At 63.9% G+C, this 114,230-nt stretch carries 108 protein-coding genes and 1 pseudogene (2 of these 109 cut by a window edge); 64 read left to right on the top strand and 45 right to left on the bottom strand.

The window, feature by feature from the left end; genetic code table 11:
* The 3 genes from HU748_RS13940 to dinG all read right to left on the bottom strand — a co-directional run.
* Positions 1–305, bottom strand: partial view of a serine hydrolase gene (locus HU748_RS13940; RefSeq protein ID WP_186720736.1) — the beginning only. It extends 841 nt beyond the left edge of the window; the window shows 305 of its 1,146 coding nt (coding positions 1–305); its start codon is at positions 303–305; its stop codon lies off the left edge, out of view.
* Between the two features lie 130 nt (positions 306–435).
* Positions 436–2,673: a beta-galactosidase gene (locus tag HU748_RS13935; protein WP_186720734.1), complete on the bottom strand. Its 2,238-nt coding sequence runs from the start codon at positions 2,671–2,673 to the stop codon at positions 436–438.
* 79 nt (positions 2,674–2,752) lie between these two features.
* Positions 2,753–4,897 carry an ATP-dependent DNA helicase DinG gene (gene dinG / locus HU748_RS13930; protein WP_054891763.1) on the bottom strand — a complete coding sequence of 715 codons (2,145 nt, stop codon included), beginning with the start codon at positions 4,895–4,897 and terminating at the stop codon, positions 2,753–2,755.
* Positions 4,898–4,995: 98 nt separating this feature from the next.
* On the opposite strand from dinG, the gene HU748_RS13925 reads away from it, so the two are divergent.
* Complete coding sequence (locus HU748_RS13925) at positions 4,996–5,460, top strand: CopD family protein (RefSeq protein WP_186668473.1); 465 nt, start codon at positions 4,996–4,998, stop codon at positions 5,458–5,460.
* A 67-nt stretch (positions 5,461–5,527) separates the two neighbouring features.
* On the opposite strand, the gene HU748_RS13920 is transcribed toward HU748_RS13925, so the two are convergent.
* The 4 genes from HU748_RS13920 to HU748_RS13905 all read right to left on the bottom strand — a co-directional run bounded on the left by HU748_RS13920 (position 5,528) and on the right by HU748_RS13905 (position 8,138).
* The gene (locus tag HU748_RS13920; protein ID WP_186720732.1) at positions 5,528–6,286 is read right to left on the bottom strand and encodes a collagen-like protein; all 759 of its coding nucleotides are present in this window, start codon (positions 6,284–6,286) and stop codon (positions 5,528–5,530) included.
* Complete coding sequence (locus tag HU748_RS13915) at positions 6,279–6,554, bottom strand: DUF1145 domain-containing protein (protein WP_054891766.1); 276 nt, start codon at positions 6,552–6,554, stop codon at positions 6,279–6,281. The genes HU748_RS13920 and HU748_RS13915 overlap by 8 nt, the downstream gene beginning before the upstream one ends.
* A 108-nt stretch (positions 6,555–6,662) precedes the next feature.
* On the bottom strand, positions 6,663–7,385 hold the full coding sequence (locus HU748_RS13910; RefSeq protein WP_186668477.1) for an OmpA family protein: 723 nt from the start codon (positions 7,383–7,385) through the stop codon (positions 6,663–6,665).
* A 57-nt stretch (positions 7,386–7,442) separates the two neighbouring features.
* Positions 7,443–8,138 carry an OmpA family protein gene (locus HU748_RS13905; RefSeq protein WP_186668479.1) on the bottom strand — a complete coding sequence of 232 codons (696 nt, stop codon included), beginning with the start codon at positions 8,136–8,138 and terminating at the stop codon, positions 7,443–7,445.
* A gap of 160 nt (positions 8,139–8,298) precedes the next feature.
* Between HU748_RS13905 and HU748_RS13900 the strand changes: the two genes are divergently transcribed.
* From HU748_RS13900 to pdeM, 10 genes are all read left to right on the top strand, one after another.
* Positions 8,299–8,793 carry a DUF6231 family protein gene (locus HU748_RS13900; protein WP_186720730.1) on the top strand — a complete coding sequence of 165 codons (495 nt, stop codon included), beginning with the start codon at positions 8,299–8,301 and terminating at the stop codon, positions 8,791–8,793.
* 4 nt (positions 8,794–8,797) lie between these two features.
* Positions 8,798–9,277 carry a YchJ family protein gene (locus HU748_RS13895; RefSeq protein ID WP_186720728.1) on the top strand — a complete coding sequence of 160 codons (480 nt, stop codon included), beginning with the start codon at positions 8,798–8,800 and terminating at the stop codon, positions 9,275–9,277.
* On the top strand, positions 9,277–9,753 hold the full coding sequence (locus HU748_RS13890; RefSeq protein WP_186720726.1) for an LEA type 2 family protein: 477 nt from the start codon (positions 9,277–9,279) through the stop codon (positions 9,751–9,753). The genes HU748_RS13895 and HU748_RS13890 overlap by 1 nt, the downstream gene beginning before the upstream one ends.
* 6 nt (positions 9,754–9,759) lie before the next feature.
* On the top strand, positions 9,760–9,963 hold the full coding sequence (locus tag HU748_RS13885) for an SEC-C metal-binding domain-containing protein (RefSeq protein ID WP_012313055.1): 204 nt from the start codon (positions 9,760–9,762) through the stop codon (positions 9,961–9,963).
* A gap of 102 nt (positions 9,964–10,065) precedes the next feature.
* A complete protein-coding gene (locus HU748_RS13880) occupies positions 10,066–12,504 on the top strand; it encodes a penicillin acylase family protein (RefSeq protein ID WP_186720724.1) in 2,439 nt (812 codons plus the stop codon).
* A gap of 107 nt (positions 12,505–12,611) precedes the next feature.
* Positions 12,612–13,628, top strand: a complete 1,017-nt coding sequence (locus HU748_RS13875; protein WP_186720722.1) for a ligase-associated DNA damage response exonuclease — start codon at positions 12,612–12,614, stop codon at positions 13,626–13,628.
* Positions 13,625–15,289 carry an ATP-dependent DNA ligase gene (locus tag HU748_RS13870; protein WP_186720720.1) on the top strand — a complete coding sequence of 555 codons (1,665 nt, stop codon included), beginning with the start codon at positions 13,625–13,627 and terminating at the stop codon, positions 15,287–15,289. Before HU748_RS13875 ends, HU748_RS13870 begins: the two co-directional genes overlap by 4 nt.
* Before the next feature lie 105 nt (positions 15,290–15,394).
* Complete coding sequence (locus HU748_RS13865) at positions 15,395–16,510, top strand: succinylglutamate desuccinylase/aspartoacylase family protein (RefSeq protein ID WP_186711179.1); 1,116 nt, start codon at positions 15,395–15,397, stop codon at positions 16,508–16,510.
* A 67-nt stretch (positions 16,511–16,577) separates the two neighbouring features.
* Complete coding sequence (locus tag HU748_RS13860) at positions 16,578–19,064, top strand: ligase-associated DNA damage response DEXH box helicase (protein WP_186720718.1); 2,487 nt, start codon at positions 16,578–16,580, stop codon at positions 19,062–19,064.
* Positions 19,065–19,066: 2 nt separating this feature from the next.
* The gene (pdeM, locus tag HU748_RS13855) at positions 19,067–19,723 is read left to right on the top strand and encodes a ligase-associated DNA damage response endonuclease PdeM (protein WP_186720716.1); all 657 of its coding nucleotides are present in this window, start codon (positions 19,067–19,069) and stop codon (positions 19,721–19,723) included.
* Here pdeM and HU748_RS13850 read toward each other — a convergent pair whose 3' ends face one another.
* Positions 19,724–19,960 (bottom strand): hypothetical protein, encoded by a 237-nt coding sequence (locus HU748_RS13850; protein WP_054891778.1) that lies wholly within the window; start codon positions 19,958–19,960, stop codon positions 19,724–19,726.
* A 96-nt stretch (positions 19,961–20,056) separates the two neighbouring features.
* A complete protein-coding gene (gene dcd / locus HU748_RS13845) occupies positions 20,057–20,623 on the bottom strand; it encodes a dCTP deaminase (protein WP_003258001.1) in 567 nt (188 codons plus the stop codon).
* 325 nt (positions 20,624–20,948) lie between these two features.
* Here dcd and HU748_RS13840 point away from each other — a divergent pair, with 325 nt between their 5' ends.
* The gene (locus HU748_RS13840) at positions 20,949–21,158 is read left to right on the top strand and encodes a cold-shock protein (protein WP_003254922.1); all 210 of its coding nucleotides are present in this window, start codon (positions 20,949–20,951) and stop codon (positions 21,156–21,158) included.
* Positions 21,159–21,243: 85 nt separating this feature from the next.
* Here HU748_RS13840 and apbC read toward each other — a convergent pair whose 3' ends face one another.
* On the bottom strand, positions 21,244–22,338 hold the full coding sequence (gene apbC / locus HU748_RS13835) for an iron-sulfur cluster carrier protein ApbC (RefSeq protein ID WP_186668500.1): 1,095 nt from the start codon (positions 22,336–22,338) through the stop codon (positions 21,244–21,246).
* Positions 22,339–22,497: 159 nt separating this feature from the next.
* Here apbC and metG point away from each other — a divergent pair, with 159 nt between their 5' ends.
* From metG to HU748_RS13795, 8 genes and pseudogenes are all read left to right on the top strand, one after another.
* Entirely contained in the window at positions 22,498–24,537 is a 2,040-nt protein-coding gene (metG, locus tag HU748_RS13830; protein WP_186711508.1) for a methionine--tRNA ligase, read from the top strand.
* 117 nt (positions 24,538–24,654) lie between these two features.
* The gene (locus HU748_RS13825; protein ID WP_186668502.1) at positions 24,655–25,188 is read left to right on the top strand and encodes an Rnf-Nqr domain containing protein; all 534 of its coding nucleotides are present in this window, start codon (positions 24,655–24,657) and stop codon (positions 25,186–25,188) included.
* Positions 25,185–25,928: pseudogene (locus HU748_RS13820) on the top strand (RnfABCDGE type electron transport complex subunit B); the annotation flags it as partial. The gene HU748_RS13825 and the pseudogene HU748_RS13820, both read left to right, overlap by 4 nt.
* Positions 25,929–25,950: 22 nt before the next feature.
* Entirely contained in the window at positions 25,951–26,922 is a 972-nt protein-coding gene (locus tag HU748_RS13815) for an RnfABCDGE type electron transport complex subunit D (protein ID WP_186720714.1), read from the top strand.
* Positions 26,919–27,521: an RnfABCDGE type electron transport complex subunit G gene (locus HU748_RS13810; protein ID WP_186711509.1), complete on the top strand. Its 603-nt coding sequence runs from the start codon at positions 26,919–26,921 to the stop codon at positions 27,519–27,521. The genes HU748_RS13815 and HU748_RS13810 overlap by 4 nt, the downstream gene beginning before the upstream one ends.
* Positions 27,514–28,035: an Rnf-Nqr domain containing protein gene (locus tag HU748_RS13805; RefSeq protein WP_186720713.1), complete on the top strand. Its 522-nt coding sequence runs from the start codon at positions 27,514–27,516 to the stop codon at positions 28,033–28,035. The genes HU748_RS13810 and HU748_RS13805 overlap by 8 nt, the downstream gene beginning before the upstream one ends.
* 4 nt (positions 28,036–28,039) lie before the next feature.
* Positions 28,040–28,678 carry an endonuclease III gene (gene nth / locus HU748_RS13800; RefSeq protein WP_186720712.1) on the top strand — a complete coding sequence of 213 codons (639 nt, stop codon included), beginning with the start codon at positions 28,040–28,042 and terminating at the stop codon, positions 28,676–28,678.
* A gap of 104 nt (positions 28,679–28,782) precedes the next feature.
* A complete protein-coding gene (locus HU748_RS13795; RefSeq protein ID WP_186668510.1) occupies positions 28,783–28,953 on the top strand; it encodes a hypothetical protein in 171 nt (56 codons plus the stop codon).
* A 39-nt stretch (positions 28,954–28,992) separates the two neighbouring features.
* On the opposite strand, the gene HU748_RS13790 is transcribed toward HU748_RS13795, so the two are convergent.
* A complete protein-coding gene (locus tag HU748_RS13790) occupies positions 28,993–29,619 on the bottom strand; it encodes a response regulator transcription factor (RefSeq protein WP_186668512.1) in 627 nt (208 codons plus the stop codon).
* A gap of 376 nt (positions 29,620–29,995) precedes the next feature.
* Here HU748_RS13790 and HU748_RS13785 point away from each other — a divergent pair, with 376 nt between their 5' ends.
* Positions 29,996–30,430, top strand: a complete 435-nt coding sequence (locus HU748_RS13785; RefSeq protein WP_186668514.1) for a hypothetical protein — start codon at positions 29,996–29,998, stop codon at positions 30,428–30,430.
* Between the two features lie 62 nt (positions 30,431–30,492).
* Here HU748_RS13785 and HU748_RS13780 read toward each other — a convergent pair whose 3' ends face one another.
* Together HU748_RS13780 and HU748_RS13775 are read right to left on the bottom strand one after the other, a co-directional pair.
* Positions 30,493–31,710: an argininosuccinate synthase gene (locus HU748_RS13780; RefSeq protein WP_054891789.1), complete on the bottom strand. Its 1,218-nt coding sequence runs from the start codon at positions 31,708–31,710 to the stop codon at positions 30,493–30,495.
* A gap of 128 nt (positions 31,711–31,838) precedes the next feature.
* Positions 31,839–32,831, bottom strand: coding sequence for an OmpA family protein (locus HU748_RS13775; protein ID WP_186720711.1), 993 nt, complete (start codon positions 32,829–32,831; stop codon positions 31,839–31,841).
* Between the two features lie 130 nt (positions 32,832–32,961).
* Between HU748_RS13775 and pyrC the strand changes: the two genes are divergently transcribed.
* Complete coding sequence (gene pyrC, locus HU748_RS13770; RefSeq protein ID WP_186720710.1) at positions 32,962–34,008, top strand: dihydroorotase; 1,047 nt, start codon at positions 32,962–32,964, stop codon at positions 34,006–34,008.
* Positions 34,005–34,679 (top strand): ribonuclease T, encoded by a 675-nt coding sequence (gene rnt / locus HU748_RS13765; RefSeq protein WP_186668520.1) that lies wholly within the window; start codon positions 34,005–34,007, stop codon positions 34,677–34,679. Before pyrC ends, rnt begins: the two co-directional genes overlap by 4 nt.
* An 84-nt stretch (positions 34,680–34,763) precedes the next feature.
* Here the strand turns inward: rnt and HU748_RS13760 are convergent, their stop codons facing one another.
* Positions 34,764–35,366, bottom strand: coding sequence for a peroxiredoxin C (locus HU748_RS13760; RefSeq protein WP_054891793.1), 603 nt, complete (start codon positions 35,364–35,366; stop codon positions 34,764–34,766).
* A gap of 214 nt (positions 35,367–35,580) precedes the next feature.
* Here HU748_RS13760 and HU748_RS13755 point away from each other — a divergent pair, with 214 nt between their 5' ends.
* Together HU748_RS13755 and bfr are read left to right on the top strand one after the other, a co-directional pair.
* Positions 35,581–35,802 carry a bacterioferritin-associated ferredoxin gene (locus HU748_RS13755; protein ID WP_186668522.1) on the top strand — a complete coding sequence of 74 codons (222 nt, stop codon included), beginning with the start codon at positions 35,581–35,583 and terminating at the stop codon, positions 35,800–35,802.
* A gap of 202 nt (positions 35,803–36,004) precedes the next feature.
* Entirely contained in the window at positions 36,005–36,478 is a 474-nt protein-coding gene (gene bfr / locus HU748_RS13750; protein WP_054891795.1) for a bacterioferritin, read from the top strand.
* Positions 36,479–36,549: 71 nt separating this feature from the next.
* Here the strand turns inward: bfr and grxD are convergent, their stop codons facing one another.
* On the bottom strand, positions 36,550–36,885 hold the full coding sequence (grxD, locus tag HU748_RS13745; protein ID WP_136913238.1) for a Grx4 family monothiol glutaredoxin: 336 nt from the start codon (positions 36,883–36,885) through the stop codon (positions 36,550–36,552).
* A gap of 116 nt (positions 36,886–37,001) precedes the next feature.
* Complete coding sequence (locus tag HU748_RS13740; RefSeq protein WP_186720709.1) at positions 37,002–39,110, bottom strand: molybdopterin oxidoreductase family protein; 2,109 nt, start codon at positions 39,108–39,110, stop codon at positions 37,002–37,004.
* A gap of 366 nt (positions 39,111–39,476) precedes the next feature.
* On the opposite strand from HU748_RS13740, the gene argF reads away from it, so the two are divergent.
* Complete coding sequence (gene argF, locus HU748_RS13735; protein WP_186668526.1) at positions 39,477–40,397, top strand: ornithine carbamoyltransferase; 921 nt, start codon at positions 39,477–39,479, stop codon at positions 40,395–40,397.
* Positions 40,394–41,503, top strand: coding sequence for an ABC transporter ATP-binding protein (locus HU748_RS13730; RefSeq protein WP_186668528.1), 1,110 nt, complete (start codon positions 40,394–40,396; stop codon positions 41,501–41,503). Before argF ends, HU748_RS13730 begins: the two co-directional genes overlap by 4 nt.
* A gap of 20 nt (positions 41,504–41,523) precedes the next feature.
* Here the strand turns inward: HU748_RS13730 and ybaK are convergent, their stop codons facing one another.
* A complete protein-coding gene (gene ybaK / locus HU748_RS13725; protein WP_186668530.1) occupies positions 41,524–41,994 on the bottom strand; it encodes a Cys-tRNA(Pro) deacylase in 471 nt (156 codons plus the stop codon).
* A 304-nt stretch (positions 41,995–42,298) separates the two neighbouring features.
* Between ybaK and HU748_RS13720 the strand changes: the two genes are divergently transcribed.
* The 4 genes from HU748_RS13720 (at position 42,299) to glpD (ending at position 47,380) form a co-directional block, all read left to right on the top strand.
* Complete coding sequence (locus tag HU748_RS13720; RefSeq protein WP_186720708.1) at positions 42,299–43,150, top strand: MIP/aquaporin family protein; 852 nt, start codon at positions 42,299–42,301, stop codon at positions 43,148–43,150.
* 65 nt (positions 43,151–43,215) lie between these two features.
* Positions 43,216–44,715 (top strand): glycerol kinase GlpK, encoded by a 1,500-nt coding sequence (gene glpK, locus HU748_RS13715; RefSeq protein WP_186668534.1) that lies wholly within the window; start codon positions 43,216–43,218, stop codon positions 44,713–44,715.
* A gap of 169 nt (positions 44,716–44,884) precedes the next feature.
* Positions 44,885–45,640, top strand: a complete 756-nt coding sequence (glpR, locus tag HU748_RS13710; protein WP_065863095.1) for a DNA-binding transcriptional repressor GlpR — start codon at positions 44,885–44,887, stop codon at positions 45,638–45,640.
* A gap of 201 nt (positions 45,641–45,841) precedes the next feature.
* Positions 45,842–47,380, top strand: a complete 1,539-nt coding sequence (gene glpD / locus HU748_RS13705) for a glycerol-3-phosphate dehydrogenase (RefSeq protein WP_186668538.1) — start codon at positions 45,842–45,844, stop codon at positions 47,378–47,380.
* A gap of 41 nt (positions 47,381–47,421) precedes the next feature.
* Here the strand turns inward: glpD and HU748_RS26725 are convergent, their stop codons facing one another.
* Positions 47,422–48,999: a DUF6543 domain-containing protein gene (locus HU748_RS26725; protein WP_186720706.1), complete on the bottom strand. Its 1,578-nt coding sequence runs from the start codon at positions 48,997–48,999 to the stop codon at positions 47,422–47,424.
* A 494-nt stretch (positions 49,000–49,493) separates the two neighbouring features.
* On the opposite strand from HU748_RS26725, the gene HU748_RS13695 reads away from it, so the two are divergent.
* From HU748_RS13695 to HU748_RS13670, 6 genes are all read left to right on the top strand, one after another.
* Positions 49,494–50,411, top strand: coding sequence for a glutamate/aspartate ABC transporter substrate-binding protein (locus HU748_RS13695; protein WP_186668542.1), 918 nt, complete (start codon positions 49,494–49,496; stop codon positions 50,409–50,411).
* A gap of 147 nt (positions 50,412–50,558) precedes the next feature.
* Entirely contained in the window at positions 50,559–51,305 is a 747-nt protein-coding gene (locus tag HU748_RS13690) for an amino acid ABC transporter permease (RefSeq protein WP_186710623.1), read from the top strand.
* Entirely contained in the window at positions 51,305–51,976 is a 672-nt protein-coding gene (locus tag HU748_RS13685) for an ABC transporter permease subunit (RefSeq protein WP_186668546.1), read from the top strand. Before HU748_RS13690 ends, HU748_RS13685 begins: the two co-directional genes overlap by 1 nt.
* Positions 51,973–52,707: an amino acid ABC transporter ATP-binding protein gene (locus HU748_RS13680; RefSeq protein ID WP_186668548.1), complete on the top strand. Its 735-nt coding sequence runs from the start codon at positions 51,973–51,975 to the stop codon at positions 52,705–52,707. Before HU748_RS13685 ends, HU748_RS13680 begins: the two co-directional genes overlap by 4 nt.
* A 60-nt stretch (positions 52,708–52,767) precedes the next feature.
* A complete protein-coding gene (locus HU748_RS13675) occupies positions 52,768–54,672 on the top strand; it encodes an ATP-binding protein (RefSeq protein WP_186710621.1) in 1,905 nt (634 codons plus the stop codon).
* A 13-nt stretch (positions 54,673–54,685) separates the two neighbouring features.
* Entirely contained in the window at positions 54,686–56,011 is a 1,326-nt protein-coding gene (locus HU748_RS13670) for a sigma-54 dependent transcriptional regulator (RefSeq protein WP_186668552.1), read from the top strand.
* 20 nt (positions 56,012–56,031) lie between these two features.
* Here the strand turns inward: HU748_RS13670 and HU748_RS13665 are convergent, their stop codons facing one another.
* Positions 56,032–57,027: an alpha/beta hydrolase gene (locus HU748_RS13665; protein ID WP_186668554.1), complete on the bottom strand. Its 996-nt coding sequence runs from the start codon at positions 57,025–57,027 to the stop codon at positions 56,032–56,034.
* A gap of 197 nt (positions 57,028–57,224) precedes the next feature.
* On the opposite strand from HU748_RS13665, the gene metR reads away from it, so the two are divergent.
* The gene (metR, locus tag HU748_RS13660) at positions 57,225–58,142 is read left to right on the top strand and encodes a transcriptional regulator MetR (RefSeq protein ID WP_186668556.1); all 918 of its coding nucleotides are present in this window, start codon (positions 57,225–57,227) and stop codon (positions 58,140–58,142) included.
* On the opposite strand, the gene HU748_RS13655 is transcribed toward metR, so the two are convergent.
* Entirely contained in the window at positions 58,126–58,539 is a 414-nt protein-coding gene (locus HU748_RS13655) for an NUDIX domain-containing protein (protein ID WP_186668558.1), read from the bottom strand. The genes metR and HU748_RS13655 overlap by 17 nt on opposite strands.
* Positions 58,540–58,617: 78 nt before the next feature.
* Positions 58,618–58,878, bottom strand: coding sequence for a type B 50S ribosomal protein L31 (locus HU748_RS13650; protein ID WP_186668560.1), 261 nt, complete (start codon positions 58,876–58,878; stop codon positions 58,618–58,620).
* 185 nt (positions 58,879–59,063) lie between these two features.
* Here HU748_RS13650 and HU748_RS13645 point away from each other — a divergent pair, with 185 nt between their 5' ends.
* From HU748_RS13645 to HU748_RS13630, 4 genes are all read left to right on the top strand, one after another.
* Positions 59,064–60,683, top strand: a complete 1,620-nt coding sequence (locus HU748_RS13645) for an FMN-binding glutamate synthase family protein (protein WP_186668562.1) — start codon at positions 59,064–59,066, stop codon at positions 60,681–60,683.
* A gap of 102 nt (positions 60,684–60,785) precedes the next feature.
* The gene (locus tag HU748_RS13640; protein WP_186710620.1) at positions 60,786–63,902 is read left to right on the top strand and encodes a transglycosylase domain-containing protein; all 3,117 of its coding nucleotides are present in this window, start codon (positions 60,786–60,788) and stop codon (positions 63,900–63,902) included.
* A gap of 114 nt (positions 63,903–64,016) precedes the next feature.
* A complete protein-coding gene (locus HU748_RS13635; RefSeq protein ID WP_186668566.1) occupies positions 64,017–64,559 on the top strand; it encodes a PadR family transcriptional regulator in 543 nt (180 codons plus the stop codon).
* On the top strand, positions 64,556–65,317 hold the full coding sequence (locus tag HU748_RS13630; RefSeq protein ID WP_186710618.1) for a siderophore-interacting protein: 762 nt from the start codon (positions 64,556–64,558) through the stop codon (positions 65,315–65,317). Before HU748_RS13635 ends, HU748_RS13630 begins: the two co-directional genes overlap by 4 nt.
* 55 nt (positions 65,318–65,372) lie before the next feature.
* Here HU748_RS13630 and HU748_RS13625 read toward each other — a convergent pair whose 3' ends face one another.
* Both HU748_RS13625 and HU748_RS13620 read right to left on the bottom strand, forming a co-directional pair.
* Entirely contained in the window at positions 65,373–66,002 is a 630-nt protein-coding gene (locus HU748_RS13625; protein ID WP_186710616.1) for a Pr6Pr family membrane protein, read from the bottom strand.
* A gap of 2 nt (positions 66,003–66,004) precedes the next feature.
* Positions 66,005–66,226 (bottom strand): VF530 family protein, encoded by a 222-nt coding sequence (locus HU748_RS13620; RefSeq protein ID WP_186668572.1) that lies wholly within the window; start codon positions 66,224–66,226, stop codon positions 66,005–66,007.
* A 212-nt stretch (positions 66,227–66,438) separates the two neighbouring features.
* On the opposite strand from HU748_RS13620, the gene HU748_RS13615 reads away from it, so the two are divergent.
* From HU748_RS13615 to cmoB, 7 genes are all read left to right on the top strand, one after another.
* Positions 66,439–68,496 carry a TonB-dependent receptor gene (locus tag HU748_RS13615; protein ID WP_186668574.1) on the top strand — a complete coding sequence of 686 codons (2,058 nt, stop codon included), beginning with the start codon at positions 66,439–66,441 and terminating at the stop codon, positions 68,494–68,496.
* Between the two features lie 366 nt (positions 68,497–68,862).
* On the top strand, positions 68,863–70,209 hold the full coding sequence (locus tag HU748_RS13610; RefSeq protein WP_186720704.1) for a carbohydrate porin: 1,347 nt from the start codon (positions 68,863–68,865) through the stop codon (positions 70,207–70,209).
* Positions 70,210–70,239: 30 nt separating this feature from the next.
* Complete coding sequence (locus HU748_RS13605) at positions 70,240–72,651, top strand: glucose/quinate/shikimate family membrane-bound PQQ-dependent dehydrogenase (RefSeq protein ID WP_186720702.1); 2,412 nt, start codon at positions 70,240–70,242, stop codon at positions 72,649–72,651.
* A 166-nt stretch (positions 72,652–72,817) separates the two neighbouring features.
* Complete coding sequence (gene lon, locus HU748_RS13600) at positions 72,818–75,238, top strand: endopeptidase La (RefSeq protein WP_186668579.1); 2,421 nt, start codon at positions 72,818–72,820, stop codon at positions 75,236–75,238.
* A gap of 104 nt (positions 75,239–75,342) precedes the next feature.
* Positions 75,343–75,735, top strand: coding sequence for a protease inhibitor I42 family protein (locus tag HU748_RS13595; RefSeq protein WP_186720700.1), 393 nt, complete (start codon positions 75,343–75,345; stop codon positions 75,733–75,735).
* A gap of 91 nt (positions 75,736–75,826) precedes the next feature.
* On the top strand, positions 75,827–76,570 hold the full coding sequence (gene cmoA / locus HU748_RS13590) for a carboxy-S-adenosyl-L-methionine synthase CmoA (RefSeq protein ID WP_186720699.1): 744 nt from the start codon (positions 75,827–75,829) through the stop codon (positions 76,568–76,570).
* On the top strand, positions 76,567–77,523 hold the full coding sequence (gene cmoB / locus HU748_RS13585) for a tRNA 5-methoxyuridine(34)/uridine 5-oxyacetic acid(34) synthase CmoB (RefSeq protein ID WP_186720698.1): 957 nt from the start codon (positions 76,567–76,569) through the stop codon (positions 77,521–77,523). The genes cmoA and cmoB overlap by 4 nt, the downstream gene beginning before the upstream one ends.
* Before the next feature lie 72 nt (positions 77,524–77,595).
* Here cmoB and HU748_RS13580 read toward each other — a convergent pair whose 3' ends face one another.
* Positions 77,596–77,799, bottom strand: a complete 204-nt coding sequence (locus HU748_RS13580; protein WP_186720697.1) for a hypothetical protein — start codon at positions 77,797–77,799, stop codon at positions 77,596–77,598.
* Positions 77,800–78,068: 269 nt separating this feature from the next.
* Between HU748_RS13580 and HU748_RS13575 the strand changes: the two genes are divergently transcribed.
* Complete coding sequence (locus HU748_RS13575) at positions 78,069–78,743, top strand: heavy metal response regulator transcription factor (RefSeq protein WP_186668589.1); 675 nt, start codon at positions 78,069–78,071, stop codon at positions 78,741–78,743.
* Positions 78,740–80,125, top strand: a complete 1,386-nt coding sequence (locus HU748_RS13570; RefSeq protein WP_186720696.1) for a heavy metal sensor histidine kinase — start codon at positions 78,740–78,742, stop codon at positions 80,123–80,125. Before HU748_RS13575 ends, HU748_RS13570 begins: the two co-directional genes overlap by 4 nt.
* 117 nt (positions 80,126–80,242) lie before the next feature.
* Here the strand turns inward: HU748_RS13570 and pdxJ are convergent, their stop codons facing one another.
* The 10 genes from pdxJ to rpoE form a co-directional block, all read right to left on the bottom strand.
* Positions 80,243–80,986 (bottom strand): pyridoxine 5'-phosphate synthase, encoded by a 744-nt coding sequence (pdxJ, locus tag HU748_RS13565; protein WP_186668592.1) that lies wholly within the window; start codon positions 80,984–80,986, stop codon positions 80,243–80,245.
* 43 nt (positions 80,987–81,029) lie between these two features.
* Positions 81,030–81,713, bottom strand: a complete 684-nt coding sequence (recO, locus tag HU748_RS13560) for a DNA repair protein RecO (protein ID WP_186668594.1) — start codon at positions 81,711–81,713, stop codon at positions 81,030–81,032.
* A gap of 145 nt (positions 81,714–81,858) precedes the next feature.
* A complete protein-coding gene (gene era, locus HU748_RS13555) occupies positions 81,859–82,761 on the bottom strand; it encodes a GTPase Era (protein ID WP_186668596.1) in 903 nt (300 codons plus the stop codon).
* On the bottom strand, positions 82,754–83,443 hold the full coding sequence (gene rnc / locus HU748_RS13550; RefSeq protein WP_186668598.1) for a ribonuclease III: 690 nt from the start codon (positions 83,441–83,443) through the stop codon (positions 82,754–82,756). The genes era and rnc overlap by 8 nt, the downstream gene beginning before the upstream one ends.
* A gap of 158 nt (positions 83,444–83,601) precedes the next feature.
* Positions 83,602–84,456 carry a signal peptidase I gene (gene lepB / locus HU748_RS13545; protein ID WP_054891835.1) on the bottom strand — a complete coding sequence of 285 codons (855 nt, stop codon included), beginning with the start codon at positions 84,454–84,456 and terminating at the stop codon, positions 83,602–83,604.
* Positions 84,457–84,461: 5 nt separating this feature from the next.
* On the bottom strand, positions 84,462–86,261 hold the full coding sequence (gene lepA, locus HU748_RS13540; RefSeq protein ID WP_186668600.1) for a translation elongation factor 4: 1,800 nt from the start codon (positions 86,259–86,261) through the stop codon (positions 84,462–84,464).
* A gap of 215 nt (positions 86,262–86,476) precedes the next feature.
* Positions 86,477–87,910 carry a DegQ family serine endoprotease gene (locus tag HU748_RS13535; protein WP_186668602.1) on the bottom strand — a complete coding sequence of 478 codons (1,434 nt, stop codon included), beginning with the start codon at positions 87,908–87,910 and terminating at the stop codon, positions 86,477–86,479.
* 174 nt (positions 87,911–88,084) lie between these two features.
* Positions 88,085–89,047 (bottom strand): MucB/RseB C-terminal domain-containing protein, encoded by a 963-nt coding sequence (locus HU748_RS13530; RefSeq protein ID WP_186668604.1) that lies wholly within the window; start codon positions 89,045–89,047, stop codon positions 88,085–88,087.
* A 12-nt stretch (positions 89,048–89,059) separates the two neighbouring features.
* Positions 89,060–89,650: an RseA family anti-sigma factor gene (locus tag HU748_RS13525; RefSeq protein ID WP_186668606.1), complete on the bottom strand. Its 591-nt coding sequence runs from the start codon at positions 89,648–89,650 to the stop codon at positions 89,060–89,062.
* Positions 89,651–89,681: 31 nt separating this feature from the next.
* Positions 89,682–90,263 carry an RNA polymerase sigma factor RpoE gene (rpoE, locus tag HU748_RS13520; RefSeq protein WP_003252049.1) on the bottom strand — a complete coding sequence of 194 codons (582 nt, stop codon included), beginning with the start codon at positions 90,261–90,263 and terminating at the stop codon, positions 89,682–89,684.
* Between the two features lie 435 nt (positions 90,264–90,698).
* On the opposite strand from rpoE, the gene nadB reads away from it, so the two are divergent.
* Complete coding sequence (nadB, locus tag HU748_RS13515; RefSeq protein WP_186668608.1) at positions 90,699–92,303, top strand: L-aspartate oxidase; 1,605 nt, start codon at positions 90,699–90,701, stop codon at positions 92,301–92,303.
* 60 nt (positions 92,304–92,363) lie between these two features.
* Here the strand turns inward: nadB and HU748_RS13510 are convergent, their stop codons facing one another.
* Both HU748_RS13510 and HU748_RS13505 read right to left on the bottom strand, forming a co-directional pair.
* Positions 92,364–92,819, bottom strand: coding sequence for a protein YgfX (locus HU748_RS13510; protein WP_186720695.1), 456 nt, complete (start codon positions 92,817–92,819; stop codon positions 92,364–92,366).
* Positions 92,803–93,057 carry a succinate dehydrogenase assembly factor 2 gene (locus HU748_RS13505; protein ID WP_054891841.1) on the bottom strand — a complete coding sequence of 85 codons (255 nt, stop codon included), beginning with the start codon at positions 93,055–93,057 and terminating at the stop codon, positions 92,803–92,805. Before HU748_RS13505 ends, HU748_RS13510 begins: the two co-directional genes overlap by 17 nt.
* A 135-nt stretch (positions 93,058–93,192) precedes the next feature.
* Between HU748_RS13505 and HU748_RS13500 the strand changes: the two genes are divergently transcribed.
* Together HU748_RS13500 and HU748_RS13495 are read left to right on the top strand one after the other, a co-directional pair.
* A complete protein-coding gene (locus tag HU748_RS13500) occupies positions 93,193–94,134 on the top strand; it encodes a folate-binding protein YgfZ (RefSeq protein WP_186720693.1) in 942 nt (313 codons plus the stop codon).
* Between the two features lie 55 nt (positions 94,135–94,189).
* A complete protein-coding gene (locus HU748_RS13495; protein WP_186668613.1) occupies positions 94,190–94,996 on the top strand; it encodes an HDOD domain-containing protein in 807 nt (268 codons plus the stop codon).
* An 18-nt stretch (positions 94,997–95,014) separates the two neighbouring features.
* Here the strand turns inward: HU748_RS13495 and HU748_RS13490 are convergent, their stop codons facing one another.
* Together HU748_RS13490 and HU748_RS13485 are read right to left on the bottom strand one after the other, a co-directional pair.
* Entirely contained in the window at positions 95,015–96,394 is a 1,380-nt protein-coding gene (locus HU748_RS13490) for a sensor histidine kinase (protein ID WP_186668614.1), read from the bottom strand.
* Positions 96,387–97,058, bottom strand: coding sequence for a response regulator (locus HU748_RS13485; protein WP_054891845.1), 672 nt, complete (start codon positions 97,056–97,058; stop codon positions 96,387–96,389). Before HU748_RS13485 ends, HU748_RS13490 begins: the two co-directional genes overlap by 8 nt.
* Before the next feature lie 201 nt (positions 97,059–97,259).
* Between HU748_RS13485 and HU748_RS13480 the strand changes: the two genes are divergently transcribed.
* From HU748_RS13480 to HU748_RS13460, 5 genes are all read left to right on the top strand, one after another.
* Positions 97,260–98,534 carry an OprD family porin gene (locus tag HU748_RS13480; RefSeq protein ID WP_186668615.1) on the top strand — a complete coding sequence of 425 codons (1,275 nt, stop codon included), beginning with the start codon at positions 97,260–97,262 and terminating at the stop codon, positions 98,532–98,534.
* Between the two features lie 31 nt (positions 98,535–98,565).
* Positions 98,566–99,546 carry a tripartite tricarboxylate transporter substrate binding protein gene (locus tag HU748_RS13475; protein ID WP_186720691.1) on the top strand — a complete coding sequence of 327 codons (981 nt, stop codon included), beginning with the start codon at positions 98,566–98,568 and terminating at the stop codon, positions 99,544–99,546.
* A gap of 76 nt (positions 99,547–99,622) precedes the next feature.
* On the top strand, positions 99,623–100,081 hold the full coding sequence (locus tag HU748_RS13470; RefSeq protein ID WP_186668800.1) for a tripartite tricarboxylate transporter TctB family protein: 459 nt from the start codon (positions 99,623–99,625) through the stop codon (positions 100,079–100,081).
* A 3-nt stretch (positions 100,082–100,084) separates the two neighbouring features.
* On the top strand, positions 100,085–101,599 hold the full coding sequence (locus tag HU748_RS13465) for a tripartite tricarboxylate transporter permease (protein WP_186668616.1): 1,515 nt from the start codon (positions 100,085–100,087) through the stop codon (positions 101,597–101,599).
* Positions 101,592–102,623 (top strand): AbrB family transcriptional regulator, encoded by a 1,032-nt coding sequence (locus HU748_RS13460; RefSeq protein ID WP_186668617.1) that lies wholly within the window; start codon positions 101,592–101,594, stop codon positions 102,621–102,623. Before HU748_RS13465 ends, HU748_RS13460 begins: the two co-directional genes overlap by 8 nt.
* Before the next feature lie 99 nt (positions 102,624–102,722).
* On the opposite strand, the gene ung is transcribed toward HU748_RS13460, so the two are convergent.
* Positions 102,723–103,415 carry a uracil-DNA glycosylase gene (gene ung, locus HU748_RS13455; RefSeq protein WP_186668619.1) on the bottom strand — a complete coding sequence of 231 codons (693 nt, stop codon included), beginning with the start codon at positions 103,413–103,415 and terminating at the stop codon, positions 102,723–102,725.
* A 129-nt stretch (positions 103,416–103,544) separates the two neighbouring features.
* Between ung and HU748_RS13450 the strand changes: the two genes are divergently transcribed.
* A complete protein-coding gene (locus HU748_RS13450) occupies positions 103,545–104,651 on the top strand; it encodes an enoyl-CoA hydratase/isomerase family protein (RefSeq protein WP_186720689.1) in 1,107 nt (368 codons plus the stop codon).
* A gap of 2 nt (positions 104,652–104,653) precedes the next feature.
* On the opposite strand, the gene HU748_RS13445 is transcribed toward HU748_RS13450, so the two are convergent.
* Positions 104,654–105,067, bottom strand: coding sequence for a hypothetical protein (locus HU748_RS13445; protein ID WP_186720688.1), 414 nt, complete (start codon positions 105,065–105,067; stop codon positions 104,654–104,656).
* A 234-nt stretch (positions 105,068–105,301) separates the two neighbouring features.
* Here HU748_RS13445 and HU748_RS13440 point away from each other — a divergent pair, with 234 nt between their 5' ends.
* Both HU748_RS13440 and HU748_RS13435 read left to right on the top strand, forming a co-directional pair.
* Positions 105,302–105,523: a cysteine-rich CWC family protein gene (locus HU748_RS13440; protein WP_065863133.1), complete on the top strand. Its 222-nt coding sequence runs from the start codon at positions 105,302–105,304 to the stop codon at positions 105,521–105,523.
* 10 nt (positions 105,524–105,533) lie between these two features.
* Positions 105,534–106,226, top strand: a complete 693-nt coding sequence (locus tag HU748_RS13435) for a pseudouridine synthase (protein ID WP_186710656.1) — start codon at positions 105,534–105,536, stop codon at positions 106,224–106,226.
* Between the two features lie 9 nt (positions 106,227–106,235).
* Here the strand turns inward: HU748_RS13435 and HU748_RS13430 are convergent, their stop codons facing one another.
* Together HU748_RS13430 and HU748_RS13425 are read right to left on the bottom strand one after the other, a co-directional pair.
* The gene (locus HU748_RS13430) at positions 106,236–109,304 is read right to left on the bottom strand and encodes an efflux RND transporter permease subunit (protein ID WP_186720686.1); all 3,069 of its coding nucleotides are present in this window, start codon (positions 109,302–109,304) and stop codon (positions 106,236–106,238) included.
* 6 nt (positions 109,305–109,310) lie between these two features.
* Positions 109,311–110,411, bottom strand: a complete 1,101-nt coding sequence (locus HU748_RS13425) for an efflux RND transporter periplasmic adaptor subunit (RefSeq protein WP_186720684.1) — start codon at positions 110,409–110,411, stop codon at positions 109,311–109,313.
* 183 nt (positions 110,412–110,594) lie between these two features.
* On the opposite strand from HU748_RS13425, the gene HU748_RS13420 reads away from it, so the two are divergent.
* Positions 110,595–111,230: a TetR/AcrR family transcriptional regulator gene (locus HU748_RS13420; protein ID WP_186668632.1), complete on the top strand. Its 636-nt coding sequence runs from the start codon at positions 110,595–110,597 to the stop codon at positions 111,228–111,230.
* Positions 111,231–111,313: 83 nt separating this feature from the next.
* On the opposite strand, the gene HU748_RS13415 is transcribed toward HU748_RS13420, so the two are convergent.
* On the bottom strand, positions 111,314–112,096 hold the full coding sequence (locus HU748_RS13415; protein WP_186710653.1) for a class I SAM-dependent methyltransferase: 783 nt from the start codon (positions 112,094–112,096) through the stop codon (positions 111,314–111,316).
* A gap of 94 nt (positions 112,097–112,190) precedes the next feature.
* Between HU748_RS13415 and HU748_RS13410 the strand changes: the two genes are divergently transcribed.
* The gene (locus HU748_RS13410) at positions 112,191–112,814 is read left to right on the top strand and encodes an energy transducer TonB (protein ID WP_186668636.1); all 624 of its coding nucleotides are present in this window, start codon (positions 112,191–112,193) and stop codon (positions 112,812–112,814) included.
* A gap of 1 nt (position 112,815) precedes the next feature.
* On the opposite strand, the gene HU748_RS13405 is transcribed toward HU748_RS13410, so the two are convergent.
* The gene (locus tag HU748_RS13405; RefSeq protein WP_186720683.1) at positions 112,816–113,505 is read right to left on the bottom strand and encodes an extensin family protein; all 690 of its coding nucleotides are present in this window, start codon (positions 113,503–113,505) and stop codon (positions 112,816–112,818) included.
* A gap of 6 nt (positions 113,506–113,511) precedes the next feature.
* Positions 113,512–114,230, bottom strand: the 3' portion of a protein-coding gene (locus tag HU748_RS13400; protein WP_186668640.1) for an isocitrate lyase/phosphoenolpyruvate mutase family protein. It continues 112 nt past the right edge of the window; the window shows 719 of its 831 coding nt (coding positions 113–831); its start codon lies beyond the right edge, outside the window; its stop codon occupies positions 113,512–113,514.

Genomic DNA, 114,230 nt, shown 5'->3' with positions numbered 1-114,230 from the left:
GCCTGGGCAAATTCCGGCCAGTACCGAATCACCGGAAGGTCCAGGGCCAGCTTGCCCTCGCCCACCAGTTGCAACGCAGTCACGGCAGTGAAGGTCTTGGTGCAGGAGAACAGGTTGGCGATGGTATCGCTGTGCCAGGCCTGCTGGCCGTCCTTGTCGGCACTTCCAGCCCAAAGATCGATGACGGTTTCGCCCCCTACCTGGATGCACAGCGCCGCGCCACGCTCCTGGGGATCATTGAACAATGCCGCAAATGCCTCGCGCACCGCTTCGAACTTCAGCTCATAGTGACCCTGGATCTGCACCCGCCTACTCTCCGTACGACCTGTCTTACAAAGTCGTGCATTGTTTCAGTAGTTGGCGGGTTTGCATACTGAATGTGGCTGGAAGGTTGTAAGGAAAACCTTGGGGTTTGGCTGAACCAAACTGTCACCTTCAGGGCGCCTTGACCTCAAGCCCCGCGCGCAATTGCTCCAGGGCCTGCTGGTTGCTCCGACGCACGGCCTCGACAAAACCCGAATACGCCACATCGGTGATAGCGACCAGGCCCAGATGCCCATTCTCCCCATCGAGCAGGCGCCCGCTGGCGGGCTGGTCAAGGTATTGGAACCAGTGAGCGCCAACGATCATCGGCTGAGCCAGGGCTGCCTTGAGGAAATTGCCGTAGGCAGGCCCACGGTCCTCTTCACGCGCCACCTCGAGCGGCCCTGGCCAGAAAGGGCCACGGTCCCGGGAGCCAAACTGGAACTCCGAGACCAGCACCGGTTTGTCCAGCTCGACCAACCGGGCGAAGTCGTAGCCATCCTCGGGCTTGAGGGTATAGAAGTTGAAACTGAGCACATCGCAGAACTCGGCGCAGGCCTTCACCGCCTCAGGCGTGCTGACCGCGTAGCGTCCACCCAACAACAAATGGTTGGGCGCATGCCATTTCAGCGCATCGGAGATGGTCTTGAAGTAGGTCTGTGCGAACACCTGCTGGAAGTGCTGGTAGTCACGCTCGATTTCCGGATGCTCCGGGTTGGGCAGGGGCGCCTCGAAACCCGGGTCCTCCATGAGCTCCCAGGCCTTCAGTTCGATGCCCCAGGCCTTCGACAACCCCTCCTGGTTTCGGTATTTGTCACGCAACTGCTTGAGGAAGGCGCGCTTGGCCGGCACATCGGTGGTCAGACGCAAGGTGCCGTAGGCCAGGCCATAGCGTGCCTTGGGGTCATCGCCCGGCGCCGCCCAGGCCAGTTCGTTGTCGGCGAAATAACCGATCAGCCAGGGGTCGTCGCGATGGTCCCGCGCGGCAATGGCTACGGCGCGCTCGGTGGCCATGGCAAATCGTGGGTCGAACGGGTCGGGCATGCGCCCCCACCAGTCCATGCCAGTGCTGATGCTGGCATAGTCGCCGACAATCGATAGTGGCAGGGTGTACGGCATGCGCTTGGCCTGACCCAGGGTCGGATCGCTCCAGTTACCCAGGGTGTTGAAACCCCAGGCCTGTAAACGATCGAGGCTGTGCACCTGCCAGCGTTCGGCATCGACACCGGCTGCCGGGCAGTTCGTTGGCGGCTGGCCCTCGGCCGCAGGGGCGCAGGGCTTGGCATAGGTACGCTGCAGGTTGGCAGCATAGAAGTCGAACCAACGCCCTTGCTTGAACCCGCGCCCCTGGGAAGACGCATTGCCGTCGTCATTGTTGCCCTCACCATAGAACGCCGCGAGCGGGTCACCCTCCCCGGGCAACCCTTTGAACATCGATTCGCGGCCCGCGACGTAGGTGCGCCCGCCATCGGCGGCCACCGCGTTGACGCCCAGCGAGTAGAACGGGTGCCCCTGCGGGGTCACCAGGAACCAGCGGCCATCGCGCTTTTCAGTGCGGAAGAAGCCGGTGGCTTCGAAGGCCGGGCCGGCCACCAGGCCGCCGTAGGTGTCCAGTTTCTGCCTGTCGCGCTCGGCCAGCCAAGCCTTGAGCTGCTGCCGTTCACGCGTATCGGCGGCCTTGAGTTGTTCATCGTTGACGATTTTTTCCGGCCAGCGTGCGCGGGTGGACTGGCCATAGGCGTCGATCAGATCGCCGTAGGCTGCCCGGTATGCCTGGTCATCATCCTGTATCCCGACCTTTTCGATCAGCAGGTTCTGCGCGACCTTGGGTCGCGGAATGCTCAGGCTGATCGAAACCACCTGCTTGAGGTCTACCTCACCCTCGCTGCTGGTCAACAGCACACGCTGTCCTTCGTACGTCCAGGGCATCGGTGGACCGGCACGCATGCCCTGGCTCAACGGCGAACTGGCCTTGAGCGGCACCATCACCGTTTGTGCCGGGCCCGCTGGCAGGTCGATGCGGCTGGTGAGCGTACGCCCGTCGCTGCCCAGCAGCGTGACGTCCACGGTCAAGGCCCAGTCCATCGCACTTTGCAGGCGTAGCGTCAGAAACTGCCCCGTCGACCAATCCCAGGTACCGGCCTGCGGGCTCAGGCGCAGGGTCGGACGCTCCACCGTGTTGAACACCACGCGCCGCAGCACCTCGCCTTCGGCTGTTTGCTCCGCGTTGTACTGCGGCATGCCCGTGTCCTCGGTGGTCACGGTGACGACCGAAGTCGGGCGTACGAAGCTGAACAACGTCTGCTGGGCTGCCAGCAACGGGGTACTGAAGAGCAGGGTGAAAACGACGGGCAAGGTACGGCGGATCATGTGGACGTGGCTCTCCTTCAAGGCCCTCATGGGCCTGATCGAGTCATGGACAACGGGCCGGAGCATCATGCTCCGGCCGTTACTGGATCTCCCGCCGGAAGGGCGGCAGCGCATTGAGAATAGCCTTGCCGTAGCGCTGGGTGACCAGGCGTCGATCGAGCAAGGTGATGACGCCACGGTCCTGCTCGGTACGCAGCAGGCGACCGCAGGCCTGGATCAGGCGCAGGGAGGCGTCGGGTACGGCGATTTCCATGAACGGGTTACCGCCACGCGCCTCGATCCACTCCGCCAGGGCCGCCTCGACCGGATCGTCCGGCACGGCGAACGGAATCTTGGCGATGACCACGTGCTCGCAATAAGCACCTGGCAGGTCGACGCCCTCGGCGAAACTGGCCAGGCCGAACAACACACTGTGCTGACCGTCATCGACCCGCGCCTTGTGCTTGTTGAGCGTTTCCTGCTTGGACAGGTTGCCCTGGATCAGCACCAGCTTGCGCCAGTCGCGGTCCAGGCCATCGAACACGTCCTGCATCTGCTTGCGCGAAGAGAACAGCACCAGCGCACCACGGGCTTCTTCGACGATGTTCGGCAATTCGCGGATGATCGCCGCCGTGTGGCCCGCCGCATCGCGCGGGTCGGCACCCAGATCGGGCACCCGCAGCAAGCCGGCATCGCCATGCACGAATGGGCTGGGTACGACGCAGGTCACCGCATCGCGCGGCAGGCCGGAGCGCATGCGGAAGCGATCGAACTTGCCCAGGGCCGTCAAGGTCGCCGAGGTGACCAGTGCACCATGGGCAACGCTCCACAGGCTGCGGCGCAGCATTTCGGCGGCGAGGATCGGGCTGGCGTTGACCTCGATGTCGAACAGCGCCCCACTCTCGGCCAGCGTCAGCCAGCGCGCCATGGGCGGACTGTCTTCCGGGTCTTCGGCGGTGAAGGCGGTCCACAGCTCCCAGTTGCCCTGGGCACGGGTGACCAGGCTGCCGAACAGCGGGTACCACTCTTCGGCCTGGTGGCTGGCGATGCCGATGTTGACTTCACCGTCCATGCCTTCCTTGAGCAGGTCGGCAAGTCGGGTGAACAGATCATTGAGACGCGCGAAGCCTTTTTTCAGCTCGATGCCGACCTCGCGGATCTGCTCGGGCACCACGCCCCCCTCGAAGCGGTAGCGCGGACGATCACGCCCCTCCATGTCTTCACCAGGCCGGAAATCGGCGACCTGCTCGCACAGGGTGAACATGAACTGCTGCTGGGTACGGATTTCCCGCGCCAGCTCCGGCACCTGCTCGATCAGCTTGCCCAGGTCGCCTGGCAACGGGTGCTGGGCCAACAGCTTGGTGAGGTTCTTGGCGGTCTGCTCCAGCCAGTCGGCCGTGGAGCGCAGCCGCGAATAATGGGCGAAATGGCCGATGGCCTTGTCTGGCAGGTGGTGGCCCTCGTCAAACACGTACATCGTGTCGCGCGGGTCGGGCAGCACCGCGCCGCCGCCCAGGGCCAGGTCGGCCAGGACCATGTCGTGGTTGGTGACGATCACATCGACCTTGCCCATGCCTTCGCGCGCCTTGTAGAACACGCACTGCTGGAAGTTCGGGCAATGTCGGCCGGTGCACTGGCTGTGGTCGGTGGTCAGGCGCGCCCAGTCCTGGTCCTCGAGGGTTTCCGACCAACTGTCGCGGTCGCCGTCCCAACGGTTGCCGGCCAGTTTCTCGATCATGCTGTTGAACAGCTTCTGGCTGCGCTCGTCGACTTCGATATGGAAGCCTTCTTCCTCGAACAGCTGGGCGGTAGCCGACTGGGCGTGACCCTCCTGCAGCAGTACGTCGAGCTTGGACAGGCACAGGTAGCGGCCACGCCCCTTGGCCAAGGCGAAACTGAAGTTCAAACCGCTGTTGCGCATCAGGTCGGGCAGGTCCTTGAAGACGATCTGCTCCTGCAGGGCGACGGTGGCGGTGGCGATCACCAGGCGCTTGCCGGCGGCCTTGGCGGCGGGAATCGCGGCGAGGCTGTAGGCGACCGTCTTGCCGGTACCGGTGCCGGCCTCGACCGCGACCACGGCAGGCTCGCCGGCCCGACGGCCTTCATCATCGCAGGCGATGTCGCCGAGTACCTTGGCCACTTCGGCGATCATCAGGCGCTGGCCGTAACGCGGCTTGAGGCTCTTGGCTTCGAGAAAACGCGAATAGGCGCCCTGGATGGTGGCTTTGAGTTCGTTGCTGATCATGGTCTGCGGGCGCCCAGAGGGCTGGATATATTTTCAGTGTTTCGCATGGGGCGGCTATCATACCCCGCTATTGCCCTTTATGCCGCATGGAGATCCGGATGCTCGCCTTTGCCCTGCCCTACACACTGCATGTCCTGGCCGCCCTTGTCTGGGTTGGCGGGATGTTCTTCGCCTGGCTGGTACTGCGCCCGGCGACTGTCGCAGCACTGGAAGGGCCCGCGCGGCTGCGGCTGTGGGTGGAAGTATTCCGACGCTTCTTCGGATGGGTCTGGCTGGCGATAGCGGTGCTGGCGATAAGTGGTATCGGCATGTTGCACCTGCGATTTTCCGGCTTCGAGACCGCGCCCCGCTATGTACAACTGATGATGGGCGGCGGGATCGTGATGTTCGCCTTGTTCCTGCGCGTGCACGCGCTGCTGCTGCCGGAGCTGCGCGCTGCGGTGCAGGCCGAGGACTGGCCGGCGGGTGCCGGGGTGCTGGGCAGGATCCGACGGATGGTGGGGATCAACCTGCTGCTGGGCATTGCCGTGGTGGCAGTGGCCAGCGCTCGCGTCATGTTCTGAAGTCGTTGACCCAGGGCCGCGACGCAGCCCTGGAAACGCAAACGCTCGGGCGCGTAAAGCGCTTGTGTCAAAGCCGCTGCAGAATCAACTCCCCCGCCGTACCGGCAAGCCCCGGTTGCCCTGGCAGGCCCGGACGACCGTTGGCACCGGCCTCGGTGCGATACACAAGGCACCCTTTGCTCGCACCACCCTGCCCGGCCTTGCCGGCAGCGCCCGGCTTGCCCGGTGCACCGCCATCGAGGCGTACCTGGATGCGCTCCTGCGGGAAATCTGCCGGCAGGGCCAGGCGAATCCTTCCTCCGGCCGCGCCGTCATGCCCGTTGCCGCCGTTGTCACCGTTCGCGCCGCGGCTGGCAGTGCCCCAGGTACAACCTCCAGACGTGCCATTACCCCCATCGAGGCCAGCATAGCCCGGTGCCCCAGCGCCGCCACGGGCGTCGATCGACAGTTGCTCGGCCTCCAGCGTCTGCAGGCGCAGGTCGAGGTCACGACCGGGGCGCGCCGCACGCTCGTAGCTGCCCGGCGCCCCCGGCGCGCTGATTTCACTACCGACGCCCAGCACAGCACTGCTCGCCTCGATGCTCAAGGCGCCTTGCGCCGGGGCGATGGCAATGCGCGCATCGCGTCCCAGTTCAAGATGATCGATCTTCAGCGCGGTGAGCGTGGCCGGCAGCAGCAGGGTCGCCGAGTCGGCCACCTGCACACGCTCCAGGTGCACGCTGGACGACTTGTTCGGCAGGCGCAGCATCGAATGGGCAGCGACTTCGAGACTCTCGGCCTGGGCCAGCGGGGTGGCCAGCGCGGCCAGCAACATCAACTTACGCATGGCGCGAAGCCTCCTGCGGACGGGGAATGGACATGACATGGAAGATGCCGGTCAGCAGGATCTGCAAGCGATCGAACCAGCGATGGCTGCGCCCGCGCAGGCTGGCGTTGAAGAAAAACACCTCCAGCACATGCAAGCCCAGCAGCGTGATGCCTGCCGCATTGATCAGCAGATTGAACGGCAGGGGCTGCGGCATCAACAGATTGACCAGCACCACCCACCAGAAAACCACCGTCAGGGCCTTGCCCAGGCCCAGGATGAACTTCATACCCCGCCCCCCGACTGTCTTGTACTGTCTTGTTATGTGCACGCGGCCCGTTCGAGCGGGCCGTGCGCACAACAGTACCGCCGCGCCAGGGCGCGCGCCAGAGGCGATTCAGTTCAGGTGCAGCTCCACCCGTCGGTTCTTCGCTCGCCCCTCGTCGGTGTCGTTGTCGGCCACCGGCTCGCTTTCACCGCGACCTTGGCTGGTCACCTTGGCCGGCGACAGCCCCTGACCGATCAGGTACTGCGCAACACTGGCCGCGCGGCGCTCGGACAGGCCCTGGTTATAGCGGTCTGTGCCTACGCTATCGGTATGCCCGATCACCCTGATGGCGGTCACGCCGGGATCGCCGAGCTTCGGCAAAAGCGCTTGCAGGCGCTGCTGGGCAGCGGCCGACAACTGTGCAGAGTCGAACGCAAACAGCACCTGGCCCTGATCGTCGAGGGTGATCACCTCAGGCGCAGGTGCTGGAGCCTCGGGTTTGGGCGTCGAAGGCGGATACTGCGCAAGCGGGCAGCCCATGTGGTCGACCGCCGTACCTTTGGGGGTGTCCGGGCAACGATCACGACGGTCGAACACCCCATCGCCATCTTCGTCACCGTCCTGGGCATAACAGATCAGGCCACCGGCAATGGCTCCGGCAACACCGGCCCCCGTCGCCCAACTGGAACTTTCGATCGCACCCAGGCCGCCACCGACCAGCCCGCCGAGCAGACTGCAGACCGGCCAGGTCCGTTGATTGAGGGGGGCGCTGCCATCACTGTGGGTAGCGCACCCGTTCAGCAGGCTGGAGGCCAGCAGCAGCGACACAGCCGTCTTCGACAAGGTATTCATGGATCATGTCCCCGGTGAATGCGCCCACGCCACGGCTAAAGACGTGGGCGCGGGCCGTCAGCGCTGGATCTTGATCTCGGTGCGCCGGTTCATCGCACGACCGTCAGCCGTGGCATTGTCAGCCACCGGCTGGGCCTCGCCTGCCCCCACTACCGAAACGAAGCTGCTGCGTGGCACGCCGCTGCTCACCAGATAGTCGGTCACCGAGTGGGCACGACGTTCGGAGAGTTTCTGGTTGTAGCGGTCGGAGCCGACGCTGTCGGTGTGGCCGGTCACGCTCAGACGAGCGCTCGGCGCTTCCTGCTTCAGGCGCGTGGCAATGGTGTTCAGGCGTTCCTTGTCGGTGGCAGTCAGGCGCGCGGAATCGAACTCGAAGTGCACGTCACGGATGACGATGACTTCCTCCTTCTCGACCACGACGACTTCCTCGACCACGGCAACCGGCTCGGGCGGGCAGCCGTTGGCATCGACCTGCACCCCGCGCGGGGTGCCTGGGCACTTGTCACGGCTGTCGGGCACGCCATCGCCATCTTCGTCACCGTCGCCATGGGCCCAGCAGTAGCCCGCCGCCAGGCCACCGCCGAGCAACGCGCCCCAGCCGGCCCAACTGGAGCTTTCGATGGCGCCCAGGGCTGCGCCTCCCACGCCCCCGACGGCAGCACACTTCGGCCAGTCGGTTTTTTGCAAACCTGCACAACCAGTCAACACACTGGTGAGCAGAACCAGGGGTATCGCTGTGCGTACTATGCTCATTTTCGTTGCTTCTCCTAGGGGGATCGGTGCAAAACCGATGCTCTGGGAGTAAAGACCGCCTATTCCCTCTCTGCCAGCAATAAGCCACGACGCGACGCCGCGCCTCTTTGCCGCCAGGGCTGGGACCGCTAGTCTTGAGCGACCTGAACGAGGATTGGCAATGACCGACGGTTTCTCCCAGCGTACCCCCCAACAGGCCCTGGCGGCCCTTCTCGAGCGCTTCGCTCCGGCGCGCCTGCTATTGGTCGGCACGCGTTTCCCGGCCCTGGAGGCCTTCGCCGCAGCCCACCCGGCGGTAGTGCTGTCAGAGGCGCTGCCAGGCCCGCTGCCTGCCGACCTGGCAGCGCAACGTTTCGACCTCGCGGTGCTGGTTGACTGCCTCGAGCACTTGCCCAAGCGCAGTGGGCTGGAACTGCTCGGCGGCATTCGCAATCTGAATGCCAGCAGGGTCGCGGTACTGGCCGACCTGTCCGCCTGTGGCTGGCAGGACACCGATTTCTTCGCCCTGGCGCTGTCGGCCAGCGAGAAATTCCGTCGCGACGAACAGGTGCTGAGCCTGTTCACCTATGATCTACATGACTACAAGCAGGTCCCGGACTGGCTCAATGCCAAGTTCTGGGCGAATCCGCAAAACTTTGGCAAGTACTGGTGGTGAATTCATGAGTGTCTCGGTCTGCCCCTGCGGCAGCGGCAATCTTCTCGACGCATGCTGCGGGCACTACCATGCCGGCACCCCGGCACCGGATGCCCAGGCACTGATGCGCTCGCGCTACAGCGCCTATGTGCTGGGGCTGGTGGATTACCTGGTAGCCACCACGCTTCCCGCCCAGCAGGCCGGGCTGGACCGTGCCGGCATTGCCGCCTGGAGTGCACAGAGCACCTGGCTGGGGTTGGAGGTGGAAAGCGCACAGGTCCTGGGCGGGCAGCCGGAGCATGCGTTCGTCACCTTCACCGCACGCTGGCACGACCAGCAGGGCGACCACCAGCACCGCGAGCGCTCGGCATTCGTACAGAACGGCGGGCGCTGGTACTTCATCGACCCGACCGTCGAGCTCAAGGCCGGACGCAACGACCCCTGCCCCTGTGCCAGCGGGCAGAAATTCAAGAAATGCTGCGCCAGCTACCTCGGTAATCAATGATGAATGCCCTGGCCCGCCTGCTCCTGCTCGGCCTCACCCTGGCCTTGCTGGGGGGCTGTGCGGGATGGGGCGGCAACCACTGGCGCGAGCCCGAGGTGCACCTGGTCAGGGTGGAAACCGTCAAGGCGCGCCTGCACCAGCAGGAGTTCGTCCTGCACCTGCGCATCGACAACCCCAACGACAGCCGCCTGTTCATCCGCAGCCTGTCGTACGCAATCCGGCTCAACGACCTGCTGCTGGTGCAGGACGAGACCAGTATCTGGCGCAGTGTCGGCGGCCATGCCCGGCGTACCTTCAAGATCACCGCGCGCACCAACCTGTGGCAGCACCTCAAGCCCCTCGCCAAGCTGCTGAAAAGCGGCGATCCGCTGCACTACACCCTGCAAGGCGAACTCAATACCGGCCTGATCAGTCAACGGGACCTGCACTTGTCGCGCAGTGGTGAGATAATCCCCGGCGATTTTCAACCGGAGTAACCCGCAATGACCCAGCAACCCCATGTCCATGGCCCCGACTGCAACCACGGTCACGATCATCACCATGATCATGACCACGGCCATGTGCACGGCCCGCACTGCAACCACGGCCACCAGGAACCGGTGCGCAACGCCCTGAAGGACGTCGGACGCAACGATCCATGCCCATGCGGCAGCGAGAAGAAATTCAAGAAGTGCCACGGCGCGTAACGCGGCTCCGGGTGGCGCTGCGTTTGCCGCTTGCAGCCCGACGCGCGCCGCCCTACCTTTAGCGCCTTTCCGACCCCGCCACGCCGCCCAGGAGCCCTCGTCATGGCCGCCCCCGTGTTTCCTCCCTTCCGCCCTCGGTTCGGCACCAGCGCCGTGCTGCTCGGCATGCTCGGGCTTGCCGGCTGCCAGATGGGCGGCTACCAGGACAGCGTGCCACCGACCACCGGCGTCCAGCCGCTCAAAGGCCTGGCGCAGAACGTCTCGGTACGGCGCAACGCCATCGGCGCACCACTGATCGAGAGCAGCAGTTTCCATGACGCGCTGTTCAGCCTCGGCTACGTCCATGCTGGCGACCGCATCGAACAGATGGTCGCCATGCGCCTGCTCGCCCAGGGGCGACTGGCCGAGATCGCGGGCAGCGAAGCCCTGGACATCGACCGCCTGATGCGCGCGGCCAACCTCAAGCAGAGCGCCGGCCAGCTGTATGCCGACGCCTCGCCGCGCCTGAAGCGCTTCTTCGAGGTCTATGCCCGCGGGGTCAACGCCTATCTGTTCCGCTACCGCGACAAGCTGCCGGCCGAACTCGCCCGCAGCGGCTATCGCCCCGAATACTGGAAGCCCGAAGACTCGGCGCTGATCTTCAGCCTCTATGCCTTCAGCCAGTCGGTGAACCTGCAGGAAGAACTCTCGGCCCTGACCCTGGCGCAGAAGATCGGCAGCGACAAGCTTGCCTGGCTGCTGCCCGGCGCACCCGACGAGCCTCTGGCCGAGGGCGAAACCGACAAGCTCAAGGGCATCAACCTGGCCAGCCAGATCCCCGGCCTGAACGACGTCGCCGCCGCCAGCCAGAAGCTTGCCGACCTCGACCTGCTGGGCAGCCCCGGCTCCTCGAACCTGGCCCTGGGCCCGCTGCGCAGCCGCAGCGGCAAGAGCCTGCTGGCCAGCGACAGCCGCGCCGCCTGGGCGCTGAGCCCGGTGCAGATCCATACCGGCAAGTACCAGGTCGCCGGCCTGTCGCTGCCCGGCCTGCCGATCGTGCTGGCCGGCTACAACGGCCAGCTGGCCTGGAGCAGCAGCGCGGTGATGGCCGACAACCAGGACTTGTTCCTCGAGCAACTGCGCCGCCAGGGCAGCCAACTCACCTACCTGGCCGACGGCAAGTGGCAGCCGGCCCGCGCGCGCAACGAAACCTTCTTCGTGCGCGGCCAGCGCCCGGTGCGCGAAGTGCTGTACGACACCCGCCACGGCACCCTGCTCGGACAACCCGGCAACGGCTATGGCCTGGCCCTGCACCTGCCGCAGCTCAAGGACGACAAAAGCCTCGATGCGCTGTTCGACCTTACCCGCGCCAGCAACATCGAACGTGCCTTCGACAGCACCCGCGAGATCGGCGCCGCTGCGCTGAACTTCGTCTTCGCCGAGCCCGAGCACATCGGCTGGCAGGTCAGCGGCCGCTACCCCAATCGCCGCGAAGGCCAGGGCCTGCTGCCCTCGCCGGGCTGGGACGGACGCTTCGACTGGGACGGTTTCGCCGATGCAATGCTTCACCCCTACGACCAGGATCCGCCCAGCGGCTGGATCGGCCATGCCAACCAACGTAGCCTGCCCAAGGGCTACGGCATGCAGTTGTCCAGCACCTGGTACTATCCCGAACGCGCCGAGCGCCTTGGCCAGTTGGCCGCCAACGGGCGTCATGACAGCCGCAGCCTGATGGCCCTGCAGAACGACCAGGTCACCCTGCTGGCCGACAAGCTCAAGCGCATGTTCGACGCCCCTGGCATGGCCCAGCCGCTCAAACAGGCCATCGATGCCCTGCCCGCCGAACAGCGCGACAAGGCCCGCGAAGCCCTCACCCGGCTCAAGGCCTTCGATGGCCGCCTGAGCCCGGTCTCGGCCGATGCGGCGCTGTACGAACTGTTCCTCCAGGCCGTCACCCGCCAGACCTTCCTCGACGAGCTCGGCCCCGAGTCCTCCCCGGCCTGGCAAGCGTTCGTCAGCAACGCCCGGCTGTCGTACTCGGCCCAGGCCGATCACCTGCTTGGCCGCGAAGACAGCCCGTTCTGGGATGACCGCAACACGCCGCAGAAAGAAGACAAACCGACCATCCTCGCCCGCAGCCTGGCCGCTGCAGTGGATGCCGGTGTCGCCCAGATGGGCGCCGACCGGCGTGCCTGGCAATGGGGCAAGCTTCACCAGTACCGCTGGCCCGCACCGAGCTACCACGGGCTCGGCGACAGCCTCAGCCGCGCGCCGATGGCCACTGGCGGTGACTTCAGCACCCTGGCCCTGACCCCTTACGCCTGGGGCAACGGTTTCGAAACCAGCCTGCCGGCCTCCGCGCGCATGGTCGTCGACTTCGGCCAGGCCGAACCGCTGCAGATCCTGACCAGCAGCGGTCAGTCCGGCAACCCGGCCAGCCCTCACTACGGTGACGGCCTGGACGCCTGGTTCAAGGGGCGCTTCATGAGCCTGCCGCTGCAACCACAGAACTTTGCCCGCGCCTATGGCAGCCAGCGCCTGACGCTGGTGCCGGGCAAGTAGGCAGTAACCCCGAGCGGCTCGTCCGGGCCGCTCGCCAGCACCACGCCATCCGAACTTCCAGGCCAGCGCTGCGCTCCTAACTGGTAACCCCAGCCAGCGCGAACGCCATGGACCTCGTCATCGCACGCCCCGAAGGGCTGTACTGCCCGCCCGGGAACTTCTACATCGACCCCTGGCGCCCGGTTGACCGTGCGGTGATCACCCATGGGCACGGCGACCATGCGCGCACCGGCAACGGCCATTACCTGTGCGCCGAGCCCGGCGCCGGTATCCTGCGCAGCCGTCTTGGCCAGGATATCGCCCTGCAGACCCTACCCTATGGGGAGCGTCTGCAGCATCACGGTGTCACCTTGAGCTTCCACCCTGCCGGCCATGTGCTTGGCTCGGCCCAGGTGCGCCTGGAATACCAGGGCCAGGTGTGGGTCGCCTCGGTCGACTACAAGGTTGAGCCCGACGGCACCTGCGCGCCGTTCGAGCCGGTGCGCTGCCACACCTTCATCACCGAATCCACCTTCGGCCTGCCGATCTATCGCTGGCCCTCGCAGGCCGAGGTGTTCAGCGGCATCAATGCCTGGTGGCGCGCCAATCGTGATCAGGGCAAGGCCTGCGTGCTGTTCTGCTACGCCTTCGGCAAGGCCCAGCGCATTCTCCACGGGCTGGACGCAGATATAGGGCCGATCGTAGTGCACGGCGCGGTCGAGCCGCTCAACCGCGTCTATCGCGAAGCCGGGATCGCCCTACCCGACACCCTGTACGCCGGAGATCTGCCACGCAACGACCCACGGCTGCGCGAAGCCCTGGTGCTGGCACCACCCTCGGCAGGTGGCAGTAGCTGGATGCGTCGTTTTGGCGACTACAGCGATGCCTTCGCCAGTGGCTGGATGCTGCTGCGTGGCACCCGGCGTCGGCGTGGCGTCGATCGCGGCTTCGTCCTATCCGACCATGCCGACTGGCCTGGCCTGTTGTGGGCGATCGGCGAAACCGGTGCCGAACGGGTAATGGTCACCCACGGCTCGGTCAACGTGCTGGTGCGCTACCTGTGCGAGCAGGGCCTGGACGCTCGGGCCTTCGCCACCGAATACGGCGAGGAAGACGACACGCCCCCGTCGGAGAGCGCCACATGAAGGCCTTCGCCGAACTCTACCTGCGCCTGGACGCCACCACTTCGAGCAACGCCAAGCTGCAGGCCCTGCGCGACTATTTCGCCCAGGCTCCCGCCGCCGATGCGGCCTGGGCGGTGTACTTCCTGGCCGGAGGCCGCCCGCGCCAACTGGTGCCGACCCGTCTGCTACGCGAGCTGGCCACACAGTTGGCAGACCTGCCCGACTGGCTGTTCGAAGAGAGCTACCAGGCTGTCGGCGACCTGGCCGAGACCATTTCCCTGCTGTTGCCCCAGCACCGACACGATACCGACGAGGGCCTGGCCCTGTGGGTCGAGCAGCACCTGCTGCCCTTGCGCGGGCAACCTGCGGACGAGGTGCGCCAGCGCTTGCCGGCACTGTGGGAACGGCTGGACCGCCCCAGCCTGATGCTGTGCCTGAAATTGATTACCGGCAGCTTCCGTGTCGGCGTCTCCAAGCTGCTGGTCACCCGGGCGCTGGCGCAGTTGTCGGGGCTGGATGCCAAGCGTGTAGCCCAGCGCCTGGTCGGCTACACCGACCTGGCTCATCGCCCCGTTGCTGAAAGCTACCTGAAGCTGATCGCCCCCGAGTCCGCCGACGAACACGCCCAGCGCGGCGGCCAGCCCTACCCGTTCTTTCTCGCCCACGCCCTGCAGGCGCCGCTGGAACAGTTCGAGACACTACTCGGCCCGGTCGAGGACTGGCAGGCGGAATGGAAGTGGGATGGCATCCGCGCCCAGGTCGTCAAGCGCGACGGCCAGTTGTGGATCTGGTCACGGGGCGAGGAACTGGTCACCGAGCGTTTTCCCGAATTGCACAGCCTGACAGAGACCTTGCCTGACGGCACCGTGCTCGATGGCGAGATTCTGGTATGGAAGCCTGGCATCTGCGACGACACCCTGGCGGTGCAGCCCTTTGCCCTGCTCCAGCAGCGCCTGGGCCGCAAGACCCTGGGCCGCAAGCTGCTGGCCGATGCGCCGGTGGTGCTGCAAGCCTACGACCTGCTGGAATGGCACGGCGAGGACTGGCGCAACCGCCTACAGCATGAGCGCCGCAGGCAACTGGAGCGCGTGCTGGTCGAACACCCCCTGGCCCCTGTGCGGCTTTCACCCCTGTTGCAGGCATCGAACTGGGCAGCCCTGGCCGAGCAACGCGAGCAGTCGCGCGAGTTCGGGGTGGAGGGGCTCATGCTGAAGAAGCGCGATGCCCTGTACGGCGTCGGCCGCACCAAGGACCTGGGCCTGTGGTGGAAATGGAAGGTCGACCCCTTCAGCGTCGATGCGGTACTGATCTACGCCCAGCGCGGCCATGGTCGACGCGCCAGCCTCTACAGCGACTACACCTTCGCCGTCTGGGATGCTCCACCAGGAGCAGCGCAACGCAACCTGGTGCCCTTCGCCAAAGCCTATTCAGGCTTGAGCGACGAAGAGATGCGCAAGGTCGATGCGATCATCCGCAAAACCACTGTGGACACCTTCGGCCCGGTGCGCAGCGTCACCCCGACGCTGGTCTTCGAGTTGGGTTTCGAAGGCATCGCCCTGTCCAAGCGACACAAGAGCGGCATCGCCGTGCGCTTCCCGCGCATGCTGCGCTGGCGGCTCGACAAACCGGTCGAGGAGGCCGACGACCTGGCCACCCTGCAGAGCTTGCTGGGCCCTGTATAACCAGGCCCGTGGCCGCTTCTGCGCACACCCGCATGCACAAATCCCTGGTTTATGCTTCTATTTCCAGTCGTCCACGTTCACAACCCAGCGCAGATCAGGCCCCCCATGCACCACTCGACCCACGAACTGCTGTCCCCCGTACCCGGCATCTGCCGCCAGTTGCACAGCTTTCATTTCGGCCCGCGCGGTGGCGGCAAGGTATACATCCAGGCATCGCTGCACGCTGACGAATTGCCCGGCATGCTGGTGGCCTGGCACCTCAAGCGGCGCTTGAACGAACTGCACCAGCAAGGCCTGCTGCGCCGCGAGGTGGTGCTGGTGCCAGTGGCCAACCCGGTGGGCCTGGAACAGGTGCTGCTGGACGCACCATTGGGGCGCTTCGAGTTGCAGAGTGGGGAAAACTTCAATCGCAATTTCGTCGACCTGTCCGACAGCATCGGCGACCAGATCGAAAGCCACCTCACGCAAGACCCGGCACGCAACCTCTCGCTGATCCGTGAATATCTACGCCGCGGGCTCGACAGCCACCCCGCCGTCACCCCCCTGCAATCCCAGCGCCTGGCCTTGCAGCGCCTGGCCTGCGATGCCGACATGGTGCTGGACCTGCACTGCGATTTCGAAGCCGTCGAACACCTCTACACCACTCCCGACGCCTGGCCCCAGGTCGAGCCGCTGGCACGCTACCTCGGCGCCCAGGCCAGCCTGCTGGCCACCGACTCCGGAGGGCAGTCGTTCGACGAATGCTTCAGCCTGGTGTGGTGGCAACTGCAGCAGCGTTTTGCCAAGCGTTTCCCGATCCCCATGGGCAGCCTCTCGGTGACCGTCGAGCTGCGCGGCCAGGCCGACGTCAACCACGAGCTGGCAAGCCAGGACTGCCAGGCAATCCTCGATTTCCTCACCCACAGCGGTGTGATCGAAGGTCAGCCCGCAGCATTGCCGCCGCTGCGCCACCCCGCCACCCCGCTGGCTGCCGTGGAGCCATTGATCGCACCGCTGGGCGGCCTGCTGGTGTTCCACGCAAAACCGGGGCAGTACCTGGAGCCTGGGCAACTGATCGCCGAGGTCATCGATCCGCTCAGCGACCGGGTGACCCCGATCCGCAACGTCCAGGGCGGGCTGCTCTACGCCCGCAGCGTCCGGCGCATGGCCACCACCGGCATGGTGATCGCCCATGTCGCAGGGGAAAAAGTCTGCCGCAGCGGCTATCTGCTGGCCAACTGATCCCGATCAAACCAAAGCACCTGCGGCCGGTCTGTAGAAGCACAGCCTTCGACGAGACCGGCCGCCGATGCCATCCCCTTCCGACCTCGCCAGCACCTGGTTTGCCTCCCGCAACTGGAAGCCGTTCGCCTTCCAGCGCAGCATCTGGGCGGCGATCCAGCGCGGCGAGTCGGGCCTGCTGCATGCCAGCACCGGCAGCGGCAAGACCTACGCCGTCTGGCTCGGCGCCCTGCGCGCTTTCGCACAGTTGCACGACGTACGCCGACCGGCGCCACTCCAAGTGCTGTGGATCACACCGATGCGCGCCCTGGCCAGCGATACCGCGCGCGCGCTGCAAGCACCGCTGGACGAATTGGGGCTGAACTGGACCATCGGCGTACGCAGCGGTGATACCACCAGTGCCGAACGTGCACGCCAGGCCCGGCGCCTGCCCAGCACGCTGGTCACCACTCCCGAAAGCCTCACCCTGCTGCTCACCCGCGAACAGGCTGCCGCCGACTTCGCCAGCCTGCGCCTGGTGGTGGTCGATGAATGGCACGAACTGCTCGGCAACAAGCGCGGCGTGCAGTTGCAACTGGCCCTGGCCCGGCTGCGGCGCTGGCAACCGCAACTGGTGGTGTGGGGGCTGTCGGCCACACTGGGCAACCTGCCGCACGCCCTTGAGGTCTTGCTGCCTGCAGGCGGGCGACTGGTTCAGGGCCGTCAGGACAAGCGCATCCTGGTCGACACCCTGGTGCCGAGCGCGATCGAACGCTTCCCCTGGGCCGGCCACATGGGGCTGAAGATGCTCCCTCAGGTCAGCGCCGAGATCGCGGCCAGCGCCAACAGCCTGGTGTTCACCAACACCCGCGCCCAGGCCGAGCTCTGGTACCAGGCCCTGCTCGAGGCGCATCCCGAGTGGGCGGGACTGATCGCTCTGCATCACGCATCGCTTGCCCGGCACGCCCGTGACTGGGTCGAGCGCAGCCTCAAGCAGGGCACGCTGAAGGCGGTGATCTGCACCTCAAGCCTCGACCTGGGTGTGGATTTCCTGCCCGTCGAACGCGTCCTGCAGATTGGCTCGGCCAAAGGCATCGCCCGCCTGCTGCAACGTGCAGGCCGCTCTGGGCACGCACCTGGGCGTACCTCGCGGGTGACCCTGGTACCAACCCACAGCCTTGAACTGGTGGAAGCGGCCGCAGCACGCCAGGCGCTGGCTTCCGGGCATATCGAGGCACGCTATTCGCCGCGCCTGAGCATGGACGTGCTGGTCCAGCACCTGGTCAGCATGGCGCTGGGCAGTGGTTTCCGACCGGCCGAACTGTTCGAGGAGGTTCGCAGCACCTGGGCTTTTCGCGATCTCGAAGAGAGCCAGTGGCAATGGGCACTGTCATTTGTGCGCAATGGCGGCAGCTCGCTGACCGCCTACCCGGACTACCAGCGCGTCGCAGCGCACCCCGACGGCATCTGGCGCGTGGCCAGCGAGCGCCTCGCCCGGCGTCATCGTCTGGGTATCGGCACCATCGTCAGCGACGCCAGCCTGCAGTTGAAGTACTGGAGCAAAGGGGGCGGTGGCAAGTCGCTGGGCAGCGTGGAGGAATCTTTCATTGCCCGTCTCAAGCCCGGTGACGCGCTATTGTTCGGCGGACGTATCCTGGAGCTGGTAAGGGTCGAGAACATGACCGCCTACGTGCGCCGCAGCACCGCGCGCAAAGCAGCGATAGCACGCTGGAATGGCGGACGCATGCCGCTGTCGAGCGAGCTGGCGCAGGCGCTGGTCGAGCGTCTGGATGCTGCTGCCCACGGCCGCTACGAAGGCGCGGAAATGCATGCCGTTCGCTCCTTGCTGACACTTCAGGCAAGCTGGTCCGCCCTGCCCACCCAGCGCACATTGCTGGCCGAAACCCTGCACTCGCGCCAGGGCTGGCACCTGTTTCTCTATCCCTTTGCCGGGCGCATGGCCAATCTGGGCCTTGCCAACCTGATCGCCTGGCGGGTCAGCCGCGTGCAGCCGCTGTCGGTATCGATCGCGGTCAATGACTACGGCTTCGAACTGCTCGCAGCAAGCCCTGTAGACTGGGCCGCGCACTTGCCCGCCGCACTGGCTGCGGACAATTTGCTGGAAGATGTACTGGCCAGCCTGAATGCTGGCGAGATGGCATTGCGGCGCTTTCGTGAAATTGCCCAGATCGCCGGGCTGATATTCGGCGGCTATCCCGCCGCGCAGAAAAGCACGCGCCAGCTCCAGGCCTCCAGCGGTCTGTTCTACGAAGTGTTTCGCAAGCATGACGCTGGCAATCTGCTGCTGGGCCAGGCGCGTGACGAGGTGCTGCGTGAAGAGCTGGAGATCGAGCGCCTGCATCAGCAGTTGCAGAAAATGGCAGGATTGCGCCTCGATCTGCACGCATTGCGCCGGCCCGGGCCGCTGGCCTTCGCCCTATTGGTCGAGGGCATGCGCGAAACCCTGAGCACGGAAAAACTGGCAGACCGCATCGCCCGGATGGTGGCGGACCTCGAAAAGGCGGCGAGCCGAACCATGAGCGACCTTGCGGGGACTGAACGGAGGAAATCCTGAACTTGCACCACCTGGCGATCGAACATTGCGGCGAAACGCTATGGCTGTTACCTGGAAAAGCGCTCTACTGGCCAGCCCGGCGCGCCCTTCTGGTTGCCGACCTGCACATTGGCAAGGCTGCCAGCTACCGCGCCCTGCACCAGCCGGTGCCACGCGGCACTACCCAGGCGACCTTGGATCGCCTGGACACGCTCTTGCAGCATTACGATTGCCAGCAGTTGATCGTGCTCGGCGACTTTCTCCACGCCCGTACTGCGCGAGCACCTGCCACCCTAGCCCATGTAGCTGCATGGCGCGAACGGCACCCAGGGTTACGGGTGGTCCTGGTGCGAGGCAATCACGACCGTCATGCTGGCGATCCGCCGCAGGAGCTGGCTATCGAAGTCGTCGACGAACCGTTGCTACTGCCGCCATTCGCGCTACAGCACGAGACCAGCGCTCACCCTGAGCATCCGGTGATCGCAGGCCATGTCCATCCGGCGTGCGTGCTGCGCGGTCGTGGCCGCCAACGCCTGCGCCTGGAGTGCTTCATGTTCCACCCAAAGGTCAGCCTGCTGCCGGCGTTCGGCGAATTCACCGGCGGTTGGACGGTGCAACCAGAGCCCGGCGCCCGCCTGTTCGTCGTGGGCGATCAACGGGTCTGGGCAGTGCCGGCCTGATCAGGCGACTGGCGCTGGAGGCGGCTCGTCGGGCAAGGTCGGCTCGCCCGGCTCCATCGGCGGGTGCTCGCCAGGCTCGGGGGGTTGCGGGGTATCGGGATCAGGCTGGTGCGGGACGCCACCGGCGTGCAAATCCGTCGGCGGATGCGGGTGCGCGAGCAGAGTCCAGGCCATCATGCCGATCTGGTTCGGCTGCAGGACGGCCAGCTTCGCGCTGATTGCAGGATCGAGTTTCATGGGCTGCTCCTGACGAGGGCCGGCGTACGTCATGCACGCCGGGGACTTACCTCGTTGGAGTGGCAAAAGGGAAACTAATTCCCCCGGCTCGTCGGCTCAGGTACGTGGCAGCGTTACGCCGCGCTGGCCCTGGTATTTGCCGCCGCGATCCTTGTACGACACTTCGCATTCTTCATCGGACTGCAGGAACAGCATCTGCGCCACGCCTTCGTTGGCGTAGATCTTCGCCGGCAGTGTGGTGGTGTTGGAGAACTCGAGGGTGACGTGCCCCTCCCACTCCGGCTCCAGGGGGGTGACGTTGACGATGATGCCGCAGCGGGCATAGGTGCTCTTGCCCAGGCAGATGGTCAGGACATCGCGTGGAATGCGGAAGTACTCGACGGTACGGGCCAGGGCGAAGGAGTTCGGCGGGATGATGCAGACGTCGCTCTTGATGTCGACGAAGCTGCCGGCGTCGAAATTCTTCGGATCGACGGTGGCCGAATTGATGTTGGTGAACACCTTGAATTCATCGGCGCAGCGCACGTCGTAGCCGTAGCTCGAGACGCCGAAGGAGATGACTCGGCTGTCCTGTTCGCCACGCACCTGGCGCTCGACGAACGGCTCGATCATGCCGTGTTCCTGCGCCATGCGGCGAATCCACTTGTCCGATTTGATGCTCATGGCGGGATGTCCTGAAAGTACGAGGTGAAAAAACGAGATGCGCATCTTACCGGTCCTGGCCTGCGCGTTAAAGTTCCGCGCCCTATCCCGCGCCGGACGGGGGCTGGGCCACCCGTCGATCCGAATTTCATCAAAGCCGCTGTTGGCCATTGGCAGCTTGCGGAAAGTGGGGTAAGGTGGCGCCACTGTGCTGCACGTGACACCGAGAATCTGTTTGATGCACGATCCTGATCGGCCCATCGCTGAATTTTCCGCTCTCTTTGCACTCAGTCCCGGCCAGGGCAATTCCTGAGCCGAAATCTACTTTGTCCAAGGAGACAGACACATGTCCAATCGCCAATCCGGTGTTGTTAAGTGGTTCAACGATGAGAAGGGCTACGGCTTCATCACTCCTCAGTCGGGTGACGATCTGTTCGTACACTTCAAAGCCATCCAGGCTGACGGCTTCAAAACCCTGAAAGAAGGCCAGGCTGTTACTTTCGTCGCTACCCGCGGCCAGAAAGGCATGCAGGCTGAAGAAGTTCAAATCGCCTAAGTCGATTTAGCTTCCTCGCTTTCAAAAAAAACCCGCCTTCCGGCGGGTTTTTTTGTGCCCCAATGCAGGAGCGGCCAGCAGCGGATCAATCCTCGCTGATGGTAATGCTCGGCATTGCCGGCGCCGCCGCTTCCTGCAGCACGATCCGAGCGCCCACCTGGCGGGCCAGCTCCTGGTAGACCATGGCAATCTGGCTTTCCGGCTCGGCGATCGCAGTCGGCTTGCCGCTGTCGGCCTGCTCGCGAATCAGCATCGACAACGGCAACGACGCCAGCAACTCGACACCATACTGCGCCGCCAGCTTCTCACCGCCGCCTTCACCGAACAGGTGCTCGGCATGGCCGCAGTTCGAGCAGATGTGCACCGCCATGTTCTCCACCACACCGAGCACCGGGATGTTGACCTTGCGGAACATCTCCACACCCTTCTTCGCATCCAGCAGCGCCAGGTCCTGCGGGGTAGTGACGATCACGGAACCGGCTACCGGCACCTTCTGCGCCAGGGTCAGTTGAATGTCGCCAGTGCCCGGCGGCATGTCGATCACCAGGTAGTCGAGGTCGTCCCAGGCGGTCTGGGTCACCAGTTGCAACAGGGCGCCGGAAACCATCGGGCCGCGCCAGACCATCGGCGTGTTGTCATCGGTCAGAAACGCCATCGACATCACTTCGACGCCATGGGCCTTGATCGGCACGAACCACTTCTGCTCGCGCACCTGCGGGCGGGTGCCTTCGGGGATCCCGAACATCACGCCCTGGCTTGGGCCGTAGATGTCCGCATCGAGGATACCGACCCGCGCGCCCTCGCGCGCCAGGGCCAAGGCCAGGTTGGCGGCAGTGGTCGATTTGCCGACACCGCCCTTGCCAGAGGCCACGGCAATGACATTCTTCACATTGGCCAGCGCAGGCACCTGGGCCTGGGCCTTGTGCGTGGCGATCAGCGTGTCGATGCTCACCTGTGCTGCCGTCACGCCTTCGAGGTTCTCGATCGCCGTCTGCAGCACCTGGGCCCAGCCATTTCGAAACAGTGCAGCGGCATAGCCCAGTTGCAACTGCACGCTGACCTGCCCGTCCTGGATGTCGATCGCGCGCACGCAACCGGCGCTGACCGGATCCTGGTTCAGGTAGGGGTCGGTGTACTGGCGAAGCACGCCTTCAATGGCGGCACGTGTGACGGCACTCATGGAGACTCCCGTGGCATTCCGAAAAAGTGAATCAGGCGCCTATGCTAACCCGTCAACCGTCAGCAGATGCGTCTGCGGGGTGAAATATATTTCCCAGCCCTTTATAGTGGCCGATCACCCTCAATTTTTACCCGTCGCCAGATAAGTAGCCGAGCCACCATGTCAGAGCCACGCCAGATTCTCGTCACCAGCGCCCTGCCCTATGCCAATGGATCCATCCATCTTGGCCATATGCTTGAGTACATCCAGACGGACATGTGGGTACGCTTCCAGAAAATGCGTGGCAACCAGTGCATCTACGTCTGCGCCGACGACGCCCACGGTTCGGCGATCATGCTGCGCGCAGAGAAAGAAGGCATCACGCCCGAGCAGTTGATCGCCAACGTCCAGGCCGAGCACAGCAGTGACTTCGCCGACTTCCTGGTCGAGTTCGATAACTTCCACTCCACCCACAGCGAAGAGAACCGCGAGCTGTCGAGCCTGATCTACACGCGCCTGCGTGAAGCCGGGCACATCGCCAATCGCTCCGTGACCCAGTACTACGACCCCGAGAAGGGCATGTTCCTGGCCGACCGTTTCATCAAGGGCACCTGCCCGAAGTGCGGGACCGAGGACCAGTACGGCGACAACTGCGAAAAATGCGGCGCCACCTACGCCCCCACCGAGCTGAAGAACCCCAAGTCGGCGATTTCCGGTGCCACGCCGGTACTGCGCGACTCCCAGCACTTCTTCTTCAAGCTGCCCGATTTCCAGGCCATGCTGCAGCAGTGGACCCGCAGCGGCACCTTGCAGGACGCGGTCGCCAACAAACTCGCCGAGTGGCTGGATTCCGGTCTGCAGGAGTGGGACATTTCCCGAGACGCACCGTACTTCGGCTTCGAGATTCCCGGCGAGCCGGGCAAGTACTTCTATGTCTGGCTGGATGCGCCGATCGGCTACATGGCGAGCTTCAAGAACCTCTGTGACCGCCGTCCGGAGCTGGACTTCGACGCGTTCTGGAACGAAGGCTCCAAGGCCGAGCTGTACCACTTCATCGGCAAGGACATCGTCAACTTCCACGCCCTCTTCTGGCCCGCCATGCTCGAAGGCGCAGGCTTCCGCAAGCCGACCGCCGTCAACGTACACGGCTACCTGACCGTCAACGGCGCGAAGATGTCCAAGTCGCGCGGCACCTTCATCAAGGCGCGCACCTACCTCGACCACCTGCAGCCCGAATACCTGCGCTATTACTATGCCGCGAAGCTGGGCCGCGGGGTCGACGACCTCGACCTGAACCTCGAGGACTTCGTGCAGAAGGTCAACTCCGACCTGGTCGGCAAGGTGGTCAACATTGCCAGCCGCTGCGCAGGCTTCATCCACAAGGGCAACGAAGGCGTAATGGTTGCCGGCGACGCCGCACCGGAGCTGACCGAAGCCTTCCTGGCCGCCGCACCGTCGATCGCCGAAGCCTACGAGGCCCGTGACTTTGGCCGCGCCATGCGCGAAATCATGGCCCTGGCCGACCGCGCCAACGCCTGGATCGCCGACAAGGCACCGTGGTCGCTGGCCAAGCAGGAAGGCAAGCAGGATGAAGTCCAGGCCATCTGCGCCCAGGGTATCAACCTGTTCCGCCAACTGGTGATCTTCCTCAAGCCGGTACTTCCTGTGCTGGCTGCCGACGCCGAGGCATTCCTCAACGTCGCACCGCTCGAGTGGAACGACCTGCAGTCGCGCCTGGAAAACCACAAGCTGAACCCGTTCAAGGCCCTGATGAGCCGCATCGAGCCGGCCAAGGTCGAAGCCATGGTCGCCGCCAGCAAGGAAGACCTGCTGGCCGCCGAAGCCAAGGCACCAGCCGGCAACGGCGAGCTGAGCAAGGACCCGCTGTCGGCCGAGATCGAGTTCGACACCTTCGCCGCCGTCGACCTGCGCGTGGCGCTGATCGTCAAGGCCGAGGCCGTGGCCGGTGCCGACAAGCTGCTGCAACTCACCCTCGACATCGGCGACGAGCGTCGCAACGTGTTCTCCGGCATCAAGTCGGCGTACCCGGACCCCTCGAAGCTCGAAGGCCGTCTGACCATGATGGTGGCCAACCTCAAACCTCGGAAAATGCGCTTTGGTGTTTCCGAGGGCATGGTCATGGCCGCCGGCCCTGGCGGCGAAGAGATCTACCTGCTGAGCCCGGACAGCGGCGCCAAGCCCGGTCAGCGCATCAAGTAAGGCCCGCTTGCCCTGGGGATCGTCCTGTGATCCCCAGGCTTGCCTCCCCTCTTTGGGCATTTCCAATGCCTGCCCCCTTGCCGGATAATCGTTCCATCCCCGGCCCTCGGCACCTCCATGAGCGATTTCGTCCTGGTTCTGGTCAGCGCTGCGCTGGTCAATCACCTGATCCTGCACAGCGGCACGCCCGACCGCGCACGCCTGCACCTGCTTGGCCTAAGCAGCGCACTGTCGATGCTGTTGCTGGTGCCCGCGGCCCTGTTGCTGCGCCAGCCGCAGTTCGAAGGCCTGGAACCGCTGCTGGGCTTGTCATGGCTGGCAGTGCTGGCGTGGGGCATCCCGACGGCATTGACGCGCTTGCGCCCTCATTGGCCTACACAGAATCTGCCAACGCTGCTGCTGAGCAATGTCGCGGTGCTAGGCTTGCTGTTGCACATGGCCACATCGCAATCCCGTCCAGCCGCCACTGTCGCCTGGGCGCTGGGCCTGGGAATGGGGTTCTGGCTGGCACTGGCACTGTTCGACGACCTGCGCCAACGTCTCGATCATCCTGATGCGCCCCGCGCCTTTCGCGGCCTGCCGATCGAACTGATAGGCGCCGGGATCATGGCCATGGCCTTTTCCGGCTTCAACGGACTGTTCACACAATGAACCTGATTCAACGCATCGACGCCCTGCTACCGCAGACCCAGTGTGGCAAATGCGATCACGCAGGCTGCCGGCCTTACGCAGAAGGCCTGGCGGCGGGCGAAGCGATCAACAAATGCCCGCCTGGCGGCAGCGAAACCATTGCCGCCCTGGCCCAACTGCTGCTGGTGCCAGTGATCGCCCCGGACCCCGAGCGCCGTGCAGCGCCTGCGCAGGTCGCGTTCATCCGCGAAGCCGAGTGCATCGGCTGCACCAAGTGCATACAGGCCTGCCCGGTAGATGCCATCGTTGGCGCCAGCAAGCTTATGCATACCGTGATCGCCAGCGAATGCACCGGCTGCGACCTGTGCCTGGCGCCCTGCCCGGTCGATTGCATCGAGCTGCTGCCACTGCCGGACAACCTGGTGCCGATCGTTGGCGGACTGGCGCAGACCGCCGAGCACCTGATCGCGCGCAGCCATCGTCGCAATCAGGCACGACTGCGCCACGAGCAACGAGCCGCACGTCTGCAGCGCGAAGAGACACGACGCCAGGCCGAGCGCCAAGCCCGGGCTCAGCGCAGCACCGACGCCCAAGGGACTGCCCAGGAAAGCGCACTGAAGCGGGCCAAGGTCGCGGCGGCGATGAGCCGCGCGCAGTTGAACGCTGCACGTAGCGCCCTGGGCGCGACAGCGGACCAGACACAGCTTGCGCAAATCCAGCGACTGGAGGCGGCAGCGCAAGAAGCGCAGCAACAGCTGGACGTTCTGCTGGCCGGACCGGGCCATGCAGGCGCCTGACCGCCGACAGCGCAACGCCATGGGCCTTGTGCTGCTGGCCTGTGTTCCCGGCCTGTTGTGCCTGCTCTGGCTGCAGGGTTGGGGCGTGCTGTTCAACCTGCTGCTGTGCAGCGCAACAGCACTGACCTGCGAATCGCTCTCGCTGTATCTGCGTGGTCAGCCAATACGCCCCTTCCTCAGCGATGGCAGCGCCCTGGTCAGCGCCGTGCTACTGGCAATCGCCCTGCCCGCACTGGCGCCCTGGTGGCTGCCGATAACCGCTGCGCTGGTGGCGATCACCTTGGGCAAGCACGTATTCGGCGGCGTCGGCCGCAATCCCTTCAACCCGGCCATGCTGGGATACGCCTTCGTGCTGCTGAGTTTCCCGCTGCAGATGACCCACTGGCCGGCGGGCCACCTCGACCTGACCGACAGCCTGAGCCTGGTGTTCGGCCACGGCACGCAGATCGATGCCTGGGCCCGCCCCACGGTACTCGACGTGCTGCGCCACAACCGCAGCCTGACCCTCGACGAGCTGTTCGCCAGTAACTCAGGCTTCGGTAACCTCGGTGGGCGCGCCAGCGAATGGATCAATCTAGCGTTCCTGCTGGGCGGCGTGTTCCTGCTGCAGCGTCGCGTATTCAGCTGGCATGCCCCAGCGGGACTGTTGGGTGGGTTGCTGGTCGTCAGCCTGCTGTGCTGGAACGGTTCAGGGTCGGACTCCCACGGCTCACCGTTGCTGCACCTGTTCAGCGGATCGACCATGCTTGCAGCCTTCTTCATCGCCACCGAGCCGGTGTCCGGCCCTCGCCTGCCGCTGGCCCGTCTGCTATTCGGCATCGGCTGCGGATTGCTGATCTACTTGATTCGCACTTGGGGCAACTACCCGGACGGCACGGCCTTCGCAGTGCTGCTGATGAACCTGGGAGCACCGGCGCTCGATCGCATTGCAGCCCGACGCCAGGCACTCGCCTCATGAACGCCAGAGTGCGCGACCTGCTCTTGCTTGCCTTGGTCACTACCCTGGCCGTTGCCGCCACCCTGGCCTGGCGGCAGTGGACCGCGGCCCCCATTGCCGATGCCGCACGAGAGCTGCAAGAACAACAATGGCTCGCGGTGCTGCCCCCGCAACGGTACGACAACGCTCCCCTGCAAGCGCCTCTGCCCATCGCCAGCGCTCAACTGCAGCACAGTCAGCTACTGGGCGGCTACCGCGCAACCCTCGCCGGTACGACCAGTGCCATCGTGCTGCGCAGCCAGATCCAGGGGTATGCGGGGCCCATCATGCTGTCGATCGCCATCGATCCCAATGGCCGCCTGATCGCTACCCGGGTGCTGATGCAGGAAGAAAGCCCAGGGCTTGGCGGTCAACTTGGCGACCCCGCGAGCCACTGGCTTGAGCAATTCGACCGGCAGGGCGCAGCGGCCAACTGGGCGCTGAAGCGCGATAAGGGCGACTTCGACCAGTTGGCAGGTGCCACCGTCACCTCACGCGCAGTAATGGCGGCCTTGCAGGACGCTCTGCGCTACTTCGATGCACAGCGCAGCAGCCTGTTGGAGCACACCAGCGATGAATAGATTCTGGCTCCTGGGCAGTGCCCTGGCTCCCCTGCTGGGCGCCACCCAGACCCTGGCGAACGCGCTGGCAATGGGATTGTCCGCCCTGTTGCTGGTACTCGGCCACCAGGCGCTGATGCGACATCTGCACCGCATGATCGGCGCGCCGCGGATTATCGCCAGCCTGATACTCGCCGCCGCCCTGGCGAGCTGCCTGCAATTGGGCCTGAACGCCTGGGCCCTGCCCCTTGCCCTGAGCCTCGGCCATTACCCTGCCCTGCTGAGCCTGCACTGCCTCGCGGTGGATGCGCTGGCACCGCACCCTGGACGCTGGTCGGCGCTCATCCGGCACCTGCTTGGCCTGACGGGCCTGTGCCTGATACTGGGCGCCTGCCGCCAATGGCTGGGACAGACTGCCGGCATCCACCTGGCGAACCTGACACCCGGCGCATTGATACTGCTCGGCCTGCTCCTGGCCTTGTACAATCGCCTGCGTCCGGCCCCTGCCACCTCAAGCCGTCAAGGAACGCTTTGACCCCATGAATGCCGCCAAACGCCTGGAGATCTTCCGCAGGCTGCACGAAGACAATCCTGAACCCAAAACCGAACTGGCCTATACCACGCCCTTCGAATTGCTGATCGCCGTCATCCTTTCCGCACAGGCAACGGATGTCAGCGTCAACAAGGCGACCGCGCGGCTCTACCCTATCGCCAATACGCCCGAGGCTATTTATGCCCTGGGGGTTGAGGGTTTGAGCGAATACATCAAGACCATCGGCCTTTACAACAGCAAGGCGAAGAACGTCATCGAGACCTGCCGCTTGCTGATAGAGCAACACGGCAGCGAAGTCCCGCAAACCCGGGAAGCACTCGAAGCACTGCCCGGCGTGGGGCGCAAAACGGCGAACGTGGTGCTCAATACAGCCTTCCGCCAACTGGCCATGGCGGTCGATACGCACATCTTCCGCGTCAGCAATCGCACCGGCATCGCGCCGGGCAAGACGGTACTGGAGGTCGAGAGGAAGCTGCTGAAATTCGTACCAAGGGATTACCTGCTCGACGCCCACCACTGGCTCATCCTCCACGGCCGCTATGTCTGCCAGGCCCGCAAGCCACGCTGCGGCAGCTGCAGGATCGAAGACTTGTGCGAGTACAGGGGCAAGACCTCTGACGATTGAGGCAATAGCGAAAAATCGACCAATTCGATTGAAAAAATCTTTTTTACCGACTCCGTGATTCTCGCTATAAGGACGGCCAATGGCCCTTTGGCTTGGAGTGACACATGAGCACCGATAAAGACGAGCTGATCGAAGACGACTTCCCTGCGCAGGACGAAGACGAACCTCAGGTAGAACCAGCAAAGACCAACCTCAGCAAGCGCCGCACCATCGACAATCTGTTGGAAGAGCGGCGCCTGCAACGGCAGCTGGCTGATTTCGATTACGACCTGTAGCCCTGCGAAAAAGCCTCCCGCAAAGGAGGCTTTTGTGTTTCAGGCCAAGCCATGACGCTGGGCCAGCTCGATCAGATCGACCAGTGACCGAGCATTGAGTTTGAGTAACAGCCGGGTCTTGTAGGTGCTGACCGTCTTGTTGCTGAGAAACATGCTGTCAGCAATCTCCTTGTTCGTACGTCCCCTCGCCAGCTGTTGCAATACCATCATTTCGCGTCCCGAAAGGCGTTCGACCATCTCCGTCTCACTGCCGCCACTGACACCACTGCGGGTCTTGTGCAACGCCTGGTTGGGAAAGTAGCTGTAGCCCGACAGCACGGCCTTTATTGCACTGAGCAGCTCGGTCAGTTCCTGCTGTTTGCACACATAACCTGCGGCGCCGGCCTGCATGCAACGCATGGAAAAATGCCCCGGCGCCTGCGATGTCAGAACCAGCACCTTGCTGCCGGGACTGGCAGCAGTCATCCGCGCGATCACTTCAAGCCCGTCGAGTTTGGGTATGCCGATATCGAGCACCACGATATCCGGCAAACACTCTCGAGTCAGTTGCAGCGCATCCACCCCATTGTCCGTTTCCGCCACCACTTCATATCCATGCCGCTCCATCAACATACGTACGGCCAAGCGAATGACCGGATGATCATCCACGATAAGTACTTTATTCATGGGATATCCATTGATCCATTATTCTAGTTGTGACGCGCCAAGATAACCGAGCCAATAGCGTAATGGCGCAGCCATTCCCTGACAGAGGGCATTCAAAGATGAAACTTACATCGTTAATAGAAACTTCCTACATTCATTGCGTGACTCGAATCGACGTCCATCCGTTCGACCAGATGCTCGTGAAAGCTAGCATGAACCGGGAAAGCAGCAGGTGGGGATAGCGCTTCAAAGCGGTGGGATATTTCTATCTTTTGATAAAGAAACATTTATCACCCGCCATATAAGCAGGAATACTTTACTGGTGAGGAAACAGCAGACATTTTCCACGGGGCGCCAGAAGCGATACAGATGCGCTAACGCCAGGAGATCGAATGCCATGAACAGTCCCGCAAAGATCACACCCTTGGGAATTATCGCCATCTTCGCTAGCATCATCGAAGCGTCGGCGCTCGCCTCGCTACCGTTCCTGAATCCAGAGAGCCAGGCCATTTACACCTGGTTTCTAATGGGGTTCCCCTTCTTTCTGACCGTCCTGTTCTTCCTGACCCTCAACTTCAACTGCGAATCGCTCTACATTCCGGAACACAGGGCCATACACCCGCCACTCGACGATCGTGGCGACAGCGAAGCAGCCACGGTCATCACTCTGCCAGGGCAGGATGTGCGCCAAGCCATCGAAACCCAGATCCTGCCCGAGTTGATTCAACCCCCGCAGCGCGAGCGCCGCTGGACGCTCTACAACCTGAGCGCCCACTCCTGCATTCAGCTGTCGGTGCGGGCCATCAAGAAAGGAGAAAAGGTTGCGCTGTAGGTACAGGAACGCAAAAAAAAACCCGGCCAACAATGACCGGGTTTCTCACCACATACCGACACTCAGAGCAGCGAACGGCCCTTGTTGGCGGCAATGCGCATGCGCAGTGCGTTGAGCTTGATGAAGCCTGCGGCGTCCGCCTGGTTGTAGGCGCCGCCGTCTTCCTCGAAGGTCGCGATGTTGGCGTCGAACAGCGAGTCATCCGACTTGCGGCCCACCACGGTAACATTGCCCTTGTACAGCTTCAGGCGTACGACACCGTTCACATTGGTCTGCGAAGCGTCGATCATCTGCTGCAGCATCAGACGCTCAGGGCTCCACCAGTAGCCGGTGTAGATCAGACTGGCGTACTTGGGCATCAGCTCATCCTTCAGGTGAGCGACTTCGCGGTCCAGAGTGATCGACTCGATGGCGCGGTGGGCACGCAGCATGATGGTGCCGCCAGGCGTCTCGTAGCAGCCGCGCGACTTCATGCCGACGTAGCGGTTCTCGACGATGTCCAGGCGACCGATGCCGTTGGCACCACCGATGCGGTTGAGATCTGCCAGCACGGTGGCTGGGGTCTTCTCGACGCCGTCGATGGCGACGATGTCACCGTTGCGATAGGTCAGCTCGATGTAGGTGGCCTGGTCAGGCGCGTTCTCCGGAGAGACGCTCCAACGCCACATGTCTTCCTCGTGTTCGGTCCAGGTATCTTCCAGGACACCACCTTCATAGGAGATGTGCAGCAGGTTGGCGTCCATCGAGTAGGGCGACTTCTTCTTGCCGTGGCGCTCGATCGGGATACCGTGCTTCTCGGCGTAGTCCATCAGCTTCTCGCGGGACAGCAGGTCCCACTCGCGCCATGGTGCGATGACCTTGACCCCTGGCTTGAGCGCATAGGCGCCGAGCTCGAAGCGGACCTGGTCGTTACCTTTGCCGGTGGCACCATGGGAAATGGCATCGGCGCCGGTTTCGTTGGCGATTTCGATCAGGCGCTTGGCGATCAGCGGACGAGCGATGGAAGTACCCAGCAGGTACTCACCTTCATACACGGTGTTGGCGCGGAACATCGGGAAGACGAAGTCTCGCACGAACTCTTCGCGCAGATCGTCGATGTAGATTTCCTTGACGCCCATTGCCTGCGCCTTGGCACGGGCCGGCTCGACCTCTTCGCCCTGGCCCAGGTCAGCGGTGAAGGTCACCACTTCGCAGTTGTAGGTGTCTTGCAGCCACTTGAGAATCACCGAAGTATCAAGGCCGCCGGAATACGCCAATACGACCTTTTTTACGTCCGCCATGCCATCACTCCACGGGGTTGTACGGAAAGCCGTCGATTCTACCGACCTCGGTGAAGAATTTACAGTGGGGCGACAGCTTGTGATGACAAAGCGACAGGAAATGTCGTGAGCGCGACCCGTCGCCGCACTCAGGCTTTCTTCGCGCCCGCTGGCAATGCCGGGGGCGGAGCCTGAGTCGTCGGCACCGGCGCCGCAGGCGCGTGTGCTGCAGGCTGGGCCGGGGCGGTGGGCGTCGCGTCGTGAGGTTTCTCCACGGGCTTCTCGATCGGTGTGACGCGGTCGAGCTGAATGTTCACCCGACGGTTGCGCGCCCGGTTGGCGGCCGTGTTGTTCTTGGCCAAGGGATAGCGCTCACCGTGGAAGCGCACGGTGATCTGCTCGTCCGGCACGCCATGGGCCTTGAGGTACTCAGCCACCGCCAACGCACGACGCCGCGAGGCATCGCGGTTGGTCAGGCGATTACCGCTGTTGTCGGAATGGCCGTCGAGTTCGATGTGATTGACCGTAGGATCGGCCTTCAGGTAGTCGAGGATCACGTCCAGACGCGCACGGGCCGCACTGTCCAGATCGAAACCGGTGCCGGGGAACGGCACCTGGGTCTGGCGAATCTGGTCATAGTTCATCGGCAGCAGTTTCGCGGCACACACTTGGTAATCGCTATAGGCCTTGGCGAAACTCACCGGCAGTACATGCACCTCCATCGGCCGCCCGCCCTCGCCGGCATAGTTGCGCACCACCGTACTGCGACCGTCCAGCAGGCCATTGATCAGCCGGCTGGCCTGGCCCTGCGAAGAGCTGAACAGCACGCCATTGCGGCTCATGCGCACCGCACCCAGGTTGATGTCGCCACGCCCGGGCTGCCATGGGGCAGCGGCGGCCAGCAGCGTTGCGGAACCTGCGCCCAACGCATTGCTGTCCGAGCGCAGCTGGAAGACTGGCTGCTCGCCTGCACGACGCACGAACTCACCGCTGCCGAAGCCGTCGATCGGCTGGATCAGCCGACACTCGAACTGATCGCCCTCGACCTTCCAGGCGATGTTCTCCATGCGGGTCTGGAAGGTGAGTGCCCCAGCCGGCAGGCTGGCACACAGGCTGAACAGGAGTAGGTAACGCTGGCGCACGGGCGGCTCCACAGATTCTGACGGCTTACCTGCAGGCTATCGGACGCTCGTCGGAAAACTTGATAGCCGTGCTGCCCACTGGGTTTTCCGGTAGCATTGACGCCTGAGTTCGAACCGCCTGGAAACCCCAATGTCCGATCGCCTGACCCTCCTGCGTCCCGACGACTGGCACATCCATCTGCGCGATGGTGCTGTGCTGCAACATACCGTCGGCGACGTGGCGCGCACCTTCGCCCGCGCCATCATCATGCCCAACCTGGTTCCACCGGTACGCAACGCCACTGAAGCCGACGCCTACCGCCAGCGCATCCTCGCCGCCCGTCCGGCCGGCAGTCGCTTCGAGCCGCTGATGGTGCTGTACCTGACCGACCGTACCAGCCCCGAGGACATCCGCGCAGCCAAGGCCAGCGGCATCGTCTATGCCGCCAAGCTTTATCCGGCCGGTGCCACGACCAACTCCGACTCGGGCGTGACCAGCATCGACAACATTTTCCCGGCGATCGAGGCACTGGCCGAGACTGGCCTGCCGCTGCTGGTCCACGGTGAAGTGACGCGCTCGGAGATCGACGTGTTCGACCGCGAAAAGCGTTTCATCGACGAGCACATGCGTCGCCTGGTCGAACGCTTCCCGACACTCAAGGTGGTGTTCGAGCACATCACCACCAGCGATGCCGCGCAGTTCGTCACCGAGGCGCCAGCCCACGTCGGTGCAACCATCACCGCCCAGCACCTGCTGTACAACCGCAACCACATGCTGGTCGGCGGTATTCGCCCACACTTCTATTGCCTGCCGATCCTCAAGCGCAACACCCACCAGCTGGCATTGCTGGACGCGGCCACCAGTGGCAATCCGAAGTTCTTCCTCGGCACCGACTCGGCGCCACACGCCAAGCACGCCAAGGAAGCTGCCTGCGGCTGCGCAGGCTGCTACACCGCCTACGCGGCGATCGAGCTGTACGCCGAAGCCTTCGAACAGCGTAACGCCCTGGACAAGCTGGAAGGTTTCGCCAGCCTGCATGGCCCGGCGTTCTACGGCCTGCCGGCAAACACCGACACCATCACCCTGGTGCGCGAGGACTGGACCGCCCCGGCGAGCCTGCCGTTCGGCGACACCACCGTGGTTCCGCTGCGCGCTGGCGAAACGCTGCGCTGGCGCCTGTTGGAGGACAACGCGTGAGCGAAGACCTTTACGATGACGACCAGGACGGTCAGGTAGGCAGCAGCTCGCGCCACCCGATGGCCGAGCGCTTCCGTGGCTACCTGCCGGTGGTCGTGGACGTCGAGACCGGCGGCTTCAACAGCGCCACCGACGCGCTGCTGGAAATCGCCGCCGTCACCATCGGCATGGACGAGAAGGGCTTCCTGTTCCCGGAACACACCTACTTCTACCGTGTCGAGCCTTTCGAAGGCGCGAATATCGAAGCGGCGGCGCTGGAATTCACCGGCATCAAGCTGGACCACCCGCTGCGCATGGCCGTGAGCGAAGAAAGCGCGCTCACCGATATCTTCCGCGGCGTGCGCAAAGCGCTCAAGGCCAATGGCTGCAAGCGGGCGATCCTGGTCGGCCATAACAGCAGCTTCGACTTGGGCTTCCTCAACGCCGCGGTGGCGCGCAACGATCTCAAGCGCAACCCCTTCCACCCGTTCTCCAGCTTCGACACCGCGACGCTGGCGGGGCTGGCCTATGGTCAGACCGTACTGGCGCGGGCCTGCCAGAGTGCCGATATCGACTTCGATGGGCGCGAGGCGCATTCGGCACGTTACGACACCGAGAAGACCGCCGAGCTGTTCTGCGGGATCGTCAACCGCTGGAAAGAGATGGGCGGCTGGCGCGACTTCAACGACTGAGTCGAAATCCTGGGGCGCGCAGCGCTCCAGGATGCCAGACACAAAAAAACCGGCCACATGGGCCGGTTTTTTTACGCGTGGCGATTACAGCTTGCCAGCGTTCTCGCTCAGGTAGGCCGCAACACCTTCCGGCGAAGCGTTCATACCCTTGTCGCCTTTCTTCCAGTTGGCCGGGCAGACTTCGCCGTGCTCTTCGTGGAATTGCAGGGCGTCAACCAGACGCAGCAGCTCGTCCATGTTACGGCCCAGTGGCAGGTCGTTGACGATCTGCGAACGAACAACGCCGTTCTTGTCGATCAGGAAGGCACCACGGAAGGCTACGCCGCCTTCGGACTCGACGTCGTAGGCCTTGCAGATTTCGTGGGTGATGTCGGCCGCCAGGGTGTACTTGACCTGACCGATACCGCCGTTGTTGACCGGGGTGTTACGCCAGGCGTTGTGGGTGAAGTGCGAGTCGATCGACACGCCGATCACTTCCACGCCACGGGCTTCGAAGTCAGGAATGCGGTTGTCCAGGGCGATCAGCTCGGACGGGCAGACGAAGGTGAAGTCCAGTGGGTAGAAGAACACCAGGCCGTACTTGCCCTTGATGGCCGAAGCCAGGTTGAAGCTGTCGACGATCTCGCCGTTGCCCAGCACGGCTGGAACGGTGAAGTCCGGGGCTTGTTTACCAACGAGCACGCTCATTCGTTATCTCCTGATGATGGTGAAAAACCGTTGCCCGGGCGAGGCTGGCACGCCCGGCATCCAACAAAGGCCGACCATCATACACGGCTTATCGTGACAGGCCGAATCGAACCACCGGTCGCGGGAAGATGAAGCTTTCTTCAAGTGCTTTGACAAGCATTCTCATTACCATTAAGCTCCACCCCATCGACTCAACCAGCGATGGTCTGACCTTATGTATGTATGTCTCTGCGTCGGCGTAACCGATGGACAGATCCGTGATGCGATCTACGAAGGATGCTGCAGCTACAAGGAAGTCCGTGCCGCCACCAACGTCGCCAGCCAGTGCGGCAAGTGTGCGTGCCTCGCCAAGCAGGTGGTCCGTGAAACATTGACAGACCTTCAGCTCAGTCAAACGGCCGCCCTGCCTTATCCGGTAGAATTTAACGCCGCCTGAAACACCCCGATTTTGAAGAACCGGACCTCGTGTCCGGTTTTTTTATGCCTGTAATTCAATAAGTTAGCCTTCGAACGCGGTTCACAAACATTCTTATTCCTATTAATTTTCACTTATTATTCAAGAACTTAGGTTTGACACGCGAAGTTGTCGGGCTCAAACTTCCTGCATTGGCACACTTCTACAGGGCAGGAACCCGATCATGAAAGGCGACGTAAGCGTCATCCAGCATCTCAACAAGATCCTCGGAAACGAGCTGGTCGCGATCAACCAGTACTTCCTGCACGCACGCATGTACGAAGATTGGGGCCTGAACAAGCTCGGCAAGCACGAGTACAAGGAATCCATCGACGAGATGAAGCACGCTGACAAGCTGATCAAGCGTATTCTCTTCCTCGAAGGCATCCCCAACGTCCAGGACCTGGGCAAGCTGCTGATCGGCGAGCACACCAAGGAAATGCTCGAGTGCGACCTGAAGATCGAGCAGAAAGGCCTGGTTGACCTGAAAGCCGCCATCGCGCACTGCGAAACGGTCGGCGACTTCGGCTCCCGCGAATTGCTCGAAGACATCCTCGAGTCCGAGGAAGAGCACATCGACTGGCTGGAAACCCAGCTGGGCCTGATCGACAAGATCGGCATCGAGAACTACCTGCAGTCGCAGATGGGCGAAGAATAAGCCTCCCTGGATAGCACCCATGAAAAAGCCCCGCCTAGGCGGGGCTTTTTCATGCCGGCGGTAAACCTGGATCAGGCCTCGGAAGCCTTGGCCTTGGCGGCTGCTTCCTTGATCAGGGTCTGCAGTTCACCCTTCTCGAACATCTCCAGCATGATGTCGCTGCCCCCCACCAGCTCACCACCTACCCACAGCTGAGGGAAGGTTGGCCAGTTGGCATACTTGGGCAGGTTGGCGCGGATTTCCGGGTTCTGCAGGATGTCGACGTAGGCGAATTTCTCGCCACAACCCATCACAGCCTGCGAAGCACGGGCCGAGAAGCCGCACTGCGGGGCATTCGGCGAGCCTTTCATGTAAAGCAGAATGGTGTTGTTGGCAATCTGCTCTTTGATTGTTTCGATGATATCCATGGAGCACCTCGGCTGAACTTTCCGACACGGTCGTCGGCACGGTGACGCATTGTATCGGAAAGCCGAGTGTCGTGCTCGGTAATGGATCTGGGGCGTCAAGCCGCCCCATTTCGCAATCAGGCCGCCTCCACCTGCACCGGTACTCCATTGAGCGCGGCATTGCCCGACAACGCATCGCGCAGCCGTTCATCGGTCAGGTCATTGGCACTCACCCCCGGCTGTGCGTGGGCAATCTGCAAGCGAACACCCTGGCGACCATGCCCGTAGCCATGCGGCAGGCTGACCACCCCGGGCATCATCTCTTCACTGGCCAGAACCTGCACCTCCAGGCTACCGGTACGCGAGCGAACCCTTACCCATTGCCCGTCCTCGAGCTGGCGCTGCTGCAAGTCCTGCGGATGCATCAGCAATTGGTGCCGTGGCTTGCCTTTGACCAGGCGATGGAAGTTGTGCATCCAGGAATTGTTGCTGCGCACATGCCGACGGCCAATCAGCAACAACTGGTCGTGCGCCATCGGCACCTGCCGCGCCAAGCGCTGGAGATCGTCGAGCAGCACCTGTGGCGCGGCCTGCACAACCTGACCTGGGGTACGCAGCCGAGCAGCAAGATTGGGTTGCAACGGCCCCAGGTCGAGTCCATGAGGGTAGGCGTCCAGCGCCTGCAACGACAACCCCCATGGCGACGCCTCGCCGCGCGGGCCTTTGCGCAGCGCCAGGTCGATCATCTGCGCCGGAGGCAGGGTCGGCTTTAACTCGAGCGCCGCACGCTCGGCGAACGCTCGCGCCAGCCCGACAAAGATCTCCCAATCATGTAGCGCCCCCTCTGGCTTGGCCAGGATCGCTCGGTTGAAACGGGTGACGTTGCGCACTGCGAGCAGGTTGAAAGTGCTGTCGTAGTGATCGTTTTCCAGCGCCGACGTGGAAGGCAGGATCAGGTCGGCGTGGCGCGTGGTTTCATTGATGTACAGGTCGATGCTGAGCATGAACTCAAGGCCCGCCAGCGCCCCGTCGAGCTGGCGGCCGTTGGGCGTGGACAACACCGGGTTGCCGGCGACGGTCACCAGCGCCCTCACCTGACCTTCGCCGGGTGTCAGCACTTCCTCGGCCAACGCCGCAACTGGCAGCTCCCCGCCGTACTCCGGCAGGCCAGAGACCCGGCTCTGCCACTGGTTGAAGTGACCGCCCGAGGTACTGGCGACCAGGTCAACCGCAGGCTCGGTGCACAGTGCACCACCTTGGCGATCGAGGTTGCCGGTGACCAGATTGATCAGTTGCACCAGCCAATGGCAGAGCGTGCCGAAGGTCTGGGTGGAGACACCCATGCGCCCGTAGCACACGGCACTGCCGGCCGCAGCGAAATCGCGCGCCAGCTGGCGAATCTGCCCGGCCTCGATGCCGCACAGCGGGCTCATGGCTTGCGCCGTGAAGGGCGAGATCGCCTCGCGCACCTGCTCGAGCCCATCGATCGGCAGATGCGAGCCACGCGCCAGGTTTTCACTGAACAAGGTGTTGAGCAGGCCACACAGCAACGCCGCATCACCGCCAGGACGGATGAACAGGTGCTGATCGGCCATCGCCGCCGTTTCACTGCGTCGGGGGTCGATCACCACCAGCCGCCCGCCGCGGGCACGCAGCGCCTTCAAGCGTTTTTCCACGTCCGGCACGGTCATGATGCTGCCATTGGACGCCAATGGGTTGCCGCCGAGGATGAGCATGAAATCGGTGTGGTCGATATCGGGGATCGGCAGCAGCAGGCCATGGCCATACATCAGGTGGCTGGTCAGGTGCTGGGGCAACTGGTCGACGGAGGTGGCGGAAAACCGGTTGCGCGTCTTGAGCAGCCCCAGAAAGTAGTTGCTGTGAGTCATCAGGCCGTAATTGTGCACGCTGGGATTGCCCTGGTAGACCGCCACGGCGTTGCGCCCATGCGCCTGCTGGATGCTCCACAAGCGTTCGGCAGCCAGCGCAAATGCCTCATCCCAGGCGATTGGCTCCCAGCGCTCCCCCACGCGCCGATGAGGCTGGCGCAAGCGGTCAGGGTCTTCCTGGATGTCCTGCAGCGCCACCGCCTTGGGACAGATGTGTCCTCGGCTGAATGGGTCCTGCGGATCGCCCTTGATCGCGCTGATCGACGCCCGCCCATCGGGCGCATGGCTGACTTCGATATTGAGGCCGCAGATGGCCTCGCACAGGTGACAGGCACGGTGATGCAGGGTCTTGGTCATGGCCGCCTCTGCCTTGTTGTTCTGGAAGCTCCGACTATGCCCCCGGCCGATCACCGATGCCACGCCGCTTAGTCGTGTGAATCGGACGTCATCAGGCACACGATTCGCGACACGGCGTTTGCCAAAGCCCTGCCAAGCCGTGTACAACCCCCTGTAGAAAATAAAAAACAGACCTTCCACAAGGGTTTACGACACCCTTTGAAACAGCCCCGCTGTTTCCCCTCTTGGTTTCAGGCGACATTTAATTATAGTATTGCGCCTTTCCCTATTCCGTCCGCCCCGTGCGGCTTACGCCGCAGGTCACTCCCGTTGTCAAAAAAAACCATACGGTCGACCTGCAAACCGTTGCAGATAAGGTAGTCAATCATGAGCACCAGGCACTTTCTCTCCCTGCTGGATTTCACCGCTGACGAATTGCTCGGCGTGATCCGTCGAGGCATCGAGCTGAAGGACCTGCGCAAGCGAGGCGTGCTCTTCGAACCCCTGAAGAACCGCGTGCTGGGCATGATCTTCGAGAAGTCATCGACCCGCACCCGCGTATCGTTCGAAGCGGGCATGATCCAGCTCGGCGGCCAGGCGATCTTCCTGTCCCCGCGCGACACGCAACTGGGTCGCGGTGAGCCGATCAGCGACAGCGCCATCGTGCTCTCGAGCATGGTCGACGCGGTGATGATCCGCACCCATGCCCACAGCACCCTGACCGAATTCGCCGCGCATTCGAAGGTGCCGTTGATCAATGGCCTGTCCGACGAATCGCACCCCTGCCAACTGCTGGCCGACATGCAGACCTTCGTCGAACACCGTGGCTCGATCCAGGGCAAGACCGTGGCCTGGATCGGCGATGGCTTCAACATGTGCAACTCCTACATCGAGGCGGCCCGCCAGTTCGATTTCCAGCTGCACATTGCCTGCCCGGAGGGCTACGAGCCCGATCCACGCTTCCTCGAGCTCGGTGGCGAACGCGTACGGATCATCCGTGATCCGAAGGAAGCGGTACGCGGCGCGCACCTGGTGACCACGGATGTCTGGACTTCCATGGGTCAGGAAGAGGAAACTGCACGGCGCCTGGCGCATTTCGCGCCGTACCAGGTCACCCGCGAACTGCTCGACCTGGCGGCACCCGACGCCCTGTTCATGCACTGCCTGCCCGCCCACCGCGGTGAGGAAATCAGCCAGGATCTGCTCGACGACCCACGTTCGGTCGCCTGGGACCAGGCCGAGAACCGCCTGCATGCACAGAAGGCCCTTCTTGAATTCCTTGTAGAACCGGCTTACCACCACGCATGAGTCAACCCCTGCTGCTCAACCTGCGCAACCTCGCCTGTGGCTATGGCGAGCAGCGCATCGTCCAGAACCTCAACCTGCACCTGAACGCAGGCGACATTGGTTGCCTGCTGGGCTCTTCGGGTTGCGGCAAAACCACCACCCTGCGCGCCATCGCCGGCTTCGAGCCGGTGCATGACGGCGAGATCCAGCTGGCCGGGGACGTCATCTCCCGCGCAGGCTTCACCCTCGCCCCCGAAAAACGCCGGATCGGCATGGTGTTCCAGGACTACGCGCTGTTCCCACACCTGACCGTGGCACAGAACATTGCCTTCGGCATCGGCAAGCATCCGCGCCAAGGCGAAGTGGTCGAGGAAATGCTCGAGCTGGTCAAGCTCGGCGGTCTGGGTGCACGCTACCCCCATGAACTTTCCGGCGGCCAGCAGCAGCGTGTCGCCCTGGCCCGCGCGCTGGCGCCAGAGCCGCAATTGCTGCTGCTCGACGAACCGTTCTCCAACCTCGACGTGGAGCTGCGACGACGCCTGAGCCACGAGGTGCGCGACATTCTCAAGAGCCGCGGCACCAGCGCAATTCTGGTCACCCACGACCAGGAAGAAGCCTTCGCCGTCAGCGATCATGTCGGCGTGTTCAAGGAAGGTCGCCTGGAACAATGGGATACGCCCTACAACCTCTATCACGAGCCACAGACGCCGTTCGTGGCCAGCTTCATCGGCCAGGGCTACTTCATCCGCGGCCAGATGAGCAGCCCGGAATCGGTGAACACCGAGCTCGGTGAACTGCGCGGCAATCGTGCCTACCTGATGCCGGTGGGCAGTTCGGTGGATGTCCTGCTGCGTCCGGACGACATCGTGCACGCACCAGACAGCACGCTGCGCGCGCGCATCAATGGCAAGAGTTTCCTGGGCGCCTCGACGCTCTATCGCCTGGAATTGCCCACCGGTAGCCAGCTGGAGGCGATTTTCCCCAGTCATGTCGATCACCAGGTCGGCCAGGACGTAGGCATCGCCGTAGCGGCTGACCATCTGGTGCTGTTCGCCGTACCGGGAAGTGTCGCGGCGCAGTTGCAGATACAGGAAAACGGCGTGCGCCGCTACAGCTCGGCGACCTGAAGCCGCTTTCCTGCACGCCCTCAGCCTCTGCCGATCCCGGCAAACGTGCCCTGGGTATGCTCGGCCAGCACCGCGGCTGCCAGCTCCACCTCGAGCCCGCGCCGTCCGGCGCTGACATGAATGCTGGCGAACTGCTGCGCCGACTCATCGATGAAGGTGCGCAGGCGCTTCTTCTGCCCTAAAGGGCTGATGCCACCGACCAGATAACCCGTGGCCCGCTGGGCCGCGGCAGGGTCGGCCATCTCGCACTTCTTTACCCCCGCAGCCTGGGCGAGCGCCTTGAGATCGAGCGTGCCGATCACCGGCACCACTGCCACCAGCAACTCACCTTTCTCGCTGCTGGCCAGCAGCGTCTTGAACACCTGCTGCGGATCGAGCCCGAGCTTCTCGGCGGCTTCCAGGCCATAGGAGGCGGATTTGGGGTCGTGTTCGTAGCTGAGCACGCGATGTTCGGCGCGCGCCTTCTTCAGCAGGTCGAGTGCGGGGGTCATGTACAGCTCCAGTCAATGACAGCTTGCCGGCTACTTTAGGGCAAATCCCGGGGGCCAGCCAGCGGACTTAGGGGCGTGCACCGGACCTGTGCAGGCAGGTTCATGTTCGTGGGTCAGAATGTGGCCGACCGTTCACTTTCGACCTTTGACATCAGCGTTTCTTGTCTATATTTTTTCGTTTATGAAGAAATGCGCACATAAATAGTGCGCACCCGTACACTCGCCGGTCGTTCATGGGGATGGACAACCGGCGTCGACACCCGAGCGCCCAGCGCCTCACAACAACAAGAACCGAAGGTCCTACATGACGACAGCTCTACGACAACCAACGCTTTCCGGCCAGTGCATGGCCGAGTTCCTGGGTACAGCATTGCTCATCTTCTTCGGTACCGGTTGCGTGGCCGCGCTCAAGGTCGCGGGTGCCAGCTTCGGACTCTGGGAAATCAGCATCATCTGGGGTGTCGGCGTCAGCATGGCGATCTACCTCAGCGCTGGCGTTTCCGGTGCGCACCTGAACCCGGCCGTCAGCATCGCGCTGACCCTGTTCGCCGGTTTCGACAGGCGCAAACTGCCTTTCTATATACTCGCCCAGGTCTGCGGCGCGTTTTGTGGTGCGGCATTGGTCTACACCCTGTACAGCACGCTGTTCTTCGATTTCGAACAGGCGCACAGCATGGTCAGGGGCAGCCAGGCCAGTCTCGAGCTGGCGTCGGTGTTTTCCACCTATGCGCATCCGTCGCTGTCCATCGGCCAGGCGTTCTTGGTTGAAGTGGTGATCACTGCCATTCTCATGGCCGTGATCATGGCGCTGACCGATGACAACAACGGCCTGCCGCGTGGCGCCACCGCACCGCTGCTGATCGGCCTGCTGATCGCGGTGATCGGCAGCGCCATGGGGCCGCTCACCGGCTTCGCGATGAACCCGGCACGGGATTTCGGGCCCAAACTCATGACATTCCTGGCGGGTTGGGGCGAAATTGCCTTCACGGGTGGACGGGACATTCCCTACTTCCTGGTTCCGGTGTTCGCACCGATCCTCGGCGCGTGCCTGGGGGCTGCGGGCTATGGCGTCCTGATTGCCCGCAACCTGCCGACGGCCGACGCCACGAACCCACAGACAGATGCTGCTACCCAGGGCGATACTCAAACTTCCTGAGACCGGCGCTGCGCGATCTCGCCCGCCCTCCCCGACTCACTCCCTTTTCGTGCAAGGCAACGACCATGACAGACACCCAGAATAAGAACTACATCATCGCCCTGGACCAGGGCACCACCAGTTCGCGGGCGATCATCTTCGACCGCGACGCCAATGTGGTCGGCACCTCCCAGCGCGAGTTCGCCCAACACTATCCGCAAGCTGGCTGGGTCGAACACGACCCGATGGAGATCTTCGCCACGCAGAGCGCGACCATGGTCGAGGCCCTGGCGCAGGCAGGCCTGAGCCACGCCCAGGTGGCAGCGATCGGTATCACCAACCAGCGCGAAACCACCGTGGTGTGGGACAAGGAAACCGGTCGCCCGGTATACAACGCCATCGTCTGGCAGTGCCGCCGCAGCACCGAGATCTGTGCCCAGCTCAAGCGTGACGGCCACGAGCAGTACATCCGCGAAACCACCGGCCTGGTCACCGACCCATACTTCTCCGGCACCAAGCTCAAGTGGATCCTCGACAACGTCGAAGGCGCCCGCGAACGTGCCGAACGGGGCGAACTGCTGTTCGGCACCGTCGACAGCTGGCTGATCTGGAAATTCTCCGGCGGCAAGGTGCACGTCACCGACTACACCAACGCCTCACGCACGCTGATGTTCAACATTCACACCCTGCAATGGGATGACAAGCTGCTGGACATCCTCGGCATCCCGCGGCAGATGCTGCCTCAGGTACGCCCGTCCTCGGAGGTCTACGGCCACACCAAGAGCGGTATCGCCATCGCCGGTATCGCCGGCGACCAGCAGTCGGCGCTGTTCGGCCAGATGTGCGTGGAGCCGGGCCAGGCCAAGAATACCTATGGCACCGGCTGCTTCCTGCTGATGAACACCGGCGACAAGGCCGTCACCTCGTCCCATGGCCTGCTCACCACCATCGCCTGCGGCCCTCGTGGCGAAGTGGCCTACGCCCTCGAAGGCGCAGTGTTCAACGGTGGCTCCACGGTCCAGTGGCTGCGCGACGAGCTGAAGATCGTCAACGACGCGCTCGACACCGAGTACTTCGCCAGCAAGGTGAAGGACAGCAACGGCGTCTACCTGGTGCCTGCCTTCACCGGCCTCGGCGCCCCCTACTGGGATCCGTACGCCCGCGGCGCGCTGTTCGGCCTGACCCGTGGCGTCAAGGTCGACCACATCATCCGTGCCGCCCTGGAATCGATCGCCTACCAGACCCGCGACGTGCTCGACGCCATGCAGCACGACTGCGGCCAGCGCCTCTCGGAGCTGCGCGTGGACGGTGGCGCGGTGGCCAACAACTTCCTCATGCAGTTCCAGGCCGACATCCTCGGCACCTGCGTGGAGCGTCCGAAAATGCGCGAAACCACCGCCCTCGGCGCCGCCTACCTGGCAGGCCTGGCCTGTGGCTTCTGGAGCAGCCTCGACGAGTTGCGCGACAAGGCGATCATCGAACGCGAGTTCAGCCCGCAACTGGATGACGCGCAGAAAGAAAAGTTGTACGCGGGCTGGAAGAAAGCCATCGAGCGCACCCGCGACTGGGAAGATCACGAAGGCTGACGTCAGCCTCTCACTCGATCCGTTCAGGAACGGCCTTGCACGCCCGATCGCGGCGCAAGGCCGCTTCCACAGAAGTACCAGCACAGGTTAGCGACAACAGTCTACTGGTCGTCATCCCCTTCCTACGGCATCATTGCAGCATTTGTCCGGCAGCCCCAAAGGACCGCCCATGAATCTGCCCCCTCGCCAACAACAAATCCTCGAACTGGTGCGCGAACGCGGCTACGTCAGTATCGAGGAAATGGCGCAGTTGTTCGTCGTCACGCCCCAGACCATCCGTCGCGACATCAACCAGCTCGCCGAGGTCAACCTGCTGCGCCGCTATCACGGTGGTGCCGCCTATGACTCGAGCGTGGAGAACACCGCCTACGCCATGCGCGCCGACCAGATGCGCGACGAGAAACAACGCATCGCCGAGGCCGTCGCCCGGCAGATCCCCGATCACGCCTCGCTGTTCATCAATATCGGCACCACCACCGAATCCATCGCCCGGGCCCTGCTCAACCACAGCCACCTGAAGGTCATCACCAACAACTTGCACGTGGCGTCGATCCTCGGTGCCAAGGATGACTTCGAAGTCCTGGTGGCAGGCGGTACGGTTCGCCGTGACGGCGGTGTGGTGGGGCAGGCCAGCGTCGACTTCATCAGCCAGTTCAAGGTCGATTTCGCCCTGGTCGGCATCAGTGGCATCGACGAAGACGGCAGCCTGCTGGACTTCGACTACCAGGAAGTACGGGTATCCCAGGCCATCATCGCCAATGCCCGGCAGGTCATCCTTGCTGCCGACTCCAGCAAGTTCGGGCGCAACGCCATGGTGCGCCTGGGCTCGATCAACCTGATCGACTGCCTGGTGACCGACCAGCATCCCACTCCCACGCTCACGCAACTGCTGAACCAGTACAAGATCCGCCTGGAAGTAGTCTGAGCGCGCACCGCTGCACCTCGCCGGTGGTGATCCGCCGGTGAGACAGCGCCATGGAATGTTCACTAATGTTCACTTTATTGCCATCTGATCAGTATTTTCTATGATCAGCGACTGGCGATGGCCATTTTGTTGCGCTACTATTTTCGGAAACGAACATAGATGTTCACATTCGCTGTGAACCGCTCCTAGGAGGCCTTGCCCGTGTCCCAGCCCGTCCAGCCCCAGCCGCCCCTCGCCGACTGCTATGACCTCGCCGTGATCGGCGGTGGCATCAATGGCGTCGGTATCGCCGCCGATGCTGCTGGGCGCGGCCTGAAGGTCTTCCTGTGCGAGAAGGACGACCTGGCCCAGCACACCTCCTCGGCGAGCAGCAAGCTCATCCATGGTGGCCTGCGCTACCTGGAACACTACGAATTCCGCCTGGTACGTGAAGCCCTGGCCGAGCGGGAAGTGCTGCTGGCCAAGGCGCCGCACATCGTCAAACCCATGCGCTTCGTGTTGCCACACCGTCCGCACCTGCGTCCGGCCTGGATGATTCGCGCCGGCCTGTTCCTCTACGATCATCTGGGCAAGCGCAAACGCCTGGGCGCCTCGCGCAGCCTGCGTTTTGGTGCCGGATATCCGCTCAAGCCCACGATCACCCGCGGTTTCGAATATGCCGATTGCGCAGTCGATGACGCTCGCCTGGTGGTACTCAACGCCATGGCTGCCCGCGAAAAAGGTGCCCACCTGCACACCCGTACCCGCTGCTTGCGCGCCGAACGTGTCGATGGCCTGTGGCAGGTTGAGCTGCAGCATGCCGACGGTAGCCTGCAGACCATCCGCGCCCGCGCCCTGGTCAACGCCGCCGGCCCTTGGGTGGCAAACTTCATCAAGGACGACCTCAAGCTCGACGCGCCCTACGGCATCCGCCTGATCCAGGGCAGCCATCTCATCGTGCCGCGGCTGTACGAAGGCGAACACGCCTACATCCTGCAGAACGAAGACCAGCGCATCGTCTTCTGCATCCCTTATCTGGACCGCTTCACCCTGATCGGCACCACCGACCGTGAATACAGCGGCGACCCGGCCAAGGTGGCGATCACCGACGCGGAAACCGACTACCTGCTCAAGGTGGTCAACGAACATTTCAATCATCAATTGTCACGCGCCGACATCCAGCACACCTACTCCGGCGTACGCCCGCTGTGCAACGACGAGTCGGACAACCCCTCGGCCGTTACCCGCGACTACACCCTGGCGTTGTCCGCCAGCGAGGGGCAGGCGCCCCTGCTTTCGGTGTTCGGCGGCAAGCTGACCACCTACCGCAAGCTGGCAGAGTCGGCCATGGCCGAACTCAAGCCCTTCTTCTCCCAGATGCGCGGCAGCTGGACTGCCAGTGCGCCATTGCCAGGCGGCGAAGGCATGACCAGCGTGCAGGCCCTGGTCGATGCCGTTCTGGCGCGCCACGGCTGGCTGCCGGTGGACATCGCCAAGCGCTGGGTACTGACTTACGGCAGTCGGGTCTGGCGTCTGCTCGAAGGTGTACAAGGGCCGGACGATCTTGGTCAGTCGATCGGTGGCGGCTTGTTCAGCCGCGAGGTGGACTACCTGTGCGCCGCGGAATGGGCCGTCAGCGTGGACGATATTCTTTGGCGTCGCACCAAACTGGGCCTGTTCACCAGTGCTGCCGAGCAACAGGCTCTGGCCGACTACCTGCAGCAGGCCGCCTCGAACCGGGCCCGGGTCCGCGCGGCCTGAGTCCATCGACGGGGTGGCGCCGCGCCAGCCCGTCCCTGTTTCTACACACGAGCAAACGCCTCTTCGGCCAGTTCGCGCAGCAGCTTGGCCCTGCTGCGCAGATCGAACGTCCATTCATCGATCGCCCCCTTGCCTACGTAAGCCTCCAGATCGGCCAAGCGCGTATGAAAGCGCTCTACTACCTCGCCGAACCTGTCGTTGTAATGATGTCGCGCATAGGCTTCCCAGAACGGACGCTGCGATAGGGAATCAGCGAGCGACTGGGTGTTCTCGGCCGCCAGGACCTCCCGTCGGGCCCGCAACAAGTCGCTGGTGTTGACGTTGGCGAAACTCTGGTAATGCATCGTCTCGGGTTCGATCGGCAGGTCCAGGGCGTAAGCCAGTTTGAGCCGGTAGAAAAGACGAATCTCCACCTCATCCACCAATGCCCAGGCGTGCAGCCGCAACGCCCCCGCCTCGTTACGCAGCGGCACCAGGGCATCGACGAAGGCCACCCGCTGCAGCGCCTCCCTCGCTGCCGAAGCCCCAATGCCAACGGCTACGCCGACCGCGATGTTTTCAGCCACACCGAAGAGGTGATCCAGCGCACCTTGCCGATCACCGACGCTCCAATCCAGGTAGCCCTCGTACACTTCATCGGCAATCTGCAGGGCCCCCACCACCAGCATGGCCTGCCCGAGCAGTGGGACGAACAGCCCGGCCAGGTTCAGTACATCGAGCCCCAGGCCGAGGTAGGCATCCAGACGCTCGCGCCGATCCTCCTCATCTTCATCGCCGGTGGGCACCGCCAGTACCCGCGCGTCGTCGAAGAGCTTGGCGATGTGCAATTCACGCAAGTAGGCGAACAGCTTTCCGTCGATGGCCTGATGGCGTCCATCCAGCGCCAACGTTTCACCTGTGCCCAGCGCCCGGTTCAACTCGAGGAGGCGGGAGAAGAAACGAGGTCGATCACGCTCACTGACAAAACGGGAAAAGAACGTGCGATAGGATTTGTCAGTCAACTTCTCGGCCAACGCCTGGTACAGCGCGGCCCATGAAGGGTATCGCGCCACTGGCTGCCGCGCATCGCCTGGTAGCCAGGCGATCACCCCGCGCACCGCGGCGTCTGGACCGGCGCGCACCTCCAGCGTGACCACACCACGGATGCACTTGCCCAGCAGGTACAACTGGCGTGGAATCACCGACGTCGAGACCGGCGGAGCGATCGGCCTGGGCGCGATCAACGGCAACAGTTCCAGATAGCTCTGCTCGTCCAGCTCGCCCTTGAGCACGGCCACGCGCACCGCGACCTCCAGGTGCGCGGCCAGACTCTCTTCGAACAGACCATGCACCTTGGCTGGCGAATCCGACGGGCGTAGTTGCTGCGCCAACACGGCTTGGTACGCCTTGCCTAGGTCAAGCGTGCGACAGAGCCCGGCAAACGCTTCGAAGCCCATTCCCAGATGCTTGCCGGTGGCATCGATCAGTTGCCCCGTGCGCCCGGGTGCCGGCTTGGTTTCGGTGACGTGGTAGTTGTGCAGTGCCGCAGCCAGCAGCGTCTGCCGGGAAACATGGGTGAAGGTCGGCGCAGGCAGGGCCGCCGAGATGCTGGGCGTGACGATGCGCTGGCGAATTTTCACGGTGCTGTACCTGACATCCGGCCGTGCAATCGCGCGCCAGCGCAGCGTCGATCAAGGGCTCGGCGAAGGCATCCAGAGACGGGGTGGCATCGAGTATGGGCTTCAGGGCTTCGTTGGCCTTGGCCTGGCGGGTCATCGCCGCCTGCAGGGCCCTGAGGCGGTCGAGGGAGGCACCGGTCAACCAGGCAGGCGAGAGGCAATCAGGCTATCGATGGACTCGGGGTGGGGGGCGTAGGTCATGGCGCGCGCCCATCCATTCGGATTTCCGAACGACACCAGCCCAGCCATTCGGAAACCCGCACGCCTTCCCTTGGAAATAATTCGTCAGAAAAGATTAATTTCCAGAAAATTCGCGGCGTTATGATGAATATGGGGGCTTGGCACGAGTCATGCTCTACACTTAGTAGCCGAACGCACACCGCTTCTTGTTGTGTTCGTTGAACGAAGAGTCCGCCAACGGCTCCATAAAAAAAACAAACGTCGAGGAAAATTTGATGCGTATCGTTCGTCAATTGCTGGGCGCTGCAATCGCCGCCGCCGTTATCGCTTCGCCGGTCATGGCCGAAGAACTGACCGGCACCCTGAAGAAGATCAAGGACTCCGGCACCATCACCCTGGGCCACCGTGACTCCTCCATTCCGTTCTCCTATCTGGCTGGCAGCACTGAGCCCGTGGGCTACTCCCACGACGTCCAGCTGGCTGTGGTCGAGGCCCTGAAAAAGCAACTGGGCACCGACATCAAGGTCAAGTACAACCTCGTCACCTCCCAGACCCGCATCCCGCTGGTGCAGAACGGCACCGTCGACCTTGAGTGCGGCTCCACCACCAACAACGTCGAGCGCCAGCAGCAAGTCGGCTTCTCGGTCGGCATCTTCGAAGTCGGCACCCGCCTGCTGACCAAGGTCAAGGACGGTCAGCCCTCCTACAAAGACTTCCCGGACCTGGCTGGCAAGAACGTCGTGACCACCGCCGGCACAACCTCCGAGCGCCTGCTCAAGGCCATGAACGCCGACAAGCAGATGAAGATGAACGTGATTTCCGCCAAGGACCACGGTGAAGCCTTCAACATGCTCGAAAGCGGCCGCGCCGTAGCCTTCATGATGGACGACGCCCTGCTGGCCGGCGAAATGGCCAAGGCCAAGAAGCCGACCGACTGGGTCATCACCGGCACCCCGCAATCCTACGAAATCTACGGCTGCATGGTCCGTAAGGACGATGCGCAGTTCAAGAAAGCGGTCGATGACGCCATCATCGCCTACTACAAGTCGGGCGCGGTGCAGAAGAGCTACGACAAGTGGTTCCAGCAGCCAATCCCACCGAAAGGCCTGAACCTGCAGTTCCCGATGAGCGATGAGCTGAAGAAACTGATCGCAGAGCCAACCGACAAGGCTGCGGACGACAAACAGTCCTGATCCCCTGCTGAAATGGCCCGTGTGCTCCGACGAGCACGAATCGAACCGACGGGCCACGCATAAGTGTCTAACCTTTACTTCCGAGGGCGCCCGCGCCCTTGGAAGTTCAAAGGTGCCCGTGAAACAACCGTCTGAGGGGAAATCCCGATGAATTACAACTGGGACTGGGGCGTGTTCTTCAAGTCCACCGGCGTGGGCAGCGAAGTCTATCTGGACTGGTACATCACCGGCCTGGGCTGGACCATCGCCATCGCCATCTCTGCCTGGATCATCGCCTTGCTGCTGGGATCGCTGCTTGGCGTCATGCGCACCGTGCCGAACCGCCTGGTTTCGGGCATCGCCACTGCCTACGTGGAACTGTTCCGCAACGTACCGCTGCTGGTGCAGCTGTTCATCTGGTACTTCCTGGTACCGGACCTGCTTCCGGAGGGCCTGCAGGAGTGGTTCAAGCAGGACCTCAACCCGACCACCTCGGCATTGATCAGCGTGATCATCTGCCTTGGCCTGTTTACCGCCGCGCGTGTCTGTGAACAAGTGCGCACCGGTATCCAGGCCCTGCCCCGCGGACAGGAGTCTGCCGGGCGCGCGATGGGCTTCAGCCTTCCGCAGATCTACATGAACGTGCTGCTGCCGCAGGCCTACCGGATCATCATTCCGCCGCTCACCTCCGAATTCCTGAACGTGTTCAAGAACTCCTCGGTGGCGTCGCTGATCGGCCTGATGGAGCTGCTGGCCCAGACCAAGCAGACCGCCGAATTCTCCGCCAACCTGTTCGAGGCCTTCACCCTGGCCACGCTGATCTACTTCACCCTGAACATGGGCCTGATGCTGCTGATGCGCATGGTCGAGAAGAAAGTCGCCGTGCCTGGCCTGATTTCCGTGGGAGGTAAATAATGGACATGGATTTCAGCGAAATCATCCCTGCCCTGCCCGCCTTGTGGGACGGCATGGTCATGACCTTGCAACTGATGGTCATGGGTGTGGTCGGTGGTATCGCGCTGGGGACCGTCCTGGCCCTGATGCGGTTGTCGTCGAGCAAGCTGCTGGCCAATATCGCCGGCGCCTACGTCAACTACTTCCGCTCCATCCCGCTGCTGCTGGTGATCACCTGGTTCTACCTGGCCGTGCCCTTCGTGCTGCGCTGGATTACCGGCGAAGACACCCCGATCGGCGCGTTCACCTCCTGCGTCGTGGCCTTCATGATGTTCGAGGCAGCCTACTTCTGCGAAATCGTGCGTGCCGGCGTGCAGTCGATCTCCAAGGGCCAGATGGGCGCCGCGCAGGCACTGGGCATGACCTACGGCCAGTGCATGCGCCTGATCATCCTGCCCCAGGCGTTCCGCAAGATGACCCCGCTGCTGCTGCAGCAGAGCATCATCCTGTTCCAGGACACCTCGCTGGTCTACACCGTGGGCCTGGTGGACTTCCTCAACTCGGCACGCGCCAACGGCGACATCATCGGACGCTCCCACGAGTTCCTGATCTTCGCCGGCGTCGTGTACTTCATTATCAGTTTCTCCGCTTCCTGGTTGGTCAAGCGTCTGCAAAAAAGGATCGCCGTATGATTTCCATCAAGAATGTCAACAAGTGGTACGGGGACTTCCAGGTGCTGACCGACTGCACCACCGAGGTCAAGAAAGGTGAAGTGGTGGTGGTCTGCGGCCCGTCCGGCTCGGGCAAATCCACCCTGATCAAGTGCGTCAACGCGCTGGAGCCGTTCCAGAAGGGCGACATCGTGGTCGACGGCACCTCGATCGCCGATCCGAAGACCAACCTGCCCAAACTGCGTTCGCGGGTGGGCATGGTGTTCCAGCACTTCGAGCTGTTCCCCCACCTGTCGATCACCGAGAACCTGACCATCGCCCAGCGCAAGGTGCTCGGCCGCAGCGAGGCGGAGGCCACCAAGAAAGGCCTGGCCCTGCTCGACCGGGTCGGACTCGGCGCCCATGCCAAGAAGCACCCCGGCCAGCTCTCCGGCGGCCAGCAGCAGCGCGTGGCGATCGCCCGCGCCCTGTCGATGGACCCGATCGTCATGCTGTTCGACGAACCAACCTCGGCACTGGACCCGGAAATGGTCAACGAAGTACTGGACGTAATGGTGGAGCTCGCCCACGAAGGCATGACCATGATGTGCGTGACCCACGAAATGGGCTTCGCCCGCAAGGTCGCCAACCGGGTGATCTTCATGGACAAGGGCAACATCATCGAGGACTGCCAGAAGGAAGATTTCTTCGGCAACCCCGAAGGCCGCCACGAACGCACCCAGCACTTCCTCAGCAAGATCCTGCAGCACTGATGATCCCGGTGTCCGCTGCCTGTCAGGGCAGCGGACGCTGGTCGTGACAAGGCCACTGTGATGAAATGCGATCCTTCGCTACTTCGCCCTGCCAAGCCTGCCGTGAAATCCCGCCTGATCCGCCAACTGTTCCTCCCACCACTGATCGTCCTGCTGATGGTCGGGCTGGGTCTGGTCGGCTACATGATCAGCGAAAACAACGGCATCCGCGCCCTGAGCGAGAACGGCGAGCGCCAGCTCGAGCTGCACGCGCGCACGGTCGAAAGCGAAATCAGCAAGTACACCTACCTGCCAAGCCTGCTGGAGCTCGAAGACAGCGTCTCGCAACTGCTCGCCGACCCTGACGGCGGCTCGCGGCAGGTCGTCAACGAATACCTCGAAGGCCTGAACCGCCGCAGCCGCAGCCGGGCCATCTACGTCCTGGACACCAGCGGCCGAGTGCAAGCTACCAGCAACTGGCGCGACGCCGACTCCTTCCTGGGTGAAGACCTGGCCTTCCGCGCCTACTTCCAGGACGCCGTGCGCGGTCAGCCTGGGCGTTTCTATGGCATCGGCAGCACCACCGGAGAAGCCGGCTACTATCTGGCCCATGGCTTGGAGGAGCACGGCAAGATCATCGGCGTCGCGGTGATCAAGGTGCGCCTGGACACCCTGGAAGAGCGCTGGCAACGCGCCCGTCTCGAAGCTTTCGTCAGCGACGAGAACGGCATCATCATCCTTTCCAGCGACCCCGCCCGGCGGTTGAAGTCGGTGCGCCCGCTTACCCCGCAGATCAAGGAAGAGCTGGCGCGCAGCCTGCAGTACTACTGGTGGCCACTCAACGAACTGCAACCGCTGGCTCGCGAGACGCTGGGCGATGGTGTAGAAAAGCTGACCTTCCCGACCAGCAGCGAAACTGTCCAGGGCAAAGTGCGAGAAGTCGCCTACCTGGCTCAGACGCGGCGTCTGGCAGACACCCCCTGGGACTTCACCCTGCTTACCCCGCTGCAGGATCTGCATCGCGAGTCGATGGTGCAGGGCATCCTGGTCGGCGTTGCCTTCGCCCTGCTGGCAATCCTCGGCATCGCCTGGAACGAACGGCGCAAGGTGATCGCCACGCGCCTGGCCGCCCGCGAAGCCCTGGAAGAAGCCAATAGCCTGCTGGAGCGGCGGATCGCCGAACGTACTGCCGACCTGCGTGCCAGCAACGAACGGCTCAAGGGACAGATCCGCGAACGACGTCACGCCGAGCAGACCCTGCGCCATGCCCAGGACGAGTTGGTCCAGGCCGGCAAGCTGGCGGCCATCGGGCAGATGTCGACCAGCATCGCCCATGAACTGAACCAGCCGCTGGCGGCGCTGCGTACCCTGTCGGGCAATACCGTGCGCTTCCTCGAGCGCGGCGCCTTCGAGACCGCCAGCACCAACCTGCGCACCATGAATGACCTGATCGATCGCATGGGGCGTATCACCGCCAGCCTGCGCTCCTTCGCCCGGCGCGGCGAGGACAGCGGCCGCGCCTCGCTGGGCGTGGCGGTGGAAGCGTCCCTGCAGGTACTCGGCAATCGCATCGGCGCATGCAACCTGCAATTGCATCGCCAGTTCGAAGATCAGCCGCTGGCCATCGACCAGACGCGCCTGGAGCAGATCCTGGTCAACCTGCTCGGCAACGCCCTCGACGCCATGACCGCCCAACCCCAACCGCAGTTGTGGCTGGAAGGCGAACTGATGGGCGACAGATACCGCCTGAGGGTTCGCGACAACGGCCACGGCATTGACGTCGAGGCACGCAAGCACCTGTTCGAACCGTTCTTCACCACCAAACCGGGCGAGCATGGCCTGGGTCTGGGCCTGACCTTGTCGGCCAGCCTCGCCACAGCCGCCAAGGGCACCTTGAGCGTCGAGCACCCCGCTGGCGGCGGCACGGCCTTCATCCTCACCCTGCCCCTGGTCACCTCCCCCACCGACTCGGCCGATGTCCCATGAACGAAGGGTCCCCATGAACCAAGCACCCTTGACGGTCCTGATCGTCGAAGACGACCCCCACGTGCTGCTCGGCTGCCAGCAGGCGCTGGCGCTCGAGGATATCGCCTGCGAAGGCGTCGGCAGCGCCGAGCAGGCCCTGGAGCGGATCGGCGACGATTTCGCCGGGATCGTCGTCAGCGACATTCGCCTGCCGGGCATCGACGGCCTGGAGCTGCTCAATCGCCTCAAGGCCCGCGACCGCAGCCTGCCGGTGGTGCTGATCACCGGCCACGGCGACATCGACATGGCCGTCGGTGCCATGCGCAACGGCGCCTACGACTTCATGGAAAAGCCGTTCTCGCCAGAACGACTGGTCGATGTCGTGCGCCGGGCGCTGGAGCAGCGCGGCCTGTCGCGTGAAGTGGTCGCCCTGCGCCGGCAACTGGCCGGTCACAGCTCGCTGGAAGGGCGCATCATCGGCCGTTCGCCCGCCATGCAGAACCTGCGCGAACTGATCGCCAACGTCGCCGACACCTCGGCCAACGTACTGATCGAAGGCGAGACCGGCACGGGCAAGGAACTGGTCGCCCGCTGCCTGCACGATTTCAGCCGTCGCCAGGCAGCCCCCTTCGTGGCCCTGAACTGCGGCGGCCTGCCGGAAAACCTGTTCGAGAGCGAAATCTTCGGCCACGAAGCCAACGCGTTCACCGGCGCCGGCAAACGGCGGATCGGCAAGATCGAGCATGCCAACGGCGGGACACTGTTCCTCGATGAAGTCGAGAGCATGCCGATCAACCTGCAGATCAAGCTGCTGCGCGTCTTGCAGGAGCGCACCCTCGAACGCCTGGGCTCGAACCAGAGCATCCCGGTGGACTGCCGGGTGATCGCTGCCACCAAGTCGGACCTGGACGCCATGGGCCAGGCCGGGCAGTTCCGCAGCGACCTGTACTATCGCCTCAACGTGGTCACCCTCGAGTTGCCGCCATTGCGCGAGCGCCGCGAGGACGTGCTGCAGTTGTTCGAGCACTTCCTGCAGCAATCGGCGCTGCGCTTCGACCGCGAAGTCCCCGAGCTGGACAGCCAGACCTTGTCGCGGCTGATGGCCCATGACTGGCCCGGCAATGTGCGCGAGCTGCGCAATGTCGCCGAGCGCTATGCGCTGGGCTTGCCGGCGTTCAAGAAGGCCGGTGGCGGTGCCAGCCAGGGGCTGGGCTTTGCCGAGGCGGTGGAAGCGTTCGAGCGCAATCTGCTGAGCGATGCCTTGCAGCGCACTGGCGGCAACCTCAGCCAGGCCAGCCAGGAGTTGGGCATGGCCAAGACCACCTTGTTCGACAAGGTGAAGAAGTACGGGTTGGGCTGAGGGGGAGCCGCGCCCCCGACTCAAAGCCCTGCCAGGTGCGTCACATCCTGGCGATGCGACTTCAGGTAAGGCAGCACCGCTGCCAGCAACGGCGCCTTGAACGGTTCCTGGAAGCGATGCGCCAACCCAGGAATCAAGCGCAACTGGCTGCCCTGGATATGCGCCGCCAGATGCACCCCATGCATCACCGGAAGCAGCGGGTCGGCCGTGCCGTGCACCACCAGCGTCGGCACACGCAACTGGTTGAGCAGCGCCACTCGGCTCGGCTCCGCCAGGATCGCCATGATCTGGCGCTTGACGCCCTCCGGGTTGAACGCCCGGTCATAGGCCAACGCCGCCTGCTGCAACAGCACCGCGCGATCATCGTGCACCGTCGGGCTACCCAACGCCGCCAGCAGGTCAGCCTGCTGCTCCAGCGCCACCTCACGGCTCGGTGCGCTGCGCCGGGCCAGCAACTGCACCAACGCAGGATTCGGCGCCGGCAAGCCTTCGGCCCCGGAACTGGACATGATCAGCGTCAGGCTGCGCACACGCTGCGGCGCCATGGCGGCCAGGTGCTGGGCGATCATCCCACCCATGCTGACCCCCAGCACATGGAACTGCTCGATCCCGAGCACATCCATCAGGTGCAGGCCGTCACCGGCCATGTCGGTCAGGCTGTAGGGTGCCGCCACTGGCAGGCCGAGCTTGTAGCGCAGCAACTCGACGGTGAGGTTGGCCGAAGCCGGCGCCTGGTTCCAGCGCGACAGGCCGACATCACGGTTGTCATAACGGATGACCCGAAAACCCTGGCGACACAACGCCTCTACCACATCATCCGGCCAGTGGATCAATTGCCCGCCCAGCCCCATGACCAGCAGCAGTGCCGGATCCCCCGGCGCACCAATGCTCTGGTAGACCAGGCTCAACTCACCCAGCTCGGCACGCTGCACCGGTACATGGGCATCGCAACGCCCGGCTGCGAAGCCTGTCGGCACCCCGCATAACAAAAGAAAGAAGATCAGAAAAACCCGCATGGAAGGAAACACCAGAATGCAAATCCCCAGTAGAGCGCGAGTCTGATGAAATCCATTCGGTGGCGCTGCCACAGTTGCGTGACAGTTTGATTAATGTCGCCGAACGGTCATCTGCAGGGTTCTGTCGACAGACACTCCAACATGAGAGAAACTCAACCCAATCGATCTATTACCAAGTGTTTCTCCCGGAGTTGCGAGTGCTGGAAATCCGTCACCTGAAAACCCTTCATGCCCTGCGCGAAGCCGACAGCCTGGTGGAGGCCGCCGAGCGCCTGCACCTGACCCAGTCGGCGCTGTCGCACCAGTTCAAGGAGCTGGAAGAGCGCCTGGGAATGCAACTGTTCGTGCGCAAGACCAAGCCGATCCGCTTCACCAGCGCCGGCCTGCGCCTGCTGCAACTGGCCGACGCCACGCTGCCGCTGCTGCGTGGCGCCGAACGCGACATCGCCCGCCTCGCCGGCGGCACCGCGGGCCGCCTGCACATGGCCATCGAATGCCACAGCTGCTTTCAGTGGCTGATGCCGACCATCGACCAGTTCCGCGATGCCTGGCCCGAAGTCGAGCTGGACCTGGCCTCGGGCTTTGCCTTCGCCCCCTTGCCGGCCCTGGCCCGGGGCGATCTCGACCTGGTGGTGACTTCCGACCCGCTGGACCTGGCGGGTATCACCTACGTGCCGCTGTTCACCTATGAAGCCATGCTGGCGGTGGCCAACCAGCACCCGCTGGCGAGCAAGCCCTACATCGTTCCGGACGACCTGGCCGAGCAGACCCTCATCACCTACCCGGTGGAGCGTGATCGCCTGGACATCTTCACCCGCTTCCTCGAGCCGGCCGATATCGAACCGGCCGCGGTACGCACCTCGGAGCTGACAGTGATGATGATGCAGCTGGTCGCCAGCGGTCGCGGGGTGTGCGGCATGCCGCACTGGGCATTGCACGAGTACAGCTCGCGTGGCTACGTGAAGGGCAAGCGTCTGGGCGAAAAAGGCCTGTTCGCCACACTCTATGCCGCGGTGCGCACCGACATGCTCGATGCACCGTACATGCGTGATTTCCTGCTGACCGCCAAGGATACCTCGTTCGCCACCCTCGACGGTGTCAGCGCGGTGCGCTGAGGCCTTCACGCCACAGCGGCAGGATCAGGTCGCGGGTCAAGGGTGCCAGGGCCAGCGCTGGCGCCTGATCAGCGGCCAGCCAATGCACTTCTTCGATTTCCGCAGCTGGGGACACCGCTTCGGCACACTCGACACGAAACAGCTCGGCCTGCACCTCGAACCCCGGCTCGTTGGCCGCCGGAGCGCTGAAGCGCCCCAGGTGCACCGCCTGCTCAGGATCGACACGCACGCCCAGCTCTTCATGCAGCTCCCGCACCAGCGCCTGAACCGGCGTTTCACCCGCATCGATCTTGCCACCCGGTTGCATAAAGGCCTGGGTGCCGCGCTTGCGTACCAGCAGGGTACGGCCCGCCGGGTCGATGAGCAGGGCGGCGGCGATGTGGATAGTCTTGGTCATGGGGGCATTCCTGGACAGAGACTGGCGAGGATACCTGATGAGGCCTTTTTGCGGGTAACCCGCCGCGCGAACCGAGCGTTACTTCGCCTTCCCGGCAAACCCTGCAAAACGCTTGTTGAACCCAGCCACTCGCCCTTCGACGGTCGTTTTGCGCTGCTGCCCGGTGTACACCGGGTGCGATGCGCTGGAGACATCCAGCGCCACGTAGGGGTAGGTCTGACCGTCGCTGTGGACCTGGGTGCGATCCGTTTCCACGGTCGACCCGATCAGGAAGAACACATCCGCCGCCGTGTCATGGAACAGCACCGGACGATACTCGGGATGGATACCTGCTTTCATGAAAATCACCTCGCTAATAAAGTTGATACTTTATAACATACTATATTGAGAATGATTTTCGATACCCGAAATTTCATTTTTCCTCGCCTTTCGTCCGCTGGCCATTTGTCACCCGACCGGGCTATGGTCGGGGTTTGCCCAGGCCCCTGAGCCTGATTGACCGAAGCATTCGCAAGGATTTTCGCATGAGTCTGTCACTCCTCAGCCGTTACGCCGTGTTCGCCGCCTGCGTGCTGTTCACCTTGGCCAGCCTACCCTTCCTGCACCACGAATGGCTGTGGCCCTTCACCCTGACCACCGCCGTGCTCAGCCTGATCGGCCTGTTCGACCTGCTGCAGAAACGCCATGCGGTACGCCGCAACTACCCGATCCTGGGCAACATCCGCTACCTGGTCGAAGGCATCCGCCCGGAGATCCGCCAGTACCTGCTCGAATCCGACAGCGATGCCCTGCCCTTCTCCCGCGCCCAGCGCTCGCTGGTGTACGCCCGCGCCAAGAACGAAGCCTCCGACAAACCTTTCGGCACCCTGATCGATGTCTATGAGTCGGGCTTCGAGTTCATCGGCCACTCCATGCGCCCCGCCCCCCTGGCCGACCCGGCAGGCTTTCGCATCACCGTCGGCGGCCCGCAGTGCAGCCAGCCTTACTCGGCGTCGATCTTCAACATCTCGGCCATGAGCTTCGGTTCGCTCAGCGCCAACGCCATCCGCGCCCTCAACGAAGGTGCCCGGCTCGGCAACTTCGCCCATGACACTGGCGAAGGCAGCATCAGCCCCTACCACCGCGAGCACGGTGGCGACCTGGTCTGGGAGCTGGGCAGCGGTTACTTCGGCTGCCGCACCGCGGACGGACGCTTCGACCCCGCGCGCTTCGCCGAGCAGGCCGCCAACCCGCAAGTGCGGATGATCGAGATCAAGATGAGCCAGGGCGCCAAGCCCGGCCACGGCGGCATCCTGCCCAAGCACAAGGTGACCCAGGAAATCGCCGACACCCGCGGCATCGTCATGGGCGAGGACTGCATCTCGCCGTCTCGCCACAGCGCCTTCTCCACGCCCATCGAGATGATGCAGTTCATCGCCCAACTGCGTGAGCTGTCTGGCGGTAAACCGGTGGGCTTCAAGTTCTGCCTGGGCCACCCATGGGAATTCATGGGCATCGCCAAGGCCATGCTGGAAACCGGCATCCTGCCCGACTTCATCGTCGTCGACGGCAAAGAAGGCGGTACCGGCGCGGCCCCCGTGGAGTTCACCGACCACATTGGCGTACCCCTGCGCGAAGGCTTGCTGTTCGTGCACAACACCCTGGTCGGCCTGAACCTGCGCGACAAGATCAAGCTCGGCGCCAGTGGCAAGATCGTCAGTGCCTTCGACATCGCCAGCGTGCTGGCCATCGGCGCCGACTGGGCCAACTCTGCACGCGGCTTCATGTTCGCCATCGGTTGCATCCAGTCACAAAGCTGCCACACCAACAAGTGCCCGACCGGCGTTGCCACCCAGGACGCCCTGCGCCAACGCGCACTGGTGGTACCCGACAAGGCCCAGCGGGTGCTCAACTTCCACCACAACACCCTGCGCGCCCTGGCCGAAATGCTGGCCGCTGCAGGCCTCGAGCACCCCGCGCAACTGGAGGCCAAGCACCTGGTGCGGCGTATTTCCGCCACCGAGATCAAGCTGTTCTCGCAGATGCACGTGTTCCTCAAGCCCGGCGAGCTGCTGACCGGCGAGGTGGACGGGCAGTTCTACTCGCGGATGTGGCAACTGGCCCGCGCCGACAGTTTCGAGCCGCACAGCGAAGCCGCAGCCTGATCCGAATACACCGATCATCGCCCTCACAATTTTTTCACCAAGTCCGGCCAGCGTCTAAGCTTCAGACAAGCAAGACGAAAATACTTGGCCGGACTGAACTCTATGGGCGCACTGTGGCAATCGGAACAGACCAGAACGGAAGCACCCGAAACACCTCTGGCCGAGCCCCCACAGCCAAAGACTCCTCGTCAGCGTCGGTTGTGGTGGCGATTGATCATCCTGATCGTGCTGGTGGCCATGGTTGCGGTGGGCTTTGCCGTCTATGACGAGATGCAGAGTTCGGACCTGCAATCGCGTGAGTTCAGCCGCCTGGCCAGCACCCTCACCTACTCGCTGGAGCGCGGACCGAGCGACGCGATCGTCTACCCAGGCGACGGCCCCTTTGACAAGCGCCTGGGCTACAGCGCCCTGGGCCAGTTCCTGCCGCGTCTGCTCAAGCGCGACTACCTGATCAGCGAGCAGGTCCGTTTCTCGCCAGCGCTGATGCGCTACGTCGACCACGGCCTGTTCGTGCCCTACGTCGAGAAGATCCAGGCCGGTCTGTCGATCACCGACTGCCGCGGCGACACTCTCTACCAGTATCACTACCCCCAGCACCTGTACGGCGACTTCGCCTCGATCCCGCCGGTGATCGTCAACAGCCTGTTGTTCATCGAGAACCGCGACCTGCTCGACAGCAAGGATCCGCAGAACAACCCGGCGGTGGACTGGCCACGTTTCGCCAAGGCCGCCTACAGCCAGGTCGCCAAGTACCTCGCCCTGCCCGGCCAGTCGGCAGGCGGCAGCACCTTGGCCACGCAACTGGAAAAATACCGTCACTCGCCGGACGGGCTGACGGTCAATGGCGCCGAGAAGATCCGCCAGATGATTTCCGCCAGCGTACGCGCCTACCAGGGCGGGCCGGACACCACCGAGGCGCGTCAGCGCATCGTGCGCGATTACCTGAACAGCGTGCCGCTCTCGGCGGTACCCGGGCACGGTGAAGTGCATGGCATGGCAGAAGGGCTGAGGGTCTGGTACGGCGCCGACTTCGCCGAGGTGAACCAGGCGCTCAACTCGACCGAAACCGACCCCCAGAGCATGGCCGCTCGCGGCCTGGCCCTGCGTGAGGTGCTGTCGCTGATGATCGCCCAGCGCCGGCCTTCGCATTACCTGTCCAAAGGCCGCGTCGAGCTGGCCGAGCTCACCGACTCGCATATCCGCGTGCTCGCCACCAACGGCATCATCGATCGCCCGCTGGCCGACGCCGCGCTGGCCAGCAAGGCGGTGTACCGCGACTGGGTGGCCCAGCCGACCATCGTGCCGATCATCACCAACAAGGGCATCAGCCTGGCCCGCAACCGCCTGGCGGCCATGCTCAACCGCCCGCTGTACGACCTCGATCGCCTCGACCTCTCCGCCACCAGCACCCTGCAAGCCGACTTGCAGACCCAGGTCAGCCAGTACCTGAAAAACCTCGCCGACCCCGAGTTCGCCGCGCAGATGGGCCTGATCGGCGAGCGCCTGCTGACCAGCAAGACCACCGACCAGGTCAGCTACAGCTTCACCCTGTTCGAGCGCACCGCCGACGGCTCGCGGGTTCGGGTGCAGACCGACAGCACCAACCAGCCGTTCGACATCAACGAGGGCAGCAAGCTGGAACTGGGCTCGACCGCCAAGCTGCGGGTGCTGACCACCTACCTTGAGATCGTCGCCGAGCTGCACGACAAGTACGCCGGCAAGCCGGTGGCCGAGCTCAAGAAAGTGGAAGTGGCCGACCTCGACCGCATCACCCAGTGGTCGCTGGAATGGCTGATGCAGAACAGCAAGAACCAGAACCTCGACGCCATGCTCGACGCCGCGCTGGAGCGCAAATACTCGGCCAATACCGGCGAGGCATTCTTCACCGGCGGCGGCATGCACGTGTTCAACAACTTCCGCAAGGAGGACAACGGCCGCAACCCGACCCTCAAGGACGCATTGCGCGAGTCGATCAACCTGCCGTTCATCCGCCTGATGCGCGATCTGGTGCGCTACGTCACCTACCAGCAACCCTACAACCGCGAGCCATTGCTCAAGGATGACGCCGATCCGCGCCGCCAGGAGTACCTGGCGCGCTTCGCCGATCGCGAGGGCACCAACTACCTGATGCGCTTCTGGCGCAAGTACCAGCGCAAGACCTCCCAGCAACGCCTGGACACCTTCCTCGACAGCATGCGCGTCACCCCCCAGCGCCTGGCGGCGGTGCACCGCTACCTGTTCCCCGAGGCCAGCCAGGAAACCTTCAACGCCTTCGTCCGCGCGCACAGCGCCAAGGACAAGGCCGCCATGGCCAAGCTCAATGACGGCCGCCTCTCGGAGATGTACGCCGCCTACGGTCCCGGCAAGTACGACCTGCCCGACCAGGGCTTCATCGCCAAGGTCCACCCCCTGGACCTGTGGCTGCTCGGCTACCTGCTGAAAAATCCTGGCGCCACCCCTACCGACATGGTCAACGCCAGTCGTTTCGAGCGTCAGGAGGTGTACAGCTGGTTGTTCAAGAGCCGTCACCAGGGCGCCCGTGACAGTCGCATCCGTACCATGGTCGAAATCGAGGCGTTTCTCGACATCCACCAGCGCTGGAAGCGCGTCGGCTACCCCTTCGATCACCTGGTACCGTCTCTGGCCACGGCCATTGGCAGCTCGGGCGACCGCCCTGCGGCGCTGTCCGAACTGGTGGGCATCATCCAGAACGATGGCGTACGCCTGCCGACCCTGCGCATCGACACTCTGCACTTCGCCGCCGGCACGCCCTATGAAACCAAGCTGATCAGCGATCCCGACCGCGGCCAGCGGATCCTCAAGGTAGAAGTGGCGCGGGCTCTGAAAGGCGCCATGTCGCAGGTGGTCGATGCCGGTACCGCGCGGCGCATTTCCGGCAGCTTCAAGCTGCACGACGGCACCTCGCTGGTGATGGGTGGCAAGACCGGTACCGGTGACAACCGCCTGCAGAGCTACGGCGCCGGCGGGCGGCTGATCGGCTCACGCTCGCTGAACCGCACCGCCACCTTCGTGTTCTTCCTTGGCGACAACCACTTCGGCACGCTCACCGCCTTCGTACCAGGGCGCACGGCAGAGTCGTTCAAGTTCACCTCGGCCCTGCCCGTGCAGGTGCTCAAGGGCATGGCGCCGATTCTCATGCCGTACCTGGAGCCGGGAAACCCCAATGAATGCAAGGCGCCGCAATTGGCGATGCACTGAGATGTCCGACCCATCAAAAAACAAGATGATAATCATCTGCATTTAAGGGTTTGTGTTTAGATATATCTTGAGTAATATCTTGCGATATATCGAAACACAAGGAACCTCCCCACCATGCGTGACCACGCCCCCCATGACCCTTTCGAGCGCCGCCCCGGTCGCGGTGAGCGCGGCCCACGGGTGTTCGCCCCTGGCGATCTGAAACTGCTGATGCTGTCGATGCTCGCCGAGCAACCGGGCCATGGCTATGACTTGATCCGCCAGATCGAAGGACTCTTCGATGGCAGCTACAGCCCCAGTCCCGGGGTGATCTACCCGACCCTCAACTTTCTCGAGGAAGCCGAGCTGATCAGTGGCCAGATCCAGGGCAGCAAACGCCTTTATGTCATCACCGAGGTCGGCCGCCATTCACTCGCCGAACAAGCCGTCGCCCTCGACGGCGTACGCATGCGCATCGAGCTGAGCAAGCGTGCCCTGCGCGGACATGACCGCCCGCCAGAGATCAACGAGGCAGTCGGCAATCTGCGCCACGCCCTGCACATGCACAGCGGCCGCTGGACACCCGAGGAAATCGAGCGGGTGCGCGATCTGCTCAACGACACGGCCAAGGCCATCGCAGGCGGGCCGAGCGATTCCGTTCAGGAGAAAACCCCATGAGCGACACCATTCACCGCGTCAACCACGAGATCCGCCAACGTCGCCTGCAGGTGCTGCGGGTCACCGACCTGACCCCGCGCATGCGCCGCATCACCCTGGGCGGTGCGGAACTGGCAGGTTTCACCAGCGTGGGCACGGACGACCACGTCAAGGTCCTGTTCGGCTGCACGCCCGAAGAGCAACAGGCGATCGACGCCCGCAACCTGGGCCGCGACGGCGGCGTGCGGCCGACCATGCGCGAATACACACCGCGACGCATCGACCTGACAGCCCTGGAATTGGACATCGATTTCGTTCTGCATGGCGACGGTCCTGCCTCGACCTGGGCTGCCCAGGCTGCGCCGGGTCAGCACCTCGATATCGCCGGCCCACGCGCGTCGATGGTGGTGCCGGACATCTTCGACAGCTACCTGCTGATCGGCGACGAAACCGCCATCCCCGCCATTGCCAGAAGGCTCGAAGAACTGCCAGCCGGACGCCAGGTGCTGGCGGTCATCCAGATCGAGGATGAACAGGAGCGCCAGCCGCTGCCCAGCAAGGCGCAGGTGGAGGTGATCTGGGTACGTCGGCAGAAAGAGAACCTGCTTGAGCAGGTGAAACACCTGGCATTGCCCCAGGGCCGTCTGTATGGCTGGGTGGCGCTGGAGAAAGGCCTGACCCGGCAGGCCAAGGCCTTGCTGCTTGAAAAGGGTGTGCCAGAGAATGCGCTCAAAGCTGCTGCGTACTGGCGTGCAGAGGGCACTGCGGATGATGAGTAGCGAGTAAGACCGATCCGGCCCTGTCGCGGGACGAGTCGCAGCGACTCGTCCCGACTCATCCCTTCACCCGCCCCCACCACCGATCCACCCCAATCACCAGCAACCCGATCCCCCAGAACCCCGCCAACATCGCCAGCGCATTGAGCAGCACTCGCCCATACCCCAGGCTCGCCACATCGACGAAGGGATAGGGATAGACCCCGATCTCATGCCCTCGCCACAAGGTGAACAGGAAATACACCAGCGGATACAGGCTCCAGGCCCCCAGGTGCCATAGCCGCAAGCGCCCCTTGGGCACCGCCACGCACCAGTACAGCACGAACACCAGTGGCATCACGTCGTGCAGCAACTCATCGGTCAGCCATTGCCAACCCTCGGGCTGCCACAGGTGCCGCAGCAGCAGGCTATAGGCCAGCGCCACCAGCACGATACTGACCAGCACACCGGAGCTCACCGCCGGCGCCAGGAACCAACGCCGTGCCGCCGTCTCACGGCCGAACGCCGCATGGCTCAGCACCGTGGCCACCAGGGTGTTGCTCAGCACGGTGAAATAGCCGAATAGATTGACCATGCCACCGATCAGGCTGGCCTGTTCCTGCCAGCGCGCCAGCAGCACCAGGTACAACTGCACCGCCAACCCCGTCCAGCCGAGCAGCGCGGCCAGGGTCAGCCAGGGACGCGGCACCCTCAAGCCTTGCGCGACAGCTTGATGTACAGCTGCTCGACCTTTTCCCGCGCCCAAGGCGTCTTGCGCAGGAAGGTCAGGCTCGACTTGATGCTCGGGTCGCTCTTGAAGCAGCGGATGTCGATGCGCTCGGCCAGCCCCTGCCATTGGTAGTGGGCCACCAGCTCGATGAGGATCTGCTCCAGCGTCTTGCCGTGCAGTGCGTTGTGTTGGGCCGTGCTCATGCAGTGCTCCCGCGTTGAAAGATGCGCACCTTACACGAGTGTAGTGGGCCGGTGTGCAAGGATGCGGACCGCCTGTGCTCCCAGCCCAGGCCAGAGCCTTCCACAGCACGCCCCCCCTGGCCAGGACGCAACCTCTGTGATGAAATAGTAATGTTATATTGTATCCATACGTATCTTTACTATAAGTATCTGCCAAGGAACGTCACACGCTCATGTTGTCCAAGCCCCTGCGTCTCTCTCCCCTCGCCGTCGCCTTGTGGCTGGCGTCATCGCCCAGCCAGGCGGTGGAGCTCGAACCCCAGGTGATCACCGCCAACCCACTCGGCAATCGCCAACTCGCCGCGCCAAGCACCGTGCTCGAAGGCGACGACCTGCTGCAACAGCAGCACGGCAGCCTCGGTGAAACCCTCAACAAGCAGCCTGGTGTCGCCTCCACCTGGTTCGGCCCAGGCGCCAGTCGCCCGGTGATCCGTGGCCTGGATGGCGACCGCATCCGTATCCTGCGCAACGGCGTCGGTGCCCTCGATGCCTCGTCGCTGTCCTATGACCACGCCGTGCCGCTGGACCCGGTCACCGTAGACCGCGTCGAGATCGTCCGCGGCCCCGCCGCCCTGCTCTATGGCGGCAACGCCATTGGCGGTGTGATCAACACCTTCGACAACCGCATTCCCGACTCGCCCATCGACGGCATCCATGGCGCCGGCGAGCTGCGCTACGGCGGCGCCGATACCACACGCAGCAGCGCCGGCAAGCTCGAAGCCGGTGACGGCAACTTCGCCCTGCACCTGGACGCCAACAGCCGTCAGTTCAACGACCTGCGCATCCCCGGCTACGCCCGCAGCTCGAAGGTGCGCGACGCCGATGACCCCGGCAGCAAGCATCGCCTGGAAAACAGCGACGGCCGCCAGGACGGCGGCGCCATCGGCGGGGCCTACCATTGGGATCATGGCTATGCCGGCCTGTCCTACAGCCGCTACGACAGCAACTACGGCTCGGTGGCCGAGCCCGGTGTGCGCCTGGACATGCAGCAGGATCACTACGCCTTCGCCTCGGAGTTGCGCGATCTCGAAGGGCCGTTCAGCTCGGTCAAGGTCGACGCTGGCTACACCGACTACCAGCACCGCGAGATCGAAGAGGGCGAGGTCCACACCACCTTCAAGAACAAAGGCTATGAGGCACGCATCGAGGCCCGCCACCAGCCCATCGGCCCGGTCGAAGGGGTGATCGGTGCCCACGTCAGCCGCAACGAATTCTCGGCGCTGGGTGAAGAAGCCTTTGTGCCGCACACCGACACCGACAGCCTGGCGCTGTTCATGCTCGAGCAATGGCAGGCTACCGAACGCCTGAACCTGAGCCTGGGCGCGCGCCTGGAGCACACCCGCATCGATCCGGATGCCAAGGGTAACGAAAACTTCGTCGGTGCCGACAAATCGACCAGCTTCAATGCCGCAAGCCTGTCATCGGGCGCGGTGTACCAGCTCGACCCGGTCTGGGCGCTGGCGGCGAGCCTGGCCTACACCGAGCGCGCACCGACCTTCTACGAGCTGTATGCCAACGGCGCGCACGTCGCCACCGGCGCCTATGAAGTGGGCGACCCGAACCTGAACAAGGAGAAGGCGATTTCCGGCGACCTGGCACTGCGCTTCGACAACGGCACGCACAAGGGCAGTGTCGGCGTGTTCTACAGCCACTTTCGCAACTACATCGGCCTGATCGGCAGCGGTAATCTGCGCGAAGGGCATGATCATGGCCATGGTGACGACGACCACGACCACGACCATGATCATGACCACGACGACGGCGGGATTCCTGAGTACCTGTATCAAGGCGTGCGTGCGCGCTTCTACGGTATCGAGGCCCAGGATCGCTGGAAGCTGGTGGAGAACCGCTACGGCAGCTTCGCCCTGGAGCTGTCCGGCGACTATACCCGCGCCAAGAACCTCGACACCGGCGAGCCACTGCCACGCATCGCCCCGCTGCGGCTGGGAACAGGCCTGCTGTGGGAGCTGGATCGCTGGCAGGCGCGGGTGGACGTGCAACACGCCGCCTCCCAGCACCGCAAGCCGGACAACGAACACAGCACCGACGGCTACACCACCCTCGGCGCCAGCGTCGGCTATCGCTTCGACATTGGCCAGAGCCAGTGGCTGGCGTTCGTACGTGGCGAAAACCTGACAGACCAGACCGTGCGTTACGCCAGCTCCATCCTGCGCGACATCGCGCCGGCACCGGGGCGTAGCGTCGAAGTCGGGCTGCGCACCAGCTTCTGACCTGCGTGCAGGAGCGACTGTCTTGTTCAAAATCTAAAGGCCAGCCCAATCCCCCTGTGGGAGCGGGCTTGTCGGGGCGCCGAACCGCCGCGAACACGGGCGTAGCCAGTGCCAGGCAGCGCGGTGTCTTTTTCGCGGGCAAGTCGGAGCGCCGAACCGCCGCTCCTACAGGAACTGTGCCGACTGTTACCTCTGCGACAACAATCCCCTGCGACATTTTGTCTTTTTTTCTTACAACTTCCGCTATATCCTCCCCACCGCAAGCTGAAACGCTTCACTTCTAAATCCCTGCAGCCATTTCCATCGAAGAGCCCGCTCCTCGATGCGCTTGCGTTTTTTTCAATAATCAAAAGACAGCGCTATCTCATGCTCCAACTGCCGAAGAATCCATACCCGGGCCTTGCCCTCACTGCCCTGCTTGGCGGCTTTTCGCCCAGCGTCAGCGCAACCGCAGCCTTCGCCAACGACTCGCCCTGGATGTTCGGCGACTGGGGCGGCGCCCGCACCTCACTCAAGGCCCAGGGCTACGACTTCACCTTCGGCTACACCGGCGAAATGGGCAGCAACCTGCACGGCGGCTTCGATCACGATCGCACTGCGCGCTACAGCGACCAGTTCACCCTCGGTGCGCACCTGGACCTGCAGAAGATCCTGGGCTGGCGAGACAGCGAATTCCAGCTGACGGTAACCGAACGCCACGGCCAGAACATCAGCAATGACCGCATCAACGACCCGCGCGTGGGCGGCTTCACCTCCGCCCAGGAAGTCTGGGGCCGTGGCGAAACCTGGCGCCTGACGCAGATGTGGATCAAGCAGAAATATTTCGATGGCGCACTGGACGTGAAGCTCGGCCGCTTCGGCGAAGGCGAAGACTTCAACAGCTTCCCCTGTGACTTCCAGAACCTGGCGTTCTGCGGCTCGCAGGTGGGTAACTGGGTTGGCGACATCTGGTACAACTGGCCGGTCAGCCAGTGGGCGCTGCGCGTGCGCTACAACCTCGCCGACGATCTCTATGCCCAGGTCGGCGTCTTCGAACAGAACCCCTCGAACCTCGAATCCGGCAATGGCTTCAAGCTCAGCGGCAGTGGCACGCAAGGCGCACTGATGCCGATCGAACTGGTATGGAGCCCACGGGTCAATGGCCTGAAAGGGGAATATCGCGCCGGCTACTACTACAGTAATGCCAAGGCACAGGATGTTTACAAGGACGGCAACGGCCAACCGGCGGCCTTGAGCGGCCAGGCTTACCGCAGCAGCGCCAGCAAGCATGGTTTCTGGCTCGGCGCCCAGCAGCAGGTGACCTCGCGCGCCTCGGACGCCTCACGCGGGCTCAGCCTGTTCGCCAATGCCACGATGCACGACAAGAAGACCAATGCCATCGACAACTATGTTCAGGCCGGTGTGGTGTACAAGGGGCCCTTCGATGCCCGCGCCAAGGACGATATCGGTTTCGCCCTCGCCCGCGTGCACGTCAACCCCGCCTATCGCAAGAACGCGCGCCTGGCCAACCAGGCCAACGCCGTCGTCGACTACGACAATCCCGGCTTCCTGCCCGTCCAGGACACCGAATACAGCGCCGAACTCTACTACGGCATTCACTTGGCCGACTGGCTTACCGTGCGCCCTAACCTGCAGTACATCCGCCATCCGGGCGGGGTGTCGCAGGTCGATGACGCGCTGGTCGGCGGCCTGAAGATCCAGAGCAGTTTCTGAACCCAACCTTGAACGAACGGAGAACATGCGATGAGCACTGACGGTGCCAAGAATGGAACCCGCTGGCTACCGCGCCTCGTAGGCGTGCTGCTGTTGCTGATGGGCCTGGCCCTGATCGCAGGCGGCATCAAGCTGAGCCAGCTGGGCGGATCCCTCTACTACCTGATCGGCGGGATCGGCTTTGCCCTCTCGGGCATCCTGCTGATCGCCCTGCGCCGCATCGGCCTTGGCCTGTATGGCGTGGTGCTGCTGGCCAGCACCGCCTGGGCGCTGTGGGAAGTCGGCCTGGACTGGTGGCAACTGGTGCCACGCCTGGCCATCTGGTTCGCCCTTGGCGTGATCCTGCTGCTGCCCTGGGCGCGCCGCCCGCTGCTTGGGCCTGCATCGAAGGTCAACGGCGCCCTGCTGGCCGCCGCGGTGGTCGCCTCCGGCGCAACCGCAGTCGGTAGCCAGTTCACCCATCCCGGGGAAATCTTCGGCGAACTGGGGCGTGACAGCAGCGAGATGGCCAGTGCCGCTCCCTCCATGCCGGATGGCGAATGGCAGGCCTACGGGCGTACCGAGCACGGCGACCGCTACTCGCCACTGCGCCAGATCACCCCGCAGAACGCTTATCGCCTGGAAGAAGCCTGGCGTATTCGCACCGGCGACCTGCCGACCGACAACGACCCGGTCGAGCTGACCAACGAGAACACCCCACTCAAGGCCAACGGCATGCTCTATGCCTGCACCGCGCACAGCAAGGTGCTGGCCCTGGACCCAGACACCGGTGCCGAAATCTGGCGCTTCGACCCGCAGGTCAAGAGCCCGGTCAAGACCTTCAAGGGCTTCGCCCACATGACCTGCCGCGGCGTTTCGTACTATGACGAGAACCGCTACGTCAGCCGTGACGGCAGCCCTGCGCCGAAGATCTCCGATGCCGGCCAGGTCGTTGCCCAGGCCTGCCCACGACGCCTCTACCTGCCCACTGCCGATGCCCGCCTGATCGCGATCAATGCCGACAATGGCAAGGTCTGCGAAGGCTTCGCCAACCAGGGTGCGATCGACCTGACCACCGGCATCGGCCCGTTCACCGCCGGCGGCTACTACTCCACTTCGCCAGCGGCGATCACCCGTGATCTGGTGATCATCGGCGGGCATGTCACCGACAACGAGTCGACCAACGAACCGTCCGGCGTGATCCGCGCCTACGACGTGCACGACGGCCGCCTGGTGTGGAACTGGGACAGCAACAACCCCGACGACACCAAGCCCCTGGCGCCGGGCAAGACCTACAGCCGCAACTCGGCGAACATGTGGTCGCTGGCCAGCGTCGATGAAGAGCTGGGCATGATCTACCTGCCGTTGGGCAACCAGACCCCTGACCAATGGGGCGCCGACCGCACCCCAGGCGCCGAGAAGTACAGCGCTGGCGTGGTCGCCCTGGACCTGGCCACCGGCAAGGCACGCTGGAATTACCAGTTCACCCACCACGATCTGTGGGACATGGACGTGGGCAGCCAGCCCACCCTGGTGCACCTGAAGACCAACGATGGCGTGAAACCTGCGGTCATCGTACCGACCAAGCAGGGCAGCCTGTACGTGCTCGACCGTCGTGACGGCACCCCGATCGTGCCGATCCGCGAGATCCCGGTGCCGCAAGGCGCGGTCAAGGGTGACCACACCGCGCCGACCCAGGCCCGCTCCGATCTCAACCTGCTCGGCCCCGAGCTGACCGAGCAGGCCATGTGGGGCGCCACGCCGTTCGACCAGATGCTGTGCCGCATCCAGTTCCGCGAGCTGCGCTACGAAGGCCAGTACACCCCGCCGTCCGAGCAGGGCTCGCTGGTGTATCCAGGCAACGTCGGCGTGTTCAACTGGGGCAGCGTGTCGGTCGATCCGGTGCGTCAGCTGCTGTTCACCTCGCCGAACTACATGGCGTTCGTGTCGAAGATGATTCCGCGCGAGCAAGTGGCCGAAGGCAGCAAGCGCGAAAGCGAGACCAGCGGCGTGCAGCCGAATACCGGCGCTCCGTATGCCGTGACCATGCACCCGTTCATGTCGCCACTGGGCGTGCCGTGCCAGGCACCAGCCTGGGGTTATGTGGCCGCTATCGACCTGTTCACCAACAAGGTGGTGTGGAAGCGCAAGAACGGCACCACTCGTGACAGCACCCCTGTGCCGATCGGCTTGCCGGTGGGTGTACCGAGCATGGGTGGCTCGATCGTCACCGCCGGCGGCGTGGGCTTCCTCAGTGGCACCCTGGACCAGTACCTGCGCGCCTATGACGTGCACAACGGCAAGGAGCTGTGGAGCGCTCGCCTGCCAGCCGGTGGCCAAGCCACGCCGATGACCTACACGGGCAAGGACGGCAAGCAGTATGTGCTGATCGTGGCCGGTGGGCATGGCTCGCTGGGCACCAGGATGGGCGACTACATCATCGCTTACAAACTGGCTGAGTAACCTTCGAAGGCGGCGGTGGCCTCACCGCCGCCTTCGCGGGCAAGCCCGCGAGCGGTCCGGCACCGGCCGGCAAAGATGAAAGCCTCCCCCTCCTGCCTTCGTCTACCATTGAAACCCATCCCTCCCTGCCCCATCTAAGCACCATAGTCATTCACGCAGGTGCCCCATGAGCGACCAGCAGGATTTCCCGGAACACCCCGACGCACACAGCGAAATCGAACACCTCGAGGCCAAGGCCGAGACCAGCCGCGCCCTTGCCCTGCCCGGCCAGCAACTGCCGGACAAGGTCTACGTGATCCCGATTCACAACCGCCCGTTCTTCCCAGCGCAAGTGCTGCCGGTAATTGTCAACGAGGAACCCTGGGCCGAAACCCTCGACCTGGTCGCCAAGACCGATCATCACTCCCTGGCCCTGTTCTTCATGGACACCCCGCCCGAAGACCACCGCCACTTCGACACCAAGGCGTTGCCGGAATACGGCACTCTGGTCAAGGTACACCATGCCAGCCGCGAGAACGGCAAGCTGCAGTTCGTCGCCCAGGGCCTGACCCGCGTACGCATCCGCACCTGGCTCAAGCACCATCGACCACCCTACCTGGTCGAGGTCGAGTACCCGCACCAGCCCGCGCAGCCCACCGACGAGGTCAAGGCCTACGGCATGGCCCTGATCAATGCGATCAAGGAGCTGCTGCCGCTCAATCCGCTGTACAGCGAAGAGCTGAAGAACTACCTCAACCGCTTCAGCCCCAACGACCCCTCGCCGCTCACCGACTTCGCCGCCGCCCTGACCTCCGCCACCGGCAACCAGTTGCAGGAAGTGCTCGACTGCGTCCCCATGCTCAAGCGCATGGAGAAGGTCCTGCCGATGCTACGCAAGGAAGTCGAGGTCGCGCGTTTGCAGAACGAGATTTCCGCCGAAGTAAACCGGCAGATCGGCGAGCACCAGCGCGAATTCTTCCTCAAGGAACAGCTCAAGGTCATCCAGCAGGAACTGGGGCTGACCAAAGACGACCGCAGTGCCGACCTCGAACAGTTCGAACAGCGCCTGCAAGGCAAGACCCTGCCCGAGCAGGCTAAAAAGCGCATCGACGAGGAAATGGGCAAACTGGCGATCCTGGAAACCGGCTCGCCGGAATACGCCGTCACACGCAACTACCTCGAGTGGGCTACCGCATTGCCGTGGGGGCAGTACGGCCAAGACAAGCTCGATCTCAAGCACGCACGCAAGGTACTCGACCAGCACCACGCCGGGCTCGACGACATCAAGGAGCGCATTCTCGAGTTCCTCGCCGTAGGTGCCTGGAAAGGCGAGATCAGCGGCTCGATCGTGCTGCTGGTCGGCCCGCCGGGTGTCGGCAAGACCAGCATCGGCAAATCCATCGCCGAATCCCTAGGGCGTCCCTTCTACCGCTTCAGCGTCGGCGGCATGCGCGACGAAGCCGAGATCAAGGGCCACCGCCGCACCTACATCGGCGCCCAACCCGGCAAGTTGGTGCAGGCGCTGAAGGATGTCGAGGTGATGAACCCGGTGATCATGCTCGACGAGATCGACAAGATGGGCCAGAGCTACCAGGGCGATCCGGCCTCGGCACTCCTGGAAACGCTGGATCCAGAGCAGAACGTCGACTTCCTCGACCACTACCTGGACCTGCGTCTGGACCTGTCGAAGGTGCTGTTCGTCTGCACCGCCAACACTCTGGACTCGATCCCCGGCCCACTGCTCGACCGCATGGAAGTGATTCGCCTGTCCGGCTACATCACCGAAGAAAAGCTGGCCATCGCCAAGCGCCACCTGTGGCCCAAGCAACTGGACAAGGCCGGCGTTGCCAAGACCAGCCTGAGCATCAGCGACGGCGCCCTGCGCATGGTGATCGAGGGCTATGCCCGTGAAGCCGGGGTCCGCCAGCTGGAGAAACAGCTCGGCAAGCTGGTGCGCAAGTCAGTGGTCAAGTTGCTGGAGAGCCCGGACGCCAAGCTCAAGATCGGCACCAAGGACCTCGAGGCAGCACTGGGCATGCCGGTGTTCCGCAGCGAGCAAGTACTGGCGGGCAAGGGCGTGATCACAGGCCTTGCCTGGACCAGCATGGGCGGCGCCACCCTACCGATCGAGGCCACGCGCATTCATACGCTCAACCGCGGCTTCAAGCTCACCGGCAAGCTGGGTGACGTGATGAAGGAGTCCGCAGAAATCGCCTATAGCTATGTCAGCTCGAACCTCAAGCAGTACGGCGGTGATCCAGGCTTCTTCAACGAAGCTTTCATTCACCTGCACGTGCCCGAGGGCGCCACGCCCAAGGACGGCCCCAGTGCCGGCGTAACCATGGCCAGCGCATTGCTGTCACTGGCGCGGGACCAGGCGCCGAAGAAAGGTGTGGCGATGACTGGCGAGTTGACCCTTACCGGGCAGGTGCTGCCGATTGGCGGAGTGCGCGAGAAGGTGATCGCCGCGCGGCGCCAGAAGATTCACGAGCTGATCCTGCCGGAAGCCAACCGAGGTGATTTCGAAGAACTGCCCGAGTACCTGCGCGAAGGCTTGACCGTCCACTTCGCCAAGCGCTTTGCCGACGTGGCGAAAGTGTTGTTCTGATAAACCCAGGGCCCATCGCGATGCCCCGCGATGGGCCCTCACAGGCCCCACACACTCCAGCGCATCGGTTATCCTCAGGGCCATCGTCCGCCTCAGGAGCCATCATGACCTTCTCCCGCCTGCTGCTCCCCCTGAGCCTCAGCCTGCTCGCCGCCTGCGCCCAGCAATCGCGGCAGACCGTCGAGCTGGATGCCGACAGCGAATGCCCCCAGCGCCTGTACGTCGGCCAGACCCTGTCGCTGTCGCTGGCCAGCAACCCCTCCACCGGGTATCGCTGGAGCATCAAGGATCCGGCCTCGGGCCTGCTACGCAGCCTCGGCCCGGAAGTCTACAACTCGCCCGAGGAAGCTGGCATCGTTGGCAGTGCCGGTGTCGCCACCTGGCGCTTCCAGGCGGTCAGTGCCGGCGAAGGGCACCTGGTGCTGGTCTACCAGCAGCCCTGGGCCCCGGAAGTCCAGCCCGTGGAAACCTTCGATTGCGCCATCCGGGTGAAATGAACGCGCCACACTGGTCAGCCGGCCATGCATCCTCGGCCCGGTTTGGCTAGAATGCCGCCCCTCGACATCACCCGCTGAATCTGGACCCGCCGTGAGCAAAGACCCCGACCGCCTCTTCGCCCAACCCCTGGAGCAAGTGCCCGACTTCGTCTTCAACGAGGACGTGGTGCGTGTGTTCCCGGACATGATCAAGCGTTCGGTACCCGGCTACCCGACCATCGTCGAAAACCTCGGCGTGCTCGCCGCACGCTTCGCCCAGCCACACACCGCCCTGTACGACCTCGGCGCCTCGCTGGGCGCAGTGACCCAGTCGCTGCGCCGCCACGTGCGCCACGATGGCTGCCGGGTGATCGCCGTGGACAACTCCGCGGCCATGGTCGAACGCTGCCGGCAGTACCTCACCGCCCAGGACTCGATGTTCCAGGAACTGCTGCCGGTGCAGGTGCTCGAGGCCGACATCCTCGCCCTGCCCTTCGAGCCTGCCTCGGTGGTGGCGATGAACTTCACCCTGCAGTTCATCGCCCCGGAGCAACGCCTGGCCCTGCTCGCACGCATTCACCAAGCCCTGCTGCCAGGCGGCGCGCTGATCCTGTCCGAGAAACTGCGCTTCGACGACGAACAGGAACAGGCGCTGCTCAACGACCTGCACCTGGACTTCAAGCGCGCCAATGGCTACAGCGACCTGGAAATCGCCCAGAAGCGCAGCGCCATCGAGCACGTGATGAAGCCCGACACCCTGCAAGCCCATCAGGAGCGCCTGCGCGCCGCCGGCTTCTCGAAAGTCGTGCCCTGGTTCCAATGCCTCAATTTCGCCTCGCTGATAGCCCTGCCATGATCGATCTGTCCCCCCTCGTCCGCCGTCTGGCGGGCACGCCGCTGGCTTCCTGGTCCCAAGGGCTGCAAGCACAACTCGACACCAAGCTGGAAAAAGGCCATGGCGACCTCGAGCGCTGGCGCGGCGCGCTGGATGCGCTGCCGGACCTGACGCCCGAGAAAATCGACCTGGTCGACGGCTTGCGCCTGGACAGCTACTGCGATGCCGCCACCCGCGCCCAGGTACACCAGGCGCTGATGGGGCTTTCGCCCTGGCGCAAGGGGCCGTTCGACCTGTTCGGTGTGCACGTGGATACCGAATGGCGCTCGGACTGGAAGTGGTCGCGGGTCGGCCCGCACCTGAACCTCAAGGGCAAACGCGTGCTCGATGTCGGCTGCGGCAACGGCTACTACCAATGGCGCATGCTCGGCGCCGGTGCCGACATGGTGGTCGGTGTCGACCCGAACTGGCTGTTCTTCTGCCAGTTCCAGGCGGTGCAGAAGTACCTGCCGGAGCTGCCCGCCTGGCACCTGCCCTTCGCCCTGGAAGAGCTGCCCGCCAACCTTGAAGGCTTCGACACCGTGTTTTCGATGGGCGTGTTCTATCACCGTCGATCGCCCATCGAGCACCTGCTGGCGCTCAAGGACTGCCTGGTCAAAGGCGGCGAGCTGGTACTCGAGACCCTGGTGGTCGAAGGCGACGAGCAGCACGTGCTGGTGCCAGAAGACCGCTACGCGCAGATGCGCAACGTTTGGTTCCTGCCGTCGGTGCCCGCGCTGGAGCGCTGGCTGCGCCGCGCCGGCTTCAGCGATGTGCGCTGCGTGGATGTCAGCGTCACCAGCGTCGAGGAGCAGCGCAGCACCGACTGGATGCGTTACCAGTCGCTGGCTGACTTCCTCGACCCGAACGACCACAGCAAGACCATCGAAGGCCTCCCGGCCCCCCGCCGCGCCACGCTGCTGGCGCGCAAATAAAAAAGGCGCCCCGAGGGGCGCCCAAGTTCACCGGCGGCGGGGAGCTGTCGCAGCACCGGTGCCTCACCAAGACTATTCCTTGGCCACCTCACGAGCCGTCTCCTGCGCCTGGCGCTCACGCTTGACCAGCACTTCCTGCCGGTCGCCGAACAGCCGCTGCTGTTCCTTGAGAAATGTATCCACGAACCGCTGCGAACGCTCCGCGCCACCCTCGGCGAAAACGCTGGTGCTGCCCACGGCGAAAATCGCCAGCAGCAGGTATTTGGTCAGGTTCATCGTGCTTGCCTCATGATCACCGTTCAGACAGCGCCATCCTAGCGAGGGGCAGCTAACGCCAAGGTGAGGTGGGCATTACAGTCTTGCAATGTGGTCCTGTGGGCTGTGTTTACCCGCGACGGAGCTCGAACAAGCAGCCAGATGACGCCCGCATTACAAATCGGTTATTTGCGCCGACAACGCGTTCTCATGCCGTAACATCCTGCAGCTTGACCCTAAAGCCCCTACAGGCTTGAGAATCGCGCCCTTTCCACCCCACAGAGCCCCCCATGCGCCTATTGATCATCGAGGACGAACCCCGCACCGCCGACTACCTGCAGCAGGGCCTGCGCGAAAACGGCTACGTGGTCGATTGCGCGTATACGGGCACCGATGGCCTGCACCTGGCGCGCCAGCACAGCTACGATCTGGTGATCCTCGACGTCAACCTGCCCGAGCTCGATGGCTGGGGCGTGCTGCAGCGCCTGCGTGCCGAATCGTCCACTCGGATCATGATGCTCACCGCGCACGGTCGCCTGGCCGACCGGGTCAAGGGCCTGGACCTGGGCGCCGACGACTATCTGCTCAAACCTTTCGAGTTCCCGGAGCTGCTGGCACGAATCCGCAGCCTGCTGCGGCGCAACGATCAGCACCTGCAACCGGACACCCTGAAAGTCGCCGACCTCGAGCTCGACCCCGGCCGGCATCGCGCCTGGCGTGGCGGCCAGCGCATCGACCTCACCGCCAAGGAGTTCACCCTGCTGCACCTGCTGATGCGCCAGAGCGGCGAAGTGCTCTCTCGTACGCAAATCATCTCGCTGGTGTGGGACATGAATTTCGACTGCGACACCAATGTGGTCGAGGTATCGATCCGCCGCCTGCGGGCCAAGATCGACGACCCCTTCGACAACAAGCTCATACACACCTTGCGCGGCGTGGGCTATGTACTCGAGGCTCGCACGTGAAAGGCCGCACCCTGTCGCTGCGCCTGGGGCTTTCGGTCACCCTGATGGGCGCCGCGCTGGTGCTGCTGCTGGCCTGCCTGGCAGTGTTCGCCCTCGACCACGAGCTGGACAGCCGCGCCCGTCGCGACCTGGCGCGCAAGATGATGCAAGTCGAGCACAACCTGCGGGTGGACCTGCGCAGCGATGACCTCGGCGCTCGCGCTCATCCCCTGCTCGACCTGGTGATGGGGCACGACAACCTTAGCCTCAATGTGCTGGCAATCAACGGGCGGCATCCGTCGCTGCTGAGCCTGGGCCCGGCGCTCGAGGCACAGGCCTTGCGCCAGCTACCGGCGGGGCAGCAACCAATCTTCACGCAATGGCGCGACAGCGACGGGCGGCAGATCCTCACCGTCACTCAATTGATGCGCCTGCGCGACGACCAGCCGGTGCGGGTGATGATGTCGCTGGACCGCGCCGACGACAATGCGCTGCTCCACGCCTACCTGAATTCGACCTTGCTGGCGCTGCCGATACTCTTGCTGCTGATCGGCATCGGTGCCTGGAAACTGGTGCAGCGCGGGCTCGACCCCTTGCGCCGGTTCCGCCGCATCGCCGGGCAGATCTGCGCACACGACCTGGCGCACCGCCTGCCGACCAGTGGCCTGCCCCAGGAACTGGCGGAGCTGGCCGGCAGCATCAACATCATGCTCGATCGCCTCGACCAGGGCGTTCGCCAGCTGTCGCAGTTCTCCGACGACCTGGCCCACGAACTGCGCACTCCCATCGGCAACCTGATGGGCAAGGCCCAGGTCACCCTGTCCCGCGAGCGCGACGGCAACCGCTACCGCGAGGCGCTGGAGGACAGCGTCGAGGAACTCACCCGCCTGAACCGCATCATCAATGACATGTTGTTCCTGGCCCAGGTCAGCCAACCCCAGGCGCTGGCCATGCTCAAGCCGCTGTCCTTGGCCGATGAAACCGCACGGGTGATGGCGCTGTTCGACTTCAGCGCCGAACTGAAAGGTATCGAGCTGCGTGCACACGGCTGGGGCACGGCACTGGCCGACCGGTTGATGTTCCAGCGGGCGCTGTCGAATCTGCTGAGCAATGCGATTCGCCATAGCCCGCAAGACCAGGTGATCGAACTGGGCATCGAGCGGCGCCAGGACCAGGTGTGGTTATGGGTGCAGAACCAGGGGCCCGGGATCGACGAAGCGCATCTGGCGCATCTGTTCGAGCGTTTCTACCGGGTCGGCTGTGGGCGCTCGCGACAGGAGGGTGGAACCGGGCTGGGGCTGGCGATCGTGAAGTCGATCATGCAATTGCATGGCGGCCGGGTCGAGGTGAGCAGCCAGGCTCAGGGGCCTACGCGGTTTACCCTGGTGTTTCGGGCGGAATGATGAGGGGGTCACACCGGCCCAATCGCGGGACAAGCCCGCTCCCACAAGTACCCGCTATTCTCATGGACAGCGGGTACTTGTGGGAGCGGGCTTGCCCCGCGATTGGGCCGGCACTGATCAGCGGGAACTGGCCGCCACGATCAGGGCCTTCATCTCTGCCACCGCCGCCTTGAAGCCGACGAACAATGCATGGGCCACCAGCGCATGGCCAATGTTCAGCTCATTGATACCCTTGATCGCTGCCACGGCCTCGACGTTATGGTAGTGCAGGCCATGCCCGGCATTGACGATCAGCCCCTGCCCCACGCCGAAGGCCACACCGTCGACGATACGCTTCAGCTCTTCGGCCACCTCGGTCGGGGTCTGTGCATCAGCATAGCGACCGGTATGCAACTCGATGGCCGGTGCGCCCACGCGACGCGACGCTTCGATCTGCCGCTCGTCGGCATCGATGAACAGCGACACCTCGGCCCCGGTACGCGCCAGGCGTTCCACCGCAGCCTTGATCCGCGCCTCCTGGCCGGCCACGTCCAGGCCACCTTCGGTGGTCAGCTCCTGACGGGTCTCGGGCACCAGGCAGATGTGCGCAGGGCGGATCCTCTCGGCAAAGAGCATCATTTCCTCGGTCACGCCCATCTCGAAGTTCATGCGCGTCTGCAACACGTCCTTGAGCAGCAGCACGTCACGCTCCTGGATGTGCCGACGGTCTTCGCGCAAATGCACGGTGATGCCGTCGGCACCCGCTTCCTCGGCATCCAGCGCGGCCTTGACCGGGTCCGGATAGCGGGTGCCCCGGGCCTGGCGCAGAGTGGCCACGTGATCGATGTTGACGCCGAGAAGCATGCGGTTGCTGTGAGTCACGAAAGGCTCTCCTGAAGATTGAGCCACACAGCATACGACGTGCTCAGCGCTTGCGAAACAGTTCCCGGCTGACCAGCGGCTTGGGCCCAAGGTGAACGGCAAGCGCCTGGCGCATCAGGCGCTTGGCCGCAAGCAGCGCGCCAGGTGCGTCCCAGTCAGCATCGGCCAGGGCCAACAGCTCTGTGCCAATGAACAGACCAGGCTGAAGCAGTTCGACCCGCTCCAGCCCGGCGTCCACCTGGAGTCGGTAGCGCCCCTCGGCGACGACCGCGTCATCGTTCACGTCGTGAGTCAGCGAGAAGGCATAACCCAACTCGTCCAGCAGACGCCATTCGAAGGCGCGCAGCAGCGGCTCCAACGGGCGACCGGCAGCCAGCGCCTCAAGGGTGAGGGTGTAGTGCTCGAACAGTGCAGGGAACGGCGCCTCGGCAGGAAGCAGGCGCATCAGCAACTCGTTGAGATACAGCCCGCTGAACAACGCATCGCCATGCAGCCAGCCGGCAAGGCCGACCGTATCCAACCGACCGACGTTCTTCAACTCGCCTCGCCCGCGCAACTCGACTTCCAGCGGCACGAAGGGGCGCACCGGGCTGCCGCCCTTGCCGCGCGCGCGCCGCAGCACCGCCCGCACACGGCCTTGGGCGGTGAAGAAGTCCACCAACGCGCTGGTTTCCTTGTAGGCGCGGCTGTGCAGGACGTAGGCGGGCTGCGGGGTGGGTTGGTCCATGAGCGGTCACTCGGTCTCAGGCAAAACGCACACCTGTAGGAGCGGGCTTGCCCGCGAAGAGGCCAGCCCAGGCACCGTGGATGCATGGCACGGGCGTTGCCCGTGTTCGCGGGCAAGCCCGCTCCTACAAGGTGCGCGGCGAGGCTTAGAGGTCGCCGTAACCCAGCGAACGCAGGGCTCGTTCGTCATCGGACCAGCCGCCCTTGACCTTGACCCAGAGGTTGAGCATGACCTTGGAGTCGAACAACACCTCCATGTCCTTGCGGGCCTCGGAACCAATGCGTTTGATACGCTCGCCCTTGTCGCCGATGATGATCTTCTTCTGGCCATCACGCTCGACCAGGATCAAGGCGTGGATGTGCAGCACATGCCCCTGCTGCTTGAATTCCTCGATCTCGACCGTGATCTGGTACGGCAGCTCGGCACCGAGCTGGCGCATGATCTTCTCGCGTACCAGTTCGGCCGCCAGGAAACGGCTGCTGCGGTCGGTGATCTGGTCTTCCGGGAAGAAGTGCTCGTTTTCCGGCAGGTGCTTGGCGATCTGAGCTTCCAGCGCGTCCAGGTTGTGCCCCTGCTGGGCCGAGATCGGCATCACTTCGGCGTTCGGAAGTTGCTCCTGCAGCCACTGCAGATGCGGGATCAGCTCGGCTTTCTCTTCCATGCGGTCGGTCTTGTTGACCGCGATGATGAGCGGGCCAGTGACGTACTGCACACGTTCGAGCACCAGTTGGTCCTCATCGGTCCAACGGGTGCGGTCGACCACGAAGATCACCACGTCGACATCCTTGAGGGCTGCCGAGGCGTTGCGGTTCATGTAGCGGTTCAAGGCCTTGTCGTTGGCCTTGTGCATGCCGGGGGTGTCGACGTAGATCGCCTGCACGTCACCTTCGGTCTTGATGCCGAGCATGTTGTGACGGGTGGTCTGCGGCTTGCGCGAGGTGATCGCCAGCTTCTGCCCGAGGATGTGGTTGAGCAGCGTGGACTTGCCCACGTTGGGGCGGCCGACGATGGCCACGTAACCGCAGCGGGTCGGATTGTTCTCAGTCATTGCCATTCTCCACGCCCAAGGCGATCAGTGCGGCGGCAGCGGCGACCTGCTCGGCGATACGCCGGCTCACGCCCTGACCGCGGCTCTTGTTGTTCAGCAGCACCACTTCGCATTCGACGAAGAAAGTGCGGCAATGAGGTTCGCCCTGGATATCCACCACTTCATAACGCGGCAGCTCGCAGGCACGCGACTGCAGGTATTCCTGCAGGCGCGTCTTGGGGTCCTTGTTGGTGTCGACCAAGGTCAGCCCATCGAACTCACCGGCCAACCAGGCCAGGATGCGCTCGCGGGCAGTCTGCATGTCGGCGTCCAGGTAGATCGCGCCGATCAGCGCTTCGAGGGCGTCGGCAAGAATGGACTCGCGGCGAAAACCACCGCTCTTGAGTTCACCCGAGCCAAGGCGCAAGTAGTCGCCCAGGTCGAAGCCACGGGCCAGGCGGGCCAGGGTTTCTCCTTTGACCAGGCGAGCGCGCAGGCGCGACAACTGGCCTTCGCGAGCCTGCGGGAAACGCTCGAACAGCGCCTCGCCAGCCACGAAATTGAGAATCGCATCGCCGAGAAACTCCAGGCGCTCGTTGTTGCGCCCGGCGTAGCTGCGGTGCGTAAGTGCCAGGAGCATCTGATCCCGGTCTTTGAAGGTATAGCCGAGCTTGCGCTCCAGGCGTTCGAGGGAAGCGCTCATGCAGCCACCCCTTCGTTGTTAAACGCGTTCAAATCAACATCCTGAAAGACTGTTTGGCTGTGTCACGCCGTCATGCAGCGGCGAATTTACCCATCCCTGAGAACACAGCCTATGTCAGAAATGCATTCGGCGCTGTCTGTGGACAGCGCCGAGGGGTATCAATGGATCAGACCGACCCGTGACAGGTTGGGGAAGTGGCTGAGTTTGGGCTCGGGCCAGCTCATCCAGACCGCAAAGGCCTTGCCGACGATGTTACGGTCCGGGACCATGCCCTGCAGCTCGCGCGGGATACTCGGGTCGTCCCAGTAGCGGCTGTCGTTGGAGTTGTCGCGGTTGTCGCCCATCATGAAGTAATGGCCAGCCGGCACGGTCCACTGCTGGTCCGGCGGCATGCGATAGCGGCTCATTTCCTTGCGGATCAGGTGCTCGGCTTCGCCCAGCTTCTCCTTGTACAACTCGGCGCTACCCAAGGATCCGGCTTCGGTGCCCACCAGTTGCTCAGCGACCAGCTGGTCGTTGACGTACAGGTGCTTCTCGTTGGTGTAGCGGATCCGGTCGCCCGGCAGACCGACCACACGCTTGATGTAGTTGACGTTCGGGTCGCTCGGGTAGCGGAACACCATGACGTCACCGCGCTGCGGGTCACCGACCTCGATGACCTTCTTGTCGATCACCGGCAGGCGGATACCGTAGGAGAACTTGTTCACCAGGATGAAATCGCCCACTTCCAGGGTCGGCTTCATCGAACCCGACGGAATCTGGAAGGGTTCGACCAGGAACGAGCGCAGCACCAGCACGATGAACAGTACCGGGAAGAACGACTTGCCGTACTCGACGAGCAACGGCTCCTTGTTCAGGCGCTCGACCACCGCGACCTCGGGCTGGCTGACGCTGCCCTGGTAGTTGGCGATCGCCGCTCGCCGGCGCGGGGCCAGGAACAGCAGATCGATCAGACCCAACAGGCCGCAGACAGCGACGGCGATGACTAGCAACAGCGGGAAATTTAGCGACATAGGACCTAGCTATCCAACCTGAGCACAGCGAGGAAGGCTTCCTGTGGGATCTCCACGTTGCCCACCTGCTTCATGCGTTTCTTACCGGCCTTCTGCTTCTCCAGCAGCTTCTTCTTACGGCTGACGTCACCGCCATAGCACTTAGCCAGTACGTTCTTTCTGAGCGCCTTGACAGTGGTCCGCGCAATGATCTGGCCGCCGATAGCTGCCTGGATCGCCACGTCGAACATCTGCCGAGGAATCAGTTCCTTCATCTTCTCGGTCAACGCACGGCCTTTGTAGGCCGCGTTGTCACGATGCACGATCAATGCCAGGGCATCGACCTTGTCGCCGTTGATCAGCACGTCCAGCTTGACCAGGTTGGCCGACTGGTAGCGATCGAAATGATAGTCCAGCGAAGCGTAGCCGCGGCTGGTGGATTTGAGCTTGTCGAAGAAGTCCAGCACCACTTCGTTCATCGGCAGGTCGTAGCGCACCTGTACCTGGCTGCCGAGGAACTGCATGTCACGCTGAACGCCACGCTTCTCGATGCACAGGGTGATGACGTTGCCCAGGTGCTCCTGCGGCACGAGGATGGTCGCCGTGACGATCGGCTCGCGGAAGTCCGCGACCGCCGAGACATCCGGCAGCTTCGACGGGTTGTCGACGACGATGGTTTCGCCGGTCTTGAGCTCCAGCTCGTAGATCACGCTCGGCGCGGTGGTGATCAGGTCCAGGTCGTATTCGCGCTCGAGGCGCTCCTGGATGATCTCCATGTGCAGCATGCCGAGGAAGCCGCAACGGAAGCCGAAGCCCAGGGCGTCGGAGCTTTCCGGCATGTACTGCAGCGACGAGTCGTTGAGCGTCAGCTTCTGCAGGGCGTCGCGGAAGTCCTCGAAATCGTCGGAGCTGACCGGGAACAGGCCGGCGTACACCTGCGGCTGGATCTTCTTGAAGCCAGGCAGCACCTCGACCTCGGGGGTCGAGGACAGCGTCAGGGTGTCGCCGACCGGCGCGCCGTGAATGTCCTTGATGCTGGCGATGATGAAGCCCACTTCGCCAGCCTTGAGGTCGGCGGTCTGGGTGTGTTTCGGGGTGAAGACACCGACGCTGTCGACCAGGTGCACCTTGCCGGTGGACTTGACCAGGATCTTGTCGCCCTTCTTGACCCGGCCCTGGCGCACACGCACCAGCGACACGACGCCCAGGTAGTTGTCGAACCAGGAGTCGATGATCAGCGCCTGCAGAGGGGCGTCGATCTCGCCTTCTGGCGCGGGAATGGTCTGCACCAGGCGCTCGAGCACCTCGTCCACGCCCATGCCGCTCTTGGCACTGCAGGCCACGGCTTCGGTGGCGTCGATGCCGATGATCTTCTCGATCTCGTCCTTGACGCGGTCCGGATCGGCCTGGGGCAGGTCCATCTTGTTCAGTACCGGCATGACCTCGAGGCCCTGCTCGATGGCGGTGTAGCAGTTGGCGACCGACTGCGCCTCGACGCCCTGACCGGCATCGACCACCAGCAGCGCGCCCTCGCACGCGGCCAGCGAACGCGAGACTTCGTAGGTGAAGTCGACGTGGCCGGGGGTGTCGATGAAGTTCAACTGGTAGGTTTTGCCGTCCTGCGCCTTGTAGTGCAGGGTGACGCTGTGGGCCTTGATGGTGATACCGCGTTCACGCTCGAGGTCCATGGAGTCGAGGACCTGGGCCTCCATTTCGCGCGCCGACAGGCCACCGCACATCTGGATGAAACGGTCGGCCAGCGTCGACTTGCCATGGTCGATGTGGGCGATGATGGAGAAATTGCGGATATGACTCAAATCACTCACGGGTCAACACTCGAAAAGGCTGCGAGCCGGACGCCCGCGGAAAAATAGCCGGGAATTGTACCTCAAGCCGGAGGGATATGGGAGATTCCTCTATCGCCACGCACACCTGCAAATGCGACATGAATTTGCTCGGCTCGCTGATGTTCCCACAGAACATCATGACACGCTCATGAAAAAGGGCAGCCGAAGCTGCCCTTTCCTACCCTTCACTCAGCCTATTCAGCCAACTTGAAGGTGATGAAGCTGGCGCGGCCCTGTCGCAGCACACGCATCGATACCGAACGGTTCTTCGGCAGGTCCTTGGCGATCTCGGTGAATTGCTTGGCCGAGCTGATCGCCTGGTTGTTCAGGTGGCTGATCACGTCGCCCGGACGCAGGCCAATCAGTGCTGCCGGACCATCCTGAACCTCCTTGATGACCACACCACCCTTGAGCTCGAGCGACTTCTTCTGCTCGTCGCTGAGGTCGGCGACCGAGACGCCCAGGCGGTTGCTGTTGCGCTCCACGCCTGCCTGGCCAGCGGTGCCAATGTCGGCATCGTCTTCAGGGAGTGCACCGATGGTGATGTCCAGGGTCTGGCGCTTGCCTTCGCGGATGATCTCGAGCTTGGCTTTCTGGCCATCCTTGAGACCGCCGACCAGGTGTGGCAGGTCTGCGGACATGACGATCGGCTGGCCGTTCATGCTCAGGATCACGTCACCGACCTGCAGGCCGCCCTTGGCCGCAGGGCCGTTTTCCAGCACCTGGGCTACCAGCGCACCGGCAGGCTTGTCGAGCCCGAAGGACTCGGCCAGGTCCTTGTTCACTTCCTGGATCACCACGCCGAGCCAGCCGCGGCTGACCTTGCCGTCTTTCTTCAACTGGTTCGAGACATCGATCGCCACGTCGATCGGGATGGCGAACGACAGGCCCATGAAGCCGCCGGAGCGGGTGAAGATCTGCGAGTTGATACCCACGACCTCACCCTTCATGTTGAACAGCGGGCCGCCGGAGTTACCCGGGTTGATCGCGACGTCGGTCTGGATGAACGGCACGTAGGTGTCGTTGGGCAAGGTACGCCCCTTGGCGCTGACGATACCCTTGGTCACCGAATGATCGAAACCGAACGGCGAGCCGATGGCCAACACCCACTCACCGACCTTCAGCTTCTCGGAATCGCCCAGCTTGACGGTCGGCAGATTCTTGCCATCGACCTTGAGCAGTGCCACGTCGGTGCGCGGGTCGGTGCCAACCAGCTTGGCTTGCAGTTCGCTGCGATCGGACAGGCGGACGATGATCTCGTCGGCATCGGCGACAACATGGTTGTTGGTCAGGACATAACCATCGCTGGAGATGATGAAGCCCGAGCCCAGCGACTGAGCCTCACGCTGGCGATCGCCACGCGGGGAGCGCGGCTGCTGCGGCATGTTGCGCTCGAAAAACTCGCGGAACATCGGAGGCAGGCCCTCCAGGTCGGGCATCTGCCCGGCGGCGACGCGACGGTCCGGCAGTTTTTGCTTGGTACTGATGTTGACCACCGCCGGCGAGGCTTGCTCGACCAGGGTGGTGAAGTCCGGCAGTGCTTCCTCGGCCTGGGCGGTAAGCACCTGGCCGAGCATCAACACGGCGGCGAACATCGATAGATAGGTTTTCAAGCGTGGTATTGACATACGGCTCCCGTCACAACGAGCGTAGTTAGCAGAAGGGCCCCTGCAGATGCAGGAAAGGCCAGACTCCAGGAAGTCTGACCTATAGAAAATTTACCAGTTGATTGCAAATGACAATGCTTTAATTTCATGTCAGCTGCGCGCCTGACAGCTTGTAGGAAGGGTCTGGGACGGTCATTACCGCGCCTGGACATCCTGGGCGCGCATCGACAATGCCACGCGCTCGGCGGTCCCCAGCGGAATCTCTCCGACCACGGTGACCATGACCTTGCCCTTGGGTGTGTTCAGATGCCGCGAGACAGCGACGGTAGGCCCCAGTTGCGCACGGGTATCGGTACCGGCGTCTTCCTTGATCGGCTCGAGAAAGACGGAGAACCGCGCCAGCCCATCGTCGTACATCAGGCTGCTGACGGTGCTGTTGCGTTCGGGATCACGGCGCACGGCGCTGTTGACCAGCTCGAAGCCAGGCGGCAGCCAGTCGGAACGCCAGCCAGCGACAGTTTCAGGCTTCGCCGCCGCAAGAGGCTGCACCGGCTTGCACGCGGAACTGGCCTGCAGGTCGCGATCGGTCGGAACATCATCGGTATCCAGGCGGGTCATCTGGAAGCGCTCGAGCAACTGGCCCTTGTCGTTGAGCATCAACGACCGCAGCGGCAGGCCGGTCTGGCGATCCAGGTGAAGTTCAAAGGCGTAACGGTGCTGGTCGCGTGGAGTGAGGGTGACGATCACCGCGTCGCGCCCGGCGATACGTGCCTTGCCAGCCACACCCAGGTCGTACCAGCTCATCAGCTTCAGAGGATCGAGCACTCGCGGGGCGGAATCGGGCGGCGTACCGACCCCGCTGACCAGGGAACCACTGACGCACTGCACCTTGCCGTCGACCCGCACGATTTCCTGGGCTGCGCCATCGAGCTGCAACAACCGCTCGCTGACTTTGCCGTCCTGGACGCGATGCCAGATATCGTGGGAAGAAAAACTGCCGTTACGTTCGTAGACGAAAGAACCCTGGTAACTCTGCCCTTGCTCGGCCTGTGCCAGCTTGTTCAGCCACTCGCTCGCCTCGGGCGAAGAGTTGGCCGCCAATGCCGGCACCGTGATGCAACTGCCGAGCAGCAGCGACAGAAGAGGTAGCGCGCGCATGATCCTCCTTACTTAGCGATTTTCCAGGCTGGCGGCGCGTGCGTAAGGCAGAGCGGTTTCAGTGCCCTTCAGCGCAGACTCCTGAGCGTGCTGGCGCAGGTAACCTGGCAGACGCTGATCCCAGCCGGCCTGGTTCTGCAGCACACCGTTGGCCATCGGCCCGGTCGGTTGCTCACTGCTCTCACTATAGCCTGCCAGAACGGCTGGACCTTGAGTCTGCGGTACGGTGACCCCCTGCTGCACAGGTTGCTGCGAAGCAAGTTGCGCGCCGTTGATCTCATCCTGGTTGTACAGGCGTACGCCCGCCAGCACAGCGACGGTCACCGAAGCGGCAACGGCCAGGCGACCAATGCTGCGCCACGGGCCACGCTTGGCCTTGACCGGGACGGCTTCGTCGGCCAGCGCGGCAGAAACGGCCGACGCGATGTCGAGCTTGGGCAGCAGCAGCTCCTTGTGCATGGCTGCGCGAGCGACCTGGTAACGCGACCAGGTGGCACGGGTCTCGGCATCATCGACCGCGTTCAGCACGCGACGTAATTCCAGTTCGTCCGCTTCGTTATCCATTACCGCGGACAGCGATTCCTGCAAAGCTTCACGACTCATGGCGGTTCCTCTCTTGGCTGTCGCCGCTGTCTCAGGTTTCCTGCAACAGGGGTTGCAGGGCTTTGTCTATGGCCTCCCGAGCGCGGAAGATTCGAGAGCGCACGGTACCCACCGGACATTGCATGACACTGGCAATGTCTTCGTAACTCAGCCCGTCGAACTCGCGCAGGGTCAATGCCGTGCGCAGGTCTTCGGGCAGTTGCTGGATGGTGCGATGGACAGTGCCTTCGATTTCATCCCGCAACAACGAGCGCTCTGGGGACTCGAGATCCTTGAGACCATGATCGCCGTCGTAGAACTCCGCATCCTCGGAGCTCACATCGCTGTCTGGCGGCCGTCTTCCACGGGACACCAGGTAATTCTTCGCCGTGTTGATGGCGATGCGGTACAGCCACGTGTAGAACGCACTGTCACCGCGGAAGTTGCCAAGCGCACGGTAGGCCTTGATGAAAGCTTCCTGCGCCACGTCCTGCGCTTCATGGGTGTCGTGTACAAAACGCACGATCAACCCGAGAATCTTGTGCTGATACTTCAGCACCAACAGATCGAACGCTCGCCTGTCACCGCGCTGCACGCGCTCGACAAGCTGCTGATCCTCTTCCTGGGTTAGCATGAACACTCCTCAGTGAACTCAAAGGAGCGTTGCGACAGCCATCGTTCAGGCTTGCAACCATAGACTCGGGCTTTGCGCAAAAGTTCTCCCCTCCAAGCAAGTTTCCTGCGGCCTCTGGTCGGCTCGCACGAAAAAGACACAGCGCGGTCGCAGCCGGCTGCGTCGATAATCGGTGTCTCGAATACACAGGTTTCAGCCCGGGTAGAGCCGCTGTCCTGCGTCGCCTCGGCAATCGTGGCAGACGGGCAGCCTTCTTGAGATTTGCAGGGGTACTGGAAAGTTCCCACAAAGTCGCCACGCCTGCGCAACCGCCATTGGAAATCCGACGCCGGGGGCTGCTATAAAGGCAGCCCGGCATCTTTCACGATAGTTTCACAATGCCATATACGCATCACTATTGTGCCGCTCCCCTTCCCTAGTTACTAGTGTCCCGACATGAGCCAACAATTCCAACATGATGTCCTGGTGATCGGCAGTGGCGCCGCCGGTCTCAGCCTGGCACTGAACCTTCCCGGCCACCTGCGCGTCGCGGTCCTGAGCAAGGGCGACCTCGCCAACGGCTCTACCTTCTGGGCCCAGGGCGGTGTCGCCGCGGTACTGGACGACACCGACACGGTGCAATCGCACGTCGAGGACACGCTCAATGCAGGCGGTGGCCTGTGCCATGAAGACGCCGTGCGATTCACCGTCGAACACAGCCGCGAAGCCATCGAGTGGCTGATCGAGCAGGGCGTGCCCTTCACCCGCGATGAACACCACAGCGTCGACGACGGCGGCTTCGAGTTCCACCTCACCCGTGAAGGCGGTCACAGCCACCGCCGCATCATCCATGCCGCCGATGCCACGGGCGCCGCGATCTTCACCACGCTTCTGGAACAGGCGCGCCAGCGCCCGAACATCGACCTGCTCGAACAGCGTGTAGCCGTGGACCTGATCACCGAGCGGCGCCTGGGCCTGCCCGGCGAACGCTGCCTGGGCGCCTACGTGCTCGACCGCAACAGCGGCGAGGTGGACACCTTCGGCGCACGCTTCACGGTGTTAGCGACAGGCGGCGCGGCCAAGGTCTATCTCTACACCAGCAACCCCGACGGCGCCTGCGGTGATGGCATTGCCATGGCCTGGCGCGCCGGCTGTCGGGTGGCGAACCTTGAGTTCAACCAGTTCCACCCAACCTGCCTGTACCACCCGCAAGCCAAAAGTTTCCTGATCACCGAGGCCCTGCGTGGCGAAGGTGCGCTGCTGCGCCTGCCCAACGGCGAGCGCTTCATGCCGCGCTTCGACCCGCGCGAAGAGTTGGCGCCACGGGATATCGTCGCTCGCGCCATCGACCACGAGATGAAGCGCCTGGGCGTGGACTGCGTGTACCTGGACATCACCCACAAGCCGGTCGAGTTCATCAAGAGCCACTTCCCCACGGTCTACGAACGCTGCCTGACCTTCGGCATCGACATCACTCGCCAGCCGATCCCGGTGGTACCGGCAGCGCACTACACCTGCGGCGGCGTGATGGTCGACGAGCGCGGCCACACCGACGTACCGGGCCTGTATGCCATTGGCGAGACCAGTTTCACCGGCCTGCACGGCGCCAATCGCATGGCCAGCAATTCGCTGCTGGAGTGCTTCGTCTACGGCCGCGCGGCTGCCGCGGACATCGAGGCGCACCTGGATCAAGTCGGCAGGCCGCAGGCCCTGCCTTGCTGGGATGCCAGCCAGGTCACCGATTCGGATGAAGACGTGATCATCGCGCACAACTGGGACGAACTGCGGCGATTCATGTGGGACTACGTCGGCATCGTGCGCACCAGCAAACGCCTGCAGCGCGCCGAGCACCGGGTTCGCCTGCTGCTGGATGAAATCGATGAGTTCTATAGTAACTACAAGGTCAGCCGCGACCTGATCGAGCTGCGCAACCTGGCACAGGTGGCCGAGCTGATGATTCGCTCGGCGATGCAGCGCAAGGAAAGCCGTGGGCTGCACTACACCCTGGACTACCCGGGGATGCTGGGTGAGGCCAGGGATACGATACTCAGCCCGACCTGAGCCTGGCGCCGGCCTTTTCGCCGCGGCGACTTGCCCGCGAAGAGGTCGGCAACACCCACTTCACTCTACAGCCATCACCCATCGGCGTCGGCTGAACTTCAAGCGCACACGAAGCTGTCGGTGCTCATCCGCCGTCAGCGCATCCCTTGGAATGCACTGGCTCTGGGCAACCCGCCGCCCTTCGCGCACGAAGCGCAACACCACCATCACCGGCAGCGCGACGCTGTCACGGCACAACCTCACCCGCTGCCAGCCATGGGCACGGCTGAACGCCTGCCAGCCACGCGCATCACGGCGCAGACCGCTCACGGCATCAGGATGGGTCAGGAGGATACGACGGGGAATCACCCAACAGGCATGGGCGAGGCAGGCAATCAGCACGCAGGTTGCCAACCACCAAGGCAAGGCACTGAACCACAGAGTGGCGAGCGCCAGCGCCTGCCCGGCAAGATAGGCCGTCAGCAGCAGGCGCGAGCCCTGCCAACGGCACTCGAAGCACTCACTTGGGCTGGACACGGTCCAGGATGATGCGGACCATGCGCTGCAGCTCAGGGTCTTCGGATTCGTTACGCTCCATGAACCAGCCGAACATGTCCTGGTCCTCGCAGGTCAACAGGCGGCGGTACAGTTCGCGATCCGCTTCGCTCAGGTTCGGGTAAACCTCCTGGGTGAAGGGTACGAGCAGCACGTCCAGCTCCAGCATGCCGCGGCGGCTGTGCCAGAAAAGCCGGTTGAGTTCAGTTTGTTCGACCATGGGGCCCTCCTCGAATGGTCGCGCAGTATACCGCGCTGCAACCACAGCGGCACGAGGCATTGGTCTAGTCACCTACCTATTTTGTTACTGGCGTTCTATGATGGCCGCCAGTCTTTATAGCTACCGCGATGACCCATGGCCGACTCCGCTTTCTTCTGTCCCCTGTCCCACGAGGGCATCCTCGCTGTCCGCGGCTCCGACGCCGGCAAGTTCCTGCAAGGCCAGCTGACCTGCAACCTCGACTATCTGAATCCGCAGCACGCCAGTCTCGGCGCTCGCTGCATGGTCAAAGGCCGCATGCAATCCAGCTTCCGCATCCTGCCCGAAGGCAATGGCTATCTGCTTGCCATGGCCAGCGAACTGCTCGAGGCGCAATTGGCGGATCTGAAGAAGTACGCGGTGTTCTCCAAGGCCACGCTGACCGACGAAAGCCCCGCCTGGGTACGCTTCGGCCTGCAGCAGGGCGATGCCGCGCTGCACGCGCTGGGGCTTGAAACACCACAGGCAGCCGGCGCCACCGTGCGTCATGAAGGGCTCGTCGCCATCGCTGTCTCGCCTGCACGCGTCGAACTGTGGGTGCCCGCCGAACAGGCCGCCAACGTGCGCGAAGTCCTCGCCGCCGCACTGCCCGAAGGCACGCTGGATTCCTGGCTGCTGGGCCAGATCCGCGCCGGCATCGGCCAGGTCATGGGCCCGACCCGTGAACTGTTCATCCCGCAGATGATCAACCTGCAGGCCGTCGACGGCGTGAGTTTCAAGAAGGGCTGCTATACCGGCCAGGAAATCGTCGCGCGCATGCAGTACCTGGGCAAGCTCAAGCGTCGCCAGTATCGCCTCTCGCTGCCCGTGGACGAAGCCCCCGCACCCGGCGCAGAGATCTTCTCGCCCACCCACGGCTCCTCGGTCGGCGAGGTGGTCATCGCGGCACCGGCCGAGCAAGGTGTCGAACTGCTGGCAGTGCTCAGCGCCGACTCGGTGGAAGATGACAACCTGCACCTGGGCAGCCTCGAAGGCCCACGCCTGACCCTGCTCGACCTGCCCTACGAACTGGACCGCGATCGGGAAATCCAGCGCTGACCAGCCCGCCCCGCCGCTGCGGCGGGGCAGCCCCACCACTGCGGTAGAGAAGTCCATGAACAAGCTGGCCGAGATGGTTCAAGCGCAGTTGCTCGCTGCCATCGACAACGACGACCTGGTCCTGCCCACGCTGCCCGAGGTTGCCCTGAGCATCCGCGAAGCCGCCGAAGACAGCGAAATCAGCGTGGCCGCCTTGAGCCGCGTGATCGGTCGCGATGCTGCGCTGTCGGCGCGCCTGATCAAGGTGGTCAACAGCCCGCTGCTGCGCGCACTGGTGGAGGTCACCGACCTGCACACCGCGATCACACGCCTGGGCGTCAACTACAGCTGCAACCTGGCTATCGGCCTGGTGATCGAACAGATCTTCCATGCCCGATCGCCGGCGGTGGAACACAAGCTGCGCGATATCTGGGAAAACAGCCTGGAAGTGGCGGGCATCAGTTACGAAATCTGCAGACGCTACACCCACCTCAAACCCGACCAGGCCACCCTGGGTGGTCTTGTGCACCAGATCGGCGCCCTGCCGGTACTGATCTACGCCGAAGAGCACAACGAGCTGCTGTCCGACCCGGTGTGCCTGCACTTCGTGATCGAACAGATCCATCCCGTGCTGGGCGACAAGATCCTCAGCGCCTGGGAGTTTCCCGAGCAACTGGTCAACCTGCCCAGCCAGGTCCAGGACCTGGAGCGCGAGACCGACAAGATCGACTACATCGGCATCGTCCAGATCGCCCGCTCGCTCAGCCTGCGCGGGCGCGGCCAGCCCTTGACCAGCCTGCCCGCCTACAAGCTGCTGCGCTTGCCGGAGGGCAAAGAGCTGGATCTGCTGGAGCTGGTCGAGGCACGGGACATGTTGCGCTGACTGCCGCGGGTGCGGCGGTCAATCCGCGATGAAGCTCACCCGCACCTTCAAACCGCCGTTGTCGCCATCATGCAGGCTGATCTGCGCCAGATGCGCACGGCAAATTTCGCCGACGATCGCCAACCCTAGCCCACTGCCTTGGGCACTGCGCCGGTAGAAGCGCTCGAACACGCGCTCGCGATCATCCAGTGGAATCCCCGGCCCATCGTCCTCGACCTCCAGCACCGCAGGGGCCAGCACGCGCAGGATCACGTTGCCGCCCATCGGTGTGTGGGCCAGGGCATTGTCCACCAGGTTGCTGAGCAGCTCGTTGAGCAAGGTCGGCTCGCCCTTCAGCCAAACCGGCGCCTCGGCTTCCAGCGCCAGGGCAACACCCCGGGCATGGGCCAGCGGCGCCATGGCCATGCCCAGTTCGCGGGCCAGCTGGCTGAGATCCAGGCGCTTTGCACCGCCTTCGGCAATTGCCCGGGCGCCATTTTCCACACGGGCCAGCGACAGCAACTGGTTGGCCAGGTGGGTAAGGCGATCAGTCCCCTGGGCCGCAGACTCCAGGGTCTGGCGCCACTCCTCGGGCTCCCGCGAGCGCAAGCCCAACTCCACCCGAGCCTTGAGCGCCGCCAGTGGTGTGCGCAACTCGTGGGCAGCATCGGCGATGAACTGCGCCTGGCGCTCGAACTGGCCGCGCAGCCGCTCGGTGAAGTGGTTCAAGGCCCGAACCAGCGGCCCCAGTTCATGCTGCACCTGCACCACCGGCAGGGCCCGCAGATCGTCGGGCTGACGGGCCTCCACCGCCGTGCGCAGACGCTCCAGCGGACGCAGTGCAGCACTGACCGCGAACCACACCATCACCAGCGCGCCCAGCGCAAGCATGCCCAGGCGCAGCAACGTGTCGGCCATCAGTCCGCGCGCCATGCTCACCCGCGCCTCTTCGGTCTCGGCCACGCGGATCTCGGCCATGCCGTTCATGTTCGGTTCGCTGACGGCCTTGAGCAGGCTCACCACGCGCACATCCTGGCCCAGGTAAGTGGCGTTGTAGAAGCGCGCCAGTGCCGGATAGTCGTCGGTGCGCGGTGTGCCAGGGGGCGGCGGCGGCAGCTTCTCGTAACCGGAAATCAGCCTCTGGTGGATATCCAGCACCTGGTAGTAGATGCGTCCGGCGCTGTCGTAGGCGAAGGTGTCCAGCGCCACATAGGGCACATCGGCGCTGAGCGTGCCATCACGCTGGGAAAGGCCGGCGGCAATGGTCCGCGCCGAGGCCAGCAGCGTGCGGTCATAGGCGGTGTCGGCGGCCTCGCGGCCATTCCAGTAAGCGCTCAGGCCGCTGGCCAGCATCAGCACCACGAGCAACAGCGCCAGGTTGCCGAGCAGGCGCGCGCGCAGGCTGCCGTTGTCACGCATCGCGATGCTCGAGCAGGTAGCCCAGGCCGCGGAACGTGACGATCGCCACCGGGTGGCCATCGAGCTTCTTGCGCAGGCGATGGATGTAGATCTCGATGGCATCGGGGCTGGCTTCTTCGTCCAGGCCAAACACCTGTGCGGCCAATTGCTCCTTGCTCATCACCCGCCCGGGACGGGCGATCAGCGCCTCGAGCACGCTCTGTTCGCGCGAGGTCAAGGTCAGCGGCTCGTCACCCAGCGCAAAGCGCCGCGTGTCCAGGTCATACACCAGGGGCCCGCAACGTTGCTGACGTTCGCCACCGAGCACGCTACGGCGCAGCAGTGCCTTGACCCGCGCCTCAAGCTCGGTGAGCTCGAAAGGCTTGGCCAGGTAGTCGTCGGCCCCAAGGTTCAGGCCGTGCACGCGGTCCTTGACGTCGCTGCGCGCGGTGAGCATCAGCACCGGCAGGGTCTTGCCCCGCGAGCGCAGGCGCGCCAGCACTTCGAAACCGTCCATGCGCGGCAGGCCGACATCCAGCACGGCGACAGCATAGTCCTCGCTGGCCAGGGCCAGGTCGGCGGCCACGCCGTCATGCAGCACATCCACGGTCAAGCCCTGGCTCTTGAGGGCCTGGGCCACGCTTTCAGCCAACGGCAGATGGTCTTCGACCAGCAACACACGCATCGGATTCTCCCTGCTCGGGTTGGGCGGTGGCGCGGAGTGTAACGCCCTCGCCGGCACTGTGAAGCCCTTGTGACAAACCTTTCGCGCTGAAAGGTTAGCGAAAGGTTCGCCACCTAGCATCGCACCACGGTCGCTCCACGCGCCGAAAAAAGCACCAGCAAGGTGCAACGAATAAGAACAATAAAACGGAGTCAGACGACGATGCTGTCAATGCAGCCCAGCCGGTCCCTTTCCGCCCGCCCTTCCACGCTCGCCAGCGCCATTGCCCTTGCCGGCATTGCTCCGATGAGCCAGGCCGCCTTCTTCGAAGACAGTACGGCCACCTTCGAAACCCGAAACATGTACTTCAATCGCGACTTCCGCGATGGCACCAGCGCGCAACAATCCAAACGCGACGAATGGGCCCAGGGCTTCATGCTCAATTTCGAATCCGGCTATACCGACGGCACCGTGGGCTTCGGCCTCGACGCCCTGGGCATGCTCGGCATCAAGCTCGACTCCAGCAAGGACCGCACAGGCACCGGCCTGCTGCCGACCCATGACGACGGCAAGGCGGCCAACGAGTACTCCAAGCTCGGCCTGACCGGCAAGGTCAAGATCTCCCAGACCGAGTTGAAAGTCGGCACCCTGATCCCGGAACTGCCGACGCTGCAGCCCAACGATGGGCGCATCCTGCCGCAGACCTTCGAAGGCGGCCTGCTCACCTCCCGCGAGATCAAGAACCTGACCTTCACTGGCGGGCGCCTTGAAAAGGCCAAGGACCGTGACGACACCAACTGGGAAGACCTGGCGCTGAACAACAAGAACGGCCGCTTCGGTGGTACGTTCCGCGCCGACCACTTCGACCTGGGTGGCCTGGACTACAAGTTCACCGACCGCATCACCGGCAGCTACCACTTCGCCCAGCTCGATGACATCTACCGCCAGCACTTCGTCGGCATGGTCGCCACACAGCCCTGGGGGCCGGGCACCTTCGGCGCCGACCTGCGCCTCTCGAAGAGTGACGAACAGGGCAAGGCCCTGGCCGGCAAGATCGACAACACCACGGTCAACGGCATGCTCAGCTACGCGCTCAGCGGCCACAAGTTCAGCGCCGCCTACCAGCACCTGTCCGGCGACAGCGCCTTCCCCTATGTCGACGGCGCCGACCCGTACCTGGTCAACTTCGTCCAGATCAACGACTTCGCCGGCGCCGACGAACGCTCCTGGCAAGTACGCTACGACTACAACTTCGCTTCCCTGGGCATTCCTGGCCTGACCTTCATGACCCGCTACATCAACGGCGACAACGTCAGCCGCGCCGATGGCAGCGAGGGCAAGGAATGGGAACGCAACACCGAGTTCAAGTATGTGGTGCAGAGCGGTCCGCTGAAGAACGTCGCGGTGCGCCTGCGCAACGCTACCTTCCGCTCCAACTTCGCCCGCGACGCCGATGAAGTACGCCTGCTGGTCAGCTACAGCGTGGCCCTGTGGTAACCCATAACAACAACACTCACGGAGATAGACGATGAACCTTTCACTGCGCCGACTCGTCCTGGCCACCGGCTGCCTGCTGCTGGCCGGCAACGCCCTGGCCGCCGAACCGAAACGCCCCGAATGCATCGCCCCGGCCTCGCCCGGCGGTGGTTTTGACCTGACCTGCAAACTGGTGCAGAGCGCACTGGTCGAGGAGAAAATCCTCAGCAAACCCATGCGCGTCACCTACATGCCAGGCGGTGTCGGCGCGGTGGCCTACAACGCCGTGGTAGCCCAGCGTCCGGCCGATGGCGGTACGCTGGTGGCCTGGTCCAGCGGCTCGCTGCTGAACCTGGCCCAGGGCAAGTTCGGCCGCTTCGACGAGAACGCGGTGAAATGGCTGGCCGCCGTCGGCACCAGCTATGGCGCCATCGCAGTGAAAAGCGACTCGCCCTACAAGACCCTCGATGACCTGGTTGCCGCACTGAAGAAAGACCCGAGCAAGGTGGTGATCGGTTCCGGCGGCACCGTCGGTAGCCAGGACTGGATGCAGACCGCGCTGATCGCCAAGGCTGCCGGCATCAACCCGCGCGACCTGCGCTACGTGGCCCTGGAAGGCGGCGGCGAAATCGCCACCGCGCTGCTCGGCGGCCATATCCAGGTGGGTTCGACCGACATTTCCGACTCCATGCCACACATCCAGAGCGGCAGCATGCGCATCCTCGCGGTGTTCTCGGAAAATCGCCTGGACGAGCCTGAAATGAAGAACATCCCGACCGCCAAGGAGCAGGGCTACGACATCGTCTGGCCGGTGGTGCGCGGCTTCTACGTCGGCCCGAAGGTGAGCGACGAAGAGTACGCCTGGTGGAAAGCGTCGTTCGACAAGCTGCTGGCCTCGGAAGACTTCGCCAAGCTGCGTGACCAGCGCGAGCTGTTCCCGTTCGCCATGACCGGTGAAGAGCTCGATGGCTATGTGAAGAAGCAGGTCGCCGACTACAAGACCCTGGCCAAGGAATTCGGCCTGATCCAGTAATCTCGGCCCTTGTGGGAGCGGGCTTGCCCGCCCCCACGAAGGAAGCATGAAAGCCGCTTCTATCGAGGATTCCTTCATGATCCTGCAACGCATCTTCGCCCTGGTGCTGCTGGCGGTCTGCGCCGCCCTGGCCGTTATGGCCTGGCCGTACCAGGCGGCGTTTTCCTATGAGCCGGTGGGCCCGCGTGCCTACCCGCTGCTGATGCTCGGCCTGATGAGCCTGGGCCTCTTGTATCTGGCGATTCGTCCGACGCCCATCGTGCACAAGGACGACGAAGTCCCCCTGGACCGCGAGACCCTCACCAAGATCGCCGCCTGCGTCGGCCTGCTGATCGTCTTCGCCGCCACCTTCGAGTCGCTGGGCTTCATCCTCAGCGCCGTCCTCGCCGGCCTGCCCATGGCCCGCCTGTATGGCGGCCGCTGGCTGCACAGCGCGATCGTGGTGGTGGGCATGAGCATCTTCCTCTACTGGCTGTTCGACCGGGTGATGGATGTCCCCCTGCCCCTCGGCCTGCTCGACGTACTGGAGAACTGACACATGGATACCTTGAGCTACCTCGGCCAGGGCTTCGGCGTCGCCCTGAGCCCCTACAACCTGGTCACCGCCCTGAGCGGCACCCTGATCGGCACCGTGGTCGGCCTGTTGCCAGGTCTGGGCCCGATCAACGGCGTGGCGCTGCTGATCCCCATCGCCTTCGCCCTCGGTCTGCCGCCGGAGTCGGCGCTGATCCTGCTGGCCGCGGTGTATCTGGGCTGCGAATACGGCGGCCGGATCAGTTCGATCCTGCTGAACATCCCGGGCGAAGCCTCGACCGTGATGACCACCCTCGATGGCTACCCCATGGCCCGCCAGGGTCTGGCCGGTGTCGCCCTGTCACTGTCGGCCTGGAGCTCGTTCATCGGCGCCCTCATCGCCACCTGCGGCATGGTGCTGTTCGCGCCGCTGCTGGCGAAATGGGCGATCGCCTTCGGACCGGCGGAATACTTCGTGTTGATGGTGTTCGCCATCGTCGCCCTCGGCGGCATGGCCGGCGACAAGCCACTGAAGACCTTCATCGCTGCACTGATCGGCCTGTTCCTGTCGGCCGTGGGCATCGACGCCAACAGCGGCGTGTACCGCTTCACCGGTGACAGCGTTCACCTGGCCGACGGTATCCAGTTCGTCGTGCTGGTACTGGGCCTGTTCTCCATCAGCGAGATTCTCCTGCTGCTGGAGAAGACCCACCATGGCCACCAGGCGGTCAAGGCCACCGGGCGCATGCTGTTCAACCTCAAGGAAGCCGCCTCGGTCTTCGTCGTCAACATTCGCTGCGGCCTGCTCGGCTTCTTCATGGGCGTGCTGCCCGGTGCCGGTGCCACCCTGGCCAGCGCCGTGGCGTACATGACCGAGAAGCGTATCGCCGGTGCCAGCGGCAAGTTCGGCAAGGGCGACGCCCGTGGCCTCGCCGCCCCGGAAACCGCCATCGGTGCATCCTGCTGCGGCGCCCTGGTGCCAATGCTGACCCTGGGCGTACCAGGTTCGGGCACCACCGCCGTGATGATCGGTGCACTGACCCTGTACAACATCACCCCCGGCCCACTGCTGTTCGAACAGCAGCCTGACATCGTGTGGGGCCTGATCGCCTCGCTGTTCATCGCCAACATCATGCTGGTGATCCTGAACATCCCGATGATCCGCATCTTCACCCGCATCCTTGCCGTACCGAACTGGGCGCTGGTGCCGGTGATCGCGATCATCACCGCGATCGGCGTCTACGCCGTGCACGCCACCACCTTCGACCTGTTCCTGATGGTCGGCATCGGCATCATGGGCTATATCCTGCGCAAGCTGGACTTCCCGCTGTCGCCGATCCTGCTGGGCTTCATCCTCGGCGGGCTGATGGAGCAGAACCTGCGCCGTGCGCTGTCGATCTCCAACGGCGAGCTGGGCATCCTCTGGTCCAGCCCGATCAGCATGAGCGTATGGGCACTGGTGGTCTGCATGCTGGCCCTGCCGCTGCTGCGCATCTGGCGCCGCCGCAGCCTGCAGCGCCGGGCCATGGCCGATGCCTGATCGGTCGTTGCCGCTGTTCTGGGCCACCGGGCTGGTCGGACTTGCTGGCGGTTTCATCGCCAGCAAGGTCGGCTGGCCTTTGCCGTGGATGGTCGGCTCGCTGCTGGCGATCATTGCGGTGCGCTGCCTCACCCCCTGGCAACTGTCGGAAATCCCCAACGGCCGTAAATGCGGGCAGTGGGTGATCGGTATCGGTATCGGCCTGCACTTCACCCCAGAAGTGATCGAACAGGTTGCCAGCCATTTCGGCTTGATCTTCTTCGGCGCACTGCTGACCACGGTCTCCAGCGGCGTCGGCGTGTGGCTGCTGCGCCGGTCCGGCGAGGACCGTGCCACGGCATTCTTTGCCAGCATGCCCGGCGGCTCGGGCGAGATGGTCAACCTGGGCGCGCGCAATGGTGCGGTGCTCAGCCAAGTGGCGGCGGCGCAGAGCCTGCGCGTACTGGCGGTGGTGCTGTGCGTACCGGCGCTGTTCAAGCTGCTGCTGGGCGATGGCGTGGCGCTGAACCATGCCGGCAGCGTCAGTTGGGGTTGGCTGGCGCTGATCGCGCCGCTGAGCATTGGCGTGGCGCTGCTCTGGCAGCGCCTGCGCCAGCCCAATCCCTGGTTGTTCGGGCCACTGCTGGTGGCTGCCAGCATCAGCCTGGCCAACAACCTGCAGATCGGCCTGCCCAACGGCGCCAGCCAGATCGGCCAGTGGCTGATCGGCAGCGGCCTGGCCTGCCACTTCAACCGCGCGTTCTTCCGCCGTGCGCCGGCCTTCCTGGGGCGCACCCTGGTGGCGACGGCCCTGTGCATGCTGATCGCAGGCGGCGCGGCCTGGGGGCTGAGCCTGTTCAGCCACCTGGACCTGCGTTCGCTGACATTGGGGATGATGCCGGGCGGGATCGCCGAGATGAGCCTGACGGCGGAGACCCTGCAACTGTCGGTGCCGTTGGTGACGGCGCTGCAGGTGATGCGCTTGCTGTTCGTGCTGTTCCTGGCAGAACCGATGTTCAGGTATTGGATACGCCAGGACGATTGACCGGTCGACCTCTTCGCGGGCAAGTCGGAGCGCCGAACCGCCGCCCCCACTGGCTGAGAGCGGGCTTGCCCGCGAAGAGGCCAACCCGACCGCAAGCCCTTACAAAGGCGGCACCGCCCAATTGATGGGCTCCAATCCGCGCTGCTGCAGGAAGCTGTTGGTCCGGCTGAAATGCCCGCAGCCCAAAAAACCGCGATACGCCGACAACGGTGACGGATGCACCGACTTGAGCACCAGATGCTTGGTCCCGTCGATCAGCTTCTGCTTGCTCTGCGCATGCGATCCCCACAGCAGGAACACCACGTTCTCGCACTGCTCGCTGACCAGCTGGATGATGCGGTCGGTGAAGAACTCCCAACCCTTCTTGGCATGCGACGCAGCATTGGCGCGCTCGACAGTCATGGTGGTATTGAGCAGCAACACCCCCTGCTCGGCCCAGCTCTGCAGGTAGCCATGATTGGGGATCGGCAGGTTCAGGTCGCGCTGCAGCTCCTTGTAGATGTTCACCAGCGAAGGCGGCGTCGGCACCCCCGGCTGCACCGAGAAGCACAGGCCATGGGCCTGGCCCGGGCCGTGGTAAGGGTCCTGGCCGAGGATCACCACCTTCACCTTGTCCAGCGGCGTGGTGTTGAGGGCATTGAAGATCAGCGGCCCAGGTGGATAGATCTCCTTGCCGGCGGCATGCTCCTGGCGCAGGAACTCGCGCAGCTGGTGCATGTAGGGCTGGTCGAACTCGGCGCGCAGCGCGGCCTTCCAGCTGGGTTCGAGCTTGATGCGATCGTCGTCGGTCATGGAGCAATCCTGAATCAGAGTGGGCGCGACACTAGGAAAGCCGCCCCCGCTTGTCAATCGCTCCGACCGGTGACAGGCACGATCGGTCAGGCAAGCCATACTTGTGCGACGACTTGCGCGAGGTTGTCCATGTCCATTCATTGCGAGGTACTCACCGGCGCCGATGGCGCCCGTATCGGCATCGCCACCCTGGATGCCGCCAAGACCCTGAACGCCCTGACCCTGCCGATGATCGAGATGCTCGATTCGCACCTGCGCGAATGGGCGCGCGATCCGGGCGTCGTCTGCGTGCTGCTGCGCGGCAACGGCGAAAAGGCCTTCTGCGCAGGCGGCGATGTGCGCGCGCTGGTGCAGGCCTGTCGCGAGCATCCCGGCAGCGTGCCACCGCTGGCAGCAACCTTCTTCGCCGCCGAATATCGCCTCGACTATCTGCTGCACACCTACCCCAAGCCGCTATTGTGCTGGGGCCACGGTCATGTGCTGGGCGGCGGCATGGGCCTGCTGCAGGGCGCCAATGTGCGTATCGTCACCCCCAGCAGCCGGCTGGCGATGCCGGAAGTGAGCATTGGCCTGTATCCAGATGTCGGTGCCAGTTGGTTCCTCAGCCGCCTGCCGGGCAAGCTTGGGCTGTTCCTGGGGCTGACCGGCGCGCCGATCAATGCCCGTGACGCCCTTGATCTGGGGCTGGCCGACCGTTTCCTCGGCGAGCAGCAGCAGGCTTCGCTGATCAAAGAACTGCTGCAACTGAACTGGCAGGAACAGACCGCCTTGCAACTGAACAGCCTGCTCAAGGCCGAGCAGCATCGCGCCTGGGCCGAGCTTCCCGAAGCGCAGTGGCTGCCTCGCCGCGCCGTGATCGACGCATTGCTCGATGTCGCTGACCCGGTAGCCGCCTGGCGGGCCGTGTGCGGCTTGAGACACCACACCGATCCACTGCTGGCCAAGGCGGGCGAGCGCTTGCATGAAGGCTGCCCGCTTACCGGTCATCTGGTCTGGGAACAGCTTCAGCGCGCCCGTCACCTGTCGCTGGCCCAGGTGTTCCAGATGGAATACGCCATGAGCCTGAACTGCTGTCGGCATCCGGAATTCAGCGAAGGGGTGCGCGCTCGCTTGCTCGACAAAGACAACCAACCGCACTGGCACTGGCCGGATATCGGCAAGGTGCCAGCAGCGGTGGTCGAAGCGCACTTCGTCAAAGTCTGGGAGGGGCGACACCCGCTGGCGGATCTGGGCTGACCCTATCGCTGCCAGTTGCGATCCCCACGCCCCCGATCGCGTTGCCCATTGGAATGCCAGCGATCATCCCGCCCGCCGCCACGGTAGTCCTGGCGATCGCGGTCACGCCCGTAGTCGTAGCGCTGGCGGTTGCCGTAGTCATGACGCGGATTGCCATGCCACTGGTTCACCACCGGTGGCGTGTAGGGCCGGTAGTAAGGTGCCGGCGCCGGACGGTAGTAACGCGGTGCCGTCTGGTAGTAATACCGAGGCTGCGGCGCGACGTAGTAACGGTCCTGACGGTAGTAGTAACCCGGGTAGGCGTAGCGGTCAGCGGTGTAGTACTCGCTGCGGTAATAGCCCCCGCCCCCGTAGTAAGGGGCACAGGCACTGGTCATCAGGCCAAGCAGAACGACCAACAGGATTCGAGGGTACATGGCGGCCTCCTGGACCGCTGGATTGCCCGGCACAGCGGCGCTGGCGGACGTCGATCGCAACACGTTGATCGACACTGAGTAAGACAGTGCGCCCAAGGTCCGGTGCCATTTGCGCAACAAATTGAAACAGACAGAACGATCCGGAAATACAAATAGACAGAGGCGCGACAAAAGCCTCCAACGGATATACTGCGCGCCTCGGAGCAGACATACCGCGAATACCCGGAAGCCACCATGAACGACAGCCAGCGCTGCCCCGCCTGCGGCGCCGCCAACCAGTGCGCCCTGGCCGACCCGCGCAGTGCCACCCAGGCCTGCTGGTGTTTCAGCGTCAGCATCGATGCCGCTGTGCTCGAAGCGCTTCCCGACGAACTGCGCAACAAGGCCTGCCTGTGCCCTCGCTGCGCAGCAGTCGACGAACAGCTCAAGGCAGCCGACCAGCGGCAGCCTCTTTAAGATTGCTACGATGCGCCTCGATCGATTTCTCGCCAACTTCCCCCAGTACAACCGCCAGCAGGTGCGCTTGCTGCTGGTGCAGCGCCGTGTGCGGGTCGACGCACAGCCGGTGATAGATCCGCGACACGAGGTGCGTGAATTCAGCCGGGTCGAGGTCGATGAGCAGTTGCTGCAGGCCGGGCGCCCGGCACGCTACCTGATGTTGTACAAGCCCGCGGGGTGCGTCAGCGCCACCCGCGACCCGCAGCACCCCACCGTACTCGACCTGCTGCCGGCCGACCTGCGTGACGACCTGCACATCGCCGGGCGCCTGGACTACAACACCACCGGGCTGATGATCCTGACCAATGACGGCCAATGGTCACGCCGCCTGACCCAACCGCGCACCAAGCAGGCGAAGGTCTATCAGGTCGAGACCGAGGACGAAATCGGCGCGCACTACATCGAAAAGTTCCGCGAAGGCTTCTACTTCGCCTTCGAAGACCTCACCACCCTGCCCGCCCAACTCGACATTCTTGGCCCGCGCAGCGCGCGACTGGCGATCGTCGAAGGGCGCTATCACCAGGTCAAGCGCATGTTCGGCCACTTCGACAACAAGGTGATCGGCCTGCACCGCGAAAGCATGGGGCCCATCAGCCTGGACCCGGCCCTGACGCCAGGCGCGTTCAGGGCCCTGACCGCCGAGGAAATCGCGGCGGTCTGACGGTCGACCTCAGGCGCTCTTCTTCACCCTGAACCAGGCCGCATACAGCGCCGGCAGGAACAGCAGCGTCAAGGCCGTCGCCACGATCAAGCCCCCCATGATCGCCACTGCCATCGGCCCGTAGAACACGCTGCGCGACAGTGGAATCATCGCCAGCACCGCGGCCAATGCCGTCAGCACGATGGGCCGGAAGCGCCGCACCGTAGCCTCGATGATCGCCTGCCAGCGGTCCAGCCCAGCGGCGATGTCCTGCTCGATCTGGTCCACCAGGATCACCGAGTTACGCATGATCATCCCTGCCAGCGCGATGGTGCCGAGCATCGCCACGAAGCCGAACGGCTGGCGGAACACCAGCAGGAACAAGGTCACACCAATCAGCCCCAACGGTGCGGTGAGGAACACCATCACCGTGCGCGAGAAACTGCGCAGCTGGATCATCAGCAGGCTCAGCACCACCACGATGAACAACGGCATGCCGGCGTTCACCGAGCGCTGGCCGCGCTGGGCATCCTCCACCGTGCCGCCGACCTCAAGCAGGTAACCGTCGGGCAATTGCTCGCGCACCTGCTGCAGGGTCGGCAGGATCTGCCTGACCAGGCTGTCCGGCTGTTCCTTGTCGTAGATGTCGGCACGCACGGTCACCGTCGGCAGGCGATTGCGGTGCCAGATGACACCCTCCTCGAAGCCGTACTCCAGCGTCGCCACCTGTGACAACGCCACGCTCTGGCCGTTGTCGGTCGGCAGCGCCAGACTGCCCAGGCCGCCAATGTCGCTGCGCTCCTCGCGAGTGCCGCGCAAGAGAATTTCGATCAGTTCGTTGTCCTCGCGGTACTGGCTGACCGTGGTGCCCGTCAACGAGCTTTGCAGGAAGCTCGACAGCTGCGCGGTACTCACGCCGAGCGCGCGGGCGCGGTCCTGGTCGATTGCCAGGAACACCGCCTTGCTCGGTTCCTCCCAGTCCAGGTGCACGTTGACCACGTGCGGGTTCTCGCGCACCTTGACCGCCACCTCTCGGGCCAGGGCGCGCACTTTCTCGATGTGTTCGCCGGTGACCCGGAACTGCACCGGGTAACCCACGGGCGGGCCGTTCTCAAGGCGCGTGACCCGCGAGCGCAATTGCGGGAATTCCTGGTCAAGGGTGGTAATGGCCCAGCTGCGCAGGGCTTCGCGGTCCTTGAGCGACTTGGCCAGCACCACGAACTGGGCGAAGCTCGCTGCCGGCAGTTGCTGGTCCAGCGGCAGGTAATAACGCGGTGAACCGGTGCCGACGTAGGCCACGTAGTTCTCGATACCATCCTGCTGCTTGAGCAGCGCCTCCAGGCGCTTGACCTGCTCGGCGGTGTTGGCCAGCGAAGCACCTTCGGCCAGCTTCAGGTCGATCATCAGCTCAGGCCGCGCCGATGCCGGGAAGAACTGCTGGGGCACGAAGCGGAACAGCACGATGCTGCCGACGAAGGCGGCAATGGTCAGCACGATCACCGTCTTGCGACGACGCACGCACCACTCCACCACCTTGCGCACACGTTGGTAGAACGGCGTGGCATAAGGGTCGGGCGTATGCTCGCCATTGCCGTGACGCGCCGCATGGCGCTTGGCCAGGTCCGGCAGCAGGCGGTCGCCCAGATAGGGGACGAACAGTACCGCCGCGACCCACGAGGTCAGCAACGCGATGGTCACCACCTGGAAGATCGAACGGGTGTATTCGCCGGTGCTCGACGCGGCCGTGGCGATCGGCAGAAAGCCTGCGGCGGTGATCAGTGTTCCGGTCAGCATCGGGAAGGCGGTACTCGACCAGGCATAGCTTGCCGCCTTGAGCCGGTCGTAGCCCTGCTCCATCTTGATCGCCATCATCTCCACGGCAATGATCGCATCGTCCACCAGCAGCCCCAGGGCCAGTACCAGCGCCCCCAGCGAAATCTTGTGCAGGCCGATGCCGAAGTAGTGCATGGCAGCGAAGGTCATGGCCAGCACCAGCGGGATCGCCAGGGCCACCACCAGCCCCGTGCGCACCCCCAGCGAGAAGAAGCTCACCAGCAACACGATGACCAGTGCCTCGACCAGCACCTGGATGAACTCGCCGACCCCGGCCTTGACCGCTGCCGGCTGGTCGGACACCTTGCGCAGCTCCATGCCCGCCGGCAGGTCGTGCGCGAGCCGGGCGAACTCGGCTTCCAGCGCTTTGCCCAGTACCAGGATGTCACCGCCGTCCTTCATCGACACAGCAAGGCCGATGGCATCCTCGCCCATGAAGCGCATGCGCGGCGCAGGTGGGTCGTTGAAGCCGCGATGGACCTCGGCAACATCGCCGATGCGGAAGGTACGATCGCCCACGCGGATAGGGAACTGGCGAATCTGCTCGACGCTGTCGAAGCGCCCGCTGACCCGCAGTTGCAGGCGCTCGCTGGGCGTTTCGAAGAAGCCTGCGGTGCTCACCGCATTCTGCTCGCGCAACGCCTGCTGCACCGCGGCCAGCGGCACCCCCAGGGTCGCCAGCTTGGTGTTGGACAGCTCGATCCAGATCTTCTCGTCCTGCAAGCCGATCAGCTCGACCTTGCCCACATCCTTGACCCGCTGCAGCTGGATCTGGATGCGGTCGGCATAATCCTTGAGCACTGCATAGTCGAAGCCTGCCCCGCTCAGGGCGTAGATATTGCCGAACGTGGTGCCGAACTCATCGTTGAAGAACGGCCCCTGCACCTCAGGCGGCAAGGTGTGACGAATATCCGCGACCTTCTTGCGGATCTGGTACCACAGCTCGGGAATTTCGTCCGAATGCATCGAGTCGCGAGCCATGAACGTGACCTGGGACTCACCCGGACGGGAGAACGAGACGATCTTGTCGTACTCGCCGGTCTCCATCAGCTTCTTTTCGATGCGCTCGGTGACCTGTCGCGACACCTCTTCAGCGGTGGCACCAGGCCACAACGTACGCACGACCATGGCCTTGAAGGTAAAGGGTGGATCTTCACTCTGTCCCAGCTTGGTGTAGGACATAGCGCCAATGGCCGCCAACAGGATCATCAGGAACAGTACGATCTGGCGATTGCGCAGCGCCCAGGCGGAAAGGTTGAACCCCATCGGGACTTACTCCTTGCTCGCCAGGTTCACCACACGGTTGCTGCGATCGACCGGCCGTACCTCCTGGCCTTCGCGCAGCACGTGGCCACCTGCGGCGACCACCCAGTCGTTGACGCCCAGCCCTTCGAGCACCGGCACGCTGTCGGCACCGTAGGGGCCGAGACGAACAGGCGCACGCTCCAGCCGATTGTCCTTGCCCACTCGCCAGACATAGGCCTGGCCCTGCTCGGCAGTCACCGCCGACAGCGGCACCGACAGCGGCGAGCGTTCGGCATGGGCGATGTACACCCTGGCGCTCTGGCCCAGCTCTGCCGGGGCTTGCGTCGATGTGAAGGCAATTCGCGCAGCGAAGGTGCGCGAACGTGGATCCGCGGCCGGCGACAGCTCGCGGATACGCCCCTCGAAGCGCTGCTCGGGGTGCGACCAGAGTTCGACAGTTACCGCCTGCCCCACCGTGAAGCGGGCAAACTGTTGCTCGGGCAGGCCGATGGCCACCTCACGTTCGCCATCGGCTGCCAGGGTGAATACTGTCTGCCCAGCCGCAACCACCTGGCCCACTTCGACCTGGCGCTTGGCGATCACACCGTTCTGCGGCGCCCGCAGCACAGCGTATTCCGCCTGGTTGCCGGCCACGTCGAATTGCGCCTTGGCCTGCTTGAGGCGGGCAAGACCCGCACGGTAGAGGTTCTCGGCATTGTCGAACTGGGAATGGCTGACCATCTGGCGGTCAAGCAGCTTCTGGTAACGGTCGCGTTCGGCACGCACCAGCGACAGGTTCGCCTCGGCGGCGGCCATCTGCGCGCGGTTGGCCTCCAACTGCAGGCGCACGTCCTGCGGATCGAGCTCGGCCAGTGGCTGGTCGGCCCTGACCCGCTGCCCTTCCTCGACCAGGCGCTTGCTGACCTTGCCGCCGATACGAAACGCCAGCTCCGGCTCGAACCTGGCGCGTACTTCGCCCGGATAGCTGTTGGCCGAAGCGCCGGTGGGCTGGGGCTGGATCACCAGTGCCGGACGCGGGGCCGCAGGTGCCGCGGCCTCCTGGCCACAGGCAGTGAGCAGCAAGACGCAGGCAAGGGGCAGGACGAGGGGCGACGCACGACGCAACATGATGAATAACCTTTCGCAGAGGACGCATCGAATAATTATACTGGCGGGTATATTAAGTCAGGGAACCGACGCCGGGAAGCGGGTGCCAGACAGAAAAAATGTATTTATCCCGCGACGTGCGTAGCAGCCGCGAGCCGCGCGACTCGGTAATATGAGCGCTTCATCAGACAGACACGGACTCCAATGCCCATCGACGCACCCACAGGCCCTGGCCGGCCCAAGGATCTCGCCAAGCGCGAGGCCATCCTCGAAGCCGCCAAGTCGCTGTTCCTCAGCCTTGGCTACGCCAACACCAGCATGGATGCGGTCGCTGCGGCGGCAGGTGTTTCAAAACTCACGGTCTACAGCCACTTCAACGACAAGCAGACCCTGTTCGGCTCGGCGGTCATGGCCACCTGCCAGACGCAACTGCCCGACCTGATCTTCGAGCTGCCCGAGGGCGTGCCGATCGAAGACGTGCTGCTCAAAATTGCCCGGGGCTTCCAGGCGCTGATCAGCAGCGACGAGTCGGTCAAGCTGACGCGCCTGATCATGGCTTTGGGGAGCCAGGACCCGGGGCTTGGGCAGTTCTTCTACGAGGTGGGGCCCAAGCGGGTGCTGGCCGAAATGGAGGCGCTGCTGCGCTGCGTCGATGCACGCGGGTTGCTGCGGATGGAGAATCCGTTGCGCGCGGCCGAGCATTTCTTCTGCCTGATCAAGGGCGCCGCCGATTACCGGCTGTTGCTCGGTTGCGCACCGCCGCTGGCCGGAGAGGAAGCCGAGCAGCATGTGCGCGAAGTGGTCGGGGTGTTCATGCGGGCGTATAGCAGCCACCTGTAGGAGCGGGCTTGCCCGCGAAAAGTACACCGCGATGCATGGCACCGGCTTTGCCGGTGTTCGCGGCGATTCGGCGCCCGCTTACCCTAAGCCTTCAACGCCTTCTTCGGGTAGATATCGTAGCGACTGGACTTGCCCTCCAGGCTATGGCTCGGCTTTGGCCCGTCGATGATCGGTGCCTTGCGTGGGCGCTTGACCACGACCCGGTGGCTGGCCAGCGCCAGCGCGGCCTCCAGCAATGCCGGAGCATCCAGATCGTCGCCCACCAGCGGGCGGAACACCCGCATTTCCTTCTTCACCAGTGCGCTCTTGTCACGGTGCGGGAACATCGGGTCGAGGTAGATCACCTGCGGCGCCTCGCCCTGCCAATCGCGCATGCGCTCGATGGCATTGCCCGTCAGCAAGCGCATGCGCTCGACGATCGGCGCCACTTCAGCATCCAGGCGCCCACGCGCCAGGCCATCCTCGAGCAACGCAGCAATCAGCGGCTGGCGTTCGATCAGGGTCATCTGGCAGCCCAGGCTCGCCAGCACGAAAGCATCCTTGCCCAACCCCGCGGTGGCATCCAGCACCTGAGGCCTAACGCCTTGGGCGATACCGACCGCCTTTGCGATCATCTGCCCATTGCCGCCGCCGAACAGGCGTCGATGCGCCGCCTGCCCTTCGACGAAATCCACCCGCACCGGACCGGGGGCCTGCGGCCCCAATTGCTGGATCTGCAGACCATCAGCGCCGATCTGCACGGCGAACTGCGCCGAGTCATCCTCCTGCGGCAGGCCCAGACGCTGCGCCCAATCCTGCGCCTGCGCCTGGAACGGCGCCGACAGCGCCTCGACCCTGATACCTGTGCCCTGCTCTTGCTCTGCCATCCGATCCCGCACTCGAAAAAATTAATGAAACCCCGGCCACGGCCGATAAAAGCTCTGTCCGTTATTCTGCCAGAGCACAACGCGCGCGACTGCCATGTCAGATACTCTTCCCATCGGTTTGACCTACCTGTCGCCAGTCGGCAACTACGGTCGCCAGAATACCCAGGCACTGGGCGGCGTCAGCCACCTGTGGCAGGACTTCTTCGCCCGCGCGATGGCCGAGCAGTCCGCAGAAGAGCAGGACAGCTTCAGCCAGGCCTTGACCCGCCAGTACGACAAGGACAGCGGCGAGCCACTGGGCGGCGCCAAGGCGCTGGCATTGATCGAGATTCAGCGCGCGCTGCCGGTTCAGGATACCGAGGTGCGTCCGCCCGAGCCGCTGTTCCTGCCCAAGGCAGAACTGGAAGCCAACCTGCTGGAGCCGGCGCCCGAACCCTTCAGCGCCAGCGAACTGATCGAGCAGCAGCGCCAGCTCGACCTCAATGGCAGCTGGCTGCGCCCGCTGGTGATGAATCAGGGCCATCCCTCGCCCGAGCCGGGCCCGGCGCCTTCGCCGCGTCCGCTGCACCTGCCGATCGCCGAACTGGAGAAGTACCTGCTCGAACCGGCTCCGGAACCCTTCGACGACGCGACCCTCGCCAAACAGCAAAACGACCTGGAATTCGATACCCACTGGGCCCGCCCTGTGGTGCTGAACAACGTGCGCGTACACGCCTGAGTCAGCGGCAGACCTGCCAAAGCCCCGCGTCCAGATGAAAGTGATTCGCGTGGGCAGCGTTGTAGTCAGGCCCCAGCACCGTACTGAAGCTCTCGCAGGCCGCATCGCGCACTTCGCGCAGGAATTGCGCCTTCGCTCCCCCCGCCTGCCAGTCTCGCGCCAGTACGATGCGCTGGCCATCCTTCAAGCGAAAGCCACTGATGTCCAGGGCATTGGCCGTGGCGTGCTGGCTGAGCCGCCCCTGCTCGCGATGATAGATATTGCGACAGGCAAAGCTGCCCAGGTGATCCACCTGTGCCACCGACTGGCCGAACACACGCTGCGCCGCAGGCTGCAAGCCGTGGGTCTCGAACAGCGCATAGGCCACCGCCAGCGGACAACTGGCGAGAAAGCTGCTGCTCAGGCGCGCCTCGCCACCTTCGATACGCCACACATTGCGTAACGGGCAACGCGCCGTTTCCGGGCTGTCGGCCTGTTCTCGATAACGCAGCGCAGACGTTTGCAGCGCTTGTCGACACAAAGCCGGGTCGTCACGCAGACGTGACAGCTTGTAGGCCGTCAGCAGGTTCGGCGGCTGACGCACATCGAGCGCCGCCCAGGGATTCCAAGCCGCCGGTGGACGCCAGCCCAGATACCAGGCAAGCGCGCCTGCGGCCATCAGCCCGCCCAGCACCGTCGCCAGCACGCGCATGGCCTGTCAGCGTCGGAACAGGTCGTTGAGCTGGGCGAACGGCATCGCCTGTTCGCCATAGCTGAAGGTGCCCTGATCCCGAATCTCCAGCGCCGCACGCTGGAACGCGCCCAGTGCCGCACGCGCCAGCGACGAGCCGACGCTGATCCGGCGCACGCCCAGGTCCTGCAACTGATTCACGCACAGCGGCACACCCGCCATGCCCAGCAGCACATTGACCGGTTTGGGCGCCACCGCCTGCACCACTGCACGAATCTCGTCGACACTGCGCAGGCCTGGGGCGTAGAGCACATCGGCGCCCGCCTCGGCGAACGCCTGCAGGCGTTTGATGGTGTCATCCAGGTCCAGGCGCCCGTGCAGGAGGTTTTCCGCACGGGCGCACAGGGTGAAAGGAAATGGCAGGCTGCGGGCCGCCTGAACTGCGGCGCGGACACGCTCGACGGCCAGGCCAAGATCGTGGATGGGGGCGTCGCTGCGACCGGTGGCGTCCTCGATCGAGCCGCCCACCAACCCAGCCTCGGCCGCGCGCAGGATGGTCTGCGCGCAGTCTTCGGGCAGGTCGCCGAAACCGTTCTCCAAGTCTGCGGCCACCGGCAGGGGTGTGGCATCGACGATGGCCTGGGCATTGGCCAGGGTATCGTCGAGGCTCAGTGCACCCTCGGCGTCAGGTCGGCCCAGACTGAAGGCCAATCCTGCGCTTGTGGTGGCCAGAGCTTCGAAGCCCA

Source organism: Pseudomonas sp. RW3S2, from assembly GCF_014268955.1.
Taxonomy (GTDB): domain Bacteria; phylum Pseudomonadota; class Gammaproteobacteria; order Pseudomonadales; family Pseudomonadaceae; genus Aquipseudomonas; species Aquipseudomonas wayambapalatensis.
Note: the sequence above shows the minus strand (reverse complement) of the source record. Positions and strands in the feature narration are given on the sequence as shown.

Coding starts and splice junctions, on each gene's coding strand:
- HU748_RS13860 (WP_186720718.1), top strand. CDS start 16,578: ATGCCATCCCCTTCCGACCTCGCCAGCACCTGGTTTGCCTCCCGCAAC.
- HU748_RS13925 (WP_186668473.1), top strand. CDS start 4,996: ATGCTCGCCTTTGCCCTGCCCTACACACTGCATGTCCTGGCCGCCCTT.
- glpK (WP_186668534.1), top strand. CDS start 43,216: ATGACAGACACCCAGAATAAGAACTACATCATCGCCCTGGACCAGGGC.
- HU748_RS13790 (WP_186668512.1), bottom strand. CDS start 29,619: ATGAATAAAGTACTTATCGTGGATGATCATCCGGTCATTCGCTTGGCC.
- recO (WP_186668594.1), bottom strand. CDS start 81,713: ATGGACCAACCCACCCCGCAGCCCGCCTACGTCCTGCACAGCCGCGCC.
- HU748_RS13780 (WP_054891789.1), bottom strand. CDS start 31,710: ATGGCGGACGTAAAAAAGGTCGTATTGGCGTATTCCGGCGGCCTTGAT.
- HU748_RS13415 (WP_186710653.1), bottom strand. CDS start 112,096: ATGGCAGAGCAAGAGCAGGGCACAGGTATCAGGGTCGAGGCGCTGTCG.
- HU748_RS13920 (WP_186720732.1), bottom strand. CDS start 6,286: ATGCGTAAGTTGATGTTGCTGGCCGCGCTGGCCACCCCGCTGGCCCAG.
- apbC (WP_186668500.1), bottom strand. CDS start 22,338: ATGAGTGCCGTCACACGTGCCGCCATTGAAGGCGTGCTTCGCCAGTAC.
- HU748_RS13530 (WP_186668604.1), bottom strand. CDS start 89,047: ATGCGCGCGCTACCTCTTCTGTCGCTGCTGCTCGGCAGTTGCATCACG.
- HU748_RS13890 (WP_186720726.1), top strand. CDS start 9,277: ATGAATGCCCTGGCCCGCCTGCTCCTGCTCGGCCTCACCCTGGCCTTG.
- HU748_RS13900 (WP_186720730.1), top strand. CDS start 8,299: ATGACCGACGGTTTCTCCCAGCGTACCCCCCAACAGGCCCTGGCGGCC.
- HU748_RS13665 (WP_186668554.1), bottom strand. CDS start 57,027: ATGCGGGTTTTTCTGATCTTCTTTCTTTTGTTATGCGGGGTGCCGACA.
- HU748_RS13760 (WP_054891793.1), bottom strand. CDS start 35,366: ATGAGCGTGCTCGTTGGTAAACAAGCCCCGGACTTCACCGTTCCAGCC.
- argF (WP_186668526.1), top strand. CDS start 39,477: ATGAGCACCAGGCACTTTCTCTCCCTGCTGGATTTCACCGCTGACGAA.
- ybaK (WP_186668530.1), bottom strand. CDS start 41,994: ATGACCCCCGCACTCGACCTGCTGAAGAAGGCGCGCGCCGAACATCGC.
- HU748_RS13915 (WP_054891766.1), bottom strand. CDS start 6,554: ATGAAGTTCATCCTGGGCCTGGGCAAGGCCCTGACGGTGGTTTTCTGG.
- HU748_RS13680 (WP_186668548.1), top strand. CDS start 51,973: ATGATTTCCATCAAGAATGTCAACAAGTGGTACGGGGACTTCCAGGTG.
- HU748_RS13445 (WP_186720688.1), bottom strand. CDS start 105,067: ATGTACCCTCGAATCCTGTTGGTCGTTCTGCTTGGCCTGATGACCAGT.
- HU748_RS13425 (WP_186720684.1), bottom strand. CDS start 110,411: ATGTTGCGTCGTGCGTCGCCCCTCGTCCTGCCCCTTGCCTGCGTCTTG.
- HU748_RS13910 (WP_186668477.1), bottom strand. CDS start 7,385: ATGAATACCTTGTCGAAGACGGCTGTGTCGCTGCTGCTGGCCTCCAGC.
- HU748_RS13935 (WP_186720734.1), bottom strand. CDS start 2,673: ATGATCCGCCGTACCTTGCCCGTCGTTTTCACCCTGCTCTTCAGTACC.
- cmoB (WP_186720698.1), top strand. CDS start 76,567: ATGATCGATCTGTCCCCCCTCGTCCGCCGTCTGGCGGGCACGCCGCTG.
- HU748_RS13795 (WP_186668510.1), top strand. CDS start 28,783: ATGAGCACCGATAAAGACGAGCTGATCGAAGACGACTTCCCTGCGCAG.
- HU748_RS13605 (WP_186720702.1), top strand. CDS start 70,240: ATGAGCACTGACGGTGCCAAGAATGGAACCCGCTGGCTACCGCGCCTC.
- nadB (WP_186668608.1), top strand. CDS start 90,699: ATGAGCCAACAATTCCAACATGATGTCCTGGTGATCGGCAGTGGCGCC.
- HU748_RS13620 (WP_186668572.1), bottom strand. CDS start 66,226: ATGAGCACGGCCCAACACAACGCACTGCACGGCAAGACGCTGGAGCAG.
- HU748_RS13840 (WP_003254922.1), top strand. CDS start 20,949: ATGTCCAATCGCCAATCCGGTGTTGTTAAGTGGTTCAACGATGAGAAG.
- HU748_RS13810 (WP_186711509.1), top strand. CDS start 26,919: ATGAACGCCAGAGTGCGCGACCTGCTCTTGCTTGCCTTGGTCACTACC.
- HU748_RS13880 (WP_186720724.1), top strand. CDS start 10,066: ATGGCCGCCCCCGTGTTTCCTCCCTTCCGCCCTCGGTTCGGCACCAGC.
- HU748_RS13730 (WP_186668528.1), top strand. CDS start 40,394: ATGAGTCAACCCCTGCTGCTCAACCTGCGCAACCTCGCCTGTGGCTAT.
- HU748_RS13405 (WP_186720683.1), bottom strand. CDS start 113,505: ATGCGCGTGCTGGCGACGGTGCTGGGCGGGCTGATGGCCGCAGGCGCG.
- HU748_RS13500 (WP_186720693.1), top strand. CDS start 93,193: ATGGCCGACTCCGCTTTCTTCTGTCCCCTGTCCCACGAGGGCATCCTC.
- HU748_RS13885 (WP_012313055.1), top strand. CDS start 9,760: ATGACCCAGCAACCCCATGTCCATGGCCCCGACTGCAACCACGGTCAC.
- HU748_RS13505 (WP_054891841.1), bottom strand. CDS start 93,057: ATGGTCGAACAAACTGAACTCAACCGGCTTTTCTGGCACAGCCGCCGC.
- HU748_RS13865 (WP_186711179.1), top strand. CDS start 15,395: ATGCACCACTCGACCCACGAACTGCTGTCCCCCGTACCCGGCATCTGC.
- HU748_RS13485 (WP_054891845.1), bottom strand. CDS start 97,058: ATGCGTGTGTTGCTGGTCGAAGACCATCTGCCGTTGGCTGAAAGCGTG.
- HU748_RS13610 (WP_186720704.1), top strand. CDS start 68,863: ATGCTCCAACTGCCGAAGAATCCATACCCGGGCCTTGCCCTCACTGCC.
- HU748_RS13630 (WP_186710618.1), top strand. CDS start 64,556: ATGAGCGACACCATTCACCGCGTCAACCACGAGATCCGCCAACGTCGC.
- lepB (WP_054891835.1), bottom strand. CDS start 84,456: ATGTCGCTAAATTTCCCGCTGTTGCTAGTCATCGCCGTCGCTGTCTGC.
- rpoE (WP_003252049.1), bottom strand. CDS start 90,263: ATGCTAACCCAGGAAGAGGATCAGCAGCTTGTCGAGCGCGTGCAGCGC.
- HU748_RS13435 (WP_186710656.1), top strand. CDS start 105,534: ATGCGCCTCGATCGATTTCTCGCCAACTTCCCCCAGTACAACCGCCAG.
- HU748_RS13490 (WP_186668614.1), bottom strand. CDS start 96,394: ATGCGTGACAACGGCAGCCTGCGCGCGCGCCTGCTCGGCAACCTGGCG.
- HU748_RS13695 (WP_186668542.1), top strand. CDS start 49,494: ATGCGTATCGTTCGTCAATTGCTGGGCGCTGCAATCGCCGCCGCCGTT.
- HU748_RS13460 (WP_186668617.1), top strand. CDS start 101,592: ATGCCTGATCGGTCGTTGCCGCTGTTCTGGGCCACCGGGCTGGTCGGA.
- HU748_RS13675 (WP_186710621.1), top strand. CDS start 52,768: ATGAAATGCGATCCTTCGCTACTTCGCCCTGCCAAGCCTGCCGTGAAA.
- HU748_RS13470 (WP_186668800.1), top strand. CDS start 99,623: ATGATCCTGCAACGCATCTTCGCCCTGGTGCTGCTGGCGGTCTGCGCC.
- HU748_RS13670 (WP_186668552.1), top strand. CDS start 54,686: ATGAACCAAGCACCCTTGACGGTCCTGATCGTCGAAGACGACCCCCAC.
- HU748_RS13815 (WP_186720714.1), top strand. CDS start 25,951: ATGCAGGCGCCTGACCGCCGACAGCGCAACGCCATGGGCCTTGTGCTG.
- HU748_RS13580 (WP_186720697.1), bottom strand. CDS start 77,799: ATGAACCTGACCAAATACCTGCTGCTGGCGATTTTCGCCGTGGGCAGC.
- HU748_RS13650 (WP_186668560.1), bottom strand. CDS start 58,878: ATGAAAGCAGGTATCCATCCCGAGTATCGTCCGGTGCTGTTCCATGAC.
- rnc (WP_186668598.1), bottom strand. CDS start 83,443: ATGAGCGCTTCCCTCGAACGCCTGGAGCGCAAGCTCGGCTATACCTTC.
- HU748_RS13430 (WP_186720686.1), bottom strand. CDS start 109,304: ATGGGGTTCAACCTTTCCGCCTGGGCGCTGCGCAATCGCCAGATCGTA.
- HU748_RS13690 (WP_186710623.1), top strand. CDS start 50,559: ATGAATTACAACTGGGACTGGGGCGTGTTCTTCAAGTCCACCGGCGTG.
- HU748_RS13495 (WP_186668613.1), top strand. CDS start 94,190: ATGAACAAGCTGGCCGAGATGGTTCAAGCGCAGTTGCTCGCTGCCATC.
- glpR (WP_065863095.1), top strand. CDS start 44,885: ATGAATCTGCCCCCTCGCCAACAACAAATCCTCGAACTGGTGCGCGAA.
- HU748_RS13480 (WP_186668615.1), top strand. CDS start 97,260: ATGCTGTCAATGCAGCCCAGCCGGTCCCTTTCCGCCCGCCCTTCCACG.
- HU748_RS13895 (WP_186720728.1), top strand. CDS start 8,798: ATGAGTGTCTCGGTCTGCCCCTGCGGCAGCGGCAATCTTCTCGACGCA.
- HU748_RS13640 (WP_186710620.1), top strand. CDS start 60,786: ATGGGCGCACTGTGGCAATCGGAACAGACCAGAACGGAAGCACCCGAA.
- ung (WP_186668619.1), bottom strand. CDS start 103,415: ATGACCGACGACGATCGCATCAAGCTCGAACCCAGCTGGAAGGCCGCG.
- HU748_RS13465 (WP_186668616.1), top strand. CDS start 100,085: ATGGATACCTTGAGCTACCTCGGCCAGGGCTTCGGCGTCGCCCTGAGC.
- HU748_RS13420 (WP_186668632.1), top strand. CDS start 110,595: ATGCCCATCGACGCACCCACAGGCCCTGGCCGGCCCAAGGATCTCGCC.
- HU748_RS13475 (WP_186720691.1), top strand. CDS start 98,566: ATGAACCTTTCACTGCGCCGACTCGTCCTGGCCACCGGCTGCCTGCTG.
- bfr (WP_054891795.1), top strand. CDS start 36,005: ATGAAAGGCGACGTAAGCGTCATCCAGCATCTCAACAAGATCCTCGGA.
- dinG (WP_054891763.1), bottom strand. CDS start 4,897: ATGATCAGCAACGAACTCAAAGCCACCATCCAGGGCGCCTATTCGCGT.
- HU748_RS13635 (WP_186668566.1), top strand. CDS start 64,017: ATGCGTGACCACGCCCCCCATGACCCTTTCGAGCGCCGCCCCGGTCGC.
- nth (WP_186720712.1), top strand. CDS start 28,040: ATGAATGCCGCCAAACGCCTGGAGATCTTCCGCAGGCTGCACGAAGAC.
- pyrC (WP_186720710.1), top strand. CDS start 32,962: ATGTCCGATCGCCTGACCCTCCTGCGTCCCGACGACTGGCACATCCAT.
- HU748_RS13450 (WP_186720689.1), top strand. CDS start 103,545: ATGTCCATTCATTGCGAGGTACTCACCGGCGCCGATGGCGCCCGTATC.
- HU748_RS13870 (WP_186720720.1), top strand. CDS start 13,625: ATGAAGGCCTTCGCCGAACTCTACCTGCGCCTGGACGCCACCACTTCG.
- HU748_RS13535 (WP_186668602.1), bottom strand. CDS start 87,910: ATGTCAATACCACGCTTGAAAACCTATCTATCGATGTTCGCCGCCGTG.
- HU748_RS13575 (WP_186668589.1), top strand. CDS start 78,069: ATGCGCCTATTGATCATCGAGGACGAACCCCGCACCGCCGACTACCTG.
- HU748_RS13850 (WP_054891778.1), bottom strand. CDS start 19,960: ATGAAACTCGATCCTGCAATCAGCGCGAAGCTGGCCGTCCTGCAGCCG.
- HU748_RS13805 (WP_186720713.1), top strand. CDS start 27,514: ATGAATAGATTCTGGCTCCTGGGCAGTGCCCTGGCTCCCCTGCTGGGC.
- dcd (WP_003258001.1), bottom strand. CDS start 20,623: ATGAGCATCAAATCGGACAAGTGGATTCGCCGCATGGCGCAGGAACAC.
- HU748_RS13525 (WP_186668606.1), bottom strand. CDS start 89,650: ATGAGTCGTGAAGCTTTGCAGGAATCGCTGTCCGCGGTAATGGATAAC.
- HU748_RS13595 (WP_186720700.1), top strand. CDS start 75,343: ATGACCTTCTCCCGCCTGCTGCTCCCCCTGAGCCTCAGCCTGCTCGCC.
- HU748_RS13825 (WP_186668502.1), top strand. CDS start 24,655: ATGAGCGATTTCGTCCTGGTTCTGGTCAGCGCTGCGCTGGTCAATCAC.
- HU748_RS13440 (WP_065863133.1), top strand. CDS start 105,302: ATGAACGACAGCCAGCGCTGCCCCGCCTGCGGCGCCGCCAACCAGTGC.
- grxD (WP_136913238.1), bottom strand. CDS start 36,885: ATGGATATCATCGAAACAATCAAAGAGCAGATTGCCAACAACACCATT.
- HU748_RS13685 (WP_186668546.1), top strand. CDS start 51,305: ATGGACATGGATTTCAGCGAAATCATCCCTGCCCTGCCCGCCTTGTGG.
- HU748_RS13740 (WP_186720709.1), bottom strand. CDS start 39,110: ATGACCAAGACCCTGCATCACCGTGCCTGTCACCTGTGCGAGGCCATC.
- HU748_RS13905 (WP_186668479.1), bottom strand. CDS start 8,138: ATGAGCATAGTACGCACAGCGATACCCCTGGTTCTGCTCACCAGTGTG.
- HU748_RS13645 (WP_186668562.1), top strand. CDS start 59,064: ATGAGTCTGTCACTCCTCAGCCGTTACGCCGTGTTCGCCGCCTGCGTG.
- HU748_RS13755 (WP_186668522.1), top strand. CDS start 35,581: ATGTATGTATGTCTCTGCGTCGGCGTAACCGATGGACAGATCCGTGAT.
- metG (WP_186711508.1), top strand. CDS start 22,498: ATGTCAGAGCCACGCCAGATTCTCGTCACCAGCGCCCTGCCCTATGCC.
- HU748_RS13875 (WP_186720722.1), top strand. CDS start 12,612: ATGGACCTCGTCATCGCACGCCCCGAAGGGCTGTACTGCCCGCCCGGG.
- HU748_RS13655 (WP_186668558.1), bottom strand. CDS start 58,539: ATGACCAAGACTATCCACATCGCCGCCGCCCTGCTCATCGACCCGGCG.
- era (WP_186668596.1), bottom strand. CDS start 82,761: ATGACTGAGAACAATCCGACCCGCTGCGGTTACGTGGCCATCGTCGGC.
- HU748_RS13785 (WP_186668514.1), top strand. CDS start 29,996: ATGAACAGTCCCGCAAAGATCACACCCTTGGGAATTATCGCCATCTTC.
- lon (WP_186668579.1), top strand. CDS start 72,818: ATGAGCGACCAGCAGGATTTCCCGGAACACCCCGACGCACACAGCGAA.
- HU748_RS13615 (WP_186668574.1), top strand. CDS start 66,439: ATGTTGTCCAAGCCCCTGCGTCTCTCTCCCCTCGCCGTCGCCTTGTGG.
- HU748_RS13720 (WP_186720708.1), top strand. CDS start 42,299: ATGACGACAGCTCTACGACAACCAACGCTTTCCGGCCAGTGCATGGCC.
- HU748_RS13410 (WP_186668636.1), top strand. CDS start 112,191: ATGTCAGATACTCTTCCCATCGGTTTGACCTACCTGTCGCCAGTCGGC.